This window comes from Yeguia hominis (genome assembly GCF_014384705.1).
Classification (GTDB): Bacteria; Bacillota; Clostridia; order Oscillospirales; family Acutalibacteraceae; genus Yeguia; species Yeguia hominis.
Genome location: NZ_JACRSN010000003.1, coordinates 115,344 through 224,268, shown reverse-complemented (window position 1 = coordinate 224,268; position 108,925 = coordinate 115,344). Strand labels below are relative to the sequence as shown.

Genomic DNA, 108,925 nt, shown 5'->3' with positions numbered 1-108,925 from the left:
GTTTACGGGCAGCTGGCAACAAGCCCCATGCAGATGTCAGACCGTACCAACGCCGCATGAGGCGTGGCTGGTAACATAGGGCTTCGCCCGCATAAGAAATCCCCCCGGCACAACCGGGGGATATTTATTAAGCAAATTCACACATAATAATCTGCATTTCCGGACACGATCTTCTCTCGGTCACAATCTACCCGAAACCGCATCAAATCTCCATATTTTCTGCGTTTTCGTCAGACCTGCGCCAAGGCCTGCTCGACGTCCGCGAGGATATCCGCCGGGTTTTCGATTCCGACAGAGAACCGGATGAGATCCGGCGACGCGCCCGCTTCCCGGAGCTGTTCATCGTTGAGCTGGCGGTGCGTGGTGCTGGCCGGATGCAGCACGCAGGTGCGCAGATCCGCCACATGCGTCACGATTGAAGCGAGTTTGAGACCCTCCATAAAGCGGATTGCCGCATCGCGTCCGCCGCGGATTCCAAAGGATACCACGCCGCAGGAACCGTTCGGCATATATTTTTGCGTCAGGGCATAGTATTTGCTGCTTTCAAGACCCGGATAATTGACCCAGGCCACCTTTTCGTGCTGCTCAAGATACCGGGCAACCGCAAGCGCATTGGAGCAATGGCGCTCCATCCGCAGCGCAAGGGTCTCAAGACCCAGGTTGAGCAAAAACGCATTCATCGGCGCTGCCTGTGCGCCGAGGTCGCGCATCAGGTGCGTTCTTGCCTTGGTGATATAGGCGGCTTTTCCGAAGCGTTCGGTGTAAACAACGCCGTGATAGGACTCGTCCGGCTCTGTGAGCATCGGGAACTTTCCGTTGTTCCAGTCAAAGTTTCCGCTGTCGACAATCACGCCGCCGACCTGTACGGCATGGCCGTCCATGTATTTGGTGGTCGAGTGCATGACGATGTCCGCACCGACTTCAAACGGCCGGAAGTTCACCGGTGTCGGGAAGGTATTGTCTACAATCAGCGGAACGCCGTGCGCGTGCGCCGCGTCGGCGAACATCGCAAGATCCGCCACGACGAGCGACGGGTTGGAAACCGATTCTGCAAAGACGCAGCGGGTATTTTCCTGGAATGCCCGGTCAATTTCCTCTCGGGTAGCCTCCGGCGAGACAAACGTAAACTCGATGCCCATCTCGCGCATGGTTTTGTTAAAGAGATTGAAGGTTCCGCCGTAAATGGCGCTGGAGGAAACCACATGGCTGCCGGCCGGGCAGATATTCAAAATGGAAATCAGCGAAGCCGACTGCCCCGAAGAGGTCAGCATCGCACCGACGCCGCCCTCCATATCCGCAATTTTCTTCTCCACTGCGTCGAGCGTCGGGTTGCCGAGGCGTGTATAGAAAAATCCGCTCTTCTCCAAATCAAACAGCGCGCCCATCTCTCCTGCGCTCTCATAGGTATAGGTTGTGCTCTGCACAATCGGGAGCACCCGCGGCTCTCCGTTTCCCGGCGTATATCCGGAATGAATGCATTTGGTATCGATCTGGTACTCACTCATGTTTGGTCATTCCTCTCTAAGATTCTATCGTTTCTTGCGCAAGTGTGCGCGCGCAATCAAATTAAAACAGCGACTTGATGAGTTCGGCAATCCAGTCCGCCGCATAAACCACGCCGCCAATCAGCAAAATGAAGAGCAAAACGGAAAGGATCTGCACGAGCATCCGTTTTTTCATCGGCATTTCTTCCGTTTCCTGCGCGTTTTTTGCAAAGGTCTCTGTCAAAAGCTTGTCCGCTTTTTCCCAATCTGCGTACCGCACAAAAAAGTCCTTCGGCGGCAGAAGGCCTCTTCCGCTGTAAATGGAGCCGTCCGGCGGCAGCGGCTGATCCTTGGTTTCAAAAGGAATTTCTTCCCGTTTGAGCAGTTCTTCTACTCCATGCACATCGTCCGGCTCCGCTGTCACGAGAAATACCCAGTCCGATGCCTCTGCCTGACGGAGCGCTCCGCCGCAAAGCGTACAGGTTTCGGCCGCTGCGGCTTCGATCCGCCGGCAGCCGGCGCAATACCGCTGTTCTTCCAAGATGGTTTCCCCTTTCTTTTCCGCTTTTCTTTCCCATGTATCCGATACATTTTTATAGAAAAAGGCGGCGTTTGACTTGCCTGATGTTCTGCCGGTGGGTTTTGTGCTCTGCATAAAAGTGCTTACAGGCAAACGAAAAAACGCCGTCGGCCTTTCCTCTGCACTCAATATAGCATATCCGGACCGAAAAGTCCATTCCCGGTCAGGACTTTGCGCTGCTCCAGTCCCGCAGCCAGCTGTACCGGTTGACCTTCACGACCGCAACAATACATTTTAAAATCTGATCCATTTTCAGGCAGATAAATACCCAAAGCGGCGGAAGGTTCAGAAGAAACGCCGCAACCGCCGAAACCGGCAGCACAATGCCCCACATAAAAATCATATCGTTAATGAACACAAACCGGGTATCGCCGCCGCCGCGCACAATTCCGCAAAGGCACGGCACCTGGTAGGCGGTTCCGACCACCGTCACGGCGAGCACGGTGAGGAACTGCATCGACATCGCGCGGGTCTCCTCGGTAATCTCATAGAGAGAAAGCACCGGCTTGCGAAGCAAAAACAGCGCCGCGCCGGTCAAAATACCAATGAGCAAAAACAGCACCTGAAAGGTCTTGGTATACGGCCGGATCGCGTCCATCCGCTTTTCGCCGATCGTTTTCCCTATCATGACCGCCGTCACGCTGCCGGATGCCATCGACACCACCGTAATCACCTGGAAAAGCGTCGTCGCAATGCTGTTTGCTGCAATTGCCTGGGAACCGAGATGTCCGAGAATCGCCGTCTGTGCCGCCATCGCGATTCCCCAGAGCGCACCCGCACAGATGACCGGATAGCCGACCTTGAGATACAGCCGAAGCAGCGGCAGATCGATCCGGAAAAATTCCCGCAGTTTCATCGAGAGCTTCCGATCCATCCGGAACACATAAAAGAGGACAATCGCGCACTCGACCACGCGGGCAATCAGCGTCGCCAGCGCGGCACCGGGCGCGCCGAGCCGCGGTGCGCCGAGATTTCCGAAAATAAACACATAATTTAAGAAAATATTGACCACCATGGCGATGAGCGAAACCACAAATCCGATCCGCACCGTCTCCACGCTGCGCAAAGACGCCAGAAGGCAATTGGTCACCGAAAAGAACAGATACGTAAAGCAGACAATTTTCGTATACGCCACGCCTTCCGCGATTACCGCGGCATCGCTTGAAAACAGCGAGAGCACCTGCGCCGGAAAGAAGAACATCACAGCCCAGAAAAGGACTGCTGCCAAAATACTCAGCGACATGGTGATCGAGAGCAGCTTTCGGATGGCAGAAAGATCCTTTGCGCCCCAATAGCGGGAAGAGACGACCGCCACTGCGTCGCCAAACCCGGCAACCACAATCATCTGCAGCAAAAACTGGATCTGATTGACAATCGCCACGCCGGACAGCGCGTTTTCCGAATACTGCCCGATCATAATATTGTCCGCCAAATTGACGCCGAACACGATTAAATTCTGCAGCGCGACAACCGCCGTCATCGAAAAAAACGTCCGGTAAAACTTTCGCTCTCTGACCAGCACCGCCATTTCTACACTCCGCTTCCGTCTTTAAAACTTCTGTCTTTCATTATAAGGCGGCGCCGGGCTTTTGTAAAGAAAAACACAGCGGGTTTTTCTCTGAAAAACAACCCTGCTGTGTTTCCTGTTTTAAACGGTTCCGAACAAAACCGGCTGCAGCTGCTCGCCTCTGCGCGCCGCCTCCACAGCCGGAAGCACGCGCTCAAAATCCGCAATGACAGAGGTGGGCTTTTTCTCCGGCTGATCCTGTGCCATCGGGACAAAATAGATGTGTTTTGTGTTCATCAGGCGGCCGATATTCTGCGCGGAAGCGGCCAGCGCGTCGTTTGTTGCCGGCGCAAGCACCACCGGGATTCCCACCCGCAAAACGGACTTTGCCGCCATCGTGACCGGCGTATCGGTAATGCCCAGCGCAAGCTTCGCCATGGTGTTTCCGGTACAGGGCGCAATGAGCAAAACATCGACCATCTTCTTCGGGCCGAGCGGCTCTGCGCCGACGATGCTCTTGATGACCTTGCGGCCGCAGAGATCTTCGATCTCCCAGACAAAGTCGTCCGCTTTTCCGAACCGGGTGTCCGTTGCATAGGCGTTAAAGGACATGATGGGGTACACATCATAGCCCGCCTCTACCGCACTGCGGAGCTTCGCAACCGCTTTTGAAAGGGTACAAAAGGATCCGCAGAACGCGAATCCCAGACGAATCCTGTCCATACGCTCACTCCTCCATCATATTGTAGATCGTGCTCTTGATGATTTCCGCCGCAGCCTTCGGCGCCGCTCTGCCCGGCAGCGACAATGCCTGCACCGCGTGGACAGGCAGCTTTGCGGCCGCTTCAAAATCGATCCCGCCGGGTGCGGAAGCAAGATCAATGAGGATCGTCCCGCGCTGCGCTTTGGCAAGCTCTTTGCGTGAAAAAATTCTGGCCGGAATCGTGTTGAAAATCAGATCATACTGTCCGCTCTCAAAAATGGCGTCCGTATGGACCGCGCGGCAGCCGAATACCTCAATCCACGCGAGATCCGCCCGGTTCCGGGCGCTTGCCGTAACCTCGGCGTGCAGCCCGCGCAGAATCAGACTCAGCGCCTTGCCGATCCTTCCGAAGCCCGCCACCAGGCACCGTGCGCCGCTGATCGTGCCGGGATATTCCCGCATGGCGATTTCGACCGCGCCCTCCGCCGTCAAAATCGCATTTTTCACCGCCAACTCTTCCCGCGTAAAATAGTCGTGTGTCTCAAGCTCATCCCAAAGCTCGCTGGTTTTGTAAAGTTTTCCCATCATTCCGCCAAAGACCCGCTTTCCGGAAAGCTTTTCCGCAAACAGGTCATCCAGAACAATTTTCTGCACGCTGTACGGCATATTGAGCGTTTTTCCGTCCGTCGTGACCGGCAGCGGAAAAATAATCTGTGCGCAGTGCCGCAGCAATTCGTCGAGATCCTCCGTCTTCTTTACGCCGTTTCCAAATTCCATCCGATCAAATCCCAGTGCATATACGGTATATCCATCTGCGGCAATGGATTCCGCCAGCGCTGCCTGGCGCTGATCGCCGCCTACCACTCCAAAGGTATTCTGCTCCACCGTTTCAACCGCCGTTTCTCCGTGCCAAACTCCGATTTGCCGGCCGCCCGCACGGAAGGAGGCCGGACCCTACTCGTATAATATGGCCGCTTTGCCGCAGGTGTGTCCGGTTTCGGCGCGTCCGAACGAAAACTTTTTTCCCGGAAACCGCTGAAAAATAAAAAAATGTATTTATTTTCCTTCCAAAACGCAATATAATAAAAGGTACGGCATGAACGCAAAAGTTTCTAGGATAAGGAGTTGCTTTATTTTGCAATATCACGATATTTTAAGTCAGGTCAAAAAATTGCATTTTATCGGAATCGGCGGGTCCGGCATGTGCCCGATGGCGGAAATTCTGCTGCAAAAGGGCTATACCATCACCGGCTCCGACATCAATGAGTCGGAAACCCTCGACCGTATCCGCGCTGACGGCATCACTGTCCGGATGGGCCACCAGTCCGAAAATATCGGCGACGCCGAAGCGGTCGTCTACACCGCCGCCGTCAAGAAGGACAACGCGGAGCTGCTCGCCGCAGAAAAGCGCGGAATCCCCACCTTTGAGCGCTCGGTGATGATGGGTCTGATCGCGAAACGCTACGCCAATTCCATCGCGGTCTCCGGCACGCACGGCAAAACCACGACGACCTCCATGGTGACGAAGCTCTTCATCGACGCCGGAAAGGATCCCAGCGCGATCATCGGCGGACGCTTTCCCTATATCGGCGGAAACAGCCGGATCGGCAAGTCCGACACCATCATCTGCGAGGCCTGCGAGTATGTTGACAGCTTTTTGCAGCTGCATCCGGCGGTCTCTGTGATTCTCAATGTTGACGCTGACCATCTCGACTATTTCGGCTCGCTCGACAACATTATCCGCTCGTTCCACCAGTTTGCACTGCAAACGACGGGGGTTCTTCTCGTCAACGGCGATAATCCCAATACCCTGCGCGCCGTAGAGGGCATCGAAAACGCCAAAGTCTGCACCTTCGGTATCGAAAAATCCTGCGACTACCGGGCGGTTTCCATTCAGAAAACCGAAAAAGCCTGTGAGCGCTTCACCCTCCTGAAGCACGGCAAACCGCTGACGGAAATTTCGCTCTCGGTACCGGGCTACCACAACATTTACAATGCGCTGGCTGCAGCCGCAGCAGCGGACGTCTGCGGCATTCCGGCTGAAAAAATCGCAGAAAGCCTCGCGGGCTTTACCGGCGCACACCGCCGTTTTGAAATCCTCGGCAATTTCGACGGCGTCACCGTCGCGGACGATTTTGCCCATCACCCGACAGAGCTTTCCGCCACGCTTTCCGCGGCCATGGAAATGGGCTTCCGACAGGTCTGGGCCGTATTCCAGCCGCATACCTATTCGCGCACGGCCATGCTGCTCGATGACTTCGCCAAGGCGCTCTCCATTCCCGATCACACGGTTCTCTCGGAAATTCTCGCGGTCCGCGAACAGAACACCTACGGCATCTATGCCGCTGATTTGGCGGAAAAGATTCCCGGCTGCGTCTGGTTCCCGGATTTTCCGGAAATTGCGGACTACGTCATTGCCCACGCACAGCCCGGTGATCTGATCATCACGCTTGGCGGCGGCGATGTCTATAAATGCGCGAACCTGATCGTAAAGCGGTATCGCGAACGCGCCTGAAAAAAACGCTGCCTCTTATCGTAACATCCAAATATAAACAACACCCTGCTTTGGGAATCCGGCCCGCACAGCGCGGCTTTTTCCAAAAGCAGGGTGTTGTTGTAGAATCCAATATTCGCGGAGACGCCTGTTTGCAGTGCGGTTCCGCATGCCGGACCTTTCGGCACGAAAAGCCCCTCGTGCGCGGCTTCACAGAACCGCTGAACGCCGCCGCATCCGTCCGGCACAGCAGCGGCCAAAGCAGCGCCGAAACAGCGCCGAAACGGCCGGCAGAATCGCTTATTGGGGTTCAAACACCATTTCAAAGGAATTTTTCACATCCGGTTGTCGTTCCGGCTGTGAAAAAATTCCGGCCGGACTTCCGGCAAACGCGCCGCGCAAACAGCCGGTACACACTGCCCCTTGCGCCGGTTGCGTCCGATCCGGTATTCTGCGGATTCCGCACACCCGGCCGGCTAATTTTACGCCTCGGAAAGGCCGAAAAACGCGGCAAAATTCCCATAAAGAATTTTTTCTGCTTCCTCGACCGGAAGCTCCAGCGCCAAAAAGCGGTCGAGTTCCTCTTTGGGATCCCACATCGGGAAATCCGTGCCAAAGAACATCCGATCCGCACCGTAGACATGAATGATTTCCAGCGCTTCCTCTTTACCCAGATAGGGCAGGCTGCTGGAGGTATCAAAATAGAGATCCGCGCCTCTGAGCACCCGCTCCGCTTCCCGCCATCTGCGGTAGCCGCCGAAATGTGCGCCGATACAGCGCAGATCCGGCACCCGATCGAGCACCCGCGCCAGACGAATCGGCGCAGAGTAGTCATAGCGGTTGTCGCCCATATGGAAGAGAATCGGCAGTCTGCGCGCGGCCAAAATTCGGTAGACCGGCAGCAACGCCGGATCGTCGATATTGAATTTCTGAAAATCGGGGTGCACTTTAAAGCCGCGAAGACCCAACTCGCAGGCGTGTTCAATCGAGGCCAGCGGATCCTGCAGCTGGTGATGCAGCGCGCCAAGCCCGACAAACGCCGGATGCTTCGCGCATTCCCCTGCAATATAGGCGTTGATGGAGGCCACCTGTTCCGGTTTGGTTGCAACCGAGCACACAAGATACCGGTCCGTACCATTTTTCTGTCCGGCTGCCAGCAGGGCTTCCGACATTCCGATTCGCGACATCGGAATATCATAGAACGCGCCTACCGCCGCAGTCGCTTTTTCCGCGATTTTATCCGGATAAATATGTGTGTGCGCATCTGCCACGCGCAGCATGCTTCCCTTATACAGTACAGACATGGTTTTTTTCCTCCTGTTCCTGCCTTGCTCTTTTCGAAAAGACGCATCCGCAGTAATTTTGCCGGTAAAGGCCATATTCTTTCGAAAGCCGGATAGACTCCTGATAGCCGCCGCGTTTTTTAAAGTCGGACGGCAAATAGCGAACGCCGTAGATCTCCGCAGCGCGTTCGCCTTCCTCATTGAGCATCCGGGCATTTTTCAGCGGGCTGATGGAAAGCGTTGTTGTGAAATAGTCAAAGCCGTTTTCCGCGGCAAGACAGGCGGTCTCCTGCAAGCGCATGGAGCAGCATTTCCGGCATCGCGCGCCGCCCTCCGGAAGGGATTCCATTCCCGCGCAAGCCTGGTAAAAACGCGCCGGCTCATACGCACCTTCCCAAAAATCCGCCGGATGCAGAAGCGGCATCTCGCGCAGCAGACGTTCCTGCTCCATGCAGCGCTGCCGGTACTCCTCCTGCGGCTCAATATTGGGGTTATAATAAAAGACCGTCACCAAAAAATGCTGTGCAAGATAAGAAAGGACATAGCTGCTGCAAGGCGCACAGCAGCTGTGCAGCAGTACCCGCCGCAAGCCCGGCTTCTGCGCTTCTTCCAAAAGCAGCTTGTCCAGTTCTTTCTGATAGTTTCGCTGTACCACTGTCTGTTCCCTCCTTTGCACTTTTGGATTTCATTGTATTTTCCGCGCGCCGCACAGATCCGCCGTACAGAACCGGCATTCTGCGTAAAAAAGCCGTACCGGACTTCCGGATTCGGGTTCTGCATTCGGTTCGAGTTTGGTTCGACGCCGGCGCTGCCAACCGGCACCGTACGCTCCACAAAAAGCCGTCACACAGCGCCGCCGGCACATTTAGTATAGCACACCTTTTTCCCCGAAAAAACTGCCTCCCAAAAATTCAGCAATCTTGTAAAATGCGTGCTTTATGACGCCCGGGATTCTGTCTGTTTTTCTGCGCCGGCATGCGCATTTTTCCCATTTCCCCCAAAAAAGAGACCCCGCACCATGTGCAGGGTTTTTTCTTCCTGTTTAGAAAAACATCCGTTTATAAATGCTGTCGCGCCATTTTTTCCGTCGGTTCAAAATCAGAAATGCCGTTCCGATTAGCACGCAAGGCACCAGAGAATACCACGACCAGTGCGGCATCGGCGACAGGCGCCGGTACAGGTTGACGATCATCTCCACGCACATCGCGTAGATCCCGGCCGCATAGCACAAAAACGCCATCGACATGAGAATGGACCGGCGCGTTTGAAACCACTGCAAAAACAACAGGCAAATTGCGGCCAGCACCAGCGTCAGCGGAAGCGCAAGCGGCAAAAACCAATCGTCCCCGCCGACCTTTCGCTCCGTAAGAAGCAAAAAGCCGAGCACCGCCACCGTATCGAACGTCCAAAGCAGCACCGGGCTGCACTTTCCGATGAGAAACGGCAGCAAAAAGAACACAAACACAACCCCCGCACCGCCGATCACAAAAACCGACCAGGTGACTTTCCCGTGGACGAACAGGTCGTTAATCAGACAGATCAAAATCGGCACCATCAGAATCAGCGTTGCAAACAAGCTGAAAAAGCGCCGGTCGATATGCGGCTCCACGGTTTCGATCCTGCGGGGATACGGGTGTTCCTCCGGCTCCTTCCAGGGATCGGCCGGATTGATGACCGGCACATGACAAAGCGGACAGCGTTTTTCGGACGGTGCAAGCTCTACACCGCAATTGACACAATAGGACATTCCGTTCCCTCTTTTTCTAATCTTCGTTGGGGTGCTCCTGCTGCAGGCGCTGCTGGTTGCTCTCGATTTTGACATGCAGCCCCATTTTCACGAGCATCGTAAAGAAATTCCGTTCGACCTCTGCGCTTCGGATCGTCCGGGTAAAATTGATGACCAGCTGATCCTGATAGCTCAGACTGGCGCAGGCAACCCGGTTCCGGCTCAGCGGCCCGAGCATAAAATCCATCCGGCTGACATAACGCGCCATGTCTTTCGGCAGCGACGCCACGCCGAGGTTCGAAATCGTCGTCGAGGACTGGCGGTCCCCCTTCATCTTAAAGACCAGCTTCATCGCCTGCTTTTTGAGGAACCACGGTGCAAGCCGCAAAAAGACGTTCTGCTCCGAGAGCACATTTGTCGAAAACTTGGCGTTGAGCATCTTTTCGTTTGTCTCCACCGCCATCTGCCCGTGAACGAGGCGCACGGTTTCCGCGAAATCGAATTTTCCGTACCGCGGTTCAATGCCGGGGTTGATATAAGAAGCGAAATTGCGCATGGTGTTGCTTCCGTAATACTTCCGCAAATTCACCGGCACGCAGATTTTTACCGGCTTGAGGCTGTTTTGAAACAGCACCTGTTTTCTCTGGATCGGATCGATTGCCAGAATCAGCGCCGCAACCAGAAATTCCGTCACCGTTGCGTGGTATTGTTTGGCCAATTTGGCAACCGCCTTTGCGTCCAGCGTGCCGGTCGTAACAAAGACAAAGTTGCGGATCCGCTTGCCCGGAATGCAGTAGGCCGAGGTCTCCTTCCGGCTGCGCGGAACATAGCGCGCATATTTCAGATAGCCGTCCTCGAGTTCCTCCGGAGCGGCTTTTTGCGTGCAGTCGAGGATCTCCGCAGACCGCGGAATGGTGACGCCGTACCGCTCGGTCAGATATTCCGCAACCAGCGTCTTTAAAAAGCAGAATCCGCCGGTACCGTCCGTCAGCACATGAAAGAATTCCACTGCAATCCGCTTGCCGTAGTACCGAACCCGGAACATAAACCCGCCGTTTTCACGGAAACGCATGCGCATACAGGGGTTCATGACATCCTTTTGAATGCCCGGCGTACCGTCCAGCTGTTCGAGATAGTTCCAAAACACGCCGTTTCGCAGCCGCTGCGAAAACGACGGAAACCGCCGAAGCGTCCGCTCCAGCGCTTTTTGCAAAACAACCGGATCCACCGGCTCTGTCAAAACAGCGGAAAGCCGAAAAAGCGCCATCCAGCGTCTTGACTGCGAGGCCGGATAAATTTTCGCGGCATTGTCAAGCTTCATCCAGCGCCTGTTTTGTCTCTCCATCTTTCTCCACCTTCAGAAACTGATCGATTTTTTCGAGCGCCGCCTGCGCCTCGGGAACGGCAAACAGCACATAGACGTGCCACAGGCCTTCCTCGATCACCAGCTCACAGGACGCGCCCGCTTCTTCATATTTGGATTTGAGCAGGATCGAATCGTCCAGCAAAATTTCGTCGCCGCCGGCAAACAGCAGCGCCGGCGGAAACCCGGTGAAATCTCCGCAGACCGGCGAAACGCAGGGATCTGTCAGTTTTTCCCCGGCATAAAGCGCCGCATAATGCGAGAGCTGTTCTTTTGTCAGCACCGGGTCGGTCTTTTCGTTTTCCGTGCAGCTTTCCGAAACCATCCGCAGGTCCGCCCACGGAGAAATTCCGACAATCTTTGCCGGCAGCGCTTCGCCGCGGGACTTTAAATACTGCGCAAGACAGAAAATCAGCCCGCCGCCCGCCGATTCCCCGACGAAAAAAATCTCCGATTCCGGATACCCGTGTTCCAATAAATACCGGTACGCCGCATAGGCGTCCTCTAGCGCCGCCGGATACGGATTCTCCGGCGCCAGCCGATACGCTGCGCAAAGCACGCAGAGATTCGTACGGTTTGCCAGAACGCTGCCAAATCCGTGGGCATATTTGAGCGACCCGGCCGTGTATCCGCCGCCGTGCAGATACAAAATGACGCCTTTTTCCGGGTGCCCGTGCGGCGTAATCATCTCTGCTTCAAAATTCGGGAACGCAACCGGGGCAGACTCCAGCTTCGCGCTGAGCACCCGTGCGCCCATATCTCCAATTTTATCCTGTACCGCGCGGTCGCTGCTGATCGACAGTTTCGAAAGCAGCGGTTTCAGCAGCCGGAGCTGTTCGCGCAGCATCACGCTGATCATGCTAGGCAATGCATTCTTCCTTTCTTTGCTGAACCGTTTCTAGCCCTGTCCGTTAGGAATTCTGGCCATTATGGATGCAGTTATCAATGGCGATCACAAGCGCGCAGAAAAAGCCGGGATCCGATTCGTCTGCAATTTCCAGCTCGTAGCTGTCGCCCCAGCTTAGCCATTTCTTGCGCACCGCGCCGACAAAGACGCCGCCGCAGAAAATCTCATACTGCATCTCCCAGAAACTCCCGCGGATCTCCATCCGGCCGTACGGACTCTCCACTGTCAGGTGCGAACGGAACCAGCGAAATTGCTGCTGGATTCCCGCACAGTAGGTTCCCTGCCGGTAAATCTCATAGCTTGCCAGCCAAAAGGTCAGCTTCCGCTTGATAAAATAGACCTCCGCGCCGGTTTGATCGTAAAGATGCAGTTTGGGGGTCAGCGTCAAAAATTCACTCTGCACATGAAAATACGGGTTTTCAAATTCATCGTAAATATCATAGCGGTCTGTCAGGGAAAACACCCGCTGCCGAATATAAAGCTTCATCTGCGCTTCTCCTTTTTGCAATCCGGCGGCCCAGACGCCTTCGCGCGTGTCGTGCGGATGCCTCCGGCCGGTTTTGCGGCGATTCTGGGGATTGACGCCTTTTTCTAGATCTCATCATATCATATCCGACCGAAAAACACAACGCGGCCCGGATCACTTCCATTCGCGGTCGTAAAAGCCGTTGGTTCGGTCAAAATCCGGTGTTTCTCCGGAACAAAACGCACGATACCGCGCCTGACACGTTTCCGGCGTCTCCAGGGTAAAATACAGCACCGCAAAATCGATGCCGCGCAGCGGCTTATCGCCGAGCGCCAGCGGAACCGGGTTGAGAAGCGTCGTGTACCGCCGCTTGTGGCAAATCAGCGGAAACGGCATCCCGCGCCGGTCGAGAAGCTTCGGGCGGCCGTCACAGCCGGCGCAGCCGCTTTCTTTTTGCGCCGGACAGGCGCGAAGCTGCATCACCGGAAGGTGGCCGTATGCGAGAATCCCGCGCGGAAGCATTCCCCCGAGCGCGCGAACCCGCCGGAACGGCAGCTCAAAAGAGAGCGTCGCGTCCGCAAAGCCGAGCCGCTCAGCCTCATGAAGTGCAAGCGTATTGGAAAGATTGAGCCCATACCCGCCGCAAACAGTCAGCCCGCAGGCTTTGAGACGGTCTATCCATCCGATTTGCCCGGTCAGCACCCGCTGCAGGCCGGCCTTTTGCAGCGCTTGCAGGCTTAGCAGCAGCGCGTCCTCTTCCCCGGGGAAGATCAGCGCCGGGAGTTCTCCGATCACCCGGTCAGCATTCTCAATCTCGGAGATGTGCGCCTCCAGCACTTCGATCGGAAGAATCACCGTCTTTTGAAACGGAAGCACCGCCTGCGCCTGTTCCCAGGTTTCCACGCGGATCCGAATCTCCGGTTTTGAAGGAAACGGTCTGCGGACCGCGTTAAAAAGCGGCGCTTTCTGCGGCAAGAAGGGTTTGGGCGGCACTTCGCTGCGCCTTGCAAGCAGCGCTGTCAGCCCGTCCCGTCTGAGCCGGTTGAGCGACGCGGCCGGCAGCATCACGCCGTCGGCAAGCTCTGTCGTAAGGGTCTTTAGAAAAAACGGGGTTCCGCCCGTTTTGGAAAGGCTTTTGTGCACGCTTTCGAAGCTTGCCGGCGCGGTTCTGGCCTCCTGCGGAAGTTCGCCCTCGATCCGGCAGCTTTGGATTCCGTCAGAAACCTGCAGCCGGGCAGGCACGCCGCGTTCCAGCGTCAGCTGCATCTGAACCGGAATTTTCGGCGTCTCCGCCCGATACGCGGCCGCAAGCCTAGAAAGCACACCCGCCGCCGCGGCAACATCCTCCTGCGTGCGGTGGCCGAACATGGAAAGCGAACGCGCGCCGCGCAAATAGCCGTCCGTAAACCCGCTGCGGGAAAACACCGCCTGCAAATCTGCAAGATCCGGCGTCCCGCCGTCCATCGCCGTGCGGCAGGCCGCTACCGCCGCCGCCACATACTCCGGCCGTTTCATCCGTCCCTCAATTTTAAACGACTGGACGCCCGCCTCGGTCAGCTGGCGAATCGCAGAAATATGGGACATATCCTTGAGGGAAAGCGCATACGGTCTGCCCGCCGACCGGAAGTTCAGCCTGCAGGGCTGCGCGCAGAGTCCGCGGTTCCCGCTTCTTCCGCCCAAAAGAGAAGAAAGATAGCACATGCCCGAGACGCACATGCACAGCGCGCCGTGTACAAACACTTCGGCGGCCAGCGAAGTCTTGCGGCAAATTTCCGAAATCTCCGAGAGGGAAAGCTCTCTTGCAAGCACCACCCTGGAAAAGCCGAGATCTTCCATTTTCTGCGCGCCATAGACATTGTGGATCGCCATCTGCGTCGAGGCATGCAGCTCCAGTTCCGGACAGTGTTCCCGTACGAGCTTTGCTGCAGCAAGATCCTGTACGATCGCCGCATCCGCGCCGCTTTCCGCCACGGTTTCCAGCGTATCCAGAAATTCGGGCAGTTCCGGGTCCATCAGCAGAGTATTGAGCGTCACATGCACCTTGACATTCCGGGCGTGACAATAGGAAACCGCCCGCCGAAGCGCTTCCCGGTCAAAATTCCCGGCATTCCGGCGCGCATTAAACGCCTTGGTGCCGAGATAGACCGCGTCCGCGCCGCAGCGCACAGCGGCTATCAGCTGTTCTTCTCCGCCGGCCGGCGCAAGCAGTTCTGCGTTCATCGCGTTTTTCCTTTCTCAAGATGCGCCCGCCGAAACGCTTGCACCGCTTCTTCACTGAGCGGGGAATCGGACGCACCGAACGTCTGCGTATGCAGCGTCGCCGCCGCACAAGCAAATGCGGCCGCCTCCGGCAGCGGATCCCCCGAAAGCGTCCGATAGAGGAACGTCGCAACGAAGGTATCCCCCGCGCCGGTCGTATCTACCGGCGAAACCGGAACGGCCGGGATTCCGCCCCGCTGGACAGCGTCCTGATAATAGCAGCCCTCCGCGCCGCATTTGATCAGCACATGCCGAACGCCTGCCTGCAAAAACACTTCTGCCATTTCTGATTTTTCCCGCTTGCCGGTCAGATACTCCGCGTCATAAAGGCTTGGCAAAAAATAATCGAGGTACGGCAAAAACCGGGCAATGCCCGAAAAGCCGAGTCCGCGCTTGTCCGAGGACATATCCGCAAAAGTCAGGATGCCCTTTTCCTGCGCGGTGCGGAGAAGCACCTCCATTCCGTCGTCTTCCAGGTCCGGACAGGAAAAAAAGCTCCCGATTGATAGCGCCCGCACCGAAGATGTGAGCGTCCGCAGGGCGGATTCTCTGCACAGCTTGGTGTGCGCGCCGGCTTTTGCGACGATATTCCGCTCACCGTCCTTGCCGACCAGCACAATCGCCACTGTCGTAGGCTCTCCGGGAAGAATTTCCGTGCAGGCGGTCTCTACGCCGCGGCTGCGCAGTGTGCGGAGCAGCATCTCCCCGATTTCATCGGCACCGACACACGCTGCCAGTCCGGCGTGAACGCCAAATTTTGAGAGCGTCAGCGCCTGGTTGACGGCATCGCCGCCCGGAACCAGTCCGATCTCCTCGATGTGCTGCTTTTGCACCTGAAACACGCTGCGATCTACCGGAGACGCAAAAATATCCAAATTGGCCGCGCCGAGACATACGATGTCCATTTTTTCATTCCTCCTGCCACAATCAGGCGCTTTGCACGCCGCACGCCGTCTGCTGTCCCGCTGTCCGCGGCGTTCGCCGGCAATTTCTTTTGCGGATCAAACGCGCCTCGAACCGTGCTGCATGCAAAGTCCAACTGCTGTTTTCCTGATTATAGCACATTTCCTTTGTTTCTGCATCTTTTCTGTAAAATCGAAAGCCGGATCGCACAACCGGGAAAAAGGTTCAGCCGCCGAAAAAAAGCCGCACCGCGAAAATCGACGCCAGCACCGATACAAGATCCGCCGTAACCGCCGCCGGAATGGTGTGGCGGGTCTTTTTGATGCTCACTGCACCGTAATACACGGTCACGGCGTAGAACGTCGTCTCTGTGGAGCCCATCATCACCGAAGCGATCCGCCCGATCTGGCTATCCGGATCAAACTGTTCAAACAGATTGCTCAGCAGCGCAAGCGAACCGCTGCCGGATACCGGCCGCAGCAGCGCAAGCGGCACGACTTCCGGCGGAAGCCCCAGCCACTTGACCGCCGGCTCCAGAAAGGAAGCAAACAGATCAAGTGCGCCGGAGGCCTTCAGCATGCTCACCGCCGTCACCAGCCCGACCAGCGTGGGCAAAATTTCCAGCGCCGACTGAAAGCCCTCTTTTGCGCCGGAGGTAAACGCGCTGAACACCGGCACGCGCCGGAGCAGCCCAAACAGGATGATCCCGCAGACACACACCGGCATTGCAAAAATTCCGACCCATTCCAATGTTCAGACCCTCCGCGTCTTTTTTTCCAGCAGCTTCGCGGTCAGGATGCCGGCAACCAACGTGATGCCAGAAGCGACCCAGACAGCCGGCATGATTGCGAACGGATTCTGCGCGCCGTACTGCTTTCGCAAGATGCCGAGCGTCGCGGGAATCAGCTGCACCGACGCGGTATTGAGCACAACAAACAGCACCATGCCGTTAGAAGGCGACTCCCGGTGCCCGTTTGCGCGGTCAAGTTCCTTCATGGCCGCAATGCCAAGCGGCGTCGCCGCATTGCCGAGCCCGAGCAGATTCGCCGTGATGCTCATGCTGATGCACTGCAGCGCTTTGCTGCCGCGCGAATAATCCGGAAAGAGCCGCCGCAAGAGCGGGTCGAACAGCCGGGAAAGCAGCGCTGTTGTGCCGCCCTGCTGTGCAATGTTCATCAGCCCCGTCCAAAGGCACATCATGCCGAGCATAGACGCGCAGAGTATCACGGCATCCTGCGCACCGGAAAGAACCGCATCGGAAAGTGCCTGCATGCGCCCGGTTGCAAGTGCGGAAAAAAAGCTTATGAGCATCAGCGCCGCCCAGACATAATTCAGCATTTTTGTTCCTCCAGCCCAAAAATATCCAATTTGACAAATGAAATATCATATCTCTTATATATGCAAAATTTTCCAAAAATATTATACTGCTAAATAGTTGCTTTTGCAAAAAAAGGCAGATTTTGCTGTTGACAAAAACACCAAGTTTTGATAAAATTATGATTATTAAATTGTCAGCAAACTCACATTTTGTCAAAAAAAATAGGGAGGCCGATTTATGAAATCAACAGGCACAGTAAGACGCATCGACAAATTTGGAAGACTGGTTCTCCCGATCGAGCTTCGTCGGGTCATGAATGTCGAAGAGGGAGATGCGCTCGAGATCTTTACCGAAGGCAATGCTGTCATTCTGAAAAAGTATGAACCGTATTGCGTATTCTGCGGCAGCATGGACAACCTGCAGCGCTACAAAGACCGCAATGTCTGCGCAGAATGTGCGAGAAAGCTCGGAAGATCTGTCATCGACGACTAAGCTACAGCAAAATCCCATCATATCCACATCCACAATCCGAAATCTTTCACTTAAATGTGCGCTTGAATTACAATTGAACGAATCCCCGAAGCATGTCTAAAATAAGAGTGGAACGCGTTGTCAAAAACCCTCTGATGCGGAATGGACCGTTCCCCGTTTAGCAGACAAACAAAAAAGCGCCCAGTCGCAGAATAGCGGCGAATTACACGGCCTCACTCCGGGTTTCAAAGGGAGTGAGGCCGTTTTTCAGGTTGACCCGCTCATAGTTGCAGAATCGCACATACTCCGCCGCCTGTTCGACTTCGGCCCGGCACGAAAATTTTCTCCGATACAGGCACTCTGTTTTCAGCGTCCCGAAAGCAGCATTGTCATAAGGGCATCCGGGGCTGGACATCGACGGCTGAATGTGGGATTCTTGGCTTAGGTCAAAGTATGCTTGGTCTGTATATTGAAATCTTGGTCGCTGTGGAGGATTCGTCCATCAGCGACCTTCTCTTTTTTACAGGCATCCCGAACGGTATCCGTCACCAGCGAAGCGGTCATATCGCCGCCGATCCGGTAAGCCGGCACCATTTTTCCGCACAGATCCAGTACGGCACACAGCTACACCATTCCCTTAGCTGCGGGAATATAGGTGATATCGGTTGCCCAAAAACGATTGGGGAATGGTTGGGCAAACGCACGCTGCAGCAGATTTGGATATTTGTGAACGGCCTGCTGATAGTTCCGATACGGTTTGCGGTGGCGTGCCTGTGAGAGCAGATCAAGCTTGCGCATTATGCGCAAAATGGCTTTGATGCTGACTTTTCTGCCATGCCGTCGTTCCAGCCATCGGCGAACGCGGCGGCAGCCGCAGGTCTGTTTGCTGCGCTGTTGGCAGTCGATGATCAGATCAACGAGCTACTGATCCTTGGCGGGTTGCCCTTGCCGTTTTCGCCAGGCATAGCAGCCGCTACGGGAGACTTCAAACATACGGCACATGGAGCCGATCGGGTGTTTTCCACGAAAACGCTCGATCACCCGGTATTTCAGCTTCACCTCCTCCCAGCTTCAGACAGAAAATTTCGCAGCAGCTCCACCTGCATCCGCAGCTTGATCAGTTCGTTATTTCGCTTTTGTTCTTCGCTGATCGAAGCTTTGTGCGGCCAGCCTTTCGGCTGCGGAACATAGCCGTTGGCAATCAGTCGCTGTTTGCGGTTTTGGCGATTGACAAGTCCTTTGACTTGTGCCTTGCGCAGTCCGAAATGGACACCGATCTCTCGGTTCGTTTCTCCTGCGGCCTTTCGCCGGAACACTGCTTCACTGAGCGCCTCTGCTTTCGTATCTCCTCTCGACATGACTGCACCTCCTGTTGTAGCTTCTATTCTACAACAGGAGGTGCTTTTTTTCACTGTCTGTTTTCTTGGGTACAGTCCAGAATTTTCTGCACCAGAGGGCTTTTTGTTTCTATTTTTGTTTTTATTTGATATTTTGCCCGTTTCCGGCCTATTCTGCGCTTTTTCGACGCTGCGTCGCGGTACGGCCGCACCGCCAGCCGCAGCTCTCACCACCGAAAATTGCCCGATCGGCCGGTCAGGAGGCCGTTCGCGGTTCTTCCGTTTCGCAAGCTTCAAACGCCATCTCAAACATAGCTGTCAGATCCTGATTCCGCGCGTCGATCGACCGGCCGTTCATTGCCACGGCAATGAGTTCGACATCGTCCTTTTTGGCCGACGCCACAAGGCACGACCCGGCCTGGTCGGTAAACCCTGTTTTCATGCCGTTGGCGTAGGAATAAAAGCAGGCGCTCGTGCTGTCAATCAGCGGATTGCTGTTCTCCCAGTAATAGTCCTCTCCGGAAAGCAGCGTATAAGAGACCTCGCTCTTGCCGTAGGAAGCCCGGATCGCATCAAAAGAGGACGCATAGAGCGCAATCCGCATCATATCCATCGCCGTGGTGTAGTGGTCGTCGTCATGGTATCCATCCGGCGTCACAAAATGGCTGTCCTCTGCGCCGATCCGCTTTGCCGTCTGGTTCATCAGCTCCACAAACACCGCGACCGCATCCTCCGCCGAAAGACTTTCGTCCCCGGCGTAAATTCGACCCACGCCGGCCGCCATCACATAGGCGGCATCATTTCCGGAAGGAAGCAACAGGGCATCCAGAAGCATTTCAAACGTCAGCCGCTGCCCCTTTTTCAGCAGCGCAAGGCTCGAATCATACGCAACCAGCGAAAGTTCTTCCCCCACGGTAAACGCCGTATCGGGCGCGCAGAACTTCGCCGCGACGCACGCGGTCAACAGCTTGGTCGTGCTGGCCGGATAACAGCGTTCCGACGCATTTTTACTGTATAAAATCTGGGCATGCGTGCAGTCATAAAGCACCACATATTCTGTCGTCAGCTTTTTGTCCAGCGCCTTTTTGGAGACTTCGGGGATCATCTGTACCGGTGTGTTTGTATGGAACTCCGACGCAAACGCGTCTTTCATTGCGAGCTGCCGCGCAGAGGAGCCGACCTGCGGCACCGCAGAACCATCCGGCTCCCCCGTTCCGTCTGCTGCCGCAATCTGCCGGTCACCGTCCGCCGGCGCACGGTCCGTCCCCCAAATCCAAAGCACAATGGCTGCCATTATCAGAAATACACAGCAAATTCCGCCTATGCGGCGCCACCCTCTCCTGCGGCGGGTCGATCTTCTCTCCACCTGCAATCTATTCTACCCTCTTCCCCGTTTTAATCGTTCACTCCGAACTGTATGATAGCTATTATAACAAAAAAGTCTCTATGCATCAACCATTTTTCCGCTTCCGCATTCGCGGTTTTTTATTGTTTTCCGCAGATTCACGGACACGATGCCGCCGCGCCGGCTTTCTCCGTTATGCGCCGCCCGTCCGCATCCCAAAAAGCGCGGAGCCGTTCTACCCTCTGCACAGCATCGCTGTTCCTGCAAAAATGCCGCTTTTAAAATCACAATAAAAAGAGCCGGAAACAACTGATATGTACCCAGTTTTCTGGACACCGGCTTAAAAATGAATAATTAACTTTTCATCATGGATGCTTTCCTGAATTTAGAGGGAGGCATCCATTTTGTTTTAGCTTGGATTCTGCTGTTATTGTAATAGTCGATATAATCAGCAATAGCTTTGGAGAATGCTTCAAAGGAAGGATAATCCTTCTCTAATCCATAGAACATTTCATTTTTTAGTCTACCGAAGAAGGTCTCCATAATGCAGTTGTCATAGCAGTTGCCTTTTCTGGAGATGGATTGAATGATTCCGTGCTTCTGAAGTTCATTGCGGTAGAATACGTGCTGGTACTGCCAGCCTTGCAGTTCAATGGCATCCAGCAAATCATTCAGTCTGTGTCCTTCTTTGTGGAGTTCTTGGACAAGCGCAGCCTTTTCGCCTTGAGTTGCGCTGCGCATTTCTCTTCTCTCAAGGCAATCTCTTTTTTTACGACGGCAATCTCCGCTCTCAGACGCTCGTTCTCAGCTCTAAGCCGAATCACTTCTTCTCGCTCTGAAGGGGTCAGTTCTGCTGGTACTATTTTCTTCTTCATGGCAGGCTCCTTGGGTGGCCGTCCTTTTTGTTGTGCGACCAATCCCTGATACCCTTTTATTTTATAGCATCTGACCCATTGGTACAAGAGGCCGTCACTGATTCCAGCCGAAATTGCCGTTTCTCTACACGATGCACCGGCCAAAATTTTAGCGATTAGCTCATACTTTTCTTCTGCTGCCCATACTTTGTTTTGATTTTTATGTCGCAGTGCTTCTGGACCACAAGCATCTTCTGTTCGAACCCAAATCCGAACCGTATCGTGAAATCGCTTTTCCTTTACTCCGTCTGGTGTTTCTGGCCATTTCCCTTGTCGGTACAATTCCACGCACTTCTTCTTGTACTCGTAACTGTATCGCATAAAAACACCCCCAATACTGGGTGTCCAGTATTAGGGGTACATATCACAACTCCGGCTCTTTTTTCTATTTCGTTACAATGATTAGTCACGGTTAAACGGGTTATAGACGTTTTCAAACAGCGCACGCAGTTTGCCGATCAGTTCCCAGTTTGGCTGCCGGCCGAGCAGCTTTAAGTTGCGCTGCAGGCTGCTCATGCGGCCCATTCCCATCAGCGTCATGGACGGCTCTTGGTACTGCATGGCGAACATGACTGCCTGATCGGAAAGGCTCTCGCCGTATTCGGCGCAAAGCGCGTGCGCTTTTTCGATCGCCTTTCTGAGCGGCGCGGTCTGTTCATCGTTCCGGAACGCATAGAGCGTCTTGTTGTTCGGCGTAAGCAGGCCGAGACACAGCACCGATGCGCTGATCAGGCCAATCCCGCGGTCTTTGAGCAGCGTCCCGAAATAGCCGTCGAGGCGTGTATCAATCAGGTTGTAGCAGCAGAAATTCAGCACAGTGTTGAGTTTGACCTGAGAAGCCTCGACTGCCTGCTTGAGCAGGTGCAGGCTGTTGTCCGTGATGCCGATAAAGCGGATTTTCCCCTGCTTCTGCAGCTCCGCCATTGCGGGCAGTGTCTCCTCGATCAGCACCTGAAAATCGCAGTTGCAGATTTCATGCACCTGATAAAGATCCACGTAGTCCGTTTTCAGCCGGCGCAGGGATTCCTCGATCTCCCGGATCGTGCGCTTGTAGCTGTAATCATATTCGACTTTGGCGTTTTCGGCCGTGCCGTGGTCGTATTTGCCGCATTTTGTTGCGAGAAACACTTCGTGCCGCCGGCCCTCAAGCGCAATGCCGAGCCGTTCCTCCGCACGTCCTTCCGGACCGTAGGAAGGCGCAACGTCAAAATAATCCATTCCCGCTTCAATGGCCGCCGCAACGGTATTTTTAATATCCGTAAGATCCGTCTTTCCAAAAATATCGCCGAACGGAGAAGCGCCGAAGCCCATGACCGGCGCCATCACGCCGGTATCGCCGAGTGGTCTGTGTTCCAAAATAAAGTCCCCCTTACCCGTCATTCTTTTACCGCGCCTGCTGTCAGACCGCGGATGAAATATTTGGAGCCAATGCTGAAGAGGATAATGATCGGAATCGTTCCCAGCGCAAGGCCCATAATCCGCGCCGCGTGATCCACACGGAACGCGCTTCCGAGCGATTTAATGCCCAGCGGCAGCGTAAAGACCGAAGTCTTGTTGAGCAAAATCAGCGGAACCAGGTAGTTGTTCCAGGAAAGCAGGAAGGACATCATCAATAGCGTAATGATCGCCGGTTTAATATTCGGCAGGACGATCCGGATAAAGATCATAAAATCGCGGCAGCCGTCAATCCGCGCGCTTTCCACAAGCGAAGGCGAAAGCGCGGTTTTTAAATACTGCGACATCCAGTACACGCCGAACGGATAGGCCATATAGGGGATAATCAGCCCCCAGTGGGAGTTCGTCCAGCCGAGCACCCGCATTTCCAGCACAAAGGCGACCAGTCCGCACTGCATCGGAATCATCATCGAGATCAGCACGATCATCGTCAAAAGCTTCTTCAGTTTAAAGTCATACATCGTCAGGGCAAACCCTGTCAAGGCGCTGAGAAAAACTGCGCCGATGCCGACCAGCGCCGCGATATAAAAGCTGTTCCAGTAATAATGCAGGAACCCGCCGCTGATAACGGACTTGAAGTTTTGAACCGCATAGACACTCGGATAAACCGGAATGCTGCTATAAAGATTTTCCGTCTTGTAAGTTGCCATCATGAACATCGAATAAAACGGAAAGATAAACATCAAAGAACATAAAAATAACACAAAGGTCATCAAAAACGATTTCAGTTTTCTCGCTTTCATTTCCTCATCCTCCTTTTGAATTCCATTCTCTGCACGTTACGCCGTTTTTTCCTTCCGATTGCTGATTTTCAGGAAAACCAGCGTCAGAATGGCAATAATCAGGAACAGCAGATACGAAATTGCAGAACCTTTTCCGAAATTGTTCGTTGTGGAGAAGGAGGTATCATACAGGTACCAGACCGCCGTCAAAACAGAACGGTCTACACCGCCTACCGCAACAGATTGCGAGGACCATCCGGAAACCAAAAGCATCGGTTCTTCCAGCATTTGCAGCGAACCGATCGTTCCGGTAATAAAGAGGAAGATCATCGTCTGTTTCAGCTGCGGAATGGTAATTTTAAAGAATTTCTGGAATACATTTGCGCCGTCGATATCGGCCGCCTCGTAGATATCCGGGGAAATATTGGAGAGTCCGGCCATATAGAAAATCGTGTAATAGCCGCCGAACCGCCAAAAAACAATGAGGATAACAATCAGCTTGACCAGAACCGGCGTTCCCAGCCAGTCGATCGCTTCAAAGCTGGGCAGGATCACCGCCAAAATCCGGTTAATCAGACCCACTGATTTGTCGAACAGCAGCGAAAAGATCAGTCCGATTGCTACCGGCGTCGTAATATACGGCAGGAAGTACGCAACCTGCAAAAAGCGTCTGCCTTTTGTCAGCGCGCTATGTAAGCAGACCGCCAGGATCAGGCCGAGGATCATGTTCAGCGGGAAATATCCGCAGTACATGATGACCGTGTTGCCGATTGCCTTCCAGAAGTTCGGGTCGTTGGCAAGCAGCTCTTTGTAGTTCGAAAGTCCGATGAAATGCCGTTCGTTGATGCCGTTCCAATCCGTCAGGCTGATAAAGAACGTATAGATCACCGGAAACAGGTTAAATGCAAAATAAATCAAAAAATACGGGAGTGAAAACACATACGGCCGCCAATTCTCTTTTTTCTTCTTCAAATAAAACACCCACCCAACGCTGTCTTAATAAAAGCTACCGATCATATGAGACCCCTACGGGGCTTTATACAATCGGTAGCTTTGCTCTTACCTATTTTGGAATCTTATTTCACGGTCAGAGAGGAATCGCGGCTGCCGAGTTCAGAGGTAAAGGTCGTTTTGGCCTGATCGCTTGTGAAAGCGGAATCGCTCTGAATGGACTTGACGATCAGCTGTGCAATTTCGTTGACAACAGAGTCATATTCGCCGACCTGACGCATCTGGATGTCATCCTGTGCGATGTCTGTCCAGAGTTTCAGTCCGATATCCTGATCGCCGAACCAGTCGCTGTGGTTCGATGCATACGTTTCGAGGTTGTCGCCTTCATACATCGCTTTGTACGGCGTGTACCAAGAGCAGGTTTCCTGCATGTACTTTGCGCCGGCTTCCGAAAGGCTGAACCACTCAACATAAGCCCAAGCAGCATCTTTGACTTCAGAATCTTTCGCGATAACCCAGTTCGCGCCGCCCCATACGAAGGAACCGCCAGGCGCCGTCATCAGTCCCCAGTTGCCGTTCGGCTCGCTGTAGGACTCGTTCTGCCAACGGACAGACCAGGTTGCCGTCGGATAGAAGATGTATTTGCTTTCGGCATAGGAAGCGTACCAGGCTGTGCCCCAGATTTCCGCATCGCCGAAGACGTTGTTTTCACGCATTTTGAAGAGGATGTCGAGGGTCGGCTGCAGGGCGTTCGTGTAATCCACAGCGCCGTCCGTAACATAAGAAGTGGAGTTCTGGAGGCTGATGATCTGATATGCATCCGATGCGCTCGGGAGCATCCGGACCGCGCCGCCGCTCTTCTCGTTGACTTCTTTGCCCTTCGCGATAAAGGCATCCCAATCCGGAAGGAGCTTTTCGAGCTCGTCAGGATCGCTTGTGCCGAGATACTGCTCTGCCAGGTCGCGCTGATAGCTCAGGCCAGCGATTGCGCAGTTCGAAGGAATGGCAACCCAGTTGCCCGCAGCGTCGGTCGAAAGCGGCTTTAAGAAATCAAAGACAAGATCCGGGTTGAAGCCGAATTCTTCTTCGAGGTTGCAAAGGATACCCATATTCTGGAATTTGCCGCGGTTCTCGCCGTCGGACCACCACAGATCCGGAATCGCCATACCGGAAGCGATCGTTGTCTGCATCTTCTGCAGGATTTCTTCGTTGACGACGTTGAGGTAGTCGACGTTGACGTCCGGATAGGTCTCATGCAGGAGATCCATACAGCCGGTCAGCGCGCCTTCGTCCCAAGCCCACATGGTGAACGTACCGGAGGGCTTTTCGCCGGACTCGGAAGAAGCATCCGAAGCAGCGGCGGACGAATCGGAATCGGAAGCTGCACTATTGGAGGAAGGATCGTTTGCAGCAGCAGACGAACACGCAGCCAGCAGCAGGACCATTGTCAGAGACAAGAGGACGCATAGAAACTTTTTCATAAGATCCACCTTTCAAAACAACACGTTACATTTCTAGCTACTAAACAGATACAGAACCGGCCGAATTCTGTATTTCACACAAAATCGTGTGAAGGAATCATGAATAAATTATATCCATTTTATTTCGGGCAATCAATGTAACAATTCCTCTTTTTTGTTCCCTTTTTCACGATTTTGATACAAAATAGGGATTTCAAGCGTCACCTTCGTGTATTTTCCCATTTCGCTTTCGATCTTCAGTGCGTTCTCAATATTATAAATATACCGAACCCGTTCTTTTATATTGAAGATTCCAACAGAGCAGTTCGGATCCTGCGATGTTGGAGCAGAAGTCAGCACCTCGCGGATCCGCTCCTCCGACATGCCCGCGCCGTTGTCCTCTACACACAGAACCAGCATTCCTTCGCGGTACTGTGCGGAAATCCGGATCACGCCGTCCCGCTCTGTTTCCAATACGCCGTGCACCAGCGCGTTTTCCACCAGAATCTGCACAGACTTTTGCGGCACGAGAACGGTTTCCAGATGTTCTCCAATCTCATACGACACCGAAAACGCGTCCCCAAAGCGGTACCGCTGGATCGTCAGATAATCCCGGACGCTTTGCAGCTCCTTATCGAGCGGAATGAGGGTATCGTTGCTGCTGATGTGGATAGAGCCCTGCAAAATCTGAATCAGCGCGACCGTAATTTCGACAATATCCGCGTCGCCCGATTTGCGCGCCCGGTAAATGATGGTGTTGAGCGTGTTATAGATAAAATGCGGGTTGATCTGGGAAATCAAGAGCTCAAATTCCAGCCGCTTCTTAATTTTTTCATCCTCAATCGAACGCGCAATATACTCGCAGAGATTCGAGACCATCTTGTTGAAGTCGACGCTCATCCGCTCGATTTCATCTCCGGTACAGATGGAGATCCGGGTGTCCAGTTCTCCGCCGGAAACCCGGTGAATCGCATCCGTCAGCTCGCTGATCGGATCGACAAGGTTCTTGATCAGATGGCGCATAAACAGCCTTGCCACGAGGCAAACCGACGTCGTCAGCGCAACGATCACAAAGGCATACAGCCAGAAATTCAGCTTTTCCAGAATGGTAAAGCTGGAAATATACGAAACCATCGTCCAGCCAAACAGGTTGTCCGAATTGACGACAAAATGATTCGACTCATTGCCTTTTTCCGGATCCGCCAAAATCTCCGTCATGCCATCGGGAAGATCGTCGGACGCAAAAACGCGGTTCCCGTCCGCCGTACAGCACAAAAACGCATCGTAGTTTGTACTTTGCTGCGCAAGGATCTGCTGGATATCTGAAAGCTTGATATTCAGAAAAATCTTGCCGATAAATTCCTGCGGATCGTTGCGGCTCCGGAAATCCATCACATAGCTGAAGACCGTCTCGGTCCCTCTGCGGCTGCTTGCCTGAATTTCAAACGGCTCTCCGAACACGCCGGACTGATCCTTGATTTTCTGGTACCAGTCCATCTGCATATAAGCGTCAAAGACATGGTCGTTATAGTACGGCGGCAGCGACCAGTAGGAGTTTCCGTCCTTCGTCACCACGACGATGCTCTGGATGTAGCTTCTTAAATTTTGGTAATCCTTCAGCCGAAGCGCATAATTGTAATTCTCGCTGTAATTGTGCGCCTGCAATTCGCGCATTGCCGGATCCTGCACGGTTGGGTCGCTGATAATATTGCGCGCATAGGCGGAAATGTCGGAGGCAATGGTGTTGAGCTGTTCGGAAATCTGGCTGACGCTTCCGACATCGCGGCCGTAAACCTGATTCTGAATTTCAGAGATAAAGAAAATTCCGAGCACAATTCCGCTGACAATCGCAGAAACGACGACGACCGTCGTGACCTTTTTGATAATCTTCGATTTGATCCCGTTTTTCATGATTTCAGTGGTTCTCCTTATATTCCAGCGGCATCACGCCGACGTTTCGGCTGAAAATTTTGCTGAAATACTGCGAGGTCTTATAGCCCACGCGCTCGGCGACCTCATAGACCTTGTAATTCCCCGTCAGAAGCAGCTCCTTGGCGTGCCGCATCCGGATTTCCGTCAGGTAATTGAGGACCGTCACGCCGGTTTCTTTTTTAAAGCGCTGGGAAAAATGATTGGCAGTCATGCCGACCTGCGCGGCAATTTCCTCTGTGCTGATATCCTGCGGATAATGCTCCTCGAGATAGGCGATCGCGCGGTTGATGGTGTTGGAGCACCCGTATTTTTTGGTTCCCTGTAAGGCAGACAAAAAGCGCTGTTTCAAATCTTCCGGCACATGATCCCGGTCCACCGAATCCGTTTGAACGTCCGGTGCGCCGATGCCGTCGAGAAGCGGCCGGATCACCATTCTGCAGACGGAAGGGCTGTACGGCGTGCGGTTCGCAAGCAGCAAGAGCTCCTGCAAGACGGCCTGCGCCTGTTCCTGGTCCCGTGTTTCCTGGGCTACGGAGAGTCCGGAAAGCAATTCGCTTCCCCGCGCTTTTCGCCGGGCGGTTTCTTCTTCCGAGGCCATCTGGCAGATTTCCTCCGAAAAGAACACGGATTTGTGCAGAAGCAGCCCCTCCGGGCTGCCCAGGAAACGCAAAAACTTGCTCAGCGGCACAAACGTCTCCGCATCGTGCTGGCGGTAATCACGAACCTGATCGACCAAAACGGCGTATCCGGCGTTTGTCTCCGCCTCAAGCGCAGAAATCAACCCGTCCGCAAACCGGTGCAGTTCCTTTCTCTGGACACTCTGGCTCAGGCAATCCGCCGCGGAAAACAATACCACCCAGTGCCGCTGGGAAAGCTCCGCGTTTTCCGCGTAATGCAGCGGTCCCTGATAGGCATTGGCAATCTTCTCGATACGGGCCTCCTGCCAGCATTGTGTCTGAAAAAGTTCCGGACACAGCGGTGAAAAATCCTTCTGCACCACAAACACCGCAATGAGGCTGTCCGCATCCGGCAGCATCTGCGATTCGCGGTTCGGCACCGTTTCGGAAAACGCCGCATTGAAGAAAGACCGGATGCCGTGGCGGCTGACAATCCGGCGCTCTTCGCGCTCCCGCAGGATTTCCTTGCGGAACCGTCCCAGTACCTCTGTTAAATTTTCCTTATTGATTTCATGCTTTAACAGGTAATCCTTTACCCCAAGCTGCATTGCGTCTTTGACATAGGCAAATTCTTTGTACGCGGTCAGCAGCACAAATTTGACCAGCCGGTTCGATCGGTTCTGGATCTCGCGAATCAGGGTAATGCCGTCCATCATCGGCATTCGGATGTCCGTCATCACAATATCCGGACAAACCGTATCGTAAAGTTCCAGTGCCCGCTTACCGTTTCCGGCCGTTGCAACGACCTGGAAGCCGTAATCCTCCCAGGGGATCATCAAACATAGATTTTCTACAGCAGGCGGTTCATCGTCTACAATCATCACTTTTAACAGTTCCACCCGGCATTCCCTCCTGCCTGTAAATTTTGACCCATTTCCTCAAAATCGGACAGTTTTTCATACTAAATTTTAAAATATCAAAAACCTGATCGGATGTCAATGGAAGGTTCTTGCTGTTTTGTACAAAAACTTGCACTTTACGCGTTTTTTTCATTAAACATCCATTTATCTGCCCGTTTCAAATCGCATTGCGCTGTATGGGTTCCGCCGGCACTGGACAGCGCAAATCTGGCCGAACACAGTGTCCGCCGAAAGCCTCGCGGGTCCATTTTCTCTATCCGGCACGCGGCGTTTTTCCAAAATGCGCCATTGCGGCACAGTGCATGTTCCGCACGAAAAACAGCTCTCTCAGCAAATGCCAAGAGAGCTGTCATCATTGAAAATCCGGTTTAGAACGCAAACTCCACCGTAAAGGAGACATGCGCTTCCGCAAGCTGATACTCCGGAAGCAGCTGCGGGCCGCAGCTCATCGAGCCGACGCCGGACTGCTTGTAGTCGACGCAGAGCGTCGTGAAGCGATCCGGAACGAGCTCAAAGTTGTGCCGGGTTGAGAGCAGATTTTCCTGCGTATAGTGCGAAACGTTGAAAGCAAAATCGCCGTCTCCGCGCGCCGCAACCTGCACCGCATTCGCCACATTCAGATATTTGCAGAAGCAGTGGCTGCCGTTTTCCTGCGGACGGATATAGTCCTCGTGCAGATCGTGGACCGTCGTGTGGAACAGGCCGATCCAGCTGCTGCGGTGCTTGTCGAGATAGCTCTCGTTCGGGCCGCTGCCGAAATAGGTCACATCCTCCGCCTGCTCGCACAGATACATCCGCACGCCGAACCGCGGCAGATACATCAGGTGCGTCGGGCGATCCGCCTCAATCGCAAGCGAAATGGTTCCGTCCGGCTTCACGGTCCAGGCGGCGGTTCCGCGCAGCACAACTCTGCGGAAAACCGAAGCAATGGCGAACGCAGACGTGAGCGTCACAGCGCCGTTTTCGCAGACGACTTCGGTGCTGTCGATCCGCGTCTCCACGCGGTCATAGCCGATGTTCTCCCATTTCTGCAAAACCCCGCCGAATCCGGCGTCATTATCGGTCGGCGCACGGTAGATGTTGTAATCCATCGGCTTTTTAAACCGCTCGCGTCCGCCGGTCACGACGCTGGAAAATGCGCCGCGCTTTTTCTCGTATTTATAGGTGAACGGTCCGGCAGCATTGACGCCGCGGAGAATGTAATATTTTTTATATTCGGTGCAGGTGAGTTCTCCGCACGCTGCCTTCGGCGCAAAGAGCGGGAAAATTTCCTGCTTTTCTGCGGGAAGTTTCATCTGGTCGAAGCCGATCGGGAAGCCCGCCGGACGCCAGAATGTTTCCTGTTTTGCCGCGTAGCAAAGACGCAGATAGCATTCTCCGGCCGGCAGATCGATCTGCGGCAACGCAATCTCTGCTGCCGCATGCGCCGGAATCGAGGGCAGCTCCAGAGTGCCGGATGCCCGCACTTCGCCGTTGCAGGTTGCTTCCCAGGTCAGGTCGAGGTAATCTGCAAGATCGACAAAGTCAAGCGTATTCCAGATGCGCACCGTCTTGGCATCCGCAGAAAGCGTCGCACGCGCCGGACGGATGACGTTCTTGTACTCCATCAGGCCGGTGTGCGGCCGGCGGTCCGGATAGTTGAGGCCGTCCATGCAGAAATTGCTCTCTGTCGGGAATTCGCCGGAGTCTCCGCCGTAAAGATAGCGCGGCTTGCCCTCTGCGGTATAGCCGTCAAAGCGCGCATGGTCGCACCACTCCCAGACGAATCCGCCGGTCAGGCGATCGTGCTTGTAGATCAAATTCCAGTAGTCCTCTGCGTCTCCGGGGCCGTTGCCCATGGCGTGGATATATTCGCAGAGCACCATCGGATGATCCTGGGCGGCTGTTTTGAAATACGCGTCCGTGTACGGGTCGCAACGGATGCCGATATCAAATTGATCGGTAAATTCAAACGGCGTATCCTCGTAAATGTAGCGGAGCCACTGCGTCGAGGGATACATCCGGCTCAAAACGTCGAGATTACTGTAATCGGGCTTGCGGTCATAGGCCGCGTACATGCTCTCAAAATGCGTCAGACGGGAAGGATCGTAGGACTTGATCCAGGCAAGCGTGCGCTCCATGTTTTCGCCATAGCCGGACTCGTTGCCGAGCGACCAGAAAATGACGCAGGGGCGGTTCTTATCGCGGATCACCGGCTTTTTCATGCGATCGAATGTCGTGTCGAAAAAGTCGGGGTCATCGTTCCACTTGTCGCAGAAGCGGCAGTAGCCGTCTCCGGAGACCAGATCCAGTTTGCCTTCGGAATAGATCACGCCATGTGTCTCAAAATCTGCTTCCGCCATCATATAAAAGCCCATCTCATCGCAATATTCCGAAACGATCGGGCTGTTGGGATAGTGGCTTGTGCGGATTGCGTTGATGTTGTTCTGCTTCATGAGCGTCAGATCGCGCAGAATGTGCGCGCGGTCGACGGCATAGCCGGTCTGCGGATTCGAATCGTGACGGTTGACGCCCTTGATTTTGATCGGCACACCGTTGATGCGGATGACGCCGTCCTGCGCGGTGATTTCCCGCAGGCCGACGCGCTCCCGGACAAATTCTCCGTCGAGCTCAAAGAGAAGCAGATAGAGGTTCGGCTCTTCTGCGTTCCACAAAATCGGATTTTCTACCGTAAAGGTCAGCTCCGCTTTCGGGCCGTCTACCGTAATCTCCGTCTCGGTAAGATCCTTGCCGCACGGGCAGCGCAGCTTTGCCTTGAGAACGCCGCTCTTTTCCTCTGCGCCGGAGAAGGCCATCTCAACGCGGATTTCAGCGGACCGGTAGCCCTCCGAGAACGACTGCTTGATAAAATAATCCTCGAGACGCAGCGCCGGACGGCGGAACAGATAGACATCCCGGAAAATACCGGTCAGGCGGAATTTATCCTGAATCTCAAAATAGGTTCCGTCGCACCATTTGAGGTTTAAAACGGAAAGGGAATTCATGCCGGGCTTTAAGAATTTGGAAATATCAAACATGGAGAGCGCGTGGGAAACCTGGCTGTAACCGACAAATTTCCCGTTGACCCATACGTAGAAGCAGGAATCGACGCCCTCGAACACGAGCTCCGTCACCGGCAGCGCGTCGTCCGGATCATAGAAAAATTCGGTGCGGTATGCACCGCACGGATTATCCTGCGGAACCTTCGGAATGTCATAGGGAATGATTCCCTGCGCGCCGACATAATGATACTTGTCATAGCCCTGCGGCTGCCAGCAGCCCGGAACGTCGATGCCGCCGAAGTCCGAATCATCGAACGCCGGTGCAAAGAAATCATCCGGGACATCTTCGATACAGGGATACCAGTGAAAATTCCAGCGGCCATTGAGCATCACGACCCGCTTGCTCTCCTCACGCAGGCAGGAAAGCGCGTCGGCTTCCGACGCATGCGGCGTGAAATATGCGCGGTCCGGAATTGCGTTGATATGCAGCGCGTGCAAATCTTCATAATACCGTGGTAAAATCATTTTCAGCATGACCTCCTATAATGACGCCGCATGCTTTGTGCTACACGCGTGTCACGAATTGTGCTTATTATACCATAGACTTCCTCCCGAAATCAAGAAGGAAGTCCTAAAAAAGCAAAATACTGAACATTTTTTTATGATCTTTCTGCAGACACCCGTTTCTGGTTGTTCAGACATGTTCTGCCAGCTGTTTACCGAATCATCCGCGGCAATTCCAAAAGATATCCGCCTGCAAAATCGTACACACCGCCGATATAGCCGCGGCCGCACAGGCGTGCGATATCGCCTTTAAACTCCTGCGTGTAACAGTCGGAAAACAAAATATTGGAAAACACGTCCGCAATCTGAATCAGCGCATTATCTGCGGAATCGAAATACTTGACCGTCACTTCCCCGGTGAGCAGATATTCGTAGTCCAGAGAAAGATTCAGATAATCCTCGAGCGAACGTCTGGACTCCGCGCGCACATTGCGCTCGTCCACCTGGATCATGTAGGAATCGCCCGGCAGCAGCCCGGCCTTTAAAAATTCGCGCATTCCACACATCAGCATATAGTCAAATGCCCGCTGCGTATCCTTATACAGATAGCCGTCCATCCGCCGGTTATCGGTTTTAATATAAAATACGCGAAAATCTTCGCCCTGGCAAAAGAACTCGATGAACTCCCGCTTCAAATCGGAATCGAGATAAGAGCCCTTCAGTTCCGTAAAACCGCCGTCCGCCTCGCGGAACATTTTCCCGTCAACGTCCAGCGCACGCAGCCGACCGGAATGCTCCGCCACGAACCGTTTAAACGCCCGGCGGACCTTTTCTTTATCAAATTCCTGCACCACTGCAATGATAAAATAGGGATGCCGGTCAGAAAACTCCCGTGTCATACTGCCGGATTCATCGATATAGAGGTTTTGCATTCTGTTCCCCCTCTTCTTTCTTCACACAAGCTGTCCCCGCCACAACCAAAGATGTTTTGCCGCATGCGTGTTTGCCGGTCCGTTTTATCAGGCAGCCCTAGCGGCGCCGGGTTTTCGCAATGCAGACGGGCCGAACTTCCAAAGCCTTTCCGGCGCCGGGCAGGCCATCTCGGATTTTTCCATCGGCGCGGTTTCGTTTCTGTACAGATGCATCGCTCTGCCGGGTCATTTTGCACATCAACTTTTCCTAGTTTAACCCATCTGTGCGCATTCGTCAATCCTTCCCGGGCAGGCTGTCTTTCTCCGGAAAAGGCTGGAATCCCACGAAAAGATATGCTATAATAGCCCTCAGATTCCAATACGCGGCCTGTTTTGACCGCAATCTGCTTTTTAAACGCATTTTTTCGTACATCCGGGCACATGCAAAACTTCCTGCATGCCGCAAATCAGGCGCGCCGCAGCGTCCAAAAAACGAGCCGTTTTCAAAACCGTATGGAAAGGATGAACTCGACCCATGTGGGATCTCCCCCTGTTTGGAACCAATGTTTACTACATCTTCTGCAATTTCATTTTGTACAGCTTTGTCGGATGGATTTATGAAAGCACGCTTGTTTCCGTCCGCACCAAAAAATTTGTCAACCGCGGATTTCTCACCGGGCCGGTCATTCCCATTTATGGAAGCGGCGCCACCATTTTGCTGTTAACACTGCGTCCTCTTGCGGGAAATTACCTCGCCGTCTTTTTCGGCGGGTTTGTTATGGCGTCCGTTTTGGAATACGTCACCTCGTGGGTGATGGAAGTTTTCTTCCACGCGCGCTGGTGGGATTACAGCAAACACAAATTCAATTTAAACGGACGGATTTATCTCGGCGCCTCCCTGCTTTGGGGCGCGCTTTCCGTCCTGCTTTTGGCGGTCTTGAAGCCGCTCTCCGATCGGCTTATCGACTGGATCCCCCAGCCGGCAGGGCATATCACCGCGACGGTGATCGCTGTACTGTTCTGCACGGACCTGGTCTCCGCCTGCATTGCAGCCGCACACATCGACCAGAAGCTTGCCGAACTGGAAGCACTCCGCGCCGAGCTTGTCCAGAATCTGGAAAAGACCCGGCTTTATCAGACCGGCGCCGAACTGCACGCCCAGCTTTCTGCCCGCATGAGCGAGTTGCGTCTGCCTGAAATCGGAGAGCGCCTGCGCGCGCGTGTGGAAACTTACCGCACCGAAACACAGGACACCGTCGGCCATGCTGCTTTGAAAGCAGAAATTGAGGCAAAGCTGAAAACCTTCAATGAAACCTACAAGCAGAAGCTCCGCCCCAACTTCCTGCACCGCCGTCTGCTGCGCGCCTATCCCGGATTCCGTCCGACCCGCCGCGGCGCAGCTGCACTCGAAGATTTGCGTCAGCGCCTTTCCCATAAGGCAAAACAGGACTGAGCGCTTTCTGTGCTTTTCACGCAATTGGCCGGTCAATTGGTCGGCGCATACTTTCCGACGCCGAACGGATATTTTTTAGCGGTGGTTTAAAGGCCGGTCGCGTCCGGGTTGCCCCCATTTTAAAATATCCCCTGTACCGAATAGCCTCCGTGCCGATTTTGGAATCATCCTCGCGCTGATTTCGAAATTTTCCCCCCCGATCGTCATCGGTGTCCAGCGGCACCGGCTCTACCGGCTTTTTGCAGAACACGGAACAGCGCGCAAACTCAGTCCGCGCCCGGCAGCACACCGGCTTTTATCGAGACTTCGATCTATCGCCGCTGAACGCCGGTGCTGATGTGCGCGGTGCTGATGAACCTGTTTTTCGCGGAACATCAGCAAGCCTTGCCGATGCATGGAAGTCCGGTGAAGTTCATTCGTCTCAGAAAGAACCCCTGTTTTCTCCGCTTGCCCGGCGAAGAAAACAGGGGGTTTTTGTGTTTCAGCGCCGCAAGCGCCCCGGATCAAAAGATGCCTCGCGCGATGCTTTCGCTCACGAATTGCTTGCCGCTCCATATGCTTCCAGCACCGCGCGCAATTGCGCCTGCATGCCGTTTACAGCTTTTTCCGGCGCGAGCACCTGCGCTTCTCCGCCGAAGCTTGCCATCCAGCCGTAAAACTGCGGACTGAGCTCCACATGCACGCTGATTTCAAACCATTTCGGCTCCTCCGTTCCGGACGGAACCGGAAACACCCGCACATCCTTTCCGAAACGATCCATCACCACGCCGATCAGACGCGCCGCAAATCGCAGCCGTACCAGCACGTCCTCTCCGCCGTACATGGAGAAAACACGTTGCGAATATGCCGCCATATCGATCTTCTGAAAGACCTCCGCGCCCTCCTGTTTTTGCCGCGTCACCGCGATGGACTCCATTTTGTCAACACGGTAATGCTTGAGCTTTTGCGCGGCGCGGTCAAACGCCAGCATGTAATAATTTTCATTATCCCAGGAAAGCGCAAACGGGCTGACCTGGTACCGCAAACCGCCATGGCGGTAACGCTTTTCCTTTTTGACCGTGTATGCAAAATAGCGAAAGGTGATCTGGGTTTTGTTGCTGATGGCCGCATAAATTTTATCTACATTATAATAGATGCTCTCGTTCATCGTCTTGACGCGGCTCGCCGCATACACCTGCCGGTGGAGCTGCTTGGCCTCATGGACACTTGCAAGCGACTCGATTTTCCGGATCAGTTCTGAAGATTTCCGCTGCGTGATAAACCGGGACGCCTGTACGCTGTCCACCAGAAGCTTGAGCTCCGGCAGCTGAAACGGCCGCTCGGCGATGTAATATCCGCCGTTTTTGCCCCTGCGGAACTCGACATCCAGCCCAAATTGGCGCAAAGCCTCTAAGTCCGTATACAGACTCTTGCGTTCCGCGGCGATTCCCAGCTCCTGAAGCGCGCGGATCAGTTCAGGCAGGGCGATGCAGTGCGCATCGTCCGTCTCCTCGAGCAGAATTTTCTGTAAATATAACAGCTTCAATTTCTGGTTGGCGGATTTGGCCACACCGATCACCTCCGCAGAATGGTTCGGTTTCATTATACCGATCCGGCTGCAGTTTCGCAAGCGGTGCAGGATTCGGCCTTCTGGAAATTTGCGGCCTGCGTCTCCGGCGCGCGGTTCTCTCGATTTCCCGCAGCCAATCGAACACCCAAAGGAACAGCGCCGCCGCGCAGACAATCCCGGAAATCAAACGGATCAAGTTGATATTCGCAAGCATCTGGAACCTCCTTCTTCCGGCGTTTGATTTCATGCTGATGAAATCCGATTTGCCGGACTGCTCTTCTCTCTACTTTTATTATATCAAAAGAGGTGTCCAATAAACCGGACTTAAATGGCCCTGATTCCATTTTTTTCGCGATTTTTTGGCCAGCAACAGGTCGCCCGGCTGCCGCTGCAAGAACTTGCGGGTTCCGCTGCATGCCTGCCGAGCTGCGCGTTCCAGCAAAATACCCGTCCGCGCCGTTGTTTTTCCAAAGTAGTCTCCGCGGCAGCGTCCGCTGTCAAGCACGCTGCAAAGCCGGGTGTCTCCGCGCCAGACGCCGGTTTTTCAAGGATGCGGCAAAACGTCAAAATAAAAAAACTCGCACAGTGGTTTTACCTACCGTAACAGCAAAAAAACGCTCCGGGGGTTCAAAACCACCGGAGCGTAAGCATGCTTCTGTTATCCGTAATATCCGTATGCGCACAGGGAAGCAAAACAGGCGTTGATCTCTTCGTCCGTGAAGAGCGCCGCATATTCCGAACGCACGGCACAGGCTTCAAACGAGAGTTTCACCCGGCCGCATTCCGCAAGGCGGCAAAGGGACTCCGATTCTGCACCGGCTTTTGCCAGCTTCCGGATATACGCCACGCCGCCGTACCGTTTGATATCCCGGCACGCCTGCTCTGCGCGGACCCCGCACTGAAGCTCTGCTTCTTTCGCAGCATTTAAAAAACATTCGGTCAATTGTGTTTCCAGCGCCTGCATGGCATCTGCCCCTTTCCCTGCCCGTTTGATACGGGTCTTTTATTTTCAGCCGTCAGCGATCCTCACGGAAATAGTTGACGCCGAGGTTTGCCGGAATATGTGCACCTTTGGATTTCCGAATGGAGCTGATTACCAGCACCAGCGCCGTAATCAGGAACGGCAGCATATCATAAAACGCATTCGGAAAGGCAAACAGGCTCTTCGGCACATAGTATTTGAGCACCCGCAGCGCACCGAAAATAAACGAACCGCCAATGGCGACCGCAGGTTTCCAGCGTGCAAAAATGACGAGCGCCACGGCAATCCAGCCCAGACCGCCGACATTATCGCTGATCCAAACGCCGCCGTTGATAATCATCGAGCAATACGCACCGCCGATGCCGCAAATGCCGCCGCCGATCACAATGCTCAGATATTTGATCCGTGTTACGTGAATGCCCACTGCATCCGCCGCTGCCGGATTTTCACCGATAGACTGGAGATTGAGTCCGCGCCGGGTGCGGAACAAATAGAGATGCATCGCAATCGCAATCGCAATCGCGAGATAAACAAAGGGATTATACGAGAAAAGCAGCTCGCCGACAATCGGCAGGTCGCTCAAAACCGGAATATGCACCGAGCCGATCTGTGCGCCTATGCGCTCCGGCAGCTTGAGTGTTCCGTTCTCCGTCGTGGACAGCGCATACACGCCGACAAAGTTTGCAAGACCGATTCCAAAAATCGTCAGCGTCAGGCCCGTGACGTTCTGGTTGGCCATAAAGGTAACCGTCAGCACCGCGTAAATCAGCGCGCCGAACGCACCGCCGGCAAAAGAGGCCAGCAAGGCCACAAGAAAGCTGTTGCTGTAATATCCGGCCATAAATCCGGCGCAGGCGCCGATGGACATCATGCCCTCCACGCCGAGGTTTAAGTGCCCGACCTTTTCATTGAGGATTTCGCCGACCGTTCCGAACAGGAGCGGTGTCCCTGCGACAATTGCAGCGACCAGAAATTTCAAAACCATTTCCATTACCGCGCACCCTCCTTTTTCTCCCGGACAAAGCGATACCGGATAAAGAATTCGCAGCCGATTACCAAAAACAGAATAATTCCCTGCAGCACATCAGCGCAGTCGGTTGACAATCCGAAGGAGGACTGAATGACACTGCTGCCCTTTTCAAGGACGCTAAAGAGGAACGACACCACCACAATCATCACCGGATTGAGCTGTGCGAGCCAGGCAATGATAATCGCCGTAAATCCGACGCCGCCCGCCACCGAGGTCGTCAGCGTAATATCGGCGCCGGTTGCCTGCAGCATGCCGCAGATTCCGGCGACCGCGCCGCTCAAAAACATGGTGCGGATGACAATTTTGCGGACGTTCATGCCGGCATAGCGTGCCGTATCCTGGCTTTCGCCGACAACCGAAATTTCATATCCCTGTTTGGTGCGGCGCAGATAGACGGCGACCAACGCCGTCAGCACCAGCGCAATAATCCACCCGAAATGCACGCCGAACACCTTATCGAGCGCCGCATTGCCGTCAAAACGCGCAATTTTGGCATAGCCCTGGGATCCGGGATCCTTCCAAGGGCCATCGCGCAAGTAAGAGACAATATGCAGCGCGATGTAGTTGAGCATCAGCGTCAGGAGCGTCTCGTTTGTATTGAAACGGGTCTTGAGCACTGCGGGAATCAATCCCCACAAGCCGCCGCCGATCATTCCCGCGAGAAGCATCACAAGGATCAGCACCCAGTGGTTCCAATCGGAGTGAAAGAGCGCAAAGTAGGTTGCAAAGGTTGCGCCCATGATAATCTGGCCTTCTGCGCCGATATTCCAAAATTTCATTTTAAAGGCCAGCGTCACCGCGAGCGAGGAAATCAGGAGCGGAACCATCACCTTGATCGTTGCCTGAATTGCCATCGCGCTGCGGAAAGAGCCGGATACGATCGTACCGTAAATCTCAAACGGGTTATATCCGAGCGCCAGAATGAACAGCCCGCCGATAAACAGCGACAGCAGAAATGCCCCTAGCCGCAGCAGCGCAGAAGTCCGGCGCGGAAGCTCCGCACGCTTGACAATATGGAGCAGCGGCTGCCGGGATGCCTGTTTTGTCGAATTCATGCCGTTGCCTCCTCTCCGGTTCCGCCGGTCATCATCAGGCCGATTTGTTCTTTTGTGACTGCTTTGGCGTCCACAATTCCGGTGATTTTTCCGTGACAGAGCACCATGATCCGGTCGGCAAGCTCCAGCAGCACGTCGAGATCCTCGCCGATATACATCACCGCGACGCCGCGTTTTTTCTGTTCGTTGAGCAGATCGTACACGAGGTACGAGGAATTGATATCGAGTCCGCGCACCGGATACGCGGTAATCAGCAGATTCGGATTGGATTCAATCTCGCATCCGAGCAGCACCTTCTGCACGTTGCCGCCGGACATCAGCCGAACCGGCATATTGAGTCCGCCGGTGACGATCCCGAGTTTTTCCACCAACCGTTCTGCAAGGGCCTTAGCCGGCTTTTTGTCGACAAACGGACCGGGGCCGGCCGTGTAGGTCTTGAGCAGCATGTTATCCACCATATCCATCGAGGCAACCAGCCCCATGCCCAGACGGTCTTCCGGCACAAAGCTCATGCTGATGCCGTATTTGATAATGTCCAGCGGCGATTTTCCGAGGATATTTTCTTTTTTATAAAGAATTGCGCCCTTTTTTGCCGGCATCAGCCCTGCAATGGTCTCGCAAAGCTCTTTTTGACCGCTTCCCGCAACACCTGCGACGCCGAGAATTTCACCGGTCCGAATTTCAAAGGAAATATCGTCAATCGCGCAGGAGCCGTCCGGCTTATCCACCGTCAGGTTCACGACATTGAGAATGGTCTGCGGATTTTCCGGTTCCGGCCGGTGAATTTCGAGATTCACTGCATGGCCGACAATAAATTCCGTCAGGATTTTCTGGTTGGTTTCCGCCGTCACCGCCGTTCCGACGCTTTTTCCCTTGCGCAAAACCGTTACACGGTCGCTGATCGCCAAAACTTCGCCGAGCTTGTGCGTGATGATGATGATTGCGCAGCCCTTTTCCCGCATACGCCGCAGCATCGCGAAGAGCAGCTCTGTCTCCTGCGGCGTCAAAACCGCTGTCGGCTCGTCGAGAATCAGAATTTTGGAGCCCGAATAGAGCACCTTCAGGATCTCGACCGTCTGCTTTTCGCTGACCGCCATATCACAAACGCGCTTGTCCAGGTCAATCGAGAGCCCGACATCCTCCATGATGGCGGCAATCGCCTCGCGCTGTTTCTGCGCGCTGCGCTTTTCCCGGGAACCCAGGATGATATTTTCCCGCGCGGTAAAAATATCGACCAGCTTAAAATGCTGGTGAATCATTCCGATTCCGAGCGCACGGGCGTCGGATGGCGACGCGATCTGCACCTCTTGTCCGCCAATCCGGATGCTTCCGCTGTCCGGATGATAGATGCCGGAAAGCATGTTCATCAGCGTTGTTTTGCCGGATCCGTTCTCGCCGAGCAAGGCCAGAATTTCTCCGTAGCGGACAGAAAGATCGATGCCGTCGTTCGCAACCACAGAGCCAAACGTCTTTGTGATTCCGCTGCATTCAATTGCATAGGGGGCCTGTGTCCTATCTGACATACCCGATTGATGCCTCCTTTGGAGATTTTGTGGAAACGCCGAACAGATTTCTGCATGCAAGTGCCTTTTGCGCCGACTTTTCCGGCCGCAAAAAACATCCGCCGCAGAAACGCCGTCCCGGTACGGCGAAAAAGCGGAAATTCGGCACACGTTTTAAAAAAGCGTTTTAAAATATGCCGGCCGATTCTTCGCCCTGCCGGAAAAGCAGGAAAAAACCGTATAAAACGGGCCATGGCCCGGAAGGGAATTTCCTGTTCTGGACGGGCTTTTGCCCGCCCGGAAATTCTCACCGGGCCGAATCAGGCAGAATGCTGCTTTATTTCACCACAACGTTCTTGAAGTACCAGTTGATATCGGTGTAATACTCGCTGGTCGCCGTTGTGCCTTCGTTGGTCTCGATCTCGCCGTCAAAGACATCCCACTCGCCGGAAACGATCTTCTGGCGGGCTTCTTCGATCTTTTCCGCAGTGCCGTCCGCGCAGAAATCTGCCAGCGGTGCGATATCGACAAAGCCTTCTGCAAGGCCGCCGTAATAGTTTTCACCGGTCCAGGTGCCGTTGATGACATTCTCAACCGCCCAGGTGTAATATGCGGACCAGTTCCAAATTACAGAGGTCAGAACCGCCTTCGGCGCATCCTTGCTCATGTCGGAGTTGTAGCCGACACCGAAAACGCCTGCTTCTTCCGCAACGAGCTGCGGGTTCGGCGTATCGCAGTGCTGTCCGATGACATCGCAGCCGAGGTCGACAAGCGCCTGCGCTGCCTGGCCTTCGCCTTCCGGATCGAACCAGCTGTTGGTGACCTTTACATAAACTTCTGCATCCGGGTTGACGGAATACACGCCCATTGCAAACGCGTCGCAGCCGCTTGTAACTTCGCCGTTTTCGCTGCCCCAAGCCGCAACATAGCCGATTTTATTGGTTTTGGTCTTCAGACCGGCCGCAATACCGGAAAGGTAACGCGCCTGATAAATCCGGCCGAAATAGTTGTTGAAGTTTTTGCCGTTGGACTTATAACCGGTACCGTGGGAGAAAATCACATTCGGATATTCTTCTGCAAGCGCTTCGCAGGTGTCCATATAGCCCCAGCTTGTCGCAAAAATGATGTTGCAGCCTTCCTCAATGCACTCCAGGATGGCGCTCTCGATTGCGGTAGCGTCGCTGTCGTTGACATTGTTTTTGCGGATGATCTGCTCATCAGAAAGGCCGAGCGCCTTCTGCATGCCGACGATTCCCTGATCGTGCGTATACGTATAGCCGGATCCTTCTGCCGGATCGGAAATATGGATGACGCCGACCTTAATATCCTCTTTGGCAACCGGCGGGAACAGGCCCTCCGTGCTGCTGCTTTCCCCGTCGCTGCTTTCCGCTTCGCTGCTGCTCTGTGCATCGCTGCTCTGTGCCTCAGAAGCATCGCTGCTGCCGGAAGCTGCGTTGTCAGAGCTGCATCCTGCCGCAAATGCGAGCACGAGAAGCACTGACAGAAGCATTGCAAGAATCTTCTTCATGTGTTTGTTTCCTCCAAATCCTTTTATTTTATTGGAAGCCCCATCGGGGCTTGTCAGCAGTCATCCTCCACAAAGGAAACGCCGTTTTCGACAGAAAGCGCCTTTACACGGGCCAAAGACTCCACGCGGATGCCCTGCGACCGGATCAGATCGCCGCCCTCCTGGAACGCTTTTTCGACAACGATGCCGATTCCTTCGACCTTTGCGCCGGCCTGCTCGATGATTTGCAGCAGTCCGTTGAGCGCATTGCCCTTTGCAAGAAAATCGTCGATAATCAAGATCCGATCCTGCGGACCGAGAAACGCCTTGGAAACCGTCACATCATAGACCTCTTTGTGCGTATAGGACTCGACCTTCGCTGTGTAGACATCCCCGAAGATATTGAGCGTCCGGTGCTTTTTGGCGAATACAACCGGACAATCAAAAAACTGCGCTGTAATACATGCAATCCCGATTCCGGAAGACTCAATGGTCAGGATTTTGTTTACATCGCAGTTTGCAAAACGCCGTTTGAATTCGCGGCCGATTTCATTAAAAAGCGCAATATCCATCTGATGGTTCAGAAAGCTGTCGACCTTCAGGATATTGCCTTCGCCGATTTTGCCATCTCTGATAATTCGTTCTTTCAAAAGCTGCATGGCAGTTCCCTCCGGTTTTAAAAATAAAAGAGCCCTCGTTCTTTAATAGCCCAAACACCTCAAACAGGAAAGCGCCAAAAAGAAAAAGGATAGGACAATGTTACCGCAGAACCGACATTTTTTCAAGCCTATTTCCGCAAGTTTTTTTCCGAAACTGCATTTTTGTCGGCGTCACATAAAATTCATAATTTTTTCACATCTGCTTTTGTCCCAGTTACCCATTTGTTTCGCCGCATTGGGTTCGAGATTCTCTGTAAAATCGAAGGCGCCGCCAATCTTTGCAGTACGCCGGAAATTTTGGAAAGCGGCAGCCGGTCTTTTCTGCCCTTCACGCAGACGGTCAGATTCTGCGGCCGGAAGAGTTCTTCTGCAAATGCGGCCACATCTTCTGCACGAACCGCCCGGTAGGTCTCCTTTCGCTGTGCAAGCGAGCCATATCCGGCGCCAAGCACGCCGCGCTCATAGTCGAGCGTAAAGCTGAGGTCCTCCGGATCGTCCAGAAGCATATCCATGGTTTCCGTATACTGCCCCTGTGCGGATAAAAAGCCCTCGGGATCCGGCTGTTTGGCGGCGGAGAGCACCTCTACCGTCTTTTCCAAAACTGCCGGCAGCGACGCCGGACGCACGGAAAAAGAAAGCGAAAGCACGCCGATGTTGCGGTACGCTTCGATCAGCGCGTCATAACCGTAAAGCAGACCGGTTTCTTCGGAGAGCACCTCATAAAAGCGCGAGCTTTCTCCGGAAAACAGCAGCGCATAGAGCAGATCCCGCTGCGCATGCGAATACCGGCGCGCGTCAAAATCAAAGGAAAGGCAGACTTCGCAGTACCCGGCGCTTTTGCAGTACACAGCCGGTTTTCGGTGAAAGAACTGCTGCGGCACCGGCGCGAGATTTCGGCGCACACCGGACCCCGGCCGTACCGGAAAACGCGCCGCATAGGCAGAAAGCGCCGCGAGATGCTCCTCCGAAACGGCTCCGGTCACCGAAAAGAACGGCATGCCTTCGCGCAGAATCGTCTCGGCAATTTTCTGCATCCGCCGCACGCCAAGCCGGTCAACCGCGGCACAGCTGCCGGTAATCAGCCTTTGCAGCGGCGTGCCGGCCCAGATCTTCTGTGCCGCAAAATGGTCAAGGCTGCTGCGCTCGTCCGCTTCTGCAATTTCCGCTTTGACCCGTTTGCGCTCCAGCTGCAAATCCTGGGACGACAGCGAAAGCGGCGATAAGATCTGTGTGAAAATTTCGGCCGCCTCACAAAAATGCGCCGGAATACCGGAAATCGAAAAGCGAATCATCTCCCGGTAGGTACAGGCACTGAACGTCAGCCCCAGCCGGTCAAGCGTCCGGTAGAGCGTGCCGTTCATCCGGCGGTTGATGTTGCGGAACACCAGATGCTCAAAGAAATGCGACGATCCTTCCTCGCCCTCCGTTTCATAAAGCGGACCGGCAAGAAGCGTCAGGCTGAGCACAAACCGGTGGAGTCCGGGATTCCGATCGCAAAAGACAGGAATTTTCCTTTGGGATCCGCTCATCTTCGGATGACCTCCTTTTCTAAAAAATCGTCTGCCGCGTTTGCCCGAAAGCGCGTTTCGGTTTGCCAAGTCCGCAAAAACGCACGATTTCCCGGCGCAAAACCATCTGCAGCAGAAGCGTTCCATGATATTATACACGCTCGTGTTTAAAACGGCAATGCTTCCCATAAAGCTTCTCTAAGGAAAGCGCTCTGTAACAAATTCGAAACAATTTCCCCAAAAATCATTGACAACAAAATCAGCACCATGCTATAATGACATCGATTAAAGTGTCCCGTAGAAAAACGGATCCGGTTCCCGGAAATTCCTTTTTTCTATCGATATCTCGGACGCAGATTTATAATTATAAGGAGGGTTTTCACCATGCAAAACAACAGTAAAGGATTTTCTATTGCGGCGCTCGTTTGCGGTATTCTGGGCATCATCGGTTCCTTTATCCCGGTCGTTTGTTACTTTACGTTTGTCCTCGCCGTTCTCGGTATTGTCTTCGGCGTTTTGGGCCGTAAAAAGGCAAATCCAGGAGAGACCGGACTTGCAACTGCGGGTCTTGTTCTCGGCATTATCGGCACCGCTTTTGGTGCTGTCGGCATCATCTGCGTAATCTGCGCTGCAAGTTGTGTCGGTGTAGCCGGACTTCTGGGCTAATTGCTCAATTGATCTGAACCCATATTATACCATGCGCAGCGTACGCGCATGGTATTTTTTTATCGCGAGGTGAACTGCCATGATTCCAAGCTTCTCGTTTCTCGGAAAAACGTTTGCCATTTATCCCGTTTTGGCGCTGATCGGAATTTTTGTCTCCGGAATTTACGCCTGCCGAACTGCAAAAAAGCGGGGATACGACGATAACGACATGATCGTCTTTTTGCTGATCAGCGGCATCGGCGTTTTGCTGGGCATGCATCTGCTCTACGGCGTCACCAATCTGCCGCTTCTCCAAAAGCTTCTGCATACGCCCGGCGTCATCAGCAGCTGGAAAGACTTCCTCGACGTTGTTGTTTCGATTTTCGGCGGATCGGTCTTTTACGGCGGGCTTCTGGGCGGCATTGCGGCCGGTTATCTGTATGGAAAAAACCGGAAGCTCGATCTTTCCGCATGGTCCGATATGATCGCGCCGGTGGTTCCGCTCTTCCATGTTTTCGGGCGGATCGGCTGCTTTTTGGGCGGATGCTGCTACGGGGCAGAAAGCCCGGTCGGCTTTGTCTATCGGTACAGTCCCGTTCCGGAGGCAAACGGCGTCGTGCGCTTTCCCATTCAGCTTGTGGAAGCGTTCTGGAATCTGCTTTTGTTCCTTGTCCTGTCTCATCTGCTGCGGAAAAACCGGTTTTCCGGACGCCTGTTCTGCGGATATCTGCTCGCCTATGCGCCAGCGCGGTTTTTGCTGGAATTTTGGCGGGGCGACACGCTGCGCGGAAGCTGGCTGGGGCTTTCCACCTCGCAGTGGGTCAGCCTCCTGGTAATCGCCGGCGCGCTGCTGGTTCTTTTCCGCCAAACGGCGCGGCAGTCTGTGCATTCTCCGGCAGCTGCGGAATCCGTCGGCACAGAAACGCCGACGCCCAGTTCCGCAAAACGTCCAGAATAGACGCTTTTTCAAATTCGGCTTGGATTTAGCCGAATCTGCAAATATATAACGCAAAAGAGCGCGCCTGCACACAGAAGAAACGGCCCGTCCGGCACCCCATCAGGGAATGCGGTTTGGAACCGTTTTGCGTGTGCAGGCGCGCTCTTCTTTTTTTATCGGGCAGGCGTATGCGGGGGATCCTTTTTCCATCCGCGTTCCAATGCCGTCACACCGGTGCGGCACATTTCCAGAATCTCATAGGTCGAAAGCACATCGAGAAACCCGTCAATCTTATCCGGCTCTCCGGTCAGCTCCAGCACCATGCTGGAAACCGAGAGATCGATGATTTTTGCCCGATAGATTTCCGCAATTTCCCGGATTGCGCCGCGGTTCGTTTCGTCTGCGCGCAGCTTCACCAGTAAAAGCTCCCGAAACAGGCTCTCCGAAGGATTCAGCGGAAAAATTGCCTGCGTCTCGATCAGTTTTGCGGTCTGTTTCATAATCTGGTTGTACGTTGTCTCGTCATCGCCGCTTGCGACGATGGTGATTCGGGACGTTTCGGGATGATTGGTCGCCGAAACCGTCAGGCTGTCGATGTTAAACCCGCGCTGGCAAAACAGCGACGCGACACGCGCGAGGACGCCGGTGTGGTTGTCTACCAGAACACTGAGTACTTTTTTGGGCATGAGCGATTCTCCTCACTTTAAAATGATATCGTCAACCGTTCCGTTTGTCGGGATCATCGGCAGCACGCGCGCCTCCCGGCTGATCGGGCACTCGATCCAGACCGGGCCGTGGCTTTTGCACGCATTTTGGAATGCTGTGCGCAGCTGCGAAAGCGTCTCACAGCGCACCCCGGCCGCGCCAAATCCCTCGGCCACCTTCTGATAATCGGTTTTGCGGTCCGGTTCGCTGCAGGAATACCGTCCGCCGTAGAACGTGCCCTGCATCTGGCGCACCATGCCGAGCGCGCGGTTATTTAGGATCACGCTGATAACCGGAATGCCATACGTCACTGCCGTGCAGGTCTCATTGAGGTTCATATGAAAGGAACCGTCCCCGGTAATATGGATCACCGGCCGTTTTCCCGCCGCAAGCGACGCGCCGATCGCCGCGCCATAGCCGTAGCCCATGGCGCCAAGTCCGCCGCTCGTCAGAAAATGATGCGGGCGATTGTGGTGCAGGTATTGCGCCGCCCACATCTGGTGCTGTCCGACGTCCGTCGTGAAAATGGCGTCCGGCCCGGCAGCTTCACGCAGCGTCCGGATCACACCATACGGCGTCAGCGTTTCCCCATCGTCCTCCAGCGGAAGATCCTCCCGTTTCCACGCAGCAATGCGCTGTATCCAGTCGCGGTGGGCAGCCGGTTCCACCATGGGAAGCAGCCGCGAGAGCACATCGTGAACGTCTCCGACCACACTGTGGGCCGCCTGCACGTTTTTATTGATTTCGCTCGGATCGATGTCGATATGGATGATCTGTGCGCGGTGCGCAAACTGATCCATATGGAACGCCACGCGGTCGCTAAAGCGCGTCCCGATCGCCAGCAGCACGTCCGCATGATCGACTGCCAGATTCGAAGAGCGCTTGCCGTGCATGCCGAGAAGTCCGAGATTCAGCGGATGATCGAACGGCAGCGCGCCGATGCCCATCAGGGTATGCGCCGCCGGAATCTCCGCTTTTTCGAGCAAATCCCGCAATTTCTTCGACGCTTTGACCGCGCCGCCGCCGAAACAGACCATCGGGCGCGCCGCACGGTTGAGCATCTTTGCCGCCTGCGCAATGTCCTGCGGGTCCGGCGCCGATGCGGCGTCGGGCTGCACTGCCGGTTCCGGCGTGTACGACGCAAGTCCCAGTGCAACATCGCGCGGAACATCCACGAGCACCGGGCCGCAGCGTCCGCTTTGGGCAATCCGAAAGGCCTGCCGCAGCGTAGGCGCCAAGTCTTCGGTACGCCGGACGATAAAATTATGTTTGGTCACGGACATCGTAATGCCCGCAATATAGACCTCCTGAAAGCTGTCCCGGCCGATCAGCGCCGTATCGACGTTGCCGGTAATTGCCACCATCGGAACGCTGTCCATATACGCCGCTGCAAGCCCCGTTACCAGATTCGTTGCGCCCGGTCCGCTGGTTGCCAGCACCACGCCGGGCTTTCCGGTCATCCGCGCGTATCCGTCGGCGGCATGTGCCGCCCCCTGTTCATGCGCGGTAATATAGTGGGTGATGCGGTCCCGATACGCATAAAGTGCATCATAAATCGGCAAAACCGCGCCGCCGGGATATCCGAAAATCCGTTCCACGCCCTGCTCCAGAAGAACCTGTATGAGAATTTGTGCGCCGTTTTGCAGCATTCCGATCTGCCTCCATTTCCATCCGCGTAAAAATCGCGTAAAAAACAAAAAACCTTCACCTCAACAAAGAGGCAAAGGTTCTCACTCTGCGGTACCACTCTTTTTGCCGCCGGATCCTCCGCAGGGGTCTCCCGCGTTCATCCGCCAGCCACTCGCCGCTCTACCTTGTCGATAAAGCGAATCCGTTTAACGGGGATCAGCCGCCCGCCCTACACAACTGCTCTTCAGGCAGGAACTCCGGGAGGACATTCACGCGCCTTCCGCACCTGCTTGCACCGTCCGCAGGCTCTCTGCAGCTTCTGAACGCGCTGTTTATTCCCTTCAACGTTCTTTTCTATTAAAGTTTCCTGTATTATACTATGCCTTTTTCGTCAGGTCAAGTGGTTTTTGGGATTTTCCCATTCCGTCAGCCAGTTGCCTGTAAACCGGACGGCAAAAAGGAGACCTCCACCACGACGACTTCGCAGTTGGTTCCGACCCGCATCGCAGGCCCCCAAACGCCGGCGCCCGAGGTCACCACCGAGGTCATCTCCCCTTTTTGCAGCACGCCGTACGGATTTTCGCAAAACGGCTGTATCAGAAGGTTTCCGGGAAAGAGCTGGCCGTTGTGCGTGTGGCCGGAAAGCACCAGATCGGCGCCGGCCTGTGCGAGCGCCGCAAGATCAGCGGGCTGATGATCGAGCACAAATACCGGAAGATTCCGGTCAACGCCCGAGAGCAGCGTTTCCGCATCCAGACGCTCCTCCGAAACGCCGGGTTTTGTGCGGTCGCGCCGGCCGGAAAGATAAAATTTCCCGTCCACCAAAACCGTCTCGTCCCGCAGCAAATGAATTCCGGCATCCGTGAGAATGGCGTCCATCCGCTGCTCGCTGACCTTTCCCGCGCCGCCGAAGGAAAACCCCGCCAGCAGCCGTTCGGAGACATCGTGATTGCCGTAACAGGCGTAGGTTCCATAGGGACTCCGGAAGCCGGAGAGAATCTCGGAAAGCCGCGCCGGATCTTCAATCGCGCTGTAGGCATTATCAAACACATCGCCGGCGATACAGATCAAGTCCGGATTCTGCGCGTTAACGGTATCAACCATCCGCTGCGCCTGGCGAAGCCCTACGGAATATCCGAAGTGCAGATCAGAAATCAGCGCAATCCGCAGACTTTTCTGTGCCGGGCAGGTTTTCCATACCGAAACAGGCCGCTGCACCACCGTAATCTCCTGCGCATGCCAGAATCCGTACCCGCAAACTGCGATCAACGCCGCCGCACAGAGGGCTCCGCCGCGCCGAAGAAGCCGGTTTTTTCGCGCAGCGTCCCAACGCCCGCGAAAATGCCGCCGGATTCCCCACGCGGATCCATCCGCGACGGCAAGCAGGAGCAACAGATAAAACAGACACCCCAGCCACGCGGCTGAAATTCTGCCGACCCACCACTGAAACGCGGAAGCCGGCAGCGCATACGCAAGCGCCGGAGACACTGCCGGAAGTGCATAGAGGACAATGAGCAGTCCCTTGCACCACCGTCCGGCGGCGGCCGAAAGCGGAAATGCGGAAACCCACTGCAAAATTCGCCGAACCGCATAGACGTTGAGCAAAATATAGACTGGCGAGAGCAACAGGGCTACCATCAAAACGTCTCCATTCCCGTAATTTTCGGCACGATTCCTGCGTTTTCAAAATTCTCCGAAACGTGCGGAACACCCATTTGCCGTAAAACCTGCCCGTTTGATTCCTTCTTTGCAACGATTCCGGGCAAAGGCTTTCTTTTTTACAGTATGTGTTGGTTCTGCGCTTATCATAACAGCTTTTTTGCAGGAAAAACACCGATTTCCCAAATTTCAAGAAAAAAATAAAAACATTTCGTTTCGAAAAAAACCGTTTCATTCCGAATGATTCTCGCATCAAGGCAGTCAGAACCGCCCTGACGGGAAGCGAGTTCAGAAGCCGCCATACCGTAAGCCAGCCGGGGCCGATTTCAAAGCATCTCTTCCGCCAGTCTCCAACCGTAAAGATCCGGAAGAGGATCATTTCGGAACAGGCCTTTCTTAAAAAAGTGAGAGACCAAAATCACAAAAAGCCCGCCTGGCAGAGAGAAACTCCGCCGGCGGGTCTGGGTTTATAAAAATGGATTGCGGTTCGGTTATCCGACCAGCGCTGCGCCAAGCGCTCTGCAGGCCGCGCAGGCGTCCTCGTCCGGCGCATCATTGCAGATTACAAAATCCGCCGCCAAATCTGCACCCTGCGCTTTGCAGGCTTCTTCCCAATCGCGCATCCACGCGCCGTCTCCCCATCCGTAAGAGCCAAACAGCACGATCCGCTTTCCGGACAGCTTCTCCTCACAGCTCTGAAACATCGGCTCGAACTCGCTTTCCTCAAGCTGCTCATCCCCCATGGACGGGCAGCCAAAGGCTACCGCGTCAAAGGTATCCATCTGGTCTGCCGAAAATTCCGACGCCTGCAACACTGCGACCTCTGCGCCTGCTGCACGGCACCCCTGTGCCACTTCATTCGCCATCGCTTCTGTATTTCCCGTACCGCTCCAATAAACAACTGCTGCTTTCATGTTCTCATGACCTCTTTTCCTGAAATATATCTCTGTCACACCGCTTTCGGCGGTCTGCGGAATGCAACGGTAAGCTGCTCCACCGACCGGCCATCCGAAAACTGGCGCAAATAGACCTGTTTGCATTTTTGATATCGGGCAAACCGGCGCTCGGCACATGCCGCGTCGCCATACACCTTCCAGCATCCGACCAGATGGCAGTCCTTGCCCTTCTTTTCCATAAAGCCCCGGACATCCTCCGCCGGATATCCCAGGAACAGTCCGATTTCATGCGGAAAGCCCTCTGCATGCAAAATTCGTTCCCGAAGCTGCAGCAGCATCCACCGGTGATCGGAAAATCCGGAATATTTTGCTTTCTGCAGCACCGCCTGTACGTCCTTTTTCTGCAAATCCTGCGCAAGCATCGCTTTGCGGTAGACATAAATCAGCGCCTTCCCCTGCCGGAGACGAAGCGCGCAAATCGCCACATCTTTTGCATTCAGCCGTCGGTTCCAATCCCGCAGTTCACGCGCAAGCGCTGCCGGAGAGGATGCCGAAACGCTAAAAAGGCTTCCGGTCTTGAGCCCTGCCAGGGTCGGCGCACAGTACCGCACCAAAAGCTCTCCCAATGCTTATCCCCTCCCGCCGCAGTAGCCGCACAGAAGATTGTGCAGTGCGGACGCGCTGCTCGAATGGATCCGCGCAATCGGAATGTTGTTCCGCTTTGCCTCACCGACAGCGCTCAGAACCATTTTATGGGAAACCGTATTGGTCAGCAGAATCAGAAGATCCGGACATCCCAGTTTCTTTTTCAGCGCGCCGCTTTCCTTTACAAACACCTTTGCCCGGCATCCGTGCTGCCGGCAAATATCTTCATATTGACAGACCATCCGCTCGTTTCCGCCAACGATGACTACGCTCATCCGTTCATCCTCCTTGCTAGTTAGTTTGCGCTAACTCCTGATTAAAAAAGAAATGCAACGCACATTGCTCTGCATTTTTATTTTGGTTAGTTTTATCTAACTCGTGTTGTTAGCATATCATGGTTTTTCTATCCTGTCAAGCCTCTTTTTTGATTTGTGCAAGCTAAAAATTTTCGTTTTTCATTACAATTCGATTAAAATTGTGTAACCTTCCTTTCCAGAAGGCAAAAATATGCTTATAATAACAGTAACATGCTTTTATTTGAAACTGCAAAGGAGGCCGCCTGATGACCCGTCGTCTTCGCGCCCGTTTTTTTGCCGCATTGTCTCTGATTTGTGCGCTTTGCCTGCTTTCCGGCTGCGCCATTTTCGAAAAAGATTCTGCCGGTTCTGCGTCGGCACCGTCTGATTCTTCCGAAGCGTTCACGTATGCCGCCGGCATTTTCGTGTCCGACGTCGATCTTTCCGGCATGACCGAAGAAGAGGCAAAACGCGCCCTCTCGGAAGCAGAGGCGGAACTCGAAGAACGCTACCGGGTAACAGCGTCTTACGGCGGAGAGACCCTTACGGTTACCGCTTCTGATCTCGTGATCGAATTCAATACCGACGAAGTCCTTCAGGAGGCCGCCGTTTACAGCAACACCTACCCGAAAGCGCTCGCATCGGACGGCACACCGGCCGGCAAAACCTATACGCTGACGCCGACTCTGCGCTACGGCATGCTGGAAAGCAAAATTGCCGAATTTGCAGAGAACATTTCTGAGGATCCGGTTGAACCGGATATCGCAGACTTTGATTTCGACACGCTGACCTTTACGTATACCGACGGCAAAGACGGACGCGCAGTTGATACGGAAGCGCTCGAAGCTGCCATCATTCAAACGCTGGAATCGGACACGCACAGCGGAGAGATCGAGGTTCCTGTCTCCGCGGTTCCGTTTACCACAACGCTGGAATCGCTTCAGGCCAAAACCGGTAAGGTTGCCAGCTTTTCGACCGAATCCACCAATGGCGGAAACGCCAACCAGAACATGAAAAAGGCGATGGGGCTTCTCGACCGGCAAACCATTCCGGCCGGCGGAATTTTCTCCTTCCATGAATTTGTCGGCAACAGCATGGACGAAAGCTTGGGATGGCTTCCGGCAGGCGCTTGGAAAGACGGCAAGCTGATTCAGGAAAGCGGCGGCGGAATCTGTCAGGCTGCCACCACCATCTACGGCTGTGCCCTGCGCGCCAATATGGCCATCATTGAGCGGTACTGCCACCTGCGGCCGTCCTCCTATGCGCCGGAAGGCCTTGACGCGACGGTCGATTATCCTTATGTCGATCTCCGCCTGCAAAATGTGACCGCGTATCCGATTTATCTTTCCGCCGCCATGGAGGACAACCGTCTGACCGCCACGATTTACGGGTACATCACCGACGAATTCGACGAGATTGAAGTCGGCAGCAAACGCACGGAGACCATCCCCATGCCGGACGCCGAATACGAAGAGGACGACAGCCTGAAAAAAGGCGAGGTCGAGCTTGACCGCACCGGATATGAAGGAATTAAGGCGGTTGCCTGGCGTATTTATTATAAAAACGGCGAGGAAGTCCGGCGCGAGGATCTGCCGGACTCCTACTACAGCGAAGTTGCTCCACTCTATAAAGTCGGACCCGGAACCGACATCGATGCGCTCCGCGAAAACGAGGACTAACCGCGTTTCGCGGGTTTCCCATCTGCGGGCTTTCTTCCGTGGACTTTCTTTCTAGGCTTTCATCCATCGGGATAAGCGCGTCTGCGGCGCCGAGGCACGCCGGATCTCAATGATACCGATTGGGCAAAAGCCGCGGTTCTGCCGCCCTGACATGCGCCTTGATTGCATCACCTTTTCCCCATTTGAAAGGAAAGGTTCCTTTCCGATTTGCCTTGAGAAATTCATCTGACACAGGACAAGGATGCCTTTTTCCTGTGCGTTTCGGTTTTTAAAACGCCGAAAGAATTCGTGTCTGCAAAAGCGGCTATACAAAAAACATGCGATTGAAATTTCTTTCGTTTTCAAAACAGGAAAGCCACCGCTCTGGGCAGTTTCAAATCTGCCGAAGCGGTGGCTTTTCCTTTGGGAGATGTTAGATGATTTCTGCCGCAATATAAGGCAGAAACCGCCGGATGCTATCAATCGATGTGTAACTGGCGTTTTGAACGGCACATGCTCAGCGCATGTTGCGTTCTTCCAGCGCGATGATCTCCTGCACCTTCGGGGTGGAAGGTCCGTCCATGTATTCGAGCGTCATCCATTCGCCGAGGATCGCTTTCGCAAGCTCCGGCCCGATTACCCGCGCGCCAAAGCAGATCACGTTGCCGTCGTTGCTCAAAATCGACCGCCGTGCGGAGAAAATATCATGTCCGACCGCTGCACGGATGCCCTTGCACTTATTGGCCGTCATGCACATGCCGATTCCGGTTCCGCAAACCAGCACACCGCGCTTCTCAAAGCCGCTTTCCGCAATCAGGTTGCAGGCCTTTTCTGCAATGGTCGGATAGTTGGTCGGGTCATCCGAAGAAAAGCACCCGACATCCTCCACTTCCGCGCCCTGCTTCTGCAAAAACGCTTTGAGCGTGTCCTTCATTTCGACAACTGCATTGTCGCAGCCGATTACAAATTTCCGCATATCGTTTCAGGTTCCTTTCTCTTACAGCAGTGCCTGGATGCCGTCCGCCATTGCGGTCAGGATGATGCAGCACGAGGTTGCCCCCGCGTCCAGCACGCCGCGCGAACGTTCGCCGAGACGGCTGGAACGTCCGTATTTCGCAACGAGATCTTTCGTCGAATCGCGACCCGCAGCAGCGGCCGCCTTCATGTCCGAAAGCGCCTCAGAAAACGGTTTGCCGCTCTCTGCTGCCGCGTGCAGCGCATCTTTCGCCGGAGAAAGCGTGTCGACAAGCGTCTTGTCGCCGACGCGCGCGTCCACAATCTCAAACAGGCCGTCCATGCCTGCGCCGAGCATCGTTTCCAGTTCTGCCGCGCCGATCTCGTCGAAGTCCTCGCCGGCCTCTGCCATATCCATAAAGATCGTTCCGTAAATCGGACCCATCGATCCGCCGATTTCCGAGAAGAGCAGTGTTCCGAGGGTATCAAGGCCTTCTGTAAAGGAAATCTCCTCGCCGGCAATGCGCTCGCCAAACATCGTAAAACCCTTATTCATATTCATGCCGTGGTCGCCGTCGCCGATCAGGCCGTCAACCTCGCCGAGATATGCTTTGTTTTCCTGAATGGCCTCCACCATTTTGAGCAGAACGGGTTTTCCGTCCGCATTGTGAAATACGCCCATGCCTACTCCTCCTTATTTCTGCTTCAGGCCCATGCTGTAGCAAGGCGCGTCCATCAGCGTTTTGAGTTCTTCGTCCAGCTTCATCACCGTCAGCGTAGCGCCCATCATGTCGAGCGAAGTAAAGTAGTTGCCGACATATGCACGGTGCGTCTTGATGCCTTTTTCCGTCAGGAGCTTGTCGATCTCATCATAGAGAACATACAGCTCCATAACCGGCGTGGCGCCCAGACCGGAAACCAGCACGACAACTTCGTCGCCGGCCTCAAACGGGTAATCCGGAACCACGATATCCACCATCCGCTTTGCCATCTGTGCGGCGGGTTCCAATGCGCAAACCGCTACGCCCGGCTCTCCGTGGTGGCCGATCCCCACTTCCATGGTGCCCTCTTTGATTTCAAAGTTCGGATGTCCGACTGCCGGCAGTGTGCAGGGCGTCAGGCCGATGCCGACGCTGCGCGTGTTGTCAATTGCCTTCTGCGCGGTCGCGATCACCTCGTCGAGAGACGCGCCGGTCGCCGCTTTTGCACCGGCAGCCTTCCACATCAGGATTTCGCCCGCAACGCCGCGGCGTTTTTCGCGCTGATCCTTCGGCGCGGAAGCAACGTCGTCGTTCGCGATGACCGTTTTGACTTCGATGCCGGCTTTCTTGGCCATTTTCACCGCCATCTTGACGTTCATGTTATCGCCGGAATAGTTGCCGTACAGGCACGCAACGCCCTTTCCGCTGTTGGCAACTTTGAACGCGTCGAGGAACGCCGCCGCTGTCGGAGAAGAGAAAATCTCGCCGACTGCCGCTGCATCGCAGAGATTTTCACCGACATAACCGACAAACGCAGGCTTGTGTCCGGAACCGCCGCCGGTCACCACGCCGACCCGATCCGCCGGAACGCCCTTCGCTTTGACAACGCGGGGATTTTCTGTTGCTTCTACAATATCAGAATGTGTTTTCAAAAAGCCTTTGAGCATCTCATCGACAATATTGTCCGGATTATTTAAAATACGCTGCATTGTGATATCCTCCTTATTCTGCTTTCATATCAGGAACGAGAATGACCTTAAGCGCACCGCCTTCGCCGGTGGTTGCAAGATGGAAGCCCTCTTCCCATTTTTCCAGCGGGAATTTGTGCGTAACCACGCCTTCGGTCGGCAGTTTGCCGTTTGCAATCCACTCAATGACCGTGTCATAGCAGTACGGGCTCAGGTGCGAACCGAGCAGGTTGAGTTCTTTGCGGTCGCTGATGATGCTCCAGTCCACCTTGACCAGATCGCCGAACACGCTGAACTCTACAAAGGTGCCCATCTTGCGGATCGCTTCGAGGCCCTGCTGCACGCTTGCCGGATGGCCGGTTGCTTCGATGTAGATATCGCAGCCGTAGCCGCCTGTCATTTCCTTGATTGCCTTGACGACGTCTGTTTTTCCGGGGTTCATCACGACGTCCGCGCCGAATTTCTTTGCCAGTTCCAGGCGCTCGTCCTTCATATCGAGTACCACAAGGCATTTCGGGTTCCGCTGACGGATGGCACCGACCATGCCGAGGCCCAGCGTTCCGACGCCGGAAAGCACCACAACGTCCTTGACGTCGATGCCCGCGCGTTCGACGCAGTGATACGAACAGCCGTACGGTTCTATCAGAATCGCCTTCTCGATCGGAAGATCGTCCGGTACGAGATAATTAATCGCTTCTTTGGTCAGGCGGACATATTCGGCCATACCGCCGTTGACATTGTTCTGGAAGCCGAACAGATCGTGCTTTTCACACATCCAGTGCCGTCCGGTTTTGCAGGACATGCACTCGCCGCAGGGAACAATCTGCTCCGGGCAGATCCGGTCTCCGATCTTCCAGTTGCCCTTTACGTTCGGTCCCATTTTCACGACGCGTCCCACGAATTCGTGGCCGGGAATCATCGGCGCTTTGATGTACGGCGGGTTGCCGTCGCCGCCCCAAAAGCTCGGCGCACCCTTAAACGCTTTGGTATCGCCTGCGCAAATTCCGCAGGCTTCGACCTTCAGAATCATTTCTCCTTCGCCTGCGTGCGGTGTATCCACCAGTTCAAAGCGGTAATCGCCAGGCGCATAGGCAACAATTGCGCGCATTTTTTCCGGTAATCCACTCATTTTTGAATCCTCACTTTCCTGTTTTGTTTTGTAAACTAGCTTTACAAAAGCAGTGACGCATTAGGGCCGTCGGTCCGCCATTTTTTCACAAAACAGCTTTCCGTTACCGGCCCGTGTTCTTTTTCGAACTCACTTTTCTATAAAGGCACAACAAATTGAAATCCTTGTCAATTTGCTGCATCGCCAAAATATTTCCGGCATTTTTGTCGTTTTCTACAAAACAGCATTCTCACCACTGTGTTTTCTCTGTAAAAAACGCCGTTCTGTACAAATTATCTTTCACATGGTATAATTCCTGCAAAAGAACTTTTGAGAATCGCAGAAAAGAGAAATGGCTATGCAAAATTTTTCAGAAGGAACCGGCACCACACTCGGGCGCATCTATCAGTTTCTCTATCAGCAGCAAAAGACTTCCAAACTGGAAATCTCCACACAGCTGCAGCTGAGCCGTCCCACCGTGACACAGGCGCTCAAAGAGCTTTCCGACCGGAAGCTGATTGAAAAAAACGGATATTTTGCCTCTACCGGCGGAAGAAAAGCCGACGCGCTCTCCATTGTTTCCTCCGCGAAAATTGCCGTCGGACTGGAGCTTCTCGCAGAGCGGTATGAAATCGTCGCCGTCGATCTTTACGGAGTCTGCCTGCGCGCCGAACAGCATCCGCTGCCGTTTTCGATGCAGGAAGACTATTTTTGCAAGGTCTGCGCTGCTGTGCAAACGTTCATCGGAGAACTTGCCTTTCCGCTGGAACGGATTCTCGGAATCGGCATTGTGCTGCAGGGGCTCATCTCCTCTGACGGCGCGCGCGTCACATACGGCAAAATACTCGGCTGTACCGGCCTGACCATCGACCGGTTCACCCGGTATCTGCCCTATTCCTGCCGTATGATTCACGACGCAGAGGCTGCGGCAACCGCAGAACTCTGGAATACGGACATTCAAAACGCCATCTTTTTTCACATCCGAAACAATCTCAGCGGCGCGCTGATTGTCGACGGATGTTTTCTCAAAGGGAACGAGCTCAAAAGCGGCGTTTTTGAACACATGACCATCGTAACCGGCGGCCGTCCCTGCTATTGCGGAAAATGCGGCTGCATGGAAACCTACTGCTCCATGCGCGCGCTGCTTTCGGAGGATCCCGACCGCGATCCCCCGCCCACGCCAGAGGAAGCCGACCGCTTTTTCTGCGCGCTTCGTGCCGGAAATGCGGTTGCCGCTGCGCGCTGGGACCGTTATCTGCACGATCTCGCGCTGGCCATCGACAACCTGCACATGCTGATCGACTACGATGTCATTTTAGGCGGGCATCTCGCCGCCTATCTGCAGCCGGAAGATCTCGCCGCCCTGCATCGTCTGGTTGCGGCGCGGACGGCATTTCCGACAGACCGGCAGTTCATCAAACGCGCCCGCTGCGGTACCAATCCAAACGCAATCGGCGCTGCGCTGCCGTTTGTCCGGGAATTTCTCGAGACGGTTTTTTAGCTGGTCCTCCGCAGCACGCCTGCCGAAAACCGAATTTCGCCGCAATTTTTTCTATTCATGCCCGATTTCAAATTCAAAAAGTCCCGCCGCATGTGCGGAACAGGTTCTGGTCATCTTGTTCCGTTTTGCAGCGGGGCTTTTTTTATGCCTCTCCGGAGACCTCGATGGAGAGCCCTTTCTTTAAAATCGTAGTTTTCACTGCATTGCGGTCTCCCCACTCTTCCCCATTGGAAAAGAGGATACTGTAGGCATACAGTTTCACGGTTTTTACCGAAGAATCCAGCATGGAAAAGCTGCAGGTATTCGATTCTCCGGCCGGTATGGTGGTATCAGTATAGAGCTTTTCCGTTGTCAGGAAGCTGTCAATTTTTTCTCCGTAAACATCATAAGGAATTACATAAAACTGAATCGCCTTCACATCATATTCCGAATGATTGATAACGGAAACCGTCAGCTCCGGACAGCCGATGATATCCTCTCCCATTTCCGCGTAAAATTCCAGGTCCACCGAATCTTGAAACCGATCCGGTGTCGGCGTTTTCTGCGGCGCCGGTGTAGAGCTGCTGCTCGCTTCTGCTTTGGATTCCGGCTTTTCGATCTCCGATTCTTCCGAAGCCGCGCTTTCTCCTGCACTCGAATCCTCGTTAAATAACAGATCATGCGTCATGAATATCCCGCAGCCGTTTAACAACAGCAGCATTCCGAAAAGAACCACTCCAGTCTGCAAAAGCCGAAACGCGCTTTTCCCACGATTCTGATTGGACCTACCGATTTGCTCCCGAATCTGATTTTTCCTCATTTTGATCCTCTCCTCTGTAAAAATATGTCCAAACTTAAATTGCATAGGCATAAAACAGCCTATTAAGTTTATTTTATAATATCACTTTTGCCTATACAATTCAAGTAATAAAAACTTTTGGAGTATTTTTCATGGACTACTATCAGATCGGACAAAAAATACGAAAATTCAGAAAACTGCAGGGAATCTCTCAGGAGCAACTGGCCGAACTGGTTGGGATTTCTGTCACCCATATGAGCCATATTGAAACAGCAAACACCAAGCTGAGCCTGCCGGTTTTTGCTGCAATCGCGGACGCTCTGCATGTTTCGGCTGATGTTCTGCTGTGCGGAGATTCGGATCCTTCCGGCTATTCCTTTGACGAAATCACAGAAATTTTAAAATCCTGCACGCCGCAGCAAATCCAGATCATCACGGATCTTGTAAAAGCCGCCAAACAGTCTCTCCAGCAGCATCTGCAGCGTTAACCGCCGTTTATTGCCGCACTGCAAGGGCATAGCAGACCGATTCCGGCGCCGCAACCGGATGTTCCGGATGCGCACTTTGATACGCCGCAAAAAAGCGCGCCGTGATCGATTCCGGCGCCAGGTGCTCATAGAGCAAAAACCCGCAGTCCGCAAGCAGCTGCTCCATCTGCGTTTCCGAATATCCGGCGGCTATCGCGGCGCCTGCTGCGGCGGCAAGTCCGCGCTGACGCTGGTCAAAACCGGTTTTGCTCTCCGGCGCAGGATAGTCAAACACGACCGTACTGCCTTTGGGCAGCAGCGTTTGCATTGCTTGCAGCATCCGGCGCAAATCGGCTTCCGAAAGATAATAAGAAAGCCCCAGCATGCTGCAAAAGGTCGGTGTATTGGGGGTAAACCCCGGACATTTCTGCAGCGTGTCCGTCCATTTAGCGTCTGTAAAATCCGCACCGACAAAATAGACATTTTCCAGAACCGCAATTTCACCCCGCGCAAGCCGTTCCTGTTTTTCTTTGAGGACCGCCGGAAGATCGATTTCCAAAACGGCAAGCCGGCTTGCCCATTCCGGCTGCCGGTATGCGAAGGTATCCAAACCCGCCGCAAGAATCAAAACCTGCTTTGCACCGCCAAACCGCACCGCACACGCAAGCGCCTGCTCTGCAAAGGCAGCGCGTCCGACGGGGGAAGGCGAAAGCTGGTGATCGGCAATCCACCGCAGCGCTTCTTCACGGGTTCCCGAAAAAGTCGGACAGAAAAAGGCGATTCCGCCTGCCATGGTTTCGGAGATCTGACAGTATTCTTCGTCGGAAAAAAGCTTTCGGGCCACCGGATCGCAAAACACGTGCGGCTCCGGCAGCGCATTGTGGTAGGCGCGCGCAAAGGCGCTGATCAGCATCGTCATGTTGTTGGAATTCATTTTAATCCCACCTCCTATATTCTTCTTACTGCAAAACGAAAAAAAGAACAAGGCTGGACTTTTTTCGCATTTTGTGGTAATATGGAGACAGGAAAAATTCTGACAAATGCGAATTTTTTCCACACGATTTTTTGAAACAAACAGCCGCAGAACGGAAAATGGAGCATCCGTCCTACGGCTGTTTTTGTTGTATTTTGTTTAGAAAGCGTTTGCCGGAATCCGCATTTGTAAGGCGAAGCGGACACACAGCCATCCGTCCGGTCCGCTTCGAGATGCAGAGGTTGGATGCCGCCCCTTACACAAATTCACTTTAAAATACGGCGTCTTTTCGATTTGGCCGTTCTCCGCAGGTTATCTGTCTGTCTTTTCCGGATTGCCCGTATCCTGCACCGTCTCCGGGTGTTTCCGCAGTACCGCCGAAAGCGCTTCTGCATCTGCACAGACATCCAGATGGCTTGCCAGCTGCAAAATGGATCCCGGCACCTGCGGCGTAACCGGTCCAAAGAGCACGCGTTCGAGGATTTCCGCCTTTTCCGTACCGGAAACAAGGAGTAAAATCCGTTTTGCCTGCAAAATTGCGCGCAAACCCACGGTATACGCGTATTTCGGCATCGCTTCTGCCTTCGGAAAGAACCGCGCGTTTGCCGCAATTGTGCGCGCGGTCAGCTTCACCCGGTGTGTCTCCACGGGAAATGCATCCGACGGCTCATTAAAGCCGATATGGCCGTTGTGTCCAAGACCCAGCACCTGCAAATCGATCCCCCCGAGCGACGCAATCAGGCGCTCATACCGGCTGCATTCCGCCTGTGCATCCGGATTTTTCCCGTCGGGCAAATGGGTATTTCCGGGTTCGATATCCAGTCCGGAAAAGAGCATTTTCTGCATAAAATACGCATAGCTTTGCGGATCTTCCGGCGCAAGGCCGCAGTATTCGTCGAGGTTTACCGTACGGCAGGCTGCAAACGAAAGCCCACGCGTTTGATGATCCTCCTGAAGCGCCGCGTAAAGTCCCACCGGCGTCGAACCAGTGGCAAGACCCAATACAGAATCCGGCTTGCGCGCAACCTGCGCCGCCAAAAGATTTGCCGCCTTCCGGCTCATTTCCCGGTAATTTTCTGTGTAATAAAGATTCATATCCCGATTCTCCTCTTTTCAGCAGCGATCGCCGCAAGCAATCGCAAATGCTTTCATATTATCCCACTGCGCTTCCATCTCCGCGACCAGCTTCAGCTGTGTCCGGCAGCGGTCGAGGTTCTGGTGTTCGCGTGCAATCCGGAAATAGGAATCCCCTTCCAGATAGTCCGCCAAAAACCGCATCCCGCACTCAAGCGTCATCATCTTCGCACCCTCCGGCAGCAGCGCGCATTCCGATTTGGTCAGCGTGCCGCCGCAGCCCTTGAGGAAGCCTTCCGTATAGCACTGATACATGGAAAAATCAAAATGCATAAGGGAAAGATCCGGCTCATCTTCCGCTGCTGTCGCCGCGCCGAACCGAATGGAATCCCCGAAATCCGTCACGGAAAACCCCGGCATAATCGTGTCGAGATCAATCACACAGACCGCGCGCCGCGTTTGGCGATCGAACATGACGTTGTTCAGTTTGGTATCGTTGTGCACAACCCGCAGGGGCAGCATACCCTTGTTGTACGCGTCAAGAAGCACATGCGTAAATGCCTCGCGTTCCATAAGAAACCGAATCTCCGGCTCGGCCTGTGCGGCGCGTCCGAGCGGATCCGATTTTACCGCCCGGCAAAAATCCCGAAACCGTTTCGGCGTATTGTGAAAATCTGCAATGGTTTCCTCCAGCGTTTCGGCCGGATAATCTGCAAGCAGGCGCTGAAAGGTTCCAAATGCCACGGCGCTCTCGTAAAAATCCTGCGGCGTTTCCGCCCGGTCAAGACAAATCGAATCCGAGACAAACTGGTACGCGCGCCAATATGCGCCGATGCTGTCCCGGAACAGAAACCCGCCGGTTTTCAGCGGAATCAAATTCATCACTTCCCGCCTAGGATCTCCGCCCGCGGCCGCCACCTTTTTTTGCAAAAATTCCGTGACACGGGCGATATTCTCCAGAACTGCCGCCGGATCCCGATAAATCAAATGATTCACGCGCTGTAAAATATAGGGACGGATTCCATCCTTTTCCTGAACCTGCAGCAAAAAGGTATCATTGATGTGCCCGCTTCCATAAAGCGTGCAGGAAACCGCCTCGCCGCAAAATGCAAACGCTGCTATGGCTTCTTCGCGTTTTTGGCACCACGCTTCTCTTGTCATGTTGGTTCCCCCTTTTTCTGTCCGAGCAATGCAGCGCCTAAAATTCCGGCATCTCCGCCGAGCTTTGCGGTGCAGAGCTGCGGCAAAGTCTGTTCCGGCTGCCCGATCATCAACTTTGCAATCCGAGGCCGGAGAGACTGCAGCAACCAGTCCCCCTCCTGCGCAATCCCGCCGCCCAGGCAGATCGATTCCGGTTGCAAAAGACGGATGGTATTTGCAATTCCAATTGCCAGATCCTGTAGAAATCGCAACACTACTCGACGACCCATAAGATCTCCACGGCGCATTGCATCAAAGGCGGTTCGGCCATTGGCCTGTTTCGGATCTCCGCCACAAATCTCCCACATTACGCTTTTCAGGTCGCGCTGCATCGCCTGCCGGGATACCTCCGCCAGCGCCGTCGCTGAACAGTAGGCCTCCAAACAGCCCTTTGCGCCGCAGGTGCATCTACGTCCGCCCGGATAGAGAAGCATATGCCCCATCTCACCGCCAAAACCGTTTTCTCCGGTATAGATTTTTCCATTCAAAATGAGTCCGCTGCCAATTCCTGTTCCGAGCGTAATCATCTCCATCGAGCGGCATGCTTTTCCGGCGCCGCCAAAAAATTCTCCAAGCGCCGCTGTGTTTGCATCGTTTTCGAGAAAAACTGGTTTTCCGGCGTGCTTTTGCAGCATTTGCGCAAATGGAACCTGGTGTAACTGCAAATTGTTGGAATACAGAATGACCCCTTCGCAGATCATTCCCGGCGCCCCGATTCCGATATCGGGAATTTCTTCATAGGAGACACCGCCCTCTATCGCCAATTGCCGAGAAATCTGAGCAATCTCTGCTGCAAGCTCTTCCGGAGCACGTGGTGCGCGGGTCGGAATGCTTTTCCGGGCAGCAAAACGGAAAAGTTCCCCGCAAACCTCCACAAGTCCGGCAGCAATATTGGTTCCACCCAGGTCGATTCCGATTCTATACACCACTTTCACCTCCAAAGTACCTGTGGATAGACACCATCCGCTTTCATTTGCCGGAATGCACGCTCTACTACCGGCTTATCTTCCCGATAGGTAACGCCATACCAGCGGTCTTGCGAAGGAAGCACCAAAACCGACGCTTTCCCCTTCCGGATCTGTGCATCCACTGCTGCCGGCAGAAAATATTCGCATTTAAGCGGATTCTGCGCAAGATGTTCCTGCAAAAACACCGGAAACTGCTCGGCAAGCACATGCAGAAATGTCTGCGGAAATCCCCAGAAATTCATGGAAGTCACTGCATTCTCCGGCAGAGTTTTCCAAGATATTCCACCATCTTCTGTAAATGCAACTTGCGATCCGCGCCGTTCTATCCGAGTATGTTCGGTAATTCCCATCAGGTATCCGTCAGATTCAATAGTACAAATTCCGCGGGCCACACTGCCCGTTTCGGCCAAGGTGTTTTGCAACTTGTAGCCGACCATTGCATAATGACGGGCATCCACTTTGCTGCTCAAAAACCGGTACAGCATCCGAAATGCATGCGGCCCGTAATAGTCATCGGCATTGATTACAGCGAATGGGCCGTGTATCAGCGATGCGCAAGAAAGCACCGCATGCCCGGTTCCCCAAGGCTTTTCCCGCCCTTCCGGCACAGAAAACCCCACGGGAAGCGATTCTATCTGCTGATATGCATAGAGAACCTCCATTTCGCGGGCGATTCGGCATCCAATCGCTGTGTGGAATGCAGCCTTCATCCCAGGCCGAATTAAGAAAATCACGGTTTCAAATCCCGCCTGTTTTGCGTCATAGAGAGAATAATCGATAATCAGGTTTCCGTCATCATCCACCGGGTCCAGCTGCTTCAGGCCGCCGTATCGGCTTCCCATTCCGGCCGCCATAATGACAAGCACCGGCTTTTTCATACAGTCCCACTCCTTTGTCATTTCCCGCGGTTCTGATTGTATTATAAAATTTGGAGGTTGCAATTTCCATGAAAAATCGTATAATAATTAGAAAAATAAAATATTTTTTTCTATTTTTATAACACAAGGAGCGTTCACGCATATGGAACCGCGTCAGGACATTCTCAGCATTCTGAAGGATCTGCATCAAATTTCCGGGTTTCGGATCTCTATCCACGACCCTGCTTTTCGTGAAATCGCCGCCTATCCACAGGCCCTATCTTCATTCTGCCGTCTCGTGCAGGAAGAGGGCGGCGCACGGGAAAGCTGTCTCGCAGCAGACGCCCGTGCGCTTGCCAGTATGCAGGTGCAGGAAGGCGCCTATATCTACCAATGCCGGTTTGGTCTGTATGAAGCCGCCGCGCCGCTTTATCACTACGGCGTTTTGGCGGGATATCTGATGATGGGACAGGTTCTCGACCCCGCGCAGAACAGCATGCAGCACGCCCGCCGGGAGGCCTGCGCCTGTACCGGCGATCCGAAGCGGGTTGAGGCTGCGCTGCGCACGATTCCGATCCTTCCGGCCGGGCAGATTCGTGCCTTCAGCCGGATCATGACAATCTGCGCCGAATATCTCACGCTGACCCACCGCCTTGCCACGCCGGAGCACAACCTAGCGCATCTGACCCGAAAATATCTGGCGCAGCATTACGCGCAAAAGCTTTCAATCGCGGCGATGTGCACCTATTTTGGCTGCAGCAAATCCACGCTTATGAACGCTTTCCGCACGCAGTACGGCACAACCATCAACAGCGCCCTGACGGAAATCCGGCTCCGCCGCGCCGCCGAGCGGCTTGCCACTTCTTCGGGATACATCCAGCAAATCGCCGCAGACTGCGGATTTCCCGACCAGAACTATTTTTCAAAGGTTTTTCGCGCCCATTACGGATGTTCCCCCAGCGCCTATCGTCAGGCGCAGCTTGGGAAATAACAGCGGCTGTCTCCATGATTTCAAAAGAATGCCCCTCCCCGAAGCGCGCGATCAAACGCAGACTCCGGAGAGGGGCATCTCTGTTTTCGTGGTTATTCCTCTGTGGGCTCCGGCGATTCGAGCTCCGTTCCAAGGAATTCCGGCAATTTCACGCCAGCCATTTTAAAGGTTTCGTTGAGCGGCGGGATCGATTTCATCATCCCGGAAAGGAAATTCGCCGTTGTCGGAGAACCGCCCTCTCCGCTCATAGAATCCCAAACCGTAATCTTGTCGATCTGCAAATTCTTAATCGCGTCAACCTGGATCCGGACGAGATCCTCGATCTTATCGACCAGGAGCAGCTGTACTGCAGCGTCGGCATTTCCGCCGGCTGCTGCCACGATTTTCGCAAATCCTTCGGCCTGTTTTGCCAGGACTTCCTGGACACCGCGCGCCTGCGCTTCCATTTTTGCATAAATGGCGTCCGCTTCACCGCGCGCTTTGCGCCGCGCCTGCTCCGCTTCTGCTTCTGCTTCCAATTCTTTGCGCTCTTTTTCGATTTTCGCAGCGGTCAGGATGTCTGCCTGCTGCGTTGCCAACTCACGTTCCGCACGGGCGCGCTCTGCAGCCTGTTCCGCAGCATAGGCCTCTTCGAGTGCCTTTGCCGCTGCAATTTTTTCCGCTGCAATTGCGCGGCGCTGTGCTTCCGCTTCGCGTTCTCTTCGGGTTGCATCTGACTGCGCAATTGCCGCTTTCGATTCGTTTTCACCGGCAATTGCAGATGCGTTCGATTCTGCAACGCTGATTCGCTGATCCTTCACCGCAATGGCTTCCCCGATGGAACCGTCGCGGTTCTGTTCAGCAACAGATTTTTTCGCGTCGTTGATTGCCTTTGCCGCTGCTTCTTTTCCGAGCGCCTCAATGTAGCCGGACTCGTCGGTGATATCCGTCACGTTGACGTTGATCAGCCGCAAACCGATTTTCTTGAGTTCTGTTTCCACGTTGTGGGAAACCGCCTCGAGGAACTTGTCACGGTCCGTATTGATTTCCTCGATATCCATCGTGGCGATGACCAGACGGAGCTGACCGAAAATGATATCTTTTGCAAGCTCCTGAATTTCCAGAAGCGACAATCCCAAAAGCCGTTCTGCAGCGTTCTGCATCACGCCGGGTTCCACCGAAACGCCTACCGTAAAGCGGGAAGGCACATCGACACGGATGTTCTGATGGGAAAGGGCGTTCGTCAGATCGACATTGATCGACATCGGCGTCAGATCCAGATATTCATAAGACTGAATGACCGGCCAGATAAAGGCCGCGCCGCCATGGATGCACTTTGCGCTTCGGGCGCTTCCGTCCTTGTTGGTTCCGACCTTACCGTAAATTACCAGCACCTTGTCGGACGGGCAACGGCGATACCGGGTCAAAACGACCAGCAGCATCGTAAACAACAGAACGACAATAACCACAATGGTAATGATTGCGCTTACCGGGATATTGGGCATAACTTCATTTCCTCCTCTTTTTTGTTTTTTATTCAGAACGGCTGTTCAGCGGACGGACGATCAGCGTCGTCTCGCCGGATATGCCGACAACCTGAATCTGTGTATCCGGCTTGAGCGGATGGCCGCAGTCTGTAACGGCATCCATCTCTACAAAGCGTTCCTGGAACGTCAGATTGACTTTTCCGGTTCCGGTGCGTTTGGGCGGAACGGTCAGGTAGACCGTTCCGACATGTGCAATCGCGTTTTTTGGATCCAGCGTCCCATTTTCCTGCAGGGAAAGCGACCATTTGAGAATCCATGCCACAAGAAGCAGCGCCAGCGTACCGCTGAAAACCGCAATCACCGATGCCCAGACATTGGGAAGCCCTAAGTCCACCATCGCAATGCCCGCCCAACCGCCGACAGCGACAAAGGCAATGATCCCGCGCACCGTAAAGATCCGGACGCCGTCTGCGTGATGTGCGCCGTCATGATGCGGCATTTCCGGCTCATCCGACGGAATAAATTCCGAATCCGGTGTTTGGGGATCCGGCGCGTCCAGGTCGGATGCCTCCGTGTCCGCGGTTCCGTCTCCAAGCTCCAGGGAATGACCCGCCACCTCGCCCTGGTCCGCATCGTGTCCACCGCCGAGACCGAACAGCAGCAAAATGGTCTGCAATAGCAGAAGCGCCGTTGCAGGCAGCGCGCCGCAAGCCAAAAACTGTTGCAATCCTGTTAAACTGTTCCACCAGTTGACAAACATTCCTCGTTTTCCCTCCTCATCCGATCAACTCCCGCAGCATCCATTCCGCTTCGCGGCGGATGGATGCCGCAAGATACGCCTCAACCATCACGCAAAGTGCGTTTGCAAGCCGCTCCTTTGCCTGTGGGTGCGGCCCCGTGTAATCGCTTAGCACCCGCCTGACGGTTTCCAAAACCTTTTCGCGGGATACCCCGTCTTTGACCTGCAGCGCAGCAATACAGCTGGAAAAATAGTTAAACAGCCTTCCTTCCGCGACGATATCATCGCTCTGATCCGCTGCAGAACCGTTGACATATTGCAAAAGTCCTGCAATCTGTTCCAGTTGTAAGCTGTCGCGCAGCGCGTTAATAATGAGAATCCGTGCAACCTGCCGCTCGCCGTATTTTTTCCCGACTGGCTTCGAAACCCAGTCGCGCTTGACCCAATTTTGAATGGTGGATCCTTCCAGCCCGGTAAGCGCGCAGACCTGGGAAAGCGAAAGTCCGCCCGCCGCTTCAATCATCTGCCGGAACAGAGAAAATGTTTCCGTTCCGTCCGCTGCAGGAAGCTGCGTCCCGGGAATCCAGTTTTCGCACAATGGAATCACCTCCCAAAAAAGTTCGTTAAAACTTTTTTGATGTTGATTAGATTGTATCACAGGTTCACGTGAACCTCAAATGTGTTCAAGCTGCCAAAATTATAAAATTTGTTCAATTTTTGAGTTTAGCATCTATTTTCTTCGAAAATCGCTATTTTTAGATTGTTTTCGACGTCTTTCTCTTTTTATCCAATTTTCAAAATATTAGAGAAAATCCAAGCCAAAAATTTGTGGTTTTCCAAATTTTTTCTCTTGCATTTTTGCAGGTGTTGGCGTATACTTGTAATAGAACATATGTTCTAAATGGTGGTGAATCGCGATGGATCGCCTGATTTTACACAGTGATCTTAACAATTTTTATGCTTCCGTAGAAGCGCTCTATGCGCCGCATCTGCGGAAAATTCCGTTTGCCGTTGCAGGGGATCCCGCTCTGCGCCACGGCATTGTACTTGCAAAAAATGAACTCGCCAAACGATATGGCGTACAGACCGGCGACACGCTTTGGCAGGCCGAACAGAAATGTCCCGACATTACCTTCGTTTCGCCCCACCACAGCCGCTATTCCGCATATTCCAAAGCGCTTCAGACGCTTTACGGAGAATACACCGACTGCATCGAACCCTTCGGGCTGGACGAATGTTGGCTCGATGTCACCGGAAGCACCGGGCTTTTCGGCAACGCTTCCTCCATTGCGGGCGCACTTCGGACGAGAATCCGCAAAGAATTCGGTCTGACCGCATCCGTCGGAATCAGCTTTAACAAAGTCTTTGCCAAACTGGGCTCCGACCTGAAAAAGCCTGATGCCACAACCCATATTCCCCGATCAGAATTTCAAAAAATTGTTTGGCCGCTTCCGGTCAGCGCGCTGCTCTTTGTCGGAAAATCCACCTGCCAGAAGCTGCACCGCTACGGCGTGCGGACAATCGGAGAACTCGCAAACGCGGATGAAGCCTTTCTCCGGCATCTGCTCGGAAAAAACGGCGTCACGCTTTGGCAATATGCCAACGGACTGGATTGCGCGCCGGTCACGGCGATGCAAAATGCACCGGACGCCAAAAGCATCGGAAACAGCACCACCACGCCCCGGGATCTCACGGAAGAAGCCGACTTCCGCGCCGTCTTTTACCTGTTGTGCGAAAGCGTCTCCGCACGCTTGCGGAAGGCGCACGCACTTTGCCGCACCGTCCAGATTGGTGTCCGGGACCATACGCTCTGCTCCTATGAACGGCAAGGCGCGCTTTCTGCACCGGCGCGCGCAACCGAAGCGCTTTTTGAACGGGCCTTCTCCCTATTTTTGGAGAGTCATCCCGAAGATCAGCCCGTCCGCACGCTGAGCGTCCGCGCCTGCAACCTGCTGCATCAGGAGCATGAGCAGCTTTCCCTGTTTTCCGATCCGGGGGGATTGCATCTGCAAAAAGAAGAAGCACTCAACGCCGCCGTTGACGCCGTCCGCAAACGATACGGCCAAAGTGCTCTGCAGCGAGGCATTTTGCTCGTTCCGGAAAAACAGGAACTTTCCCGCAGCGCCGGCCATCTGCAGGAGCCCTGTTCGCTTTTACCGGTATGATTTCTCCATCACCGACACAAGGGACGCTCTTTGCTGTCAACGCGCGCTGTCTGTCCGACCGATCTTTTCCGCACACATAAAAAAGCCAGCGCCGTCCGGACAGGTTTCCTGCACGGGACGGCGCTCTGTTTTGGGACTTTGTTTGAATTCGGCCTATTTAAAGCCGGATTAAACATTGGCAGCCGGACCGAAATTTCTAAAAAGACCCTACACTGAATTTACGCTGTTTGCGGACATCCGGATTCCGAAAAATGCTTCGACAAAGCCGGAGATTTGCGCCCGTTCTATAAGGCTTTACGCTCCGCGCGCCTTCTTAAACAGCTGCCGAAACAACCGGCGCCAAAATCGGTTTTGTTTGTATCGATCCTACACAGGCGCTAAGTGGGCAATTGCGATCCGGGGATATGTTTGAGGGTACGAATTGCGGTTATCCGCTTGCCTTGCAGCGGGGGAAGCAACCCCTTTCGTGATCGCCTCAACTGGCAGCGACGGCCGCTTCCGCAATACAAGTTAAATATCCTGTTCTCCGCCGCTCTCCGATGCGGATCAAAAAACGCGCGAGATGCCCGACATTCCGAAAAACGCATGGTTCGATTTAAGCATAAAAAAGGACGCTGCAAAAAAACGTCCCGCCAAATCCGATTGGCGAGACGCACACGTTTTGAAAAAAGAAGCCGTACCCGGTTTTGCAGGATGCATTGACAGCACTCCCGCCATACCGGACGTTTCGGAGCAGCCCATACCGCGCCGGAACTCGCTGAACATCAGGTGTCGTATGCAAGCCAGTACAGCCGGTTTGCGTCGGCATCATAAATTGCCAGCGTAAAATTATAGGAACTCCGATCCAGAAAACCCGTATCGTCATACGGATTTTGACTTTCATGGTGCCGGTCATAAAAATAATACCGCCCGTTTTCAATCGGAGGAATCGATACGCGGTCATCAAACGGCTGATACACAAAGGATTCGAGATTTTCCGAAAGCGGCAGATTCCGCCAACGATCCGATGTTTTCATCTTCTCGTAAACAGAGCCGTCCGGAAAACACACAGTCGCCAACAGATATCCATCCCCATGAAAGCCGCCGTGCGTATCGCTGACGGATTCAACTTTTCCCGGCGTCAAATCGACTCCGCACCGGGCAGAAAAATCGGAAAGCAGATTTTTTTGTCCGCATCCGGTAAAAACCAGAATACCGCAGATCACACAAATCCATAAAACGGCTTTTTTCATCGGGATCCTCCTTCGACGTTCCTGGTTTGCCCCTTGGTGTTGGCAAAAGCTGCACCGGTCTTTTCCAGCGCCGCCGGTCAAATTTCCTGCATCCAGATTTTGCAGATGTAAAAATGTCCTATTGACTGCCCGCATGCATCCTTCTACAATTTGCGTTCTCTGTTTCAGGCATCTGGTTTCCGCTTGAAACCCGCAAAGTCGAAGCCGCCGGTGCCGCGCAGCGCAACCGCCGCCCGGACACAGCCAGAATGCGTGCGCAAACGTTTCGGGCAGCTTCTGCGCGCGATTCATTTACAATCCTTTGCAGAAAAAAAGCCGTCCGAATTTGCAGCGGAACCGCGCCGCCGCGCCTCTGAATGCAACATTCTCTGACGCTGCTCACCGTGTTATTTCATCTGCCAATCCGCCAGATCCTTGACCTCCGCGTACATGGCGCAGTAGCTTTCATGGCGAGACGGATGAATTTTCCCATCCTTCACCGCCTGCAGAACCGCACAGCCCTTTTCGCAGGTATGAGAACAGGACGTAAACTTACAGTCCTTCAAATACGGCAAAAACTCCCGGAAGCAAAACGGCAAGTTTTCCTTTCGGATTCGGACCCATTTTTCGATATCAATCGAGGAAAATCCAGGCGTATCTGCAACATATCCGCCATCCGGCAGCTTGAGCAGATCCACCTCACGCGTCGTGTGGCGTCCCCGTCCGAGTTTCCGGCTGATTTCGCCGGTGGGCAGTGAAAAGTCCGGATACACGCAATTGAGCAGCGAGGACTTGCCGACGCCGGAATTTCCGGTAAATGCTGATATTTTCCCTTGCAGCAGCGCGCGGACTTCTTCGACACCCTCGCCGGAAACCGCAGAAAACGGAATCACCCGGATGCCTGCCAGCCGGTAAATTTCTGCAAGCCAGGCGCCGTCCTCGATGTCGGTTTTCGTGATTACCAAAACCGGCTCAATCTCCTTGTCCTCCGCAACCGCAATGGTTTTGTCGATAATCCGGCAATTGGGGGCCGGGTCACAAACCGAGGTCACAAAAAACAGCTGGTCAATATTCGCAACCGGGGGCCGCACCAGCATATTGCGGCGCGGATAAATCCGGTCAATGCTTCCGGTTCTGTCCGGCTGTGTTGTGATCTCCACCCGGTCGCCGGAAAGCGGCTTCATGCCTTCTTTGCGGAACACACCGCGCGCCTTGCATTCATAGAGGGTACCGGCGGCCTCTACATAGTAAAAGCCGCCGATTCCCTTTCGAATCAATCCTTCCATCGCTCAGCCAACCGGATCCCCGTCGTCGTCACGGCTGACATCGCCGTCTGAGGGACCCGAATTGTCATCCGAAGAGGAATCCGGATCGTCACTCGGAGGCGCCGGTGTCGGATCCGGCGTGTGGATCACGTATTCCCCCTGCCAGGTGACAGAATAATCGCCGTCGTCAAAATCGAGTTCGATCACCTGATATTTCTGATCATCCAGATAGTAGACCACTTCCTGCTTGCCTTCGCTGCCTTCATACGAGAAGGAAAGCTGTGTGCTGGCAGAGGGGTTCACGGTCTTGGTCTCGCTGAGTTCTCCGCCCACATAGACTTTCAGCGTCAGATCCTGTGAAACGTTGCTCGGCAAATTCAGCGTCACGTCGATCGTCTTTGAAGACATCTTGCCGGAGCTGACCACAATATTGACCGGCGAATTTTTGGAAACCTTCACGCCCGGCAGCGGATCGGTTTCGATGATCACGCCTGCCTCTTTGCCTGTATCGTCGCGCTCAGTCACAACGCCTTTGGCAAGTCCTGCCGCCGTAATGCGCGAAACGCCGGTGTCAAGATAATCCCCAATGACATTCGGGACTTCATATTCATCGGTAGACGGGCCGGTGCTCACAAATACGGTCACGGTCGAGCCTTCCGTTACGGTATTTCCGGCCTTCGGAGAGGTTTTAACCACGTGCCCTTCGGCGGTTTCCTCATCGGAAACCTTCTGAATTTTGGGAATCAGATTGAGCTTCCGCAAAGCTTCTTCCGCAGCGCTCTGCAATTCGCCCGCAAGCGGCGGTACCTCGACTTCTTTGGCGCCGCCGTTTACGGTCAGCGTAATCGTCGCGCCGATCTTAACTTCTTTGACACCGCTGGGCTTCTGCTCAAGAACAATGCCCTCTTCTTTTTCAAAATCGGTATCATACTCGATCACAAATTCAAAATTATCGGTATAATCCGGGTTGTTTTGGATTTCCTCCAGCGTCATGCCGACAAAATTCGGCAATTCAATCGTATCGCTTTCCGACTCCGCTGTGCAGGCCCGGAAAATTGCCACGCCGGCAATCAGCAGCGCAATGACGATCAGACCCGCGATAATGCCCTTCACAATCAGCTTCGAGCGGGTACTGCGCGGCGGAATATCGTCCTCAATATATTCGTAATTGTCATCGTAATCCGGAACGCGGGAATCCCGGAGATCCTCGGCCGGGTCGACATACTGCGTCTGTGCAGGCTCCTCGGCATACTGATAGCCGAACACAATATTCGGGTTGCGGCTGAATGCATCGATATCGCGCAGCATTTCAGAAGCAGACTGATACCGCTGCGAGGGATTTTTCTGCATCGCACGCAGAATGATCTCCTCCAGGCCGTCCGGAATATTGGGGTTGAGCTCTTTGGGCGGGCGCGGGTCGGACTGCAGCTGCATGATTGCAACCGAAACCGCATTGTCCGCTTCAAACGGAAGCTGTCCGGTGACCATCTCATAAAGCATTACGCCAACCGAATAGATGTCGGCCTTTTCGTCCGTCAAATCACCGCGCGCCTGCTCCGGTGCAATATAATGCACGGAGCCGATCGCCTTATCCGTCATCGTACGGGTCTCGCTGCGGGAGAACCGCGCAATTCCGAAATCCGTTACTTTAATGGTTCCGTCCGGCAGCAGCATGATGTTCTGCGGCTTGATATCGCGGTGGACAATGCCCTTGTTGTGTGCGTGCTGCAGCGCGCAGAGAATCTGGGATGTAAAATGCAGCGCTTCGTTCCAGGCAATCCCGCGCTGGCGGCTCAGATATTCCTTGAGCGTAATGCCGTCGATGTATTCCATGACAATATACTGCATCCGGTCTCCGAAACTCACATCATAGACCTTCACAATATTCGGGTGTGACAGGACGGCAATTGCCTTCGATTCGTTGCGGAACCGGCGCAAAAACTCGCTGTTTCCGGAAAATTCATCCTTCAGGATCTTAATTGCGACAATCCGGTCATCAATGGTGTCATAGGCGCGGTAGACATCTGCCATTCCGCCCGATCCGATCCGCTCGTAAATCTCATACCGGCCGTCCAGCCGTTTTCCGGAGTATTTATCCATCTGATCCATCTTTTCTCATCTCCCGTTAAACCGTTCTGTTGTCCGCAAGGACGACTGTGATATTATCGCTTCCGCCGCCTTCGATCGCGGTATTGACCAGGTCTTCCGCAAGCTGTTCCCCTTGTGCCTGCTGTGCAAGCGCGTAGAGGTCTGCTTCGTCTGCATAGGCGGACATGCCGTCCGTGCAGGCAAGCAGAATGTCGCCGGCCCGGTACGGAACCTCGTCGTATTCCGCGTTTACGCTCGGGCGCACACCAAGCGCGCGGGTAATAATATTTTTCTGCGGGTGATTTTTGGCTTCTTCCGGCGTCAGGTTGCCGGTATCAACCAGCTCCTGCACCATCGAATGATCCACCGTCACCTGCTTGGCTGCTTCCGGTGTAATCAGATACGCGCGGCTGTCTCCAACGTGGACAATATGCGCCGTATCCTCTTTCAGAATCGCGGTAACGACCGTGGTTCCCATGCCGTAAAGTTTTGGATCCGCCTGCGCCATATCGTAAATGGAAAGATTGGCGCCCTCTACCGCAGAGAGCAGCAGCCGCCGGATCGCCGCGCCGTCCATCGAAGGCTCGTAAAGATCCGTGATTGCGTTCCCGATCTCCTCCGCGGCAAGCGCGCTCGCAATATTCCCGCCGTTCGCGCCGCCCATTCCGTCGCAGACAATGAGCCAGCCCGTTCCATCGGCAAACAGGCCGCCGTCGCAAAAATCCTGATTGGATGTTCGCCTCAGCCCAATGTCCGTCTTTTTATAGATCTGCACTCAGATCCGCCTCCGTTTCTGCTCTTCGCCGCAACTGTCCGCATGCAGCGTCAATATCTTCACCTAAAGTCCGCCGTACCGTCGCGGTTACGCCGTATTTTTGCAGCGCCGCCTGAAAGGCCTGAATTCGGCCGCTTTTGCGGTATGCCGCACCGTCCACAGTATTGACCGGAATCAAATTCACGTGACTGAGGATGCCCCGCAGCCGTCCGGCCAGTTCACGCGCGCAGGCGCCGCTGTCGTTTACGCCGTCAATCATCGCGTATTCAAACGAAATTCTCCGTTTTGTCGTATCTGCATAATATCTGCACGCCTTGAGAAGTGTTTCCACATTCCATTTCCGGTTCACCGGCATCATCTTGGATCGGATTGCATCGTTTGGCGCGTGCAGCGAAACCGAAAGCGTCAGCTGCAGCTTTTCGTCCGCCAGCCGGTAAATCTGATCGACCAGCCCGCAGGTGGAAAGCGAAATGTGCCGCATGCCGATGTTCATTCCGTCCGCAGAGGAAACGAGCGACAAAAACCGCATGACGTTCTCGTAATTGTCGAGCGGCTCACCCATTCCCATCAATACAATGTTCGAAATACGCTGTCCGGAATCCCGTTCAACGGTCTGCACCTCCGAAAGGATTTCAGACGCGGTCAGGTTGCGGGAAAACCCGCTTTTGCCCGTCGCACAGAACGTACAGCCCATCTTGCACCCGATCTGCGTGGAAATACAGACCGAAAGCCCATGGTGATACTCCATCAACACACATTCCACAAATTCCCCGTCCAGCAGACGAAGCAGATATTTTCTCGTATTATCATAATCAGAAATCTGTCTTTTTTCAATAGTTGCTACAGATATGTAATACTTTTCTCGCAAAATTGCGCGCAAATTTCCAGGAAGATCCGTCATTTCCTCAAACGACGAGACGCCGCGCTGCTGCAGCCAGCGATACACCTGTCCCGCGCGGAAACGCGGCTGGCCGAGCGCCGAAAATTCTTCCTGCAGCGCTTCCAGCGTCATGGATTTGATATCCTTCAGCATCCGGAATCCTCCTTTTAATTAATCAAAATTCTGACCGTTCCGCGATTCGTCTCGGCGCCGAAACAGCGCCAGGAAAAAGCCGTCCGTTCCGGTTTCCGGCGGAAAGAACGTAAACTGGTTTTCGGGTTCCTGCATGCCGCGCGAAAAAGCCGGCAGCAAAACCGGTTCCGGCTCAAACTCCGGATGTTCCGCCAAAAAGCGATCGGCAACTTTGCCGTTCTCCGCAGGATTCAGCGTACAGGTGGAATACAGCAGCCGCCCGCCCGGCATGACGAGTTTTGCTGTATTTTCTAAAATTGCGAACTGCAAATCCGGCAGTCCGGAGAGCGTGCGCAAATCTTTATATCGAATTTCCGGTTTCCGCCGCAGGATGCCGAGCCCGGAACAAGGCGCGTCGCACAAGACAAATTCACCGCAAAGCGCCCCCGCATCCGCCTTTTCTGCGTCGCGCACCGCCGCCTCCACACAGGAAAGTTCCAAACGCGCTGCGCCGCTGCGGATCAGTCCTACTTTGCCTTTGTAGAGGTCAAATGCCAGCACCTTGCCGCAGTTTTCCATGATTTCCGCCAGCGTAAACGACTTGCCGCCGGGCGCTGCGCAGACATCCACGACCGTGCTGCCCGGCGTCGGCGCAAGCACCGCGCACGCTGCCTGTGAGGAAAGATCCTGTACATGAAACAGGCCTTCCCGAAACGAAAGTAAATCCGCAAGCTTTCCCGGTTTCTGCACCCGGACAGCACCCGGCAGACGCGGTTCCGCTTCTGCCGCAACGCCCTCCCTGCAAAGCTGCTCGATCAGCGCCTCTGTGGATATTTTTACCAGGTTTGCCCGAAGATATACAGGCGGACGTTCTGCTAAGCACGCAGCGAGCGCCGCACTGCGCGCCGGGCCGTACGCTGCTTTCCAGAAACGGTAAAGCGGAAGCGGACATCCCTGCAGGAGACACCGGCGTGACTCCTCTTCTTTGGGCAGCGCCACGGTGTCCTTTCCGCGCAAAAGTGCACGCAGAATTCCGTTGACGAATCCTGCCGTTTTCTGACCGGCAAACTGTTTTGCCGCACGGACCGCCTCATTCACTGCGGCGGATTCCGGAATTTTATCGAGGAAAAAAATCTGATAGGCCGCACAGCGCAGAATCTCCCGCACCGCCGGATCCATTTTTTTGACCGGCCGTTTGGAAAACTGCGAAAGCATATAATCGAGATAGTCCCGCCGTTCCAAAACGCCGTAAAACAAAGCGGACGCCAGCGACGAATCCCGCGCATCGAGCGCGAATTCCGCCAGCGTCTTGTCGATGACAATATTGGAGTATCCTTCACTTTCATTCGTTTTCAGGAGCGCCGTTACGGCTGCATTTCTTGCCGTCTTTGCAATCATTCTGCCGCACCCTCACCGAGCGAAAGCATTCCGGAAATCGGGTGTCCCCGCAGGTAGTCTGCGCCGGACATACGCTTTCCGTTTTCCGCCTGAATCTCTGCAAGCTCCAACGCGCCGTCTCCGCAATAGACGAGAAACGCGCCGTCTTTGTTTTCCGCTTTTCCGCAGGGGCCGGTTTCCCCGCGCAGGCAAACGCGATAGACTTTAAGCCGCTTGCCGTCTATGGCCGTCCACGCTACCGGCCAAGGGTTCAGTCCGCGTACCAGGCAGTCGATCTCCCGCGCGGATTTTTCCCAGTGAATTTCTCCGGTTTCTTTCTTGAGCATCGGCGCATAAGTGGCCTCTGCTTCCGGCTGCGGTACCGGATGGATCTCTCCGGCTGCAAGTCCGCGCAGCGTCCGGACCAGCAGCCGCGCGCCCATTTCGGAAAGCCGGTCAAACAGCGTTCCGCCGGTTTCTTCCGGACGGATCTTTGTCTCCTCACGCAGCAGCATATCTCCGGTATCCATACCCTCCGCCATCTGCATGGTTGTCACGCCGGATACCGCGTCGCCGTTGATGACCGACCACTGAATCGGCGCCGCGCCGCGATATTTCGGCAGCAGCGATCCGTGCACATTGACGCAGCCCATCGGCGGCAATTCGAGAATCGCCTTGGGCAAAATTTTTCCATAAGCGGCAACCGCAATCACATCCGGCTTTAAATCCGCAATCCGCTGCGCCGCCTCTTCGCTGCGAAGCGTCGCGGGCTGATAGACCGGAAGTCCGTTTTCAAGCGCCAATTCCTTCACCGGCGGCGCCGTTAAAATCTGCTTTCTGCCCTTCGGCTTGTCCGGCTGCGTAAACACGCCGCAAACCGTAAAATCCGGCTCTGCCAGCAGTGCGCGCAGGCACGGAACCGCAAAATCAGGGGTTCCCATAAATACAATTCGCATCTTATTCGTCCTCTTCCCGCTCCCGTTTGGAGAGTATCTCTATCAGTTCTTCCTGCGACAGCATCCGGCTTACGCGCGTAATAAACAGAACGCCGTCGAGATGATCGATCTCATGACAAAAAGCTCTCGCCAGAAGGCCTTCGCCTTCCAGTTCAAACAAGTTGCCGTCCCGATCCTGTGCGCGAACTGTGACGCTGCGCGGACGCTTTACAAGGCCATATTTTCCGGGAAACGAGAGACAGCCTTCCGTATCTTCGTCCATCTCTTCGCTTTCGCGCAGAATTTCCGGATTCATCAGCTCTATCGGGCCTTCCCCGACATCAATCACTACAATCCGGCGGCGAATTCCCACCTGCGGCGCGGCAAGTCCGACGCCGTTTGCTTCCTGCATGGTCTCATACATATCGTCGAGCAGCTGTCCAAGCTTGCCGTCAAATTTTTCAACCGGCCGGCATACTTTTGTCAGGATCTCGTCGCCTTCCGTTACAATATTTCGAATTGCCATCTTGCACCATCCATTCCCCGCTCTGCGCGGAATTTTGCTGTTTTTATCTCCTGTTTTCTCTATTACTTATAATACCCGATCCGGATTGATATCGAGAAACACCGAAACCTCCGCATATTCCCGCCGGCGCTGAAACGCCCGCAGCAGTTCTGCCATCATCGTGCGAAACGCGCGGTTATTGCGGCATTTCACAATCAGCCGGTATCGGTATTTGTTGCTGACCTTGGACACCAGCGCCGCCGACGGCGCAAGCACCCGAATGGGGAGCTTCGGTTCCTGCCGGTCAGCCGCCTCCCGCAAGCTTTCCAAAAACGCAAACGCCGCCTCCCGCACCAGCGCCTCCTGCGTCCCGGAAAAACCGGCTACGCAAAAGTCGGCAAACGGCGGGTAAAGCATTGCTTTTCGGAACTGAAGTTCGCCGGCATAAAAGGTCTCGTAATCCTGTCGGGCCGCCATCTGAATCACCGGATTTTCCGGTGTAAAGGTCTGGATGATCGCTTCGCCGCGCAAATTGCCGCGCCCGGAGCGCCCCACGACCTGCGTCAAAAGGTCAAATGCGCGCTCTGTGCTCCGGAAATCGTCGCTGTACAGCGCCTGATCCGCCGAAAGCACGCCGACCAGCGTCACGTTCGGAAAATCGAGCCCCTTCGCCACCATCTGCGTCCCGACCAGAATATCATATTTCCCGCCGGAAAACGCCTGCATATAGGTTTCATAGGACGCGCGTGTCATCGCCGAATCGGTATCGATCCGCAAAACCCGCGCATCCGGCAAAAGCGACGTCAGTTCTTCTTCCGCGCGCTGCGTCCCGGCGCCGAGATAGTCCACCTTCGGCTCGTGACAGTGCGGACAGACCTCTGTCACCGGAACAGAATACCCGCAGTAGTGACACACCAGCCGGCCGTTTGCTGCGTGATACGTCAAAGAAATACTGCAATGCGGACAGGTCACGACCTCCCGGCACGCCCGGCAGATTGCCAACGTGCGGTATCCGCGCCGATTCAGCAGCAGAATCGACTGGCGCCCCTGCGCGGTGTTTTCCCGCAGCGCCGAAAGCAGTTGTTCGCTGAAAACGGAGCGATTGCCGCCCAAACGCTCTTCGTTCATATCTACAACCGATACTTCCGGCAAGACCGCGCCGCCATATCGAGAGGAAATCCGCGCAAACGTGTAAAGGCCCCGCTCTGCTGCATACCGGCTTTCTATCGACGGCGTCGCCGAAGAAAGCAGCAAGACCGCTTTGTGATAGGCGCACCGGAACCGCGCTACTTCCCGCGCATGGAACCGCGGTGCAGATTCCGATTTGTAGGTGTACTCCTGCTCTTCGTCCATGACGATGAGGCCGATATCGTCAAATGGCGCAAACACCGCCGAACGCGTGCCGACCGCAATTTTGGCCGATCCGTTTTTGACCCGTTTCCATTCGTCAAGCCGTTCACCTAGCGACAGCCCGCTGTGGAACACCGCGACGCCTTTCCCGTACCGCTTGTGAAACAGCGACACAGTCTGCGGTGTCAGAGAAATTTCCGGCACCATGACGATCACGCCGCGGCCCTGCGCATAAACCTGGTCGACCAGGCGCAGATACACCGAGGTTTTTCCGCTTCCGGTCACGCCGTAAAGCAGCGCCGCGCCGCCCTCCTCTTTTTCCAGAAGCCCGGAAATCTGCCGGAATGCACCTTCCTGTTCCGGAGAAAGACAAATTTCCTGCGGCGTTTCATCCGGCTCCACATCTGCGTACGGATTGCGGAACGTTTCGGCGTCGAAGCATTCGACCGCGCCTTTTTCTGCAAGCGCGACAACCACGCCGGGCGTAACACCCGTATAATAACAAAGCTCCTTTTGCGAAACCGCACCGGTCTCGCAAAGGAAGCGGTATACACATTCCTGTTTTTTCGGAAGCGGCGTCTCTTCCCAGTCTGTCCGGACGCGCACCATCCGGTTCACGGCATCCGCCACTTTTCGGGCCGCACCGTCCGTGATGTGCACAAGGCCCTGCTCCGACAAGGCCCGCGCGTCCTCGAAATTTGCGCATGCCGCCGCCAAAACATCGGTCAGCGGCGCAGGCTTCCGTTTCCGGGCAAGTGTTTGCAAAATCTGCTTCTGCGCCGGCGGCAGTGTTGCCGGCACATCCATACCTTTGGCCGCCGAAATTTCCCGGCGTACCTGCACCCGAAATCCCGCCGGAAGCAACACCCGAACTGCGTCATAGAGCGTACAAAAGTACCGCTCCCGCATCCACTCCGCCAGACGCAATAATTCCAAAGAAAGCAGCGGCGCCTGATCCAGCACAGCTACAATCTCCTTCATTTCCGCCTCCGGCAGCACCTGTGCAGGTTCTACGGAGAGCAGCATGCCTGTCCGCATCCGGTTTCCTTTGCCAAACGGCACCGTAACACGGCACCCCGGCTTTGCAGCGTCCCAAAGCGGCTGCGGAACCCGATAAGAAAACGCCCGGTCAAAATGATAGAGCGCGCCCTCAACCGCAACCGCAGCAATCCGCACTGCCGGTTCAGGACTCGACCGGCTCATCTTTCGGTTCTTCTTCATCCGGCTCTTTCGCCGGAACAATATGGAATTTGTGATCCATATATTCCTGCACTGCGAGATCCACCGGTTTCTCTACTAAAATTTCCCCTTTGTTTTCTGCATCTTCAGCAATCTCTCTTGCGCGTTTTGCAACGGCAATCACAAGAGAATAACGGTTTCCGGACAACGCCGGATCAGCAGACGGTTTTAACATACGATCAGCACCTCTTCCAATCTTCCTTGCATGATAAAATTACGATTTGAAACGATCTATTTCATAAGTGACCAAACGCCTTTGGGCATGCGGCGCGTTTTCGGCAACCACGCGCTGCAAAACCATCGTTTTGCAGATTCTGCGTGAAGGCCGGCAGCATCAGCCGCGTTTCGCCTTTTCTTCGGCTAAAATGGTGCGGATTTCCTGCACAGCGCGCTCCACATTGTCGTTGACGACCGTGTAATCATATGCATCCGCACACTTCATTTCCTCGACCGCCGTTGCAAGCCGTTTTTGGACGGCTGCCTCGTCATCCGTTCCGCGTCCGCGCAGGCGCCGCTCCAGCTCTTCCACAGACGGCGGCAAAATGAAAATTCCAATGCTGTCCGGACATTTTTCTCGGACAATCGCGCCGCCCTGCACCTCAATTTTGAGGATCACATCGATGCCCTTTTCTGTCCATTCACGGACAGGGCCAAGCGGCGTACCGTAGAAATTCCCAACATATTCTGCATATTCCAGCATCTCGCCGCGTTCAATCAGCGAAAGGAACTGGTCTCTCGAAATAAAGTGGTAATCAACACCGTCGCGTTCTCCTTCACGCGGTGCGCGCGTTGTCGCCGAAACAGATTTTTTTACCGTATCGGTTTCCCGCAAAAGCACATCCAGCACGGTGTCTTTTCCCGTCCCGGAAGGTCCGGAAAAAACAATCAGTAGTCCCTTATCAGGCATCTTCTTCCAGCTCCTCCTCGTCGGAATCGCTGCTGTCATTGAGGCGGTTCGCCACCGTTTCCGGCTGAATGGCCGACAAAATGACATGATCGCTGTCCGTCATGATCACCGCGCGCGTCCGGCGGCCATAAGTCGCATCGATCAAGCTGCCGCGCTCTTTGGCGTCCTGAATAATACGTTTGATCGGCGCCGATTCCGGGCTTACAATCGCAATAATTCGATTTGCAGACACCATATTTCCAAATCCGATATTGATAAGTTTCACGCAAGATCCCTCATTCTATATTTTGAATCTGTTCCCTGATTTTTTCGATTTCCGCCTTGATATCCACAACCATATAGGCAATCTGGGAATCCACCGCTTTGGAACCGATGGTGTTCGCCTCGCGGTTCATTTCCTGCACCAGGAAATCCAGCTTCCGGCCGATTGCGCCGCCCGATTCCATCATTTCATCCAGCTGCTTTAAATGGCTGCGCAGACGCACCGTTTCTTCTTCCACCGCAATTTTATCTGCAAAAATCGCAGTCTCGGTCAGCAAACGCTGCTCATCCACTGTCGCGCCGTTTAGCAGCTCCTCGATTTTATTTTTCAGACGCTGGCGGTATTCTGCAACCGTCTGCGGAGAACGCGCTTCAATTTTCTCCACAATGGAGCGAATCGTCTCTGCACGCGCGCAGACATCTTCGCGCAGACGGGCGCCTTCTGTTTCCCGCATGGCGATAAACCGCGCAATTGCTTCATCGGCAATCTGCCGGACCGCATTCCAAACTGCAGCCTCGTCTTCCGGCGGTTTCCGCACTGTAAAAATGTCGGAATACCGGGACAGGACCGAAACCGTCACGTCATTTGCAAGCCCATACTTTTCCGAGAGTTCCCGCATTGCGCCAAGATAACCTGCCGCAAGCGGATGATTGAGCTGCACCACAACTGCCGAATCCTCCGGAATTTCCACAGAGACATAGGCGTCTGTCTTTCCGCGGGAAATCCGCTCCTGCAGATAAGATTTGAGTTTTTCTTCCAAGAAGCCGTAGCCGCGCGTTACACGGGACGAAAACTCGAAATACCGGTGATTGACGGATTTGATCTCCACCACGATGTTCCGGCCGTCCGCTGCGCCTTCTGCCCGGCCATATCCGGTCATGCTTCTAACCATACTGCCACACCAGAGGGCAAATTCCCTCTCTTCCTTTCTCCATTTCTTGTACCAGCTTTTAGAACCTTTTTCGTGTGTTTTATATTCTAAATAGCCTTTTTATATTTTACCAGCTTTCCCTTTTAAATGCAACTTTTGTGGACACAATTCCGAAAAAATGCTATCATAAATGCAAATTCGATTCAGGAGGTCGCCTGTCATGCTCGAGTCCTTTTTGCAGATGGCCAGATCCGGACAACCGGTCTATCTTCATACGGTACAGAAAGCGCTTCAAACCGCGCAAGGCGCATGCTCTGTCCCCATGCGCCTTGCGCTTGCACAGGAAGGCCGTTTCTACGAAACACGCCTGCCGCTCATTCTGCCCAAAACGCCGGAGGAAACCGGCTTTCTCCGGCGATATCTCCACGCGCGGATCTATAATATTCTCTCCGCTTACGGCGGACGCTGCCTGACGGTTTATCTGGACCCCGCCATTGCAGCGCTCTCCGCGCTGTTTGCGGATCTTCCCACCGTTTTTGGCGTCGGTCTCCCGCGCGCCGCACGAACCGGATACGGCAAGTGCATCAACGTTGCCGACCGGATGAATCACGCGCTCGGCTGCGGCCCGTTTTTCATGGAGTTTGCGCCGCTCTCCGAATACCGTCCGCTCCCTATAAAACCAGCTGCAAACCCGAGCGGCGTCTCCGCCGGATTTCAGCGCGCCATCGCATCTGCAGCCGGACACGTTCTGTGCGGACTGGATGTTGGTGGGACCGATATCAAAGCCTGTCTTGCCGCAAACGGGACGTTTCTCCGCTTCAAGGAATACGACTGGAACCCCGCATCCTTCCCCACTGCGCAGCGGACGATTGCGCCGCTTTTGCTGATTACCCGGCTTTTGCGCGATGATTACGCGCTCCTGCTTCGGCAGCAGGCAGAACCGACAGAAGCCCTTGCTGGCCTGCGCACAGAAATGGATCGGGCGCTCCGAAAAGACGCGCCGGATGGAGAGATGCTGCTCTGCTGTGAAAAAGTCGAGGCTGCGCTCGGCGACGACGTCCAGATTCTTGACGGAATCGGCCTTTCCTATCCGGATGTCGTCATCCGCAACCGGCTGGTCGGCGGGGAAACGCCGAAAACTGCAGGGATGCGGGCCAATCCAAACGTCGATTATGAGACGGAATTTGCCAAACTTACAAATCTCTGCGAGGTACTCCGGCTGCTCTGTAAAACAGGAGGCGTCGTTCGCTGCGTCAACGACGGCCACATGGCGGCCTATACAGCGGCGGTGGAGCTCTCCGTTGCGCATCCAAACACCATTCAAAACGGCGTATTTGCCAATCCAATCGGGACCGGAATTGGCAACGGCTGGGTGGACGAAGCCGGAGTAATCCCGGAAATTCCGATGGAACTTTACAATTTCATCACGGATCTTGGAAACGAACCGGGAAGAAAGATCCCTGCCAGCGACATCCGCAGCACACGCAACTCCGACACCGGCCTTTGCGGCACACTTGAGCGTCAGGTGGGGCAAGTCGCCATGTTTCATTTTGCCGCTACCATGCTGCCGAAATCCGACCCCGCGCGCTATCATGCCCTGCTCGATAAAGGATATTTCACACTGCAGAACGGCGTTTTATCCGTACCGACTGCGCCGGAGGATCTGCGCAAACCGTTTCTCGCGTTCCTGATGCAGCTTGCAGGCAGCAAGGATGCGCCGGAATCCGTCAAAGAACTCTTCCGCATGCACGGAGAGGCCTTTGCCGCCGCGCTTCTGGAAATCGACGAAATTCTGCACCCAAAAACCGACGTGCGCATACTTTTCGGCCGTCTTGTCAAAGAGCCCACCTGTTTTGCCCTTTTGCAGGAGGGCGTCCGACGCGTCACCGACCGCTTCACGCTCCAGCTTGCCGACGACTCCCTCGCCTGTACGCCGCTGATGAAACGCCTGGCGGCCGATCCTCATTACACCGTCGCGCAGTTTGCCCAGGCTGTCGGCGCGGTCTATTTTGCTGCGGAAGAATGCGAACCTTCTGCACAGTAAGCCAAACGTGATTTTTTGAAATGAAATGAAATAAAAACACAAAACGCAAAATGCGCCCGACGCGGATTTTCCCCCGCACCGAGCGCATTTTTACTTTTCGTAGTTTCCGACACATTCGCGAAACAGAATTCCGCCGCACCTCGGACAAATCTGAGAACCGCCATCGGAAATCAGCGCTGCAAACCCGCAGCCGTGGTTACAAACCGCATAAGCAACCGATTCTTCTTCCTCAAAATCGAAACAGAGCTTTTTCGGATCCAAATATTCCGAATCCGGATACCGTTCGAACCGTCTGGGGCGCAGCGCATTCCCACGAATGCGGTATGTCCGCTCAAAAGCGGTCTGCCGCATTATTTTCCCGCAATTTTCGCAGATCACCGTTTCGCCGTTTATCGACTTGTCTACGGTTCCGCATTGCTTTGAGCAGACGACAAGCGTAACTTTTACGAATTCCGGAAATGCAACCGAAAACGCTTCCGCACGTTCGCGCTTTGAAAACCAACGCTTGAAAAATTCCATCCTTTGCATGCACCTCCAGGCTTCCGGCATTTACAACTCCACCAGCCCCACCAAAAGGCCGATTACAAATCCGCCGGCAACCTGCAGCGGGGTATGTCCCAAAATTTCTTTCACGCCGTCCTCGTCGAGATGTCCGCTCTTTCGAAATGTTTCCAAAATCTGATTGAGTTTTTTGGCCTGCACGCCCACCGACTGTCTCACGTTCACCGCGTCGTACATGACGATCATGCTCAAAACCACGCAAACCGCAAACGCGGTAGATTCAAAGCCCTCCAGCATTCCTACCCGGCAGGAAGTCGCAACGACCAGCGCGGTGTGGGAACTCGGCATTCCACCGGAAGCGGTCAGCAGCCTCCAGTCCCACTTTTTCGTTTTGGCAAACCCAATGACAATCTTCAGTCCCTGCGCAATTGCCCAAGCGGCCAGCGCCGATAAAATAATATGCATACGCTTCTGTCCCTTCGATGCGTTTTGTGCGTTCTTCTGTCCTTATTATAGCATCATTATAGCACCGAAGCCGCCGCTCTGCTGCAAATTCCGCAAAATTAAAAAAACTTTAATCTGCATCCGGCGCCGGAATGGAAAGCTTCCAGTAATCCGCATACGCGGCCGGATTTCCCGCTACAATCGAACACGGCCGGTCAAAGGGCAGCGGCCCGCCTTCCATTGTGGAGGTTTTCCCGCCCGCCTCCCGGACGATCAGCGCACCGGCCGCGTGATCCCACGGAGAGAGACGGGTTTCTACGAACAGGTCATACCGGCCGCAGGCAGCGTCGCACAAATCCAGCGCCGCAGACCCGCTTCGGCGGATGTCGAGCGCATTTTGAAAGAGCGTACCGACCATCTGCACCGTGACAGCCGAGAGTTCCGGATAATACGGCGCCGTTCCGACGCCGGCGACTCCCTTGCAGAGCGGACGGCTGGAAACCCGGATCGGGTTTCCGTTGCACGTTGCACCCTTCCCCAGAATCGCCGAAAAGGTCTCTGCAAGATACGGATCATGCACCACGCCGAGAACCGGTTCGCCGTTTTGCAAGAGGGCAATCGACACCGCGCTGCGCCCGTAGTGCCGGATAAAATTGAGCGTTCCGTCAATCGGATCGACCACAAACGCCTCGCCGACTCCCGGATCTTCCCGCTTTGCATCCTCTTCGCCGATAAAGCGCGCGCCCGGACAAATCCGCAGAAGTTCTTTGCGCAAATAGGCCTGATTTTCTTCGTCATATTTCGTCACAAAATTGCCGTTTCCCTCTTTTTCAGAAACCGACGATTCGATTTTTTTCGCCTGCAGCATCCGTTCTCCGCAAGCTTTTGCAGCCGCAATGACGGCCTCCAATACCGCTTCCATTTCGCTTTCCTCCCTGTTTTGCATTATCCCCGCTTTTTTCCGGCCATACGGCTGCGCGGCGGTGTTCTGCGCTTTTTCGGTGCTTCCTCCGGCGTTTTCTCTTTTCCCTGCAGCATCCGCACTTCCTCGCGGGTGAGCTCCCGCCACTGACCCGGCTGCAGCATTCCGAGCCGAAGCTGGCCGACCGCTGTGCGCTTCAGGCGCGCAACCTCAAGACCCAGCTTCTCACACATATTGCGGATCTGCCGGTTTCGGCCCTCATGCAGCACAATCTGCACAACGGCCCGACCCGGCTGTTCTTCCAGCACACGAACCTGCGCCGGAGCCGTCTGATAGCCGTCGATTTCCATTCCCATCGTCATGGCCGCAATCTGTTCTTCCGTAATTCCGGGACGCACCGTAACGCGGTATGTTTTCGGCACGTGTTTGGACGGGTGCGTCATTCGATTGGCGAACGCGCCGTCATTGGTCATCAGGAGAAGCCCTTCTGACTCCCGGTCCAGACGTCCGACCGGATAAATTCGCTCCGGCACCTCTGAAACCAGCTCCGCCACACACTTCCGGTCCATCTCGTCATGCATGGTGGTGATGTATCCCCGCGGCTTGTGCAGCATCAAATACACCTGTCGCGAAGCGCGCTGCACCGCTCTGCCGTCTACGGTCACGCGGTCCTTTTTCGGATCGATCGACTGCCCGATCTGCGCCGTCTCACCGTTGATTTTCACCATTCCTGCGGCAACCAGCTTTTCTGCACCGCGCCGCGAATCCACGCCGCATTCCGCAAGCCATTTTTGAATTCTGACTTTTTCCATTCTGTTTCTCCTCACCGTTTTTTACAAAACCATTTTCCGCGCACCTCGCGGGCACGGATTTTATTTTTATTTTTAAAAAGTAAAAAAGGCATTTACCGCCTATTTTTCATTGCAATCTGAAATTCGCAATCTGAAAATTCCGGAGTATCTGCCGCCAAACCGTCGCGATCCTATTTTCAAAGCCAAATCCGGCAGAACACCGTCCGCGTGCTGCAGCATAGAACTGCTAGGTTCCGAAAAATCCGGAAATAGCGTCCCAGGCGGTTTCCCACCAGGATTTTGGCGGCGCCTGTGCGTAAGGGACACTTTCCGCTGCACAAAGCGGCGTTTCCGACAAAACGGCGTCTCCTACCCGATACCGAACCGTACCGACCGCATCCCCCCGGGAGACCGGCGCATATAAAAACGGCGGACACAGAATCTCTGTCTCCACATCTTCCGATTCCTCTGCTGTCAGAAAAACGCGCACCGCTTTAGAAGAGAGCGGCACGGCCGGCGCTGTCCCGCCGACAACATCCGCCTGCACCGAAACGCCGGGCAGCGTCTGTTCTGAAAGCAGTGAGAATCCGTATTCAAAGAGCCGGATATGATCGTTCCAGTCATCCGGCGCGTTGAGCGTCACCGCTACAAGCCGCACGCCGTCTCGCTCTGCAGCGCTTACCAGGCATCGCCCTGCCTTTTTGGTAAAGCCGGTTTTGATCCCGATACAATCCGGATACAGCCGCAGCAGTTTATTGTGATTTCTGTAAGAAATCGTTTGCTCCGGCTTTACAAAGGGGACTGCCAGCTGCTTTTCCCGGACAATTCCGGCAAACGCTTCATTTTCCAGCGCTGCCGCACCGAGTTTGGCCATGTCCAGCGCTGTCGAAACATGCCCCTCCGCATCCAGTCCGGACGGCGTCACAAAATGCGTGTGCATCATATGGAGTTCCTGCGCACGCGCATTCATCTGCTCCACAAAAGCTTCCGTGTTTCCGCCGATCGCAATTGCCGCCGCATTGGCAGCGTCGTTTCCGGAAGCCAGCAGCATTCCTTTGGCAAGGCTGGAAAGCGGAAGCGCATTTTCTGCTTGCAGCCCCATAGAGGAGCCCTCCACACGCACCATCTCGTCTGTCACTGTAATGACCCTGTCGTCCTGCTCTGCCGCCTCCAGCGTCAGAAGCGCCGTCATGATTTTTGTCGTGCTCGCCATCGGGCGTTCGGTTTCGGCATCGTGTGCATACAGGACGCTTCCGGTATCTGCACGCAGCAAAACCGCTGCGGACGCACTGACCGATGGCAGCGGCAAAGGTTCCGCCTGCACCTGCGGTGCACAGAACACAGCCGCCGTCAGCCACACGCCCACAGCGATGCCCATCATCCGTTTTTTCATGATGCATCCCCCCATACAGAGGAATCCTATGCGGGGAACATCTTTCTTTATGCGTTATTCTGCCGCTGTCTCTTCTGAAACCAGCTCGGATTTTTCCACCTGAACAGCAGCGTCCTCGGCCGTTTCCTCTTTATTTTTATCGAGGAAGGACTTCACCCGATCCAGCAGATCCGGAACCATCCCGATCACCCGATCCAAAGACGAGTGGAATGGATCCACCTGCAGCAGTTTGGTATTGCCGTTAGAGACCGTCAAAAATGCAACCGGCGTAATCGTGACGCCTGCACCGGCGCCGCCGCCAAAAAGATCCTTTTGTGTCTGTTTAGCAGGCAGATCGGATCCGCCCGAAGCGAACCCGTAGCTGACCTTGGAAATCGGGATAATCACCGTTCCGTCCGGTGTGGTAATCGGCTCTCCGACCACGGTATTGGAATCCGCCATTTGTTTGATTTTGTCCAGCGTATTATCCATCATGCCTTCGATGGGATGTTCGCTCATTTCAAAACACCGCCTTCCTGTGATGAGTCTTTCGTCTTGTGAGACGCAGGTTTTGCGTCCTCCTGTTTCAGCTTGAGGAATATCTTCAGCGCGTCGAGCGCAAGGCCCAACGCAGCAGAAACAACATAAAGTGCAGAAATCTGCAGCACGATCTGCGCGTCAATCCGTGTTTTTTCTCCGGTGAAATCCGGCTGCACTTCAACATGATACGTCCGATACCGGCAAACATGCAGAATGGCCGCAACCGCCGGGTATACTACCGCGCAGGTTTTGCCGTAAAGGATGGCCGTATCCGCGGCGTCGCCTCCGACCACCGCAATCTGGAAGGAAAACAGCCGGACCCGCAGATGCCGAAACTTCCTGCCGGCCTTCTTCAGGGCGTCCGTAACCTCCGAGAGTAACGAGAGCAACCCGGAAAGCCCGCGTTTTTTGAGAAGTTCCTGGTATTTTTTCAGGGTTTCCTTCGACGCTGTTTCCTTTTTCTTTTCGGAAGGCTGTTTCGTTTTCTGGTTCTTTTTAGAGGACTTTTTCGGCTTCTCCGGCTTTTCCGGCGCCGGAATCCGGATTCTGAAAAACAAATACGAAATCGCCGCCGAAAATTCTTCCTCATAAGATAGTTTTGCGGTAATCGGGCAAAGCAGAAGCAGCACAAACAGTGCGAGGATTCCAAGGATGATAAAAAGTGCGGTCATCCGGCTGTCCTCCCTCCTGCTTTTTGGCTATGCATCCGATGATGTATCCGATGGCTCCGGCAACGCTTCCGGCTTGTCCGGTTCTTCACGACCCGGCACCGGCGGCAATTCCGAGAGAGAAGAAATCTGCATGCAGCGCAGGAAATCCTGCGTTGTCCCGTATAAAAGCGGACGTCCCGGCAATTCCAGCCGCCCGCGCTCTTCGATCAAGTTTTTGGCAACCAGACTGCTCACAACACCGGAACAGTCCACACCGCGGACCTGTTCGATAAAGGCCTTGGTGACCGGCTGATTATAGGCAACCACCGCGAGGACTTCCATTGCGGCCGGAGACAGCGGCGTATTGCGCCGGATTTCCATAACCCGCCGGATTTCCGCCGCAAATTCGGGATTCGAGCACATCTGCACGCCGTCCTCAAGGCGGACAATTTGGATGCCGCTTTCCGGCGTGTTGTATCGCTCTTCGAGCACACGCAAAAGCTTTTCTGTCGTTCCGAGGTCAAGTTCCAGCGCCTGTGCCAGCTTTTCCAGCGGAACCGGATCCCCGGAGGCAAACAAAACTGCCTCTATTGCACCCTGTGCTTTCTTGATTTCCAATGTTTTCCACCGCCGTTTTCCAATTTTACCGTCAATTCTGTTCCTTCTCCGCTTAACGAAACCCGTTTTCCGTGAATCAGCTCCAGGAGCGCAAGAAAGGTCGCCACAATTCCGGATTTGTTTTGGACATTTCCAAAGAGACTCAGATACCGCACCTCCGCGCCGTCCCACAGCCGCCGCAGCACGTGCACAATTCTTGAGGTTACAGAGACATAACTGCGCCGATTCGGAACAATTCCGGAGAACGACGATTCGTCCGGGAGCGCTTTCAGGCGTTTTCCGCGGCCGACCGCGTTCTGATACGCCTCGTAAAGTTCTTCCCGCGTATGCGTTCTGCGGTATGTCAGATCCGCAGGCAGCGAAAGCGGCTGCCGGATAAACCGGTCAAACGAAAATTGTTCGGCCATTCCGGCGGCAACCTCTTTGAGCGTCTGGTATTCAATGAGCTGTCCGGTCAGTTCCCGCGTGAGCGCTTCCGCTTCTTCATGTTTTGGAAGCAGCGAAACGGTCTTAATATGCACAAGCCTTGCCGCCATCTCGAGGAACTCGCTGGAAATCTCCAGTTCTTCCTCCTGCATGCGCTCCATCTGCTCGAGATACTGATCCAAAAGACCCGCAATCCGGATCTCGTAAATATTCAGCTTATGTTTGGAAATCAGATAGAGGAGCAGGTCAAGCGGCCCCTCAAAGGTTTCGAGTTTATAAGAAAGCTTCTCCATGTGCATCAAAAGAGACCGAAGAGCCGAAACGGCAGACTGGCAAGCCACATGACGCCCGTCTGCACCGCCGAATCGAAAATGCTCAGCGGATAGTCGAGGATTCCCGAAAACAGGAGCAGCATCAGCACCATCATAAAAACATTCTGATAGCGATAAAACTTATACAGCACACGATCCGGCAGAAACGCCGCCAAAATTTTGGAGCCGTCCAGCGGCGGAATCGGAATCAGGTTAAAGACCGCCAGGGACACATTGATCACGATATAATACATGAAGAATATCCCGATAAACAGCGGAACCGATTTAAAGATTACCAGAATCAGATTATAAACAAATGCGCCGGCCAGCGCCGCCAGGAGGTTCGAAACCGGCCCGGCAAGCGACACGAGCGCCATATCGCGCTTGGGTTTTTTAAAATAACGCGGATCGACCATCACGGGTTTTGCCCATCCGAAGCCGAACAGCAAAATAAACAGCGCACCCATCGGATCGATACTCGCAAGCGGATTGAGCGTCAGACGTCCCATATTTTTGGCAGTCGGATCGCCGAGCTTCAGCGCAACCTTCCCGTGCGCATATTCATGAACCGGAAGAATACAGAAGATCACAAAAAGGACGGCCAAAATCTGCATCACAATGCTTGCAAGATCGACCGTTCCGCCGCTGAATATCGTTCGCAAGGTATCAAACAGCATAAATTCACGCTCCTTTATATTGGGTCATTATACCCCATTTATGCGAAAAAAACAAGCATTCCGCATTTTTAACGCATCTCAAGAGAAAAAACGCAAAAAACACTTGCATTTAGCCGGTGAATCTGGTAGAATACTATCGTTGCGATTAAAATTGGTCTTTAAAGGAGGTGCAGACATGGCAAAATGTGATATCTGCGGAAAAGGAGTCACCTTTGGCATCAAGGTTTCCCACTCGCACAGACGTTCCAACCGGATGTGGAAGCCCAACGTAAAGAGAGTCAAGGCGATTGTCAACGGATCCCCCAAGCGTATTTACGCCTGCACCCGCTGCCTGCGTTCCGGTAAGGTTACGCGCGCTGTCTGAGGCGTTCTTTGCGAGATCTTTTCTCAAAAACAGAACAATTCAATTTGGATGCACAGAGCCGAGCGAGTATTCGCTCGGTTTTTTGTTTTCTCCGATTTTGCAGATTCCGGATTGGCCGCGCACTTCTGCTATCCGCAGCCTGCTCGTCTCCATAACAGCCGCGCTGCTGCAGAACACAGCATTTTGGCAAGCTTCGTCTGTCCCCTGTAAAAACGCCGCTTTTCCGTTGCCCGGCGCTCTGTATCGCGCGTTTTCCCGTACGCCGCACGTTCTTCAAACCATTCCGATTTCCACGCACGTCCCTGCGTGCGGGGCGGCCCATTTAAAACCAAAACCGGCATCCCGAAAAGCGTGGGGAATGCCGGTTTTGTGGTTTTGGGAACGTTACGGACGCAGACCGCTGCCGCCCTGCAGCGTGATGGTCTCGCCTGTCACATAGCTTGCATCATCGGATGCCAGGAACACGCACACGCGGCCGATATCCTTTTCCGGATCCGCAAAATGCTTGAGCGGAATGCCCTGGATGGTTTTTTCATACAGATCCGGATATTCTTCCTTCCATTTTTCCAGACCCGGCGTCATGGCAAGCGGGCAAACCACATTGACGTTAATTCCAAACTCGCCCCACTCCGCAGCCGCTACACGCGACATTCCGCGGATGCCTTCCTTTGCTGCAGCATAGGAGGACTGCCCCACTCTGCCGAACAAGCCGGCGCCGGAGGCAAAATTGATGACGCTGCCCTTGCTCTCCTTGAGATACGGGAAGCATTCTCGCATATAAAAGAACGTCGCGTACAAACCGGAATAGACCGCAAGGTCAAAATCTTCTTTGCTGTGATCGACCAGCATCGTACCGGATTTGCTGACCTGCGCGTTGTTAATCAGGCAGTCCAGATGTCCAAACCGTGCAATGGCTTTTTCGACAACATTCTTGACGGCGGCTTCATCGCTGCCGTCTGCAACGACAAACAACGCCTCAATGCCATAATCCGCTTCCAGGTTTTCCTGTGCCTCGATCAGCGTGCTGGCTGTCCGGCCGGTAATGACAAGGTTTGCGCCTTCTTTTGCAAACGCCTTTGCGATTCCGTAACCGATTCCGCGTGCCCCGCCTGTGATGAGCACAACTTTGCCTTCCATTTTCTTCATGGGAGTCCTCCTGTCCTTTTTTTGAATTTTCCCGCCTCGCCAATGTTCATCGGGAAGAAACCGGAACATACCATAGCACGTTTTCAAGTGCCCGTCAAGGTTCTTATGGCTGCCCGACGTTTCTGTGCTGCCCGGCAAACTGCGCTAACATTCTGCTATCGAAACTTTTCTCTTTCAAAACGTCCGATTCGATTCTGGGCAGATTCCTGCTCTTTCATACAACCCATTTTTATAAAAATCGGACATCTCCGCGCATTCCGTGCAGCCGAAAAGGCTCTTGTCAAACCGGAACGTTCGGTTCTGACACGCTTACGGCGTTTATCGGGCTTCCCTTATCTTCTACGTTTCGTATCAATCACAAGAATTCATACGAACAGGCAAGATATACCGCAGCAGCGGCCTCTGCGGGGAACAACAACGCCGCGCCCCAAAGGCGTTTGCGTTCCGCCTCGTCGTGCAGCGCAAGCGAAATCTGCTCATAAAAGGCGCTTGCAATGGCACGCCGGTCCGTTGTTTTTAAGAATTCCTGCGCAAGGCCCGCCGTGTGCTTGCTCGCACGCGCGCGGATTTCCAGCTCCGAAAAGAGGATCGCCGGCTGCTTCCGGTAAAGCGATTTCACTTCTGTGTAAAATTCCCGCGCCGTATAGCTTCGCAGCGGCGATACCCCGAAAATACGGCCCGCATTTTCCATCCAGCTGATGGAAAGCGGCGTTTTCTCTCCCCAGGGCTGCGTCCGCAGCGCCCGCAGCACCCGCCATTTCAGCGGTTCCATGTTTTTGCCAATCCGAAGCGCCGTCTCCGGGCGAAGCGTCTGGTACAGCGAAAAAATCCGATTCCGGCAGGCGTCTGCATAGTCCTGCGCCGCACCGGTTTGCAGCGCATAGAGCACACCCTCATACCGGCCAAACGCCCGAAGCGTATCGAGATATCCCAGCTGCATATTTCGCGTAATATAGCTGTGTTCAAACAAAAGCACCGGCCCGAGATCCCAGGCGCAGGCAATCCGGAGGACCGGAACCTCTTTTTTCACTGTGCCGCGGTGCAGACCCGGCGCCTGAAGATCCACTGCAATAACCTCTTCTGCGCCGCGGTCAACCGCCATTGCAATCGGCACATTGTCAAAGTATCCGCCGTCCACATAGGTTTTTCCATCGATTTCCTGCGCCTGCATCGCCGGAAAGAAGGCCGAAGAGGCCATCAGATAATCGAGAAGTTTGCCCTGCGGAATGGCATCCAAAAACAGGCAGTGTTCTTTTCCGTCCGGCAGCGAAACGGTAACCAGGCCGAACGACGCATGGGATGCACGAACCCGATCCTCCTGAATGCAGGCCGCGAGCATCTCACGCAGCGGTGCTGTATCTGCGCCGCGGTTTCGGAGGATTTCCCGCGTAAAGGTTTGCAGCACCGCAAAAGAACGCTCCGAAAGCTCCGGATCGTCTTCCAACTCAACCCGCAGAACCTTTTTGGTGGAAACCGCCTCCCAAAACCGCACCGCGTTCTCATAATCTCCCTGCGCAATCACCGCACCGTTGAGCGCGCCGACGCTGGTACCGGTAAGGATGGAAAAAGAATCTTCCCCCATCTCTCGCAGCGCTCTCCAGACGCCGATTTCATAGGCGCCGCGCGCGCCTCCGCCGCCGAGCGCCAACGCCCGCTTTTTCATCGCAGATCCTTCTTTCTAAATTAGATTTGATTCGCACAGCGCAAATTGAATCCAGCCGTCTGCGAATCCGGAATTCATCAGGAGCTTCTCAAAACACAAGACTTTCCAAAAAATCCGGTTCTCTCTTTTTCCCGGCGGCAAACCGCACAGCGCACTGCGATTTCACATCACACCGTTTGTCTCCGGAAAAAACAACCGCGCGGAATCACAAAACTCCCGCGCGGCTGTGCGGGCTAGAAAAGCAGCTGGCTTTCTGTCCCGTTTAAAATCCGTTTGATATTGGGCAAATGTTTGATTACCGTCAGCGAGGCAATGATCAGTGCAAATACCGTCGAAGCCACCACATAGGCAATTCCCGGACGCTCTCCCCATTTGGAGATCATGCCGGTCTTATAATCCAGGAAAAACGTCACCAAAAACGTCACAACCGGATGCAGCGAAAGCGCGACGATTGACCCCACCGACACCATCCGTGTTTTGGCAAACAGCACGATGAAAATCAGAATTTCAATCACGAACGCGCGCCAGTCGATCAGCGCCACCATCGCCGCACAGGTCACAACGCCTTTTCCGCCGCGAAAACCGTAATACACCGGATAGATATGGCCGATCAGGCACGAAATTCCCGCAACATACGAACCGTACCAGGAAAGCAGCGCCAAATCGGTCTCCACGAATCCGGAAAGTGCGCCGAAATAGCAGAAAACTTCCCGGCCGATCGCAATCGAAATTGCGCATTTTAAAAAATCACAGAGAAAGGTCAGGATCGCCGGACGTTTTCCAACTGAACGCATGACATTGGTTGCACCCGCATTTCCGCTGCCCATGTCCCGAATATCCGCATGACCGGCGTAAAGGCGCGTGAAAATAATGGAAAAACTGATACTTCCCAAAAGATATGCCGCAATCGCCGTAATGATTCCCGGCAGTACCGTAGACTGAAAGGTATAATGCAAGCCGACGCCCCCTTAATTCTTTTCGCGTTCCCGGATGATAAAGCGTATCGGCGTTCCCTCGAGCCCAAAAGTCTCACGGATCCGGTTTTCCAGATAACGCTGATAGGAAAAATGGAACAGCTCTTCAGAATTGACGAAGAACACAAATGTCGGCGGCTTTACCGACGCCTGCGTCATATAATAAATTTTCAGGCGCTTGCCCTTATCGGTCGGCGGCTGCAGACGCGCAGTCGCATGCGCCAGCACATCGTTGAGTGTCCCGGTCGTGATCCGCATCGCATTATTGTTGGCCGCGAGACAAATCAGCTCAAACAGCCGGTCAATTCGCTGCCCGGTCTTTGCAGAAATAAAGACCATCGGCGCATAGGGCATGAAGGAAAAATCATTTTCAAGCTTCTTGCGGAATTCATTCATGGTGTTGCCGTCCTTTTCGATGGCATCCCATTTATTCACCGCAATGACGCAGCCTTTTCCTGCCTCGTGCGCAAGACCCGCCACTTTAGAATCCTGTTCTGTAAACCCGGTCTCCGCGTCGATCATAATGACACAGACATCGGCACGGTCAATCGCCATTTTGGCGCGCAGAATGCTGTATTTTTCTACGACATCCTCGACTTTGCTGCGCCGGCGCAGACCAGCGGTATCGATAAGGGTAAATCGGCCCCGGCTGTTCTCGACAACCGTGTCGATCGCATCGCGCGTGGTGCCGGCAATATTCGAAACAATACAGCGGGTTTCTCCGGAAACCCGGTTGACCAAAGAAGATTTTCCGGTATTCGGCTTTCCGATTACCGCAACCTTAATGGAATTCTCGTCTTCTTCTATCGCTTCCTCCGCAGGCAGATTCTCCAAAACCGCATCCAGCAGGTCGCCGGTTCCGTGTCCGTGTACGGAAGAAACCGCAATCGGATCCCCCAGACCCAAATTGTAAAACTCATAAAAATCCGGCGGCACTTCGCCGACCGAATCGCATTTATTGACGCACAGCACAATCGGCCGTCCGCTCTTCAGAAGCATCGCGGCAACATCGCTGTCTGTTGCCACAAGTCCCGTGCGCACGTCAACCACCAGGATAATCACATCTGCCGTATCGATGGCAAGCTGCGCCTGAAACCGCATCTGCGAAAGGATGATATCCTTGGAATCCGGCTCAATTCCGCCCGTATCTACCAGCGAAAACACCCGGTTTTTCCATTCGCATTCCCCGTAAATCCGGTCGCGCGTTACACCCGGCGTGTCCTCGACAATCGAGAGCCGTTCTCCGATCAGCTTATTAAAGAGCGCCGACTTTCCGACATTCGGTCTTCCGACAATCGCTACTACTGGTTTTGCCATGATGTTGATAATTCCTTCCCAATCAAAGCGGAAAGCAGCTTTCCGCCGTCATTTTGTACCGGCGTCACCGGAACGCCGAGCGTCTCCTGCATCTGTGCAAGCGAGACGCCATCCAGAAACAGATCTCCCTCGCTGCGCAGTGTCGAACCCGGAATCAGCAACTCGTCTCCGAGCGTTTTCCCCTTTGCGGCACGAATCATGTCCCCGCCTGTCAACAAACCCGAAACATTGACTGTCCCGCCAAAAAAATCGTTCTGCACAACCAGAAGCTGATATGTTAGATTATCGCATCGTTTTACCGCTTCGTCAAGCAGGCCGCGGATAAAATCTGCCGCCGCTTCCCCTGTAATCACCGTCACAAACCGCGGTTTTGAAAGCGGCTGCAGGCCTTCCAGATCCTCGAGTGCAAACGAAAACTCCTCCTGCATGCTGGCAAACATGCCGACGCCGTTTTCAATCTGCGGAAAATCCTCATAGTATTCCGGATCCGGAATCGGGCGTTCCGCCAGTAGATAAAATTCGTCCGAGGCATAGACCGTCCGCGCACCGCGCAGCCGGATGCACGCCTCGCCGAACTGTTCCATGATATCCAGCGCATTCCGCGCGCTTTCCCGATCGAAGGTTTGGAGCGGATACAGTCCCTCGCGGTAACGCGTAACGCCAACCGGCACACACGCGATGCTCTCAAGAGACGCTCCGAGACCGACAAGATCGTGCAGCGTCCGCGAAAGCGCCTCACCGTCATTGAGTCCCGGACAAAGCACAATCTGGCAGTTGAGCCGGATGCCGTGCTCCGCAAAACGCCAAAGCGCTGCAAGTGATTTTCCTGCAAAACGGTTTCCCATCATTTTGCAGCGCAATTCGGGATCTGTTGTGTGAACGGAAACGTTCACCGGGCTGATGTGCATCTCAATTATCCGGTTGATATCGCGCTCACTCAAATTGGTCAGCGTAATATAGTTTCCAAACAAAAAGGAAAGGCGCGCGTCATCGTCTTTAAAATAGAGCGACTCCCGCATGCCGGGCGGAAGCTGGTCGATAAAACAGAACACGCACTTGTTCCGGCAGGAATGCTGCTGATCCATCAGATAGGTTGCAAATTCAAGCCCGATCGATTCATACTGCCCTTTACGCAGATGCAGCGTCCGCACAGCGCCTTGCGTGTCTTCGACCGACAGGGTCAAATGAGAATTGGTCTCATAAAACCGGTAGTCGAGCACATCATAAATTTCGTGTTCATTGATGGAGAGAAGCGTCTCACCGGGCTGAATTCCTAAAATTTCGGCATGACTACCCGGATCAATCGACTGAATTTTTACCGCCATCCGACGACTCCCTCCTCCCTGTTGTTTTGCCGGAGATTTTTAAAAAACATCCCATAACGCACAAAAAATTCTTCCTCTGCAACGCAACAACGCGTACGCAAAGTCAGAACACCGGGGTCTACCACCCGATATTCTGAAGGCCGCACTGGCCTGAAGAATTCTCCTCTTGTGCAAGTATTCATTTGCCGCAGCAATCCTCAAAAAAGCACTTATGCTTCTTTCTTAAGGACTTCCTTCCCATTATAGGAACCGCAATTCAGGCAAACCTTGTGGGGCGCTTTCAGCTCACCGCATTTGGGGCATGTTACGAGCGCCGGAGCTTTCAGCTTCCAAACATTCGAACGCCTCTTATTCTGCCTTGCGCTTGACTGCTTTCTTTTTGGTACCGCCATTTCAGCACCTCCTTATATTTATTCACGGTCTATCCAATTTTTGAGGACTTCCAGCCTCGGGTCTACTACTTTTTTCCGGCAGTTGCAGCTACCCCGGTTGAGGTTCCGCCCGCAAACCGGACAAAGGCCCTTGCAATCGGGCTTACAAAGATGCCGCGTCGGGAGCGCAAGCAGCAAATCTTCCCGGACCAGCTCGCTTACATCCAGCTCTGGGCTGGTCACCCGGATATAGAGATCATCTTCCCCTTCCTCTTCTGAAAGAAGAAGCCGATGAGAAAAGGTCTCTTTCCGATGCTCCAGCGTCATCTCCGCACACCGATCACACGGCATGGAAAAGTCATACGAAACTTCTGCTGTCAGCGCCGCCGCTCCTGCACAGGCCGAGACCGTTCCTTTGATCTGCACCGGGGAGACAAACGGATGCACCCCATTCCATTCCACGTCCGTGAAATCGACCGTATCGCAAAACGACAGGGTTTCTTCGGTTTCATTGGAAAAGAACGGTTTTAAATCCAATTTCATCTTCCAGCACCTGCACACAAAAGCATACGCTTACAGAGAAGCGCTGTGAAATATTATAGCTTGTTTCCCCGGGTTTGTCAATAAAAAAATCATGTTTTTCCGTCAAATTGGAAGCTGCCCGAAAATTGCGTCCGGTTGCCGTTTTTTCGTGGGTCTCATTCCCTCTCTCCTGACGATTCCGCGCCAAACCGTTCTCCCGTTTTTATAAAGAAAAATTTCATTTTTCCGTCCGCCTTCTCTATGCACCGAAGGAAAAAAGCGGTATAATAAAAAACGCAAAAACAAAACGCCATCCAGAATAAGGAGACCTCCACATGTTAAAGCGTATCAGAACCTTTTTTACCATTCTCGTCTGCAAGGCGGTCCGGCTTGTCGGAAAAGCCGTTGGACGCGGCAGCAGCATGCCCGGACAAATCGCGCTGAAACTGCAGCCGGACATTCTCCGCTCGATCCGCCTGCCGGAGCACATCATTGCGGTTACCGGAAGCAACGGAAAAACCTCCACCGTGGAAATGATCGCCCACACGCTCTCCGCCTGCGGAAAGCGCGTTGCCTGGAACCGGGAAGGCTCCAACCAAATTGAAGGCGTGACCACATTTCTGCTGGATGACTGCACGCTCTCCGGAAAGGTCCGCAGTGAGATTATCCTGCTTGAAACCGATGAACGGTTTGCGCGGCATACCTTCCGCTACTTTACACCGTCGCTCTATGTGATTACCAACCTCTACCGCGACCAGATGACGCGAAACGGCCATCCGGAATGGATTTATCATATTATCGAGGAAAGTATTCACGACCGTTCCCATCTTCTGCTCAACGCCGACGACCCGCTTGTCTCCTGTTTTGGCTGGCAACGGGAAAACGTCACCTATTTCGGCGTCGCGCGTATGCCGTTCTCCGAAACCGAGAACACCAGCATTTATGATGACGGCAAATACTGCCCGCTCTGCAAAGGCCGGATGGAATATGACTATTATCACTACAATCACATCGGCAGCTATCACTGCACACAGTGCGGCTACCACCGCATGACGCCTGCCTATACCGTAACCGACGCAAGCCTTGAAGAGGGCTGGCTGGTTATCAATGAAGAAAACCGCATCCCGGTTGCATTCTCCAGCATCTATCATTTTTATAATACCCTCGCGGCCTTTGCTGTCGCGGACAAGCTTTCGATTCCGCATCCGCAGATTGTCTCCGCGCTCTCGGGATACGCGATGAAGAGCGGCCGCGTGCTTTCCTTCCGCCTGGGGGAACGTGCGGGCACGCTTTTGACCTCCAAACACGAAAACTCCGTCTCCTATGATCAGTCTATCCGCGTCGCGCTGCAGGATCCGAACCCGTTTACAGCGCTGTTCATCATCGATGCGGTCAGCCGGAAATATTTCACCAGCGAGACTTCCTGGATCTGGGATATCGATTTTGAGCGGCTCGCGGACCCGCGTGCCGCAAAGATTGTGCTCGCCGGAACCTACTGCAACGATCTGGCGGTGCGGTTCTCCTACTGCGGAATTCCCGAAGAACGAATTCAGGTTTTTGAGAGCATCGACGATGCCGCAGAATATCTGAAAGCGGAAGCCGTCGGATACATTTATGCAATCACCTGTTTCTCAGACAAGGAAAAATTTCTCGCCAAAACGCAAGTGCAGTAACGCAGGAGGGGCTCAACATGGAATGCAAACTTCTATATCTTTATGATGATCTGATGAATCTTTACGGAGAAAACGGCAACATCCGCGTTCTGACCCGGCACCTGCAGGATCAGGGGTTTTCCGTCACTGTCGACCGCCGGTCGCTCAGCGATTCACTTGACTTTTCCGGGTACGCGCTGATTTACCTCGGCTCCGGTACCGAAAGCGCGCGCAATGCTGCGCTGCGGCATCTCGTCCCCTATCGGGACGCTCTGCAGAAAGCGGAACAGACCGGCACCATCCTCCTGCTCACCGGAAACGCCTGGGAAATGCTCGGCGCTTCCGTCACAACAGGCTCCGGAGAAACGATCCCGGGCCTCGGACTTTTTGCATTTACCGTCACGGAATCCAGCGAAAAGCGCATCACCGGAGACGTCATCGCCGACTGTGCCTTTCTTCCGCATCCGTTTGTCGGATTCATCAACAAGTGCAGCGAAGCGCACGGCGTAGCGTGTCCGCTTTTCCAGTGCCGGATGGGCGAAGGCAATGAACCCGGCTCTCATGCAGAAGGCCTGCACTGCGGCAACGTGTACGGCACGCACCTGATCGGACCGCTGCTTGTCCGAAACCCGCATTTTATGCAGTATCTGATCACGCAAATCGGCACTCGTCTGCTCGGCGCGGACTGGGCCTACCGTCCGGTTTCCTATCCTTACGAAGAGCGCGCCTATGAAATTACGCTCTCAGAACTGTCCAAACGTCTGGAACTGCAGAAAGCTTAAACCTGCACGCGGAAATTGCACCTTTTCCGCTGCACCGGTAACACTTACCGACAGATTCCCATATAAATGCAGCCAAGAAAACCTCCGATTGTCAGGCCAACGCCCGCCAACCGGAGGTTCCTTATTTTTATGTTTTTATGAAAATTCCGCCGCAAAAATCGCAAAGTGCAAAAAGCTTCCAGAATCTTTTCCTAAAACACCATCTTGCACCAAATTTCATACGCCGGCTCCACGTTTTGCAAACCGGACAACAGTGCAAACATCATTCCTTGTTTTCCGGCGGTATTTCGGCACTGCAAAAATCCGACGCCGCAGAAAACTCGGGTTCGATTACCACTTCCCCCTGCGTGTTTAAATATCCGAAGCGTCCGTTTGCATCCGAAAACCATGCAAGGCCTTCTGAAAAGTCCCCCGCAGCGGCAAGCACCGGCGGCACAATCGTCATACCACGTGCATCCAGATACCCCCAACCTTCTCCGTCGGATACCGCCAGCAATCCTTCCGAAAATCCCGCTTCTGAAACGGATGCAAATTCCGGCTCCCGCAGCCACTTGCCCTCCCGGTCAACAATTCCCCAGTTTCCGTCTTGTTTTACCGGTGCGGCGGTTCCCGAAAATGGACGCGCGCCTTCAAACTGGAACGGCAAAACCGTCTGGCCATCCGCATCCACAAAGCCCCAAAGCCCCGCTTTCCGCGCAGCGAAGCAGCCCTCTGCAAATGGATAAATTTCATCATATTCCAGCGACAGTACCGTCTCGCCCTGTAAATTGAGCACTCCGTACAGCACGGATCCGCCGTTCTCGACGCCGACAATACAGTACCCGTTTTCATCCGGCGCAGAGCCTGCCACGGCATGCATTTCGCCTTCACAATACTTAGGATCCAGCTGAAGCACAAGTTCTCCCGTATCGGAAATTACCGCAAACTGCGTCTTGCCGGTATAGGGATTTTCTTCTGCGACCAGCGCATATCCGCCGCAAAAATCCGTCGCAAAATTAAAGGCGTTGACAAATGCCTCATAATAATTTCCTGCATCGTTTTGCAGAATCCGCTGCGGAAACGCGAGTTCCGCCTTGCGATTGATGTAAAAGTAATCGCTGCTATTGTCCGTTACCCGCGCAAGGCCATCCGAAAATTTCCATGCGCCGGTAAACCAGGGATGCAGATTTCCGCTGTAGCTGCCGGTTTGATCAATATAGCCGAATACCGATTCGTGATACTCTCCCTCTGTTTCGACCACTGCAAGGCCTTCGGAAAACGAATCAGCGCTCAAAAAGGCCGGCTCGATTGCCCAGCTTCCGTCCGGTGCAAGATAGCCCCACAAGCCCTCCGGCTGCGCCTGCGCGGCGGCAAGCAGCGCCTTCGTCGGCGCTGTTCCGCGCGGCAAATCTGCCGCCGATGTGATCTGCGGTGTTTCAGGATCCGAACTTGCTGAAATCGCCTCATCTTCGGATGAATGTGCTTCTCCGGAAGCACATCCGCTCAAAAGCAGGAATAGCGCCAGCAGACCGGCAATCCATATTCTTCCTCTCATATTTTGTCCTCCAGCCCCTTCCGCATCAAACCCGAATGCTCAAAAATGCAGATAGCCCCCCGCGCACGCCGCCGGTCGCGCGGTGAGAAAACAGCAAATCGCTGTGGCACATGGTGCAAACGCCGCCGACCGTAATCTGATTTGCCGGAATGCCGGCATTTTCCAGAATTCTCCGGTTGCACTCCCAGAGATTCAGGCGGTATTTTCCTGCGCCCTGCGGATTTAGGATCGCCGCCTCCGGAACATCCGGCAGCGCGGAAAACTGCTCCGCAACCGGCGTATCCACCTCATAACAGCACGACCCGATGGAAGGTCCGATCGCTGCATACAAAGCCTCCGGACGGGTTCCAAATTCCGCCTGCATTTTTTCGACCATTTTTCTTCCCATCTCGGCAACCGTTCCGCGCCATCCGGCATGTGCCAGCCCGATGCAGCGGTGTTCCGGATCTGCGAAATAAAGCGGAACACAGTCCGCATAATGCGTTACCAGCACCACACCGGGTTCATCCGTCACCAGCCCGTCTGTTCCGGGAGCTTCCTGCGGATTCCAGACGCCGCACCCTGCATTCGCGCTTCCTACTCGCCGGATCACGGTGTCATGCACCTGCGCGGATGACACCAACATCTCATAGGAAAATCCGGCGGCTGCACAGAACCGGCGATAATTTTCCAGCACATGTTCGTCCGGATCTCCCCGGCCAAACGCAAGATTCATCGAGGAAAATTCCCGCTCGCTCACGCCGCCCTTTCTGGTCGAAAATGCAGCATTTACAAACGAAAGCCGCTCCCAATCTGCAAAGGTGAGCATCCCCACGCCGTTTTGCTCCTGATAAAACATATTGCCGATGCGTTCCATACATACCTCCCGATCCGGCTGCGAAAAACTCCTGCACAGAAAAGTCTGTGCGGGAGTTTTGTTGTGTTACTGCTTCTTTTTGCTTGCGTTTTTCATCCGCATTTCGTGCGAGAGAATCATCTTCCGCATCCGCACATTTTGCGGCGTCACCTCGACCAGTTCATCTTCCGAAATAAATTCCAGACATTGCTCCAGGCTCAGCACTGTGTGCGGCGTCAGGCGCAGCGCCTCGTCTGAACCCGCCGCACGCGTATTCGTGACATGTTTTTTCTTGCAGACGTTTACGGTAATGTCCTCCGCTTTCGGGCTGACTCCGACAATCATGCCTTCGTAAACATCCACGCCGGGTCCGACAAACATCCGTCCGCGTTCCTGTGCGCCGAACAATCCGTAGCCGGTCGTCGTTCCGGTTTCAAATGCCACAAGAGAGCCCTGGCTGCGCTGGGGAATTTCCCCCTTATACGGCTCATAGCTGTCGAAAACATGGTTCATAATGCCGTTTCCGTTGGTATCCGTCAAAAATTCGGAGCGGTAACCAATCAGACCGCGCGCAGGAATTTTGAATTCCAGATGCGTCATTCCGCCGTCACGCGTTCCCATATTCACCATCTCCGCTTTGCGGCGGCCGAGTTTATCCATAACCGCGCCGACGTAATCCTCCGGCACCTCAATCATGAGCAATTCGATCGGCTCGCAGCGTTTTCCGTCGATCTCCCGGTAAATGACGCTCGGACGGGAAACCTGGAATTCATAGTTCTGCCGGCGCATCTGCTCAATTAAGATCGAAAGGTGCAGTTCCCCGCGGCCCGATACCTTAAAGGTATCGGTGGAATCGGTCTCCTCAACCCGCATGGCAACGTTTGTCTCGACTTCCTTGAAAAGGCGGTCCCGCAGGTTTCGGGACGTCACATACTTGCCTTCGCGTCCTGCAAACGGGCTGTTATTGACCATAAACATCATGGAAACGGTCGGTTCGTCAATTTTGATAAACGGAAGCGGCTCCACACATTCAGGATCACACGCTGTCTCTCCGATATTCAAATCTGCAATTCCGGATACCGCAATGATATCCCCGAGGCCGGCCTCCTCCGCTTCAATTCGCTTCAGGCCCTCAAACTGATACAGCTTGGAAATCTTGACGTTTTTGGTCTCTCCGTCTCTGCGGCACAAAACCAGGTTCATTCCGGTCCGAATATTTCCGCGCTCTACGCGGCCGATGCCGACCCGGCCCACATACTCATCATAGTCGATATTCGAGAACAGCACCTGTGCCGGACCGTCAAGATCGCCTTCCGGCGCCGGAACCTCCCGGATGATCGTCTCGAAAAGGTCCGTCATATCCTTACCTTCCACGTCCGTGGTCAGAGACGCGCAGCCATCCCGCGCGGATGCATAAACCACCGGAAATTCCAGCTGGTCGTCGTTTGCACCAAGCTCAATAAACAAATCGAGGACTTCATCCACAACCTCTTCCGGACGCGCGCCCGGACGGTCAATCTTATTGAGCACAACGATGGGCTTCTTGCCCAGAGAAAGCGCCTTTTTCAACACAAACCGCGTCTGCGGCATACAGCCTTCAAACGCGTCTACCAAAAGCAGCACACCGTCTACCATCATCAAAATTCGTTCCACTTCTCCGCCGAAATCTGCGTGGCCGGGCGTATCAACAATATTGATTTTGATGTCCTTATATTTGACTGCCGTGTTTTTAGAAAGAATGGTAATTCCGCGTTCCCGTTCCAAATCGCCGGAGTCCATGACACGTTCCGCAACCGCCTCATTGACCCGAAAGACGCCGCTTTGCCGAAGCAGCTGATCCACCAGTGTGGTCTTTCCGTGATCGACATGGGCAATAATTGCAACATTCCTCAAATTTTCCCTTTTGCTCATTTTCTATTCCCTTCTTTAAATGATTTACAAAACTGAAGACCCTCTTCGGCAAAGTGAATATAAATCACCGATCCGAGAAATTGGTTCCCGTAAAACTTATAATATTAGGTAATCTATTTTTCGGCATTTTTCAGAAATTTTTGATTTAGATAAAATTCCAAAAGGAGACTATTCTATGCCCATTGAAAAGAGTACCGTCGGCCAAAGGCTCCGCATTTTGCGTGAAAACTGCGGATATACGCAGCAGCAGATTTCCAACATTCTAAACATTGACCGCTCCACTTATGCATATTATGAAACCGGAAAAACCTTTCCTGACATCAACACGTTCTTCGCGTTGGCAAGGATTTTCAATGTGGACATTTTAGACATTCTGGAACCCGAGGATCCGGTTACGACCGTATCCGACTCCGGCGCATCGCAAAAGCCAGTTCGTTTGCCGCTCTCCATTTTACCAAATGCCAGTCATATTTATGAACTGTCCAAAGATGAAAAACAAATCATCTGCGGCTACCGCGCAGCAACATCGGAACAAAAAAAGCTGATTTTTGAAAAAATGCTTGAAATTTTACGCGGTTCTGATTCAGAAGATGCCTCCCGATAATCATTCCTTTTTCTATATTCTATATTCTTTCCGGCAGATCGCTTCTTTTTCTTCTTTCCGATCTGCCGCTAAAAAACAGAAGATGATGTGTGAA

Annotated in this window: 107 protein-coding genes and 1 other annotated feature; of the genes, 15 read left to right on the top strand and 92 right to left on the bottom strand. The window is 54.1% G+C overall.

What is annotated here, in order from left to right; all coding sequences use genetic code 11:
• Window positions 1–230: 230 nt before the first annotated feature.
• The 5 genes from IAG03_RS03510 to IAG03_RS14370 form a co-directional block, all read right to left on the bottom strand.
• Entirely contained in the window at window positions 231–1,505 is a 1,275-nt protein-coding gene (locus tag IAG03_RS03510) for an O-acetylhomoserine aminocarboxypropyltransferase/cysteine synthase family protein (RefSeq protein WP_249318409.1), read from the bottom strand.
• 61 nt (window positions 1,506–1,566) lie between these two features.
• Window positions 1,567–2,025 (bottom strand): hypothetical protein, encoded by a 459-nt coding sequence (locus tag IAG03_RS03505; protein WP_249318407.1) that lies wholly within the window; start codon window positions 2,023–2,025, stop codon window positions 1,567–1,569.
• Between the two features lie 202 nt (window positions 2,026–2,227).
• On the bottom strand, window positions 2,228–3,592 hold the full coding sequence (locus IAG03_RS03500) for an MATE family efflux transporter (RefSeq protein WP_249318405.1): 1,365 nt from the start codon (window positions 3,590–3,592) through the stop codon (window positions 2,228–2,230).
• Window positions 3,593–3,712: 120 nt separating this feature from the next.
• A complete protein-coding gene (locus IAG03_RS03495; RefSeq protein ID WP_249318403.1) occupies window positions 3,713–4,294 on the bottom strand; it encodes a dipicolinate synthase subunit B in 582 nt (193 codons plus the stop codon).
• 4 nt (window positions 4,295–4,298) lie between these two features.
• Window positions 4,299–5,159: a dipicolinate synthase subunit DpsA gene (locus tag IAG03_RS14370; RefSeq protein WP_249318402.1), complete on the bottom strand. Its 861-nt coding sequence runs from the start codon at window positions 5,157–5,159 to the stop codon at window positions 4,299–4,301.
• A gap of 211 nt (window positions 5,160–5,370) precedes the next feature.
• On the opposite strand from IAG03_RS14370, the gene murC reads away from it, so the two are divergent.
• Window positions 5,371–6,789, top strand: a complete 1,419-nt coding sequence (gene murC / locus IAG03_RS03485) for a UDP-N-acetylmuramate--L-alanine ligase (RefSeq protein WP_430472432.1) — start codon at window positions 5,371–5,373, stop codon at window positions 6,787–6,789.
• 461 nt (window positions 6,790–7,250) lie between these two features.
• On the opposite strand, the gene IAG03_RS03480 is transcribed toward murC, so the two are convergent.
• From IAG03_RS03480 to IAG03_RS03435, 10 genes are all read right to left on the bottom strand, one after another.
• Window positions 7,251–8,072: an amidohydrolase family protein gene (locus IAG03_RS03480; protein WP_249318399.1), complete on the bottom strand. Its 822-nt coding sequence runs from the start codon at window positions 8,070–8,072 to the stop codon at window positions 7,251–7,253.
• Window positions 8,056–8,706 (bottom strand): epoxyqueuosine reductase QueH, encoded by a 651-nt coding sequence (locus IAG03_RS03475; protein ID WP_249318397.1) that lies wholly within the window; start codon window positions 8,704–8,706, stop codon window positions 8,056–8,058. Before IAG03_RS03475 ends, IAG03_RS03480 begins: the two co-directional genes overlap by 17 nt.
• Window positions 8,707–9,093: 387 nt before the next feature.
• Window positions 9,094–9,798 (bottom strand): DUF6320 domain-containing protein, encoded by a 705-nt coding sequence (locus tag IAG03_RS03470; protein WP_249318396.1) that lies wholly within the window; start codon window positions 9,796–9,798, stop codon window positions 9,094–9,096.
• A 16-nt stretch (window positions 9,799–9,814) separates the two neighbouring features.
• Window positions 9,815–11,122 (bottom strand): hypothetical protein, encoded by a 1,308-nt coding sequence (locus IAG03_RS03465; protein ID WP_249318395.1) that lies wholly within the window; start codon window positions 11,120–11,122, stop codon window positions 9,815–9,817.
• Window positions 11,088–11,999 carry an alpha/beta hydrolase gene (locus IAG03_RS03460; RefSeq protein WP_249318413.1) on the bottom strand — a complete coding sequence of 304 codons (912 nt, stop codon included), beginning with the start codon at window positions 11,997–11,999 and terminating at the stop codon, window positions 11,088–11,090. The genes IAG03_RS03465 and IAG03_RS03460 overlap by 35 nt, the downstream gene beginning before the upstream one ends.
• A 52-nt stretch (window positions 12,000–12,051) precedes the next feature.
• Window positions 12,052–12,534: an LURP-one-related/scramblase family protein gene (locus tag IAG03_RS03455; protein WP_249318393.1), complete on the bottom strand. Its 483-nt coding sequence runs from the start codon at window positions 12,532–12,534 to the stop codon at window positions 12,052–12,054.
• A gap of 153 nt (window positions 12,535–12,687) precedes the next feature.
• Window positions 12,688–14,733: a peptidase U32 family protein gene (locus IAG03_RS03450; RefSeq protein ID WP_249318391.1), complete on the bottom strand. Its 2,046-nt coding sequence runs from the start codon at window positions 14,731–14,733 to the stop codon at window positions 12,688–12,690.
• A complete protein-coding gene (locus IAG03_RS03445; RefSeq protein ID WP_249318389.1) occupies window positions 14,730–15,677 on the bottom strand; it encodes a carbohydrate kinase family protein in 948 nt (315 codons plus the stop codon). The genes IAG03_RS03450 and IAG03_RS03445 overlap by 4 nt, the downstream gene beginning before the upstream one ends.
• A 223-nt stretch (window positions 15,678–15,900) precedes the next feature.
• Complete coding sequence (locus tag IAG03_RS03440; protein ID WP_249318386.1) at window positions 15,901–16,425, bottom strand: spore maturation protein; 525 nt, start codon at window positions 16,423–16,425, stop codon at window positions 15,901–15,903.
• A gap of 3 nt (window positions 16,426–16,428) precedes the next feature.
• On the bottom strand, window positions 16,429–17,013 hold the full coding sequence (locus IAG03_RS03435) for a nucleoside recognition domain-containing protein (RefSeq protein WP_249318384.1): 585 nt from the start codon (window positions 17,011–17,013) through the stop codon (window positions 16,429–16,431).
• A gap of 217 nt (window positions 17,014–17,230) precedes the next feature.
• On the opposite strand from IAG03_RS03435, the gene IAG03_RS03430 reads away from it, so the two are divergent.
• Window positions 17,231–17,485 (top strand): AbrB/MazE/SpoVT family DNA-binding domain-containing protein, encoded by a 255-nt coding sequence (locus IAG03_RS03430; RefSeq protein WP_249318382.1) that lies wholly within the window; start codon window positions 17,231–17,233, stop codon window positions 17,483–17,485.
• A gap of 202 nt (window positions 17,486–17,687) precedes the next feature.
• Here the strand turns inward: IAG03_RS03430 and IAG03_RS03425 are convergent, their stop codons facing one another.
• The 16 genes from IAG03_RS03425 to IAG03_RS14205 all read right to left on the bottom strand — a co-directional run bounded on the left by IAG03_RS03425 (window position 17,688) and on the right by IAG03_RS14205 (window position 34,050).
• Window positions 17,688–17,879 (bottom strand): IS3 family transposase, encoded by a 192-nt coding sequence (locus tag IAG03_RS03425; protein WP_249318380.1) that lies wholly within the window; start codon window positions 17,877–17,879, stop codon window positions 17,688–17,690.
• Window positions 17,880–17,905: 26 nt separating this feature from the next.
• The gene (locus IAG03_RS03420; RefSeq protein WP_249318378.1) at window positions 17,906–18,058 is read right to left on the bottom strand and encodes a hypothetical protein; all 153 of its coding nucleotides are present in this window, start codon (window positions 18,056–18,058) and stop codon (window positions 17,906–17,908) included.
• Between the two features lie 30 nt (window positions 18,059–18,088).
• Window positions 18,089–18,370: an IS3 family transposase gene (locus IAG03_RS14210; RefSeq protein ID WP_346726096.1), complete on the bottom strand. Its 282-nt coding sequence runs from the start codon at window positions 18,368–18,370 to the stop codon at window positions 18,089–18,091.
• Between the two features lie 149 nt (window positions 18,371–18,519).
• The gene (locus IAG03_RS03410) at window positions 18,520–18,822 is read right to left on the bottom strand and encodes a hypothetical protein (protein WP_249318375.1); all 303 of its coding nucleotides are present in this window, start codon (window positions 18,820–18,822) and stop codon (window positions 18,520–18,522) included.
• 235 nt (window positions 18,823–19,057) lie between these two features.
• A complete protein-coding gene (locus IAG03_RS03405; RefSeq protein ID WP_249318374.1) occupies window positions 19,058–20,095 on the bottom strand; it encodes a D-alanyl-D-alanine carboxypeptidase family protein in 1,038 nt (345 codons plus the stop codon).
• 405 nt (window positions 20,096–20,500) lie between these two features.
• Window positions 20,501–20,812, bottom strand: a complete 312-nt coding sequence (locus IAG03_RS03400) for an IS3 family transposase (protein ID WP_249318373.1) — start codon at window positions 20,810–20,812, stop codon at window positions 20,501–20,503.
• Between the two features lie 5 nt (window positions 20,813–20,817).
• Entirely contained in the window at window positions 20,818–21,348 is a 531-nt protein-coding gene (locus tag IAG03_RS03395; protein ID WP_249318371.1) for a helix-turn-helix domain-containing protein, read from the bottom strand.
• A gap of 114 nt (window positions 21,349–21,462) precedes the next feature.
• The gene (locus tag IAG03_RS03390) at window positions 21,463–22,416 is read right to left on the bottom strand and encodes an aldo/keto reductase (RefSeq protein WP_249318369.1); all 954 of its coding nucleotides are present in this window, start codon (window positions 22,414–22,416) and stop codon (window positions 21,463–21,465) included.
• A 20-nt stretch (window positions 22,417–22,436) separates the two neighbouring features.
• On the bottom strand, window positions 22,437–23,258 hold the full coding sequence (locus IAG03_RS03385; RefSeq protein WP_249318368.1) for a carbohydrate ABC transporter permease: 822 nt from the start codon (window positions 23,256–23,258) through the stop codon (window positions 22,437–22,439).
• Window positions 23,259–23,294: 36 nt separating this feature from the next.
• Window positions 23,295–24,209: a carbohydrate ABC transporter permease gene (locus IAG03_RS03380; RefSeq protein ID WP_249318367.1), complete on the bottom strand. Its 915-nt coding sequence runs from the start codon at window positions 24,207–24,209 to the stop codon at window positions 23,295–23,297.
• A gap of 104 nt (window positions 24,210–24,313) precedes the next feature.
• Window positions 24,314–25,669: an extracellular solute-binding protein gene (locus IAG03_RS03375; RefSeq protein ID WP_249318363.1), complete on the bottom strand. Its 1,356-nt coding sequence runs from the start codon at window positions 25,667–25,669 to the stop codon at window positions 24,314–24,316.
• 132 nt (window positions 25,670–25,801) lie between these two features.
• On the bottom strand, window positions 25,802–27,559 hold the full coding sequence (locus IAG03_RS03370; RefSeq protein WP_249318361.1) for a sensor histidine kinase: 1,758 nt from the start codon (window positions 27,557–27,559) through the stop codon (window positions 25,802–25,804).
• A gap of 4 nt (window positions 27,560–27,563) precedes the next feature.
• Window positions 27,564–29,096 carry a response regulator gene (locus IAG03_RS03365; RefSeq protein ID WP_249318360.1) on the bottom strand — a complete coding sequence of 511 codons (1,533 nt, stop codon included), beginning with the start codon at window positions 29,094–29,096 and terminating at the stop codon, window positions 27,564–27,566.
• Between the two features lie 389 nt (window positions 29,097–29,485).
• A complete protein-coding gene (locus tag IAG03_RS03360; protein WP_249318359.1) occupies window positions 29,486–32,623 on the bottom strand; it encodes a glycoside hydrolase family 2 TIM barrel-domain containing protein in 3,138 nt (1,045 codons plus the stop codon).
• 191 nt (window positions 32,624–32,814) lie between these two features.
• On the bottom strand, window positions 32,815–33,534 hold the full coding sequence (locus IAG03_RS03355; protein ID WP_249318357.1) for a DUF3800 domain-containing protein: 720 nt from the start codon (window positions 33,532–33,534) through the stop codon (window positions 32,815–32,817).
• Between the two features lie 390 nt (window positions 33,535–33,924).
• The gene (locus tag IAG03_RS14205) at window positions 33,925–34,050 is read right to left on the bottom strand and encodes a hypothetical protein (protein WP_283242966.1); all 126 of its coding nucleotides are present in this window, start codon (window positions 34,048–34,050) and stop codon (window positions 33,925–33,927) included.
• Here IAG03_RS14205 and IAG03_RS03350 point away from each other — a divergent pair.
• Complete coding sequence (locus IAG03_RS03350) at window positions 34,049–34,966, top strand: putative ABC transporter permease (protein ID WP_249318355.1); 918 nt, start codon at window positions 34,049–34,051, stop codon at window positions 34,964–34,966. The two genes, IAG03_RS14205 and IAG03_RS03350, sit on opposite strands and share 2 nt — an antisense overlap.
• Before the next feature lie 532 nt (window positions 34,967–35,498).
• On the opposite strand, the gene IAG03_RS03345 is transcribed toward IAG03_RS03350, so the two are convergent.
• From IAG03_RS03345 to IAG03_RS03305, 9 genes are all read right to left on the bottom strand, one after another.
• Window positions 35,499–36,548: a helix-turn-helix transcriptional regulator gene (locus IAG03_RS03345; RefSeq protein WP_249318354.1), complete on the bottom strand. Its 1,050-nt coding sequence runs from the start codon at window positions 36,546–36,548 to the stop codon at window positions 35,499–35,501.
• Window positions 36,548–36,931 (bottom strand): hypothetical protein, encoded by a 384-nt coding sequence (locus tag IAG03_RS03340; protein ID WP_249318352.1) that lies wholly within the window; start codon window positions 36,929–36,931, stop codon window positions 36,548–36,550. The genes IAG03_RS03345 and IAG03_RS03340 overlap by 1 nt, the downstream gene beginning before the upstream one ends.
• 242 nt (window positions 36,932–37,173) lie before the next feature.
• Complete coding sequence (locus tag IAG03_RS03335; protein ID WP_249318350.1) at window positions 37,174–37,479, bottom strand: hypothetical protein; 306 nt, start codon at window positions 37,477–37,479, stop codon at window positions 37,174–37,176.
• A 52-nt stretch (window positions 37,480–37,531) separates the two neighbouring features.
• Window positions 37,532–38,488 carry an ABC transporter permease gene (locus IAG03_RS03330; protein WP_249318348.1) on the bottom strand — a complete coding sequence of 319 codons (957 nt, stop codon included), beginning with the start codon at window positions 38,486–38,488 and terminating at the stop codon, window positions 37,532–37,534.
• Window positions 38,488–39,582 carry an ABC transporter permease gene (locus tag IAG03_RS03325; protein WP_249318346.1) on the bottom strand — a complete coding sequence of 365 codons (1,095 nt, stop codon included), beginning with the start codon at window positions 39,580–39,582 and terminating at the stop codon, window positions 38,488–38,490. Before IAG03_RS03325 ends, IAG03_RS03330 begins: the two co-directional genes overlap by 1 nt.
• Window positions 39,579–41,105 (bottom strand): ABC transporter ATP-binding protein, encoded by a 1,527-nt coding sequence (locus tag IAG03_RS03320; protein WP_249318344.1) that lies wholly within the window; start codon window positions 41,103–41,105, stop codon window positions 39,579–39,581. Before IAG03_RS03320 ends, IAG03_RS03325 begins: the two co-directional genes overlap by 4 nt.
• 316 nt (window positions 41,106–41,421) lie before the next feature.
• Window positions 41,422–42,612: a BMP family ABC transporter substrate-binding protein gene (locus IAG03_RS03315; RefSeq protein ID WP_249318343.1), complete on the bottom strand. Its 1,191-nt coding sequence runs from the start codon at window positions 42,610–42,612 to the stop codon at window positions 41,422–41,424.
• Window positions 42,613–42,665: 53 nt separating this feature from the next.
• Window positions 42,666–43,250 carry a xanthine phosphoribosyltransferase gene (locus IAG03_RS03310; protein WP_249318339.1) on the bottom strand — a complete coding sequence of 195 codons (585 nt, stop codon included), beginning with the start codon at window positions 43,248–43,250 and terminating at the stop codon, window positions 42,666–42,668.
• Between the two features lie 182 nt (window positions 43,251–43,432).
• Complete coding sequence (locus tag IAG03_RS03305) at window positions 43,433–44,779, bottom strand: M16 family metallopeptidase (protein ID WP_249318338.1); 1,347 nt, start codon at window positions 44,777–44,779, stop codon at window positions 43,433–43,435.
• A 363-nt stretch (window positions 44,780–45,142) separates the two neighbouring features.
• On the opposite strand from IAG03_RS03305, the gene IAG03_RS03300 reads away from it, so the two are divergent.
• Both IAG03_RS03300 and IAG03_RS03295 read left to right on the top strand, forming a co-directional pair.
• Window positions 45,143–45,424, top strand: coding sequence for a DUF4190 domain-containing protein (locus tag IAG03_RS03300; RefSeq protein ID WP_249318333.1), 282 nt, complete (start codon window positions 45,143–45,145; stop codon window positions 45,422–45,424).
• Between the two features lie 79 nt (window positions 45,425–45,503).
• Window positions 45,504–46,361: a prolipoprotein diacylglyceryl transferase gene (locus IAG03_RS03295; protein WP_249318332.1), complete on the top strand. Its 858-nt coding sequence runs from the start codon at window positions 45,504–45,506 to the stop codon at window positions 46,359–46,361.
• Between the two features lie 152 nt (window positions 46,362–46,513).
• Here IAG03_RS03295 and ilvN read toward each other — a convergent pair whose 3' ends face one another.
• The 6 genes from ilvN to IAG03_RS03265 all read right to left on the bottom strand — a co-directional run bounded on the left by ilvN (window position 46,514) and on the right by IAG03_RS03265 (window position 52,149).
• Window positions 46,514–47,026: an acetolactate synthase small subunit gene (gene ilvN, locus IAG03_RS03290; RefSeq protein ID WP_249318330.1), complete on the bottom strand. Its 513-nt coding sequence runs from the start codon at window positions 47,024–47,026 to the stop codon at window positions 46,514–46,516.
• Window positions 47,027–47,038: 12 nt separating this feature from the next.
• Entirely contained in the window at window positions 47,039–48,694 is a 1,656-nt protein-coding gene (gene ilvB, locus IAG03_RS03285) for a biosynthetic-type acetolactate synthase large subunit (RefSeq protein WP_249318328.1), read from the bottom strand.
• Window positions 48,695–48,758: 64 nt separating this feature from the next.
• Window positions 48,759–49,028: a binding site (T-box leader), on the bottom strand.
• 72 nt (window positions 49,029–49,100) lie between these two features.
• A complete protein-coding gene (locus tag IAG03_RS03280; RefSeq protein ID WP_249318326.1) occupies window positions 49,101–50,312 on the bottom strand; it encodes a metallophosphoesterase in 1,212 nt (403 codons plus the stop codon).
• Window positions 50,313–50,824: 512 nt separating this feature from the next.
• Complete coding sequence (locus tag IAG03_RS03275; RefSeq protein WP_249318324.1) at window positions 50,825–51,247, bottom strand: flavodoxin; 423 nt, start codon at window positions 51,245–51,247, stop codon at window positions 50,825–50,827.
• A 35-nt stretch (window positions 51,248–51,282) separates the two neighbouring features.
• The gene (locus IAG03_RS03270) at window positions 51,283–51,855 is read right to left on the bottom strand and encodes a DUF3793 family protein (RefSeq protein ID WP_249318322.1); all 573 of its coding nucleotides are present in this window, start codon (window positions 51,853–51,855) and stop codon (window positions 51,283–51,285) included.
• Window positions 51,856–51,858: 3 nt separating this feature from the next.
• Window positions 51,859–52,149, bottom strand: coding sequence for a DUF2325 domain-containing protein (locus IAG03_RS03265; RefSeq protein WP_249318321.1), 291 nt, complete (start codon window positions 52,147–52,149; stop codon window positions 51,859–51,861).
• Window positions 52,150–52,436: 287 nt separating this feature from the next.
• On the opposite strand from IAG03_RS03265, the gene IAG03_RS03260 reads away from it, so the two are divergent.
• The gene (locus IAG03_RS03260) at window positions 52,437–53,849 is read left to right on the top strand and encodes a VanW family protein (protein WP_249318320.1); all 1,413 of its coding nucleotides are present in this window, start codon (window positions 52,437–52,439) and stop codon (window positions 53,847–53,849) included.
• Between the two features lie 496 nt (window positions 53,850–54,345).
• On the opposite strand, the gene IAG03_RS03255 is transcribed toward IAG03_RS03260, so the two are convergent.
• From IAG03_RS03255 to IAG03_RS03240, 4 genes are read right to left on the bottom strand one after another with little or no spacing between them, the layout of a single operon-like run.
• On the bottom strand, window positions 54,346–54,804 hold the full coding sequence (locus tag IAG03_RS03255; RefSeq protein ID WP_249318319.1) for an RpiB/LacA/LacB family sugar-phosphate isomerase: 459 nt from the start codon (window positions 54,802–54,804) through the stop codon (window positions 54,346–54,348).
• Between the two features lie 21 nt (window positions 54,805–54,825).
• The gene (gene dhaL / locus IAG03_RS03250; protein WP_249318318.1) at window positions 54,826–55,464 is read right to left on the bottom strand and encodes a dihydroxyacetone kinase subunit DhaL; all 639 of its coding nucleotides are present in this window, start codon (window positions 55,462–55,464) and stop codon (window positions 54,826–54,828) included.
• 12 nt (window positions 55,465–55,476) lie between these two features.
• The gene (locus IAG03_RS03245; protein ID WP_249318317.1) at window positions 55,477–56,472 is read right to left on the bottom strand and encodes a dihydroxyacetone kinase subunit DhaK; all 996 of its coding nucleotides are present in this window, start codon (window positions 56,470–56,472) and stop codon (window positions 55,477–55,479) included.
• 13 nt (window positions 56,473–56,485) lie between these two features.
• Window positions 56,486–57,580 carry an alcohol dehydrogenase catalytic domain-containing protein gene (locus tag IAG03_RS03240; RefSeq protein WP_249318315.1) on the bottom strand — a complete coding sequence of 365 codons (1,095 nt, stop codon included), beginning with the start codon at window positions 57,578–57,580 and terminating at the stop codon, window positions 56,486–56,488.
• 337 nt (window positions 57,581–57,917) lie between these two features.
• On the opposite strand from IAG03_RS03240, the gene IAG03_RS03235 reads away from it, so the two are divergent.
• Complete coding sequence (locus tag IAG03_RS03235; RefSeq protein ID WP_249318313.1) at window positions 57,918–59,060, top strand: ROK family transcriptional regulator; 1,143 nt, start codon at window positions 57,918–57,920, stop codon at window positions 59,058–59,060.
• A 142-nt stretch (window positions 59,061–59,202) separates the two neighbouring features.
• Here IAG03_RS03235 and IAG03_RS03230 read toward each other — a convergent pair whose 3' ends face one another.
• Window positions 59,203–59,859: a hypothetical protein gene (locus IAG03_RS03230; RefSeq protein ID WP_249318312.1), complete on the bottom strand. Its 657-nt coding sequence runs from the start codon at window positions 59,857–59,859 to the stop codon at window positions 59,203–59,205.
• Window positions 59,860–59,990: 131 nt separating this feature from the next.
• Between IAG03_RS03230 and IAG03_RS03225 the strand changes: the two genes are divergently transcribed.
• Window positions 59,991–60,326: a helix-turn-helix domain-containing protein gene (locus IAG03_RS03225; RefSeq protein WP_249318310.1), complete on the top strand. Its 336-nt coding sequence runs from the start codon at window positions 59,991–59,993 to the stop codon at window positions 60,324–60,326.
• Between the two features lie 7 nt (window positions 60,327–60,333).
• Here the strand turns inward: IAG03_RS03225 and IAG03_RS03220 are convergent, their stop codons facing one another.
• The 5 genes from IAG03_RS03220 to IAG03_RS03200 form a co-directional block, all read right to left on the bottom strand.
• A complete protein-coding gene (locus IAG03_RS03220; protein ID WP_249318307.1) occupies window positions 60,334–61,239 on the bottom strand; it encodes a class I SAM-dependent methyltransferase in 906 nt (301 codons plus the stop codon).
• 351 nt (window positions 61,240–61,590) lie between these two features.
• Entirely contained in the window at window positions 61,591–62,373 is a 783-nt protein-coding gene (gene nagB, locus IAG03_RS03215; RefSeq protein WP_249318306.1) for a glucosamine-6-phosphate deaminase, read from the bottom strand.
• A gap of 18 nt (window positions 62,374–62,391) precedes the next feature.
• Complete coding sequence (locus tag IAG03_RS03210; RefSeq protein ID WP_249318305.1) at window positions 62,392–63,513, bottom strand: phosphotransferase enzyme family protein; 1,122 nt, start codon at window positions 63,511–63,513, stop codon at window positions 62,392–62,394.
• A complete protein-coding gene (locus IAG03_RS03205) occupies window positions 63,510–64,478 on the bottom strand; it encodes an ROK family protein (protein ID WP_249318303.1) in 969 nt (322 codons plus the stop codon). The genes IAG03_RS03210 and IAG03_RS03205 overlap by 4 nt, the downstream gene beginning before the upstream one ends.
• Window positions 64,479–64,483: 5 nt before the next feature.
• Window positions 64,484–65,398 carry a nucleotidyltransferase family protein gene (locus tag IAG03_RS03200; protein ID WP_249318301.1) on the bottom strand — a complete coding sequence of 305 codons (915 nt, stop codon included), beginning with the start codon at window positions 65,396–65,398 and terminating at the stop codon, window positions 64,484–64,486.
• A gap of 142 nt (window positions 65,399–65,540) precedes the next feature.
• Between IAG03_RS03200 and IAG03_RS03195 the strand changes: the two genes are divergently transcribed.
• Entirely contained in the window at window positions 65,541–66,368 is an 828-nt protein-coding gene (locus tag IAG03_RS03195; protein ID WP_249318300.1) for a PocR ligand-binding domain-containing protein, read from the top strand.
• Window positions 66,369–66,460: 92 nt separating this feature from the next.
• On the opposite strand, the gene IAG03_RS03190 is transcribed toward IAG03_RS03195, so the two are convergent.
• From IAG03_RS03190 to IAG03_RS03180, 3 genes are read right to left on the bottom strand one after another with little or no spacing between them, the layout of a single operon-like run.
• Window positions 66,461–67,852, bottom strand: coding sequence for a flotillin family protein (locus IAG03_RS03190; protein WP_249318298.1), 1,392 nt, complete (start codon window positions 67,850–67,852; stop codon window positions 66,461–66,463).
• A gap of 28 nt (window positions 67,853–67,880) precedes the next feature.
• The gene (locus tag IAG03_RS03185) at window positions 67,881–68,594 is read right to left on the bottom strand and encodes a hypothetical protein (protein WP_249318296.1); all 714 of its coding nucleotides are present in this window, start codon (window positions 68,592–68,594) and stop codon (window positions 67,881–67,883) included.
• 16 nt (window positions 68,595–68,610) lie between these two features.
• Window positions 68,611–69,171, bottom strand: a complete 561-nt coding sequence (locus IAG03_RS03180; protein WP_249318295.1) for a DUF1836 domain-containing protein — start codon at window positions 69,169–69,171, stop codon at window positions 68,611–68,613.
• A gap of 319 nt (window positions 69,172–69,490) precedes the next feature.
• On the opposite strand from IAG03_RS03180, the gene IAG03_RS03175 reads away from it, so the two are divergent.
• Complete coding sequence (locus IAG03_RS03175; RefSeq protein ID WP_249318294.1) at window positions 69,491–70,738, top strand: DNA polymerase Y family protein; 1,248 nt, start codon at window positions 69,491–69,493, stop codon at window positions 70,736–70,738.
• A 764-nt stretch (window positions 70,739–71,502) separates the two neighbouring features.
• Here IAG03_RS03175 and IAG03_RS03170 read toward each other — a convergent pair.
• From IAG03_RS03170 to IAG03_RS03110, 13 genes are all read right to left on the bottom strand, one after another.
• The gene (locus tag IAG03_RS03170) at window positions 71,503–71,970 is read right to left on the bottom strand and encodes a hypothetical protein (RefSeq protein ID WP_249318292.1); all 468 of its coding nucleotides are present in this window, start codon (window positions 71,968–71,970) and stop codon (window positions 71,503–71,505) included.
• A gap of 386 nt (window positions 71,971–72,356) precedes the next feature.
• Window positions 72,357–73,235, bottom strand: a complete 879-nt coding sequence (gene rsgA, locus IAG03_RS03165) for a ribosome small subunit-dependent GTPase A (RefSeq protein WP_249318290.1) — start codon at window positions 73,233–73,235, stop codon at window positions 72,357–72,359.
• Window positions 73,236–73,238: 3 nt separating this feature from the next.
• A complete protein-coding gene (gene pknB, locus IAG03_RS03160; protein WP_249318289.1) occupies window positions 73,239–75,323 on the bottom strand; it encodes a Stk1 family PASTA domain-containing Ser/Thr kinase in 2,085 nt (694 codons plus the stop codon).
• Between the two features lie 16 nt (window positions 75,324–75,339).
• Entirely contained in the window at window positions 75,340–76,077 is a 738-nt protein-coding gene (locus IAG03_RS03155) for a Stp1/IreP family PP2C-type Ser/Thr phosphatase (RefSeq protein ID WP_249318287.1), read from the bottom strand.
• Window positions 76,064–77,110, bottom strand: a complete 1,047-nt coding sequence (gene rlmN / locus IAG03_RS03150) for a dual-specificity RNA methyltransferase RlmN (protein WP_249318286.1) — start codon at window positions 77,108–77,110, stop codon at window positions 76,064–76,066. Before rlmN ends, IAG03_RS03155 begins: the two co-directional genes overlap by 14 nt.
• A gap of 18 nt (window positions 77,111–77,128) precedes the next feature.
• Window positions 77,129–78,487, bottom strand: coding sequence for a 16S rRNA (cytosine(967)-C(5))-methyltransferase RsmB (gene rsmB / locus IAG03_RS03145; protein WP_249318285.1), 1,359 nt, complete (start codon window positions 78,485–78,487; stop codon window positions 77,129–77,131).
• A complete protein-coding gene (gene fmt, locus IAG03_RS03140) occupies window positions 78,484–79,422 on the bottom strand; it encodes a methionyl-tRNA formyltransferase (protein ID WP_249318284.1) in 939 nt (312 codons plus the stop codon). Before fmt ends, rsmB begins: the two co-directional genes overlap by 4 nt.
• A 1-nt stretch (window position 79,423) precedes the next feature.
• Window positions 79,424–79,927, bottom strand: a complete 504-nt coding sequence (def, locus tag IAG03_RS03135; RefSeq protein WP_249318283.1) for a peptide deformylase — start codon at window positions 79,925–79,927, stop codon at window positions 79,424–79,426.
• Window positions 79,928–79,993: 66 nt separating this feature from the next.
• On the bottom strand, window positions 79,994–82,477 hold the full coding sequence (gene priA / locus IAG03_RS03130) for a replication restart helicase PriA (RefSeq protein ID WP_249318282.1): 2,484 nt from the start codon (window positions 82,475–82,477) through the stop codon (window positions 79,994–79,996).
• Window positions 82,440–82,670, bottom strand: a complete 231-nt coding sequence (locus IAG03_RS03125) for a DNA-directed RNA polymerase subunit omega (RefSeq protein ID WP_249318281.1) — start codon at window positions 82,668–82,670, stop codon at window positions 82,440–82,442. Before IAG03_RS03125 ends, priA begins: the two co-directional genes overlap by 38 nt.
• A gap of 159 nt (window positions 82,671–82,829) precedes the next feature.
• The gene (gmk, locus tag IAG03_RS03120) at window positions 82,830–83,402 is read right to left on the bottom strand and encodes a guanylate kinase (protein WP_249318280.1); all 573 of its coding nucleotides are present in this window, start codon (window positions 83,400–83,402) and stop codon (window positions 82,830–82,832) included.
• Window positions 83,395–83,667 (bottom strand): extracellular matrix/biofilm regulator RemA, encoded by a 273-nt coding sequence (remA, locus tag IAG03_RS03115; protein WP_249318279.1) that lies wholly within the window; start codon window positions 83,665–83,667, stop codon window positions 83,395–83,397. Before remA ends, gmk begins: the two co-directional genes overlap by 8 nt.
• Window positions 83,668–83,677: 10 nt before the next feature.
• Window positions 83,678–84,556: a YicC/YloC family endoribonuclease gene (locus IAG03_RS03110; RefSeq protein ID WP_249318278.1), complete on the bottom strand. Its 879-nt coding sequence runs from the start codon at window positions 84,554–84,556 to the stop codon at window positions 83,678–83,680.
• 199 nt (window positions 84,557–84,755) lie between these two features.
• On the opposite strand from IAG03_RS03110, the gene IAG03_RS03105 reads away from it, so the two are divergent.
• Window positions 84,756–86,579: a hypothetical protein gene (locus IAG03_RS03105; RefSeq protein WP_249318277.1), complete on the top strand. Its 1,824-nt coding sequence runs from the start codon at window positions 84,756–84,758 to the stop codon at window positions 86,577–86,579.
• Between the two features lie 90 nt (window positions 86,580–86,669).
• On the opposite strand, the gene IAG03_RS03100 is transcribed toward IAG03_RS03105, so the two are convergent.
• From IAG03_RS03100 to IAG03_RS03055, 10 genes are all read right to left on the bottom strand, one after another.
• Window positions 86,670–87,098, bottom strand: a complete 429-nt coding sequence (locus tag IAG03_RS03100; protein ID WP_249318276.1) for a hypothetical protein — start codon at window positions 87,096–87,098, stop codon at window positions 86,670–86,672.
• A 30-nt stretch (window positions 87,099–87,128) separates the two neighbouring features.
• A complete protein-coding gene (locus tag IAG03_RS03095) occupies window positions 87,129–87,545 on the bottom strand; it encodes a divergent PAP2 family protein (RefSeq protein ID WP_249318275.1) in 417 nt (138 codons plus the stop codon).
• Window positions 87,546–87,654: 109 nt separating this feature from the next.
• Window positions 87,655–88,446 (bottom strand): inositol monophosphatase family protein, encoded by a 792-nt coding sequence (locus tag IAG03_RS03090; protein ID WP_249318274.1) that lies wholly within the window; start codon window positions 88,444–88,446, stop codon window positions 87,655–87,657.
• 23 nt (window positions 88,447–88,469) lie between these two features.
• Entirely contained in the window at window positions 88,470–89,258 is a 789-nt protein-coding gene (locus tag IAG03_RS03085) for a pseudouridine synthase (protein WP_249318273.1), read from the bottom strand.
• A 226-nt stretch (window positions 89,259–89,484) separates the two neighbouring features.
• Window positions 89,485–90,630 carry a D-alanyl-D-alanine carboxypeptidase family protein gene (locus tag IAG03_RS03080; RefSeq protein WP_249318272.1) on the bottom strand — a complete coding sequence of 382 codons (1,146 nt, stop codon included), beginning with the start codon at window positions 90,628–90,630 and terminating at the stop codon, window positions 89,485–89,487.
• A gap of 54 nt (window positions 90,631–90,684) precedes the next feature.
• A complete protein-coding gene (gene ytfJ, locus IAG03_RS03075; protein WP_249318271.1) occupies window positions 90,685–91,128 on the bottom strand; it encodes a GerW family sporulation protein in 444 nt (147 codons plus the stop codon).
• Complete coding sequence (locus IAG03_RS03070) at window positions 91,125–91,820, bottom strand: DUF2953 domain-containing protein (protein ID WP_249318270.1); 696 nt, start codon at window positions 91,818–91,820, stop codon at window positions 91,125–91,127. The genes ytfJ and IAG03_RS03070 overlap by 4 nt, the downstream gene beginning before the upstream one ends.
• Before the next feature lie 27 nt (window positions 91,821–91,847).
• The gene (scpB, locus tag IAG03_RS03065; protein WP_249318269.1) at window positions 91,848–92,417 is read right to left on the bottom strand and encodes an SMC-Scp complex subunit ScpB; all 570 of its coding nucleotides are present in this window, start codon (window positions 92,415–92,417) and stop codon (window positions 91,848–91,850) included.
• The gene (locus IAG03_RS03060) at window positions 92,387–93,184 is read right to left on the bottom strand and encodes a segregation and condensation protein A (protein ID WP_249318268.1); all 798 of its coding nucleotides are present in this window, start codon (window positions 93,182–93,184) and stop codon (window positions 92,387–92,389) included. Before IAG03_RS03060 ends, scpB begins: the two co-directional genes overlap by 31 nt.
• Window positions 93,142–93,831: a site-2 protease family protein gene (locus tag IAG03_RS03055; RefSeq protein ID WP_249318267.1), complete on the bottom strand. Its 690-nt coding sequence runs from the start codon at window positions 93,829–93,831 to the stop codon at window positions 93,142–93,144. The genes IAG03_RS03060 and IAG03_RS03055 overlap by 43 nt, the downstream gene beginning before the upstream one ends.
• Window positions 93,832–94,006: 175 nt before the next feature.
• Between IAG03_RS03055 and rpmB the strand changes: the two genes are divergently transcribed.
• Window positions 94,007–94,195, top strand: a complete 189-nt coding sequence (rpmB, locus tag IAG03_RS03050) for a 50S ribosomal protein L28 (RefSeq protein ID WP_249318266.1) — start codon at window positions 94,007–94,009, stop codon at window positions 94,193–94,195.
• 384 nt (window positions 94,196–94,579) lie between these two features.
• Here rpmB and IAG03_RS03045 read toward each other — a convergent pair whose 3' ends face one another.
• The 7 genes from IAG03_RS03045 to IAG03_RS03015 form a co-directional block, all read right to left on the bottom strand.
• Window positions 94,580–95,341: an SDR family NAD(P)-dependent oxidoreductase gene (locus tag IAG03_RS03045; protein ID WP_249318265.1), complete on the bottom strand. Its 762-nt coding sequence runs from the start codon at window positions 95,339–95,341 to the stop codon at window positions 94,580–94,582.
• 355 nt (window positions 95,342–95,696) lie between these two features.
• A complete protein-coding gene (locus tag IAG03_RS03040) occupies window positions 95,697–97,004 on the bottom strand; it encodes a patatin-like phospholipase family protein (RefSeq protein ID WP_249318264.1) in 1,308 nt (435 codons plus the stop codon).
• Between the two features lie 233 nt (window positions 97,005–97,237).
• Window positions 97,238–97,960, bottom strand: coding sequence for a glycerol-3-phosphate acyltransferase (locus IAG03_RS03035; protein WP_249318263.1), 723 nt, complete (start codon window positions 97,958–97,960; stop codon window positions 97,238–97,240).
• Between the two features lie 12 nt (window positions 97,961–97,972).
• Window positions 97,973–99,295, bottom strand: a complete 1,323-nt coding sequence (gene der / locus IAG03_RS03030; protein WP_249318262.1) for a ribosome biogenesis GTPase Der — start codon at window positions 99,293–99,295, stop codon at window positions 97,973–97,975.
• Complete coding sequence (locus tag IAG03_RS03025) at window positions 99,280–100,620, bottom strand: DUF512 domain-containing protein (RefSeq protein ID WP_249318261.1); 1,341 nt, start codon at window positions 100,618–100,620, stop codon at window positions 99,280–99,282. The genes der and IAG03_RS03025 overlap by 16 nt, the downstream gene beginning before the upstream one ends.
• Window positions 100,621–100,829: 209 nt before the next feature.
• Window positions 100,830–101,012, bottom strand: coding sequence for a 50S ribosomal protein L32 (gene rpmF, locus IAG03_RS03020; protein WP_249318260.1), 183 nt, complete (start codon window positions 101,010–101,012; stop codon window positions 100,830–100,832).
• A gap of 18 nt (window positions 101,013–101,030) precedes the next feature.
• The gene (locus IAG03_RS03015) at window positions 101,031–101,534 is read right to left on the bottom strand and encodes a YceD family protein (RefSeq protein WP_249318259.1); all 504 of its coding nucleotides are present in this window, start codon (window positions 101,532–101,534) and stop codon (window positions 101,031–101,033) included.
• Between the two features lie 314 nt (window positions 101,535–101,848).
• Between IAG03_RS03015 and IAG03_RS03010 the strand changes: the two genes are divergently transcribed.
• Both IAG03_RS03010 and IAG03_RS03005 read left to right on the top strand, forming a co-directional pair.
• Window positions 101,849–103,186, top strand: coding sequence for a Mur ligase family protein (locus tag IAG03_RS03010; protein WP_249318258.1), 1,338 nt, complete (start codon window positions 101,849–101,851; stop codon window positions 103,184–103,186).
• 17 nt (window positions 103,187–103,203) lie between these two features.
• Window positions 103,204–103,947 (top strand): glutamine amidotransferase, encoded by a 744-nt coding sequence (locus IAG03_RS03005; protein ID WP_249318257.1) that lies wholly within the window; start codon window positions 103,204–103,206, stop codon window positions 103,945–103,947.
• A gap of 262 nt (window positions 103,948–104,209) precedes the next feature.
• Here IAG03_RS03005 and IAG03_RS03000 read toward each other — a convergent pair whose 3' ends face one another.
• From IAG03_RS03000 to typA, 3 genes are all read right to left on the bottom strand, one after another.
• Window positions 104,210–105,481, bottom strand: coding sequence for a WG repeat-containing protein (locus IAG03_RS03000; protein WP_249318256.1), 1,272 nt, complete (start codon window positions 105,479–105,481; stop codon window positions 104,210–104,212).
• Window positions 105,482–105,506: 25 nt separating this feature from the next.
• Entirely contained in the window at window positions 105,507–106,337 is an 831-nt protein-coding gene (gene pgeF, locus IAG03_RS02995) for a peptidoglycan editing factor PgeF (RefSeq protein ID WP_249318255.1), read from the bottom strand.
• A 66-nt stretch (window positions 106,338–106,403) separates the two neighbouring features.
• Complete coding sequence (gene typA / locus IAG03_RS02990; RefSeq protein ID WP_249318254.1) at window positions 106,404–108,227, bottom strand: translational GTPase TypA; 1,824 nt, start codon at window positions 108,225–108,227, stop codon at window positions 106,404–106,406.
• A gap of 175 nt (window positions 108,228–108,402) precedes the next feature.
• On the opposite strand from typA, the gene IAG03_RS02985 reads away from it, so the two are divergent.
• Window positions 108,403–108,831, top strand: coding sequence for a helix-turn-helix domain-containing protein (locus IAG03_RS02985; protein WP_249318253.1), 429 nt, complete (start codon window positions 108,403–108,405; stop codon window positions 108,829–108,831).
• The last annotated feature ends 94 nt before the right edge of the window (window positions 108,832–108,925 follow it).

Coding starts and splice junctions, on each gene's coding strand:
- IAG03_RS03195 (WP_249318300.1), top strand. CDS start 65,541: ATGGAACCGCGTCAGGACATTCTCAGCATTCTGAAGGATCTGCATCAA.
- pknB (WP_249318289.1), bottom strand. CDS start 75,323: ATGGATCAGATGGATAAATACTCCGGAAAACGGCTGGACGGCCGGTAT.
- IAG03_RS03330 (WP_249318348.1), bottom strand. CDS start 38,488: ATGGAAATGGTTTTGAAATTTCTGGTCGCTGCAATTGTCGCAGGGACA.
- IAG03_RS03315 (WP_249318343.1), bottom strand. CDS start 42,612: ATGAAGAAGATTCTTGCAATGCTTCTGTCAGTGCTTCTCGTGCTCGCA.
- IAG03_RS03360 (WP_249318359.1), bottom strand. CDS start 32,623: ATGATTTTACCACGGTATTATGAAGATTTGCACGCGCTGCATATCAAC.
- ilvN (WP_249318330.1), bottom strand. CDS start 47,026: ATGCCCAAAAAAGTACTCAGTGTTCTGGTAGACAACCACACCGGCGTC.
- IAG03_RS03305 (WP_249318338.1), bottom strand. CDS start 44,779: ATGAGCGGATCCCAAAGGAAAATTCCTGTCTTTTGCGATCGGAATCCC.
- IAG03_RS03045 (WP_249318265.1), bottom strand. CDS start 95,341: ATGAAGAAAATGGAAGGCAAAGTTGTGCTCATCACAGGCGGGGCACGC.
- rlmN (WP_249318286.1), bottom strand. CDS start 77,110: ATGCTGAAGGATATCAAATCCATGACGCTGGAAGCGCTGCAGGAAGAA.
- IAG03_RS03350 (WP_249318355.1), top strand. CDS start 34,049: ATGTGGGATCTCCCCCTGTTTGGAACCAATGTTTACTACATCTTCTGC.
- IAG03_RS03465 (WP_249318395.1), bottom strand. CDS start 11,122: ATGGAGAGACAAAACAGGCGCTGGATGAAGCTTGACAATGCCGCGAAA.
- nagB (WP_249318306.1), bottom strand. CDS start 62,373: ATGAATCTTTATTACACAGAAAATTACCGGGAAATGAGCCGGAAGGCG.
- IAG03_RS03125 (WP_249318281.1), bottom strand. CDS start 82,670: ATGTTAAAACCGTCTGCTGATCCGGCGTTGTCCGGAAACCGTTATTCT.
- IAG03_RS03495 (WP_249318403.1), bottom strand. CDS start 4,294: ATGGACAGGATTCGTCTGGGATTCGCGTTCTGCGGATCCTTTTGTACC.
- rpmB (WP_249318266.1), top strand. CDS start 94,007: ATGGCAAAATGTGATATCTGCGGAAAAGGAGTCACCTTTGGCATCAAG.
- def (WP_249318283.1), bottom strand. CDS start 79,927: ATGGCAATTCGAAATATTGTAACGGAAGGCGACGAGATCCTGACAAAA.
- IAG03_RS03190 (WP_249318298.1), bottom strand. CDS start 67,852: ATGCCCAATATCCCGGTAAGCGCAATCATTACCATTGTGGTTATTGTC.
- IAG03_RS03375 (WP_249318363.1), bottom strand. CDS start 25,669: ATGAAAAAGTTTCTATGCGTCCTCTTGTCTCTGACAATGGTCCTGCTG.
- IAG03_RS03450 (WP_249318391.1), bottom strand. CDS start 14,733: ATGAACGCAGAACTGCTTGCGCCGGCCGGCGGAGAAGAACAGCTGATA.
- IAG03_RS03080 (WP_249318272.1), bottom strand. CDS start 90,630: ATGAAAAAACGGATGATGGGCATCGCTGTGGGCGTGTGGCTGACGGCG.
- IAG03_RS03200 (WP_249318301.1), bottom strand. CDS start 65,398: ATGAAAAAGCCGGTGCTTGTCATTATGGCGGCCGGAATGGGAAGCCGA.
- IAG03_RS03405 (WP_249318374.1), bottom strand. CDS start 20,095: ATGGCAGCCATTGTGCTTTGGATTTGGGGGACGGACCGTGCGCCGGCG.
- IAG03_RS03090 (WP_249318274.1), bottom strand. CDS start 88,446: ATGGAAGCGGTATTGGAGGCCGTCATTGCGGCTGCAAAAGCTTGCGGA.
- IAG03_RS03220 (WP_249318307.1), bottom strand. CDS start 61,239: ATGAATTCCAACAACATGACGATGCTGATCAGCGCCTTTGCGCGCGCC.
- IAG03_RS03095 (WP_249318275.1), bottom strand. CDS start 87,545: ATGCATATTATTTTATCGGCGCTGGCCGCTTGGGCAATTGCGCAGGGA.
- IAG03_RS03355 (WP_249318357.1), bottom strand. CDS start 33,534: ATGCAAAACCTCTATATCGATGAATCCGGCAGTATGACACGGGAGTTT.
- typA (WP_249318254.1), bottom strand. CDS start 108,227: ATGAGCAAAAGGGAAAATTTGAGGAATGTTGCAATTATTGCCCATGTC.
- IAG03_RS03260 (WP_249318320.1), top strand. CDS start 52,437: ATGACCCGTCGTCTTCGCGCCCGTTTTTTTGCCGCATTGTCTCTGATT.
- priA (WP_249318282.1), bottom strand. CDS start 82,477: ATGAAGAAGAACCGAAAGATGAGCCGGTCGAGTCCTGAACCGGCAGTG.
- IAG03_RS03240 (WP_249318315.1), bottom strand. CDS start 57,580: ATGAGTGGATTACCGGAAAAAATGCGCGCAATTGTTGCCTATGCGCCT.
- IAG03_RS03300 (WP_249318333.1), top strand. CDS start 45,143: ATGCAAAACAACAGTAAAGGATTTTCTATTGCGGCGCTCGTTTGCGGT.
- IAG03_RS03325 (WP_249318346.1), bottom strand. CDS start 39,582: ATGAATTCGACAAAACAGGCATCCCGGCAGCCGCTGCTCCATATTGTC.
- IAG03_RS03425 (WP_249318380.1), bottom strand. CDS start 17,879: ATGTCCAGCCCCGGATGCCCTTATGACAATGCTGCTTTCGGGACGCTG.
- IAG03_RS14205 (WP_283242966.1), bottom strand. CDS start 34,050: ATGGGTCGAGTTCATCCTTTCCATACGGTTTTGAAAACGGCTCGTTTT.
- IAG03_RS03110 (WP_249318278.1), bottom strand. CDS start 84,556: ATGGTTAGAAGCATGACCGGATATGGCCGGGCAGAAGGCGCAGCGGAC.
- IAG03_RS03370 (WP_249318361.1), bottom strand. CDS start 27,559: ATGAAAAACGGGATCAAATCGAAGATTATCAAAAAGGTCACGACGGTC.
- IAG03_RS03345 (WP_249318354.1), bottom strand. CDS start 36,548: ATGAAACCGAACCATTCTGCGGAGGTGATCGGTGTGGCCAAATCCGCC.
- IAG03_RS03230 (WP_249318312.1), bottom strand. CDS start 59,859: ATGAGGAAAAATCAGATTCGGGAGCAAATCGGTAGGTCCAATCAGAAT.
- IAG03_RS03010 (WP_249318258.1), top strand. CDS start 101,849: ATGTTAAAGCGTATCAGAACCTTTTTTACCATTCTCGTCTGCAAGGCG.
- IAG03_RS03255 (WP_249318319.1), bottom strand. CDS start 54,804: ATGCGGAAATTTGTAATCGGCTGCGACAATGCAGTTGTCGAAATGAAG.
- IAG03_RS03500 (WP_249318405.1), bottom strand. CDS start 3,592: ATGGCGGTGCTGGTCAGAGAGCGAAAGTTTTACCGGACGTTTTTTTCG.
- IAG03_RS03245 (WP_249318317.1), bottom strand. CDS start 56,472: ATGCAGCGTATTTTAAATAATCCGGACAATATTGTCGATGAGATGCTC.
- IAG03_RS03210 (WP_249318305.1), bottom strand. CDS start 63,513: ATGACAAGAGAAGCGTGGTGCCAAAAACGCGAAGAAGCCATAGCAGCG.
- IAG03_RS03455 (WP_249318393.1), bottom strand. CDS start 12,534: ATGAAGCTTTATATTCGGCAGCGGGTGTTTTCCCTGACAGACCGCTAT.
- IAG03_RS03225 (WP_249318310.1), top strand. CDS start 59,991: ATGGACTACTATCAGATCGGACAAAAAATACGAAAATTCAGAAAACTG.
- IAG03_RS03445 (WP_249318389.1), bottom strand. CDS start 15,677: ATGGACATCGTATGTCTCGGCGCGGCCAATTTGGATATTTTTGCGTCT.
- IAG03_RS03055 (WP_249318267.1), bottom strand. CDS start 93,831: ATGCTGTTTGATACCTTGCGAACGATATTCAGCGGCGGAACGGTCGAT.
- IAG03_RS03000 (WP_249318256.1), bottom strand. CDS start 105,481: ATGAGAGGAAGAATATGGATTGCCGGTCTGCTGGCGCTATTCCTGCTT.
- rsgA (WP_249318290.1), bottom strand. CDS start 73,235: ATGGAAGGATTGATTCGAAAGGGAATCGGCGGCTTTTACTATGTAGAG.
- IAG03_RS03235 (WP_249318313.1), top strand. CDS start 57,918: ATGCAAAATTTTTCAGAAGGAACCGGCACCACACTCGGGCGCATCTAT.
- IAG03_RS02985 (WP_249318253.1), top strand. CDS start 108,403: ATGCCCATTGAAAAGAGTACCGTCGGCCAAAGGCTCCGCATTTTGCGT.
- IAG03_RS03480 (WP_249318399.1), bottom strand. CDS start 8,072: ATGTCTGTACTGTATAAGGGAAGCATGCTGCGCGTGGCAGATGCGCAC.
- IAG03_RS03275 (WP_249318324.1), bottom strand. CDS start 51,247: ATGAAAGCAGCAGTTGTTTATTGGAGCGGTACGGGAAATACAGAAGCG.
- IAG03_RS03280 (WP_249318326.1), bottom strand. CDS start 50,312: ATGGTAGCCCTGTTGCTCTCGCCAGTCTATATTTTGCTCAACGTCTAT.
- IAG03_RS03335 (WP_249318350.1), bottom strand. CDS start 37,479: ATGCAGGCGCTGGAAACACAATTGACCGAATGTTTTTTAAATGCTGCG.
- IAG03_RS03170 (WP_249318292.1), bottom strand. CDS start 71,970: ATGAAAAAAGCCGTTTTATGGATTTGTGTGATCTGCGGTATTCTGGTT.
- der (WP_249318262.1), bottom strand. CDS start 99,295: ATGGCAAAACCAGTAGTAGCGATTGTCGGAAGACCGAATGTCGGAAAG.
- IAG03_RS03040 (WP_249318264.1), bottom strand. CDS start 97,004: ATGAAAAAGCGGGCGTTGGCGCTCGGCGGCGGAGGCGCGCGCGGCGCC.
- murC (WP_430472432.1), top strand. CDS start 5,371: ATGAACGCAAAAGTTTCTAGGATAAGGAGTTGCTTTATTTTGCAATAT.
- IAG03_RS03005 (WP_249318257.1), top strand. CDS start 103,204: ATGGAATGCAAACTTCTATATCTTTATGATGATCTGATGAATCTTTAC.
- fmt (WP_249318284.1), bottom strand. CDS start 79,422: ATGCGAATTGTATTTATGGGAACCCCTGATTTTGCGGTTCCGTGCCTG.
- IAG03_RS03085 (WP_249318273.1), bottom strand. CDS start 89,258: ATGGAAAAAGTCAGAATTCAAAAATGGCTTGCGGAATGCGGCGTGGAT.
- IAG03_RS03015 (WP_249318259.1), bottom strand. CDS start 101,534: ATGAAATTGGATTTAAAACCGTTCTTTTCCAATGAAACCGAAGAAACC.
- gmk (WP_249318280.1), bottom strand. CDS start 83,402: ATGCCTGATAAGGGACTACTGATTGTTTTTTCCGGACCTTCCGGGACG.
- IAG03_RS03460 (WP_249318413.1), bottom strand. CDS start 11,999: ATGATCAGCGTGATGCTGCGCGAACAGCTCCGGCTGCTGAAACCGCTG.
- IAG03_RS03340 (WP_249318352.1), bottom strand. CDS start 36,931: ATGCAGCGGAACCCGCAAGTTCTTGCAGCGGCAGCCGGGCGACCTGTT.
- IAG03_RS03100 (WP_249318276.1), bottom strand. CDS start 87,098: ATGGAATTTTTCAAGCGTTGGTTTTCAAAGCGCGAACGTGCGGAAGCG.
- rpmF (WP_249318260.1), bottom strand. CDS start 101,012: ATGGCGGTACCAAAAAGAAAGCAGTCAAGCGCAAGGCAGAATAAGAGG.
- IAG03_RS03435 (WP_249318384.1), bottom strand. CDS start 17,013: ATGCTGAATTATGTCTGGGCGGCGCTGATGCTCATAAGCTTTTTTTCC.
- IAG03_RS03070 (WP_249318270.1), bottom strand. CDS start 91,820: ATGACCGCACTTTTTATCATCCTTGGAATCCTCGCACTGTTTGTGCTG.
- IAG03_RS03470 (WP_249318396.1), bottom strand. CDS start 9,798: ATGTCCTATTGTGTCAATTGCGGTGTAGAGCTTGCACCGTCCGAAAAA.
- IAG03_RS03420 (WP_249318378.1), bottom strand. CDS start 18,058: ATGGTGCCGGCTTACCGGATCGGCGGCGATATGACCGCTTCGCTGGTG.
- ytfJ (WP_249318271.1), bottom strand. CDS start 91,128: ATGAGCGAACATCCCATCGAAGGCATGATGGATAATACGCTGGACAAA.
- dhaL (WP_249318318.1), bottom strand. CDS start 55,464: ATGGGCGTATTTCACAATGCGGACGGAAAACCCGTTCTGCTCAAAATG.
- IAG03_RS03175 (WP_249318294.1), top strand. CDS start 69,491: ATGGATCGCCTGATTTTACACAGTGATCTTAACAATTTTTATGCTTCC.
- IAG03_RS03025 (WP_249318261.1), bottom strand. CDS start 100,620: ATGGCGGTAAAAATTCAGTCGATTGATCCGGGTAGTCATGCCGAAATT.
- IAG03_RS03510 (WP_249318409.1), bottom strand. CDS start 1,505: ATGAGTGAGTACCAGATCGATACCAAATGCATTCATTCCGGATATACG.
- IAG03_RS03410 (WP_249318375.1), bottom strand. CDS start 18,822: ATGTCGAGAGGAGATACGAAAGCAGAGGCGCTCAGTGAAGCAGTGTTC.
- rsmB (WP_249318285.1), bottom strand. CDS start 78,487: ATGATTGCAAAGACGGCAAGAAATGCAGCCGTAACGGCGCTCCTGAAA.
- IAG03_RS03320 (WP_249318344.1), bottom strand. CDS start 41,105: ATGTCAGATAGGACACAGGCCCCCTATGCAATTGAATGCAGCGGAATC.
- IAG03_RS03385 (WP_249318368.1), bottom strand. CDS start 23,258: ATGAAAGCGAGAAAACTGAAATCGTTTTTGATGACCTTTGTGTTATTT.
- IAG03_RS03265 (WP_249318321.1), bottom strand. CDS start 52,149: ATGAGCGTAGTCATCGTTGGCGGAAACGAGCGGATGGTCTGTCAATAT.
- IAG03_RS03310 (WP_249318339.1), bottom strand. CDS start 43,250: ATGCAGCTTTTGAAAGAACGAATTATCAGAGATGGCAAAATCGGCGAA.
- IAG03_RS03185 (WP_249318296.1), bottom strand. CDS start 68,594: ATGTTTGTCAACTGGTGGAACAGTTTAACAGGATTGCAACAGTTTTTG.
- pgeF (WP_249318255.1), bottom strand. CDS start 106,337: ATGGAACGCATCGGCAATATGTTTTATCAGGAGCAAAACGGCGTGGGG.
- IAG03_RS03295 (WP_249318332.1), top strand. CDS start 45,504: ATGATTCCAAGCTTCTCGTTTCTCGGAAAAACGTTTGCCATTTATCCC.
- IAG03_RS03105 (WP_249318277.1), top strand. CDS start 84,756: ATGCTCGAGTCCTTTTTGCAGATGGCCAGATCCGGACAACCGGTCTAT.
- ilvB (WP_249318328.1), bottom strand. CDS start 48,694: ATGCTGCAAAACGGCGCACAAATTCTCATACAGGTTCTTCTGGAGCAG.
- IAG03_RS03430 (WP_249318382.1), top strand. CDS start 17,231: ATGAAATCAACAGGCACAGTAAGACGCATCGACAAATTTGGAAGACTG.